The 112,480-nt window shown below is 63.5% G+C and carries 97 protein-coding genes, 1 tRNA gene and 4 pseudogenes (2 of these 102 running past the window's edge); 55 read left to right on the forward strand and 47 right to left on the reverse strand.

The window, feature by feature from the left end:
* From ACFSOZ_RS21220 to puuE, 13 genes are all read right to left on the reverse strand, one after another.
* Positions 1 to 761 carry the 5' portion of a S8 family serine peptidase gene (locus ACFSOZ_RS21220; RefSeq protein ID WP_379101211.1) on the reverse strand. Its footprint begins 685 nt before the window's first position, so 761 of the gene's 1,446 nt are visible here — the first part of the coding sequence; the start codon lies at positions 759 to 761; the stop codon falls past the left edge of the window.
* On the reverse strand, positions 751 to 1,419 hold the full coding sequence (locus tag ACFSOZ_RS21225) for an anti-sigma factor (protein WP_379101213.1): 669 nt from the start codon (positions 1,417 to 1,419) through the stop codon (positions 751 to 753). The genes ACFSOZ_RS21220 and ACFSOZ_RS21225 overlap by 11 nt, the downstream gene beginning before the upstream one ends.
* Positions 1,416 to 1,982, reverse strand: coding sequence for a sigma-70 family RNA polymerase sigma factor (locus ACFSOZ_RS21230; protein ID WP_379101215.1), 567 nt, complete (start codon positions 1,980 to 1,982; stop codon positions 1,416 to 1,418). Before ACFSOZ_RS21230 ends, ACFSOZ_RS21225 begins: the two co-directional genes overlap by 4 nt.
* 257 nt (positions 1,983 to 2,239) lie before the next feature.
* Complete coding sequence (locus ACFSOZ_RS21235) at positions 2,240 to 3,079, reverse strand: alkaline phosphatase family protein (protein WP_379101217.1); 840 nt, start codon at positions 3,077 to 3,079, stop codon at positions 2,240 to 2,242.
* A gap of 126 nt (positions 3,080 to 3,205) precedes the next feature.
* A complete protein-coding gene (locus ACFSOZ_RS21240; RefSeq protein ID WP_379101219.1) occupies positions 3,206 to 4,861 on the reverse strand; it encodes an ABC transporter ATP-binding protein in 1,656 nt (551 codons plus the stop codon).
* A complete protein-coding gene (locus ACFSOZ_RS21245; RefSeq protein WP_379101221.1) occupies positions 4,861 to 5,685 on the reverse strand; it encodes an ABC transporter permease in 825 nt (274 codons plus the stop codon). The genes ACFSOZ_RS21240 and ACFSOZ_RS21245 overlap by 1 nt, the downstream gene beginning before the upstream one ends.
* Before the next feature lie 10 nt (positions 5,686 to 5,695).
* On the reverse strand, positions 5,696 to 6,655 hold the full coding sequence (locus ACFSOZ_RS21250; protein WP_379101223.1) for an ABC transporter permease: 960 nt from the start codon (positions 6,653 to 6,655) through the stop codon (positions 5,696 to 5,698).
* Positions 6,656 to 6,670: 15 nt separating this feature from the next.
* Positions 6,671 to 8,257, reverse strand: a complete 1,587-nt coding sequence (locus ACFSOZ_RS21255; protein WP_379101225.1) for an ABC transporter substrate-binding protein — start codon at positions 8,255 to 8,257, stop codon at positions 6,671 to 6,673.
* Between the two features lie 154 nt (positions 8,258 to 8,411).
* Entirely contained in the window at positions 8,412 to 10,397 is a 1,986-nt protein-coding gene (locus tag ACFSOZ_RS21260) for a CocE/NonD family hydrolase (RefSeq protein ID WP_379101227.1), read from the reverse strand.
* 82 nt (positions 10,398 to 10,479) lie between these two features.
* The gene (locus tag ACFSOZ_RS21265; RefSeq protein WP_379101229.1) at positions 10,480 to 11,073 is read right to left on the reverse strand and encodes a nucleoside deaminase; all 594 of its coding nucleotides are present in this window, start codon (positions 11,071 to 11,073) and stop codon (positions 10,480 to 10,482) included.
* Positions 11,073 to 11,576, reverse strand: coding sequence for an ureidoglycolate lyase (locus ACFSOZ_RS21270; RefSeq protein WP_379101231.1), 504 nt, complete (start codon positions 11,574 to 11,576; stop codon positions 11,073 to 11,075). Before ACFSOZ_RS21270 ends, ACFSOZ_RS21265 begins: the two co-directional genes overlap by 1 nt.
* On the reverse strand, positions 11,573 to 12,436 hold the full coding sequence (locus ACFSOZ_RS21275) for a bifunctional allantoicase/(S)-ureidoglycine aminohydrolase (RefSeq protein ID WP_379101233.1): 864 nt from the start codon (positions 12,434 to 12,436) through the stop codon (positions 11,573 to 11,575). The genes ACFSOZ_RS21270 and ACFSOZ_RS21275 overlap by 4 nt, the downstream gene beginning before the upstream one ends.
* A gap of 10 nt (positions 12,437 to 12,446) precedes the next feature.
* Positions 12,447 to 13,865 (reverse strand): allantoinase PuuE, encoded by a 1,419-nt coding sequence (gene puuE / locus ACFSOZ_RS21280; RefSeq protein WP_379101235.1) that lies wholly within the window; start codon positions 13,863 to 13,865, stop codon positions 12,447 to 12,449.
* 181 nt (positions 13,866 to 14,046) lie between these two features.
* Here puuE and uraH point away from each other — a divergent pair, with 181 nt between their 5' ends.
* The 6 genes and pseudogenes from uraH to ACFSOZ_RS21310 all read left to right on the forward strand — a co-directional run bounded on the left by uraH (position 14,047) and on the right by ACFSOZ_RS21310 (position 20,679).
* Complete coding sequence (uraH, locus tag ACFSOZ_RS21285) at positions 14,047 to 14,421, forward strand: hydroxyisourate hydrolase (RefSeq protein ID WP_379101237.1); 375 nt, start codon at positions 14,047 to 14,049, stop codon at positions 14,419 to 14,421.
* 3 nt (positions 14,422 to 14,424) lie between these two features.
* Complete coding sequence (gene xdhA / locus ACFSOZ_RS21290) at positions 14,425 to 15,906, forward strand: xanthine dehydrogenase small subunit (RefSeq protein ID WP_379101238.1); 1,482 nt, start codon at positions 14,425 to 14,427, stop codon at positions 15,904 to 15,906.
* Entirely contained in the window at positions 15,906 to 18,269 is a 2,364-nt protein-coding gene (gene xdhB / locus ACFSOZ_RS21295) for a xanthine dehydrogenase molybdopterin binding subunit (protein WP_379101240.1), read from the forward strand. Before xdhA ends, xdhB begins: the two co-directional genes overlap by 1 nt.
* Positions 18,270 to 18,331: 62 nt before the next feature.
* Positions 18,332 to 19,240, forward strand: a complete 909-nt coding sequence (gene xdhC, locus ACFSOZ_RS21300) for a xanthine dehydrogenase accessory protein XdhC (protein ID WP_379101242.1) — start codon at positions 18,332 to 18,334, stop codon at positions 19,238 to 19,240.
* On the forward strand, positions 19,237 to 19,734 hold the full coding sequence (locus ACFSOZ_RS21305) for a hypothetical protein (RefSeq protein ID WP_379101244.1): 498 nt from the start codon (positions 19,237 to 19,239) through the stop codon (positions 19,732 to 19,734). Before xdhC ends, ACFSOZ_RS21305 begins: the two co-directional genes overlap by 4 nt.
* 112 nt (positions 19,735 to 19,846) lie before the next feature.
* Positions 19,847 to 20,679 (forward strand): annotated as a pseudogene (locus ACFSOZ_RS21310) (PhzF family phenazine biosynthesis protein).
* Between the two features lie 18 nt (positions 20,680 to 20,697).
* Here the strand turns inward: ACFSOZ_RS21310 and ACFSOZ_RS21315 are convergent.
* From ACFSOZ_RS21315 to ACFSOZ_RS21325, 3 genes are all read right to left on the reverse strand, one after another.
* Entirely contained in the window at positions 20,698 to 21,972 is a 1,275-nt protein-coding gene (locus ACFSOZ_RS21315) for an LLM class flavin-dependent oxidoreductase (protein ID WP_379101245.1), read from the reverse strand.
* A complete protein-coding gene (locus tag ACFSOZ_RS21320) occupies positions 21,969 to 22,985 on the reverse strand; it encodes an LLM class flavin-dependent oxidoreductase (protein ID WP_379101247.1) in 1,017 nt (338 codons plus the stop codon). Before ACFSOZ_RS21320 ends, ACFSOZ_RS21315 begins: the two co-directional genes overlap by 4 nt.
* 122 nt (positions 22,986 to 23,107) lie before the next feature.
* Entirely contained in the window at positions 23,108 to 24,028 is a 921-nt protein-coding gene (locus ACFSOZ_RS21325) for a LysR family transcriptional regulator (RefSeq protein WP_379101249.1), read from the reverse strand.
* Between the two features lie 138 nt (positions 24,029 to 24,166).
* On the opposite strand from ACFSOZ_RS21325, the gene ACFSOZ_RS21330 reads away from it, so the two are divergent.
* The 4 genes from ACFSOZ_RS21330 to ACFSOZ_RS21345 all read left to right on the forward strand — a co-directional run bounded on the left by ACFSOZ_RS21330 (position 24,167) and on the right by ACFSOZ_RS21345 (position 28,538).
* Positions 24,167 to 25,384, forward strand: coding sequence for a urate hydroxylase PuuD (locus ACFSOZ_RS21330; RefSeq protein ID WP_379101251.1), 1,218 nt, complete (start codon positions 24,167 to 24,169; stop codon positions 25,382 to 25,384).
* Between the two features lie 2 nt (positions 25,385 to 25,386).
* Positions 25,387 to 26,700, forward strand: a complete 1,314-nt coding sequence (gene guaD / locus ACFSOZ_RS21335) for a guanine deaminase (protein WP_379101253.1) — start codon at positions 25,387 to 25,389, stop codon at positions 26,698 to 26,700.
* 78 nt (positions 26,701 to 26,778) lie between these two features.
* Entirely contained in the window at positions 26,779 to 27,282 is a 504-nt protein-coding gene (locus tag ACFSOZ_RS21340) for a heme-degrading domain-containing protein (protein WP_379101255.1), read from the forward strand.
* Complete coding sequence (locus ACFSOZ_RS21345) at positions 27,279 to 28,538, forward strand: glycerate kinase type-2 family protein (RefSeq protein ID WP_379101257.1); 1,260 nt, start codon at positions 27,279 to 27,281, stop codon at positions 28,536 to 28,538. The genes ACFSOZ_RS21340 and ACFSOZ_RS21345 overlap by 4 nt, the downstream gene beginning before the upstream one ends.
* Positions 28,539 to 28,555: 17 nt before the next feature.
* On the opposite strand, the gene ACFSOZ_RS21350 is transcribed toward ACFSOZ_RS21345, so the two are convergent.
* Positions 28,556 to 29,941 (reverse strand): glutamine synthetase family protein, encoded by a 1,386-nt coding sequence (locus ACFSOZ_RS21350; protein WP_379101259.1) that lies wholly within the window; start codon positions 29,939 to 29,941, stop codon positions 28,556 to 28,558.
* A 43-nt stretch (positions 29,942 to 29,984) separates the two neighbouring features.
* Positions 29,985 to 31,367, reverse strand: a complete 1,383-nt coding sequence (locus tag ACFSOZ_RS21355) for an aspartate aminotransferase family protein (protein ID WP_379101261.1) — start codon at positions 31,365 to 31,367, stop codon at positions 29,985 to 29,987.
* Positions 31,368 to 31,525: 158 nt separating this feature from the next.
* On the opposite strand from ACFSOZ_RS21355, the gene ACFSOZ_RS21360 reads away from it, so the two are divergent.
* The gene (locus ACFSOZ_RS21360; protein ID WP_379101263.1) at positions 31,526 to 31,978 is read left to right on the forward strand and encodes a hypothetical protein; all 453 of its coding nucleotides are present in this window, start codon (positions 31,526 to 31,528) and stop codon (positions 31,976 to 31,978) included.
* Between the two features lie 15 nt (positions 31,979 to 31,993).
* Here the strand turns inward: ACFSOZ_RS21360 and ACFSOZ_RS21365 are convergent, their stop codons facing one another.
* Both ACFSOZ_RS21365 and ACFSOZ_RS21370 read right to left on the reverse strand, forming a co-directional pair.
* Positions 31,994 to 32,968, reverse strand: coding sequence for a WD40 repeat domain-containing protein (locus ACFSOZ_RS21365; protein WP_379101265.1), 975 nt, complete (start codon positions 32,966 to 32,968; stop codon positions 31,994 to 31,996).
* 413 nt (positions 32,969 to 33,381) lie between these two features.
* Entirely contained in the window at positions 33,382 to 34,440 is a 1,059-nt protein-coding gene (locus tag ACFSOZ_RS21370; RefSeq protein WP_379101267.1) for a CobW family GTP-binding protein, read from the reverse strand.
* Positions 34,441 to 34,642: 202 nt separating this feature from the next.
* Here ACFSOZ_RS21370 and ACFSOZ_RS21375 point away from each other — a divergent pair, with 202 nt between their 5' ends.
* Complete coding sequence (locus tag ACFSOZ_RS21375) at positions 34,643 to 35,389, forward strand: intradiol ring-cleavage dioxygenase (protein WP_379101269.1); 747 nt, start codon at positions 34,643 to 34,645, stop codon at positions 35,387 to 35,389.
* Positions 35,390 to 35,606: 217 nt separating this feature from the next.
* On the forward strand, positions 35,607 to 36,077 hold the full coding sequence (locus tag ACFSOZ_RS21380; protein ID WP_095084311.1) for a MarR family winged helix-turn-helix transcriptional regulator: 471 nt from the start codon (positions 35,607 to 35,609) through the stop codon (positions 36,075 to 36,077).
* Positions 36,078 to 36,099: 22 nt separating this feature from the next.
* Here the strand turns inward: ACFSOZ_RS21380 and ACFSOZ_RS21385 are convergent, their stop codons facing one another.
* Positions 36,100 to 36,972, reverse strand: coding sequence for an AraC family transcriptional regulator (locus ACFSOZ_RS21385; RefSeq protein WP_379101271.1), 873 nt, complete (start codon positions 36,970 to 36,972; stop codon positions 36,100 to 36,102).
* 50 nt (positions 36,973 to 37,022) lie between these two features.
* Between ACFSOZ_RS21385 and ACFSOZ_RS21390 the strand changes: the two genes are divergently transcribed.
* From ACFSOZ_RS21390 to ACFSOZ_RS21415, 6 genes are all read left to right on the forward strand, one after another.
* Positions 37,023 to 37,430, forward strand: coding sequence for a DUF2000 family protein (locus ACFSOZ_RS21390; RefSeq protein ID WP_379101273.1), 408 nt, complete (start codon positions 37,023 to 37,025; stop codon positions 37,428 to 37,430).
* Between the two features lie 200 nt (positions 37,431 to 37,630).
* Positions 37,631 to 38,515 (forward strand): DMT family transporter, encoded by an 885-nt coding sequence (locus ACFSOZ_RS21395; protein ID WP_379101275.1) that lies wholly within the window; start codon positions 37,631 to 37,633, stop codon positions 38,513 to 38,515.
* 79 nt (positions 38,516 to 38,594) lie between these two features.
* The gene (locus ACFSOZ_RS21400) at positions 38,595 to 39,617 is read left to right on the forward strand and encodes a LacI family DNA-binding transcriptional regulator (RefSeq protein ID WP_379101671.1); all 1,023 of its coding nucleotides are present in this window, start codon (positions 38,595 to 38,597) and stop codon (positions 39,615 to 39,617) included.
* Entirely contained in the window at positions 39,614 to 40,597 is a 984-nt protein-coding gene (locus tag ACFSOZ_RS21405; RefSeq protein ID WP_379101277.1) for a 2-hydroxyacid dehydrogenase, read from the forward strand. The genes ACFSOZ_RS21400 and ACFSOZ_RS21405 overlap by 4 nt, the downstream gene beginning before the upstream one ends.
* 17 nt (positions 40,598 to 40,614) lie before the next feature.
* Positions 40,615 to 41,202, forward strand: coding sequence for a hypothetical protein (locus ACFSOZ_RS21410; RefSeq protein WP_379101279.1), 588 nt, complete (start codon positions 40,615 to 40,617; stop codon positions 41,200 to 41,202).
* A gap of 112 nt (positions 41,203 to 41,314) precedes the next feature.
* A complete protein-coding gene (locus ACFSOZ_RS21415) occupies positions 41,315 to 41,713 on the forward strand; it encodes a hypothetical protein (protein WP_379101281.1) in 399 nt (132 codons plus the stop codon).
* Here the strand turns inward: ACFSOZ_RS21415 and ACFSOZ_RS21420 are convergent, their stop codons facing one another.
* Complete coding sequence (locus ACFSOZ_RS21420; RefSeq protein ID WP_379101283.1) at positions 41,714 to 42,487, reverse strand: gamma-glutamyl-gamma-aminobutyrate hydrolase family protein; 774 nt, start codon at positions 42,485 to 42,487, stop codon at positions 41,714 to 41,716. It lies immediately after the preceding gene.
* A gap of 261 nt (positions 42,488 to 42,748) precedes the next feature.
* On the opposite strand from ACFSOZ_RS21420, the gene ACFSOZ_RS21425 reads away from it, so the two are divergent.
* Positions 42,749 to 43,858 (forward strand): TRAP transporter substrate-binding protein, encoded by a 1,110-nt coding sequence (locus ACFSOZ_RS21425; RefSeq protein WP_379101284.1) that lies wholly within the window; start codon positions 42,749 to 42,751, stop codon positions 43,856 to 43,858.
* Positions 43,859 to 43,916: 58 nt separating this feature from the next.
* Here the strand turns inward: ACFSOZ_RS21425 and ACFSOZ_RS21430 are convergent, their stop codons facing one another.
* From ACFSOZ_RS21430 to ACFSOZ_RS21450, 5 genes are all read right to left on the reverse strand, one after another.
* Complete coding sequence (locus tag ACFSOZ_RS21430) at positions 43,917 to 44,291, reverse strand: VOC family protein (RefSeq protein ID WP_379101286.1); 375 nt, start codon at positions 44,289 to 44,291, stop codon at positions 43,917 to 43,919.
* Between the two features lie 285 nt (positions 44,292 to 44,576).
* The gene (locus ACFSOZ_RS21435) at positions 44,577 to 45,605 is read right to left on the reverse strand and encodes a zinc-dependent alcohol dehydrogenase family protein (protein WP_379101673.1); all 1,029 of its coding nucleotides are present in this window, start codon (positions 45,603 to 45,605) and stop codon (positions 44,577 to 44,579) included.
* 18 nt (positions 45,606 to 45,623) lie between these two features.
* Positions 45,624 to 47,399 carry a TRAP transporter large permease gene (locus tag ACFSOZ_RS21440; RefSeq protein ID WP_379101287.1) on the reverse strand — a complete coding sequence of 592 codons (1,776 nt, stop codon included), beginning with the start codon at positions 47,397 to 47,399 and terminating at the stop codon, positions 45,624 to 45,626.
* Entirely contained in the window at positions 47,396 to 47,980 is a 585-nt protein-coding gene (locus tag ACFSOZ_RS21445) for a TRAP transporter small permease subunit (protein ID WP_379101289.1), read from the reverse strand. The genes ACFSOZ_RS21440 and ACFSOZ_RS21445 overlap by 4 nt, the downstream gene beginning before the upstream one ends.
* A gap of 186 nt (positions 47,981 to 48,166) precedes the next feature.
* Positions 48,167 to 49,072 (reverse strand): branched-chain amino acid ABC transporter permease, encoded by a 906-nt coding sequence (locus ACFSOZ_RS21450; protein ID WP_379101291.1) that lies wholly within the window; start codon positions 49,070 to 49,072, stop codon positions 48,167 to 48,169.
* A 144-nt stretch (positions 49,073 to 49,216) separates the two neighbouring features.
* Here ACFSOZ_RS21450 and ACFSOZ_RS21455 point away from each other — a divergent pair, with 144 nt between their 5' ends.
* The 11 genes and pseudogenes from ACFSOZ_RS21455 to ACFSOZ_RS21505 all read left to right on the forward strand — a co-directional run bounded on the left by ACFSOZ_RS21455 (position 49,217) and on the right by ACFSOZ_RS21505 (position 61,742).
* Positions 49,217 to 49,828: a CGNR zinc finger domain-containing protein gene (locus ACFSOZ_RS21455; RefSeq protein ID WP_379101293.1), complete on the forward strand. Its 612-nt coding sequence runs from the start codon at positions 49,217 to 49,219 to the stop codon at positions 49,826 to 49,828.
* Entirely contained in the window at positions 49,821 to 50,357 is a 537-nt protein-coding gene (locus tag ACFSOZ_RS21460; protein WP_379101295.1) for a hypothetical protein, read from the forward strand. Before ACFSOZ_RS21455 ends, ACFSOZ_RS21460 begins: the two co-directional genes overlap by 8 nt.
* Before the next feature lie 219 nt (positions 50,358 to 50,576).
* Complete coding sequence (locus ACFSOZ_RS21465) at positions 50,577 to 54,056, forward strand: indolepyruvate ferredoxin oxidoreductase family protein (RefSeq protein ID WP_379101297.1); 3,480 nt, start codon at positions 50,577 to 50,579, stop codon at positions 54,054 to 54,056.
* Positions 54,057 to 54,192: 136 nt separating this feature from the next.
* Positions 54,193 to 56,508, forward strand: a complete 2,316-nt coding sequence (locus ACFSOZ_RS21470; RefSeq protein ID WP_379101299.1) for a putative bifunctional diguanylate cyclase/phosphodiesterase — start codon at positions 54,193 to 54,195, stop codon at positions 56,506 to 56,508.
* A 181-nt stretch (positions 56,509 to 56,689) separates the two neighbouring features.
* Positions 56,690 to 56,904, forward strand: a pseudogene (locus ACFSOZ_RS21475) (transposase); the annotation flags it as partial.
* Between the two features lie 116 nt (positions 56,905 to 57,020).
* Entirely contained in the window at positions 57,021 to 57,752 is a 732-nt protein-coding gene (locus tag ACFSOZ_RS21480; RefSeq protein WP_379101301.1) for an N-acyl amino acid synthase FeeM domain-containing protein, read from the forward strand.
* A gap of 119 nt (positions 57,753 to 57,871) precedes the next feature.
* On the forward strand, positions 57,872 to 58,021 hold the full coding sequence (locus ACFSOZ_RS21485; protein WP_111544933.1) for a DUF3096 domain-containing protein: 150 nt from the start codon (positions 57,872 to 57,874) through the stop codon (positions 58,019 to 58,021).
* 271 nt (positions 58,022 to 58,292) lie between these two features.
* Positions 58,293 to 58,517, forward strand: a complete 225-nt coding sequence (locus tag ACFSOZ_RS21490) for an aa3-type cytochrome c oxidase subunit IV (RefSeq protein ID WP_379101303.1) — start codon at positions 58,293 to 58,295, stop codon at positions 58,515 to 58,517.
* Positions 58,518 to 58,602: 85 nt separating this feature from the next.
* Positions 58,603 to 59,904: a Re/Si-specific NAD(P)(+) transhydrogenase subunit alpha gene (locus tag ACFSOZ_RS21495; protein ID WP_379101305.1), complete on the forward strand. Its 1,302-nt coding sequence runs from the start codon at positions 58,603 to 58,605 to the stop codon at positions 59,902 to 59,904.
* A complete protein-coding gene (locus ACFSOZ_RS21500; RefSeq protein WP_379101307.1) occupies positions 59,904 to 60,329 on the forward strand; it encodes an NAD(P) transhydrogenase subunit alpha part 2 in 426 nt (141 codons plus the stop codon). The genes ACFSOZ_RS21495 and ACFSOZ_RS21500 overlap by 1 nt, the downstream gene beginning before the upstream one ends.
* 6 nt (positions 60,330 to 60,335) lie before the next feature.
* Complete coding sequence (locus tag ACFSOZ_RS21505) at positions 60,336 to 61,742, forward strand: NAD(P)(+) transhydrogenase (Re/Si-specific) subunit beta (RefSeq protein ID WP_379101309.1); 1,407 nt, start codon at positions 60,336 to 60,338, stop codon at positions 61,740 to 61,742.
* Between the two features lie 80 nt (positions 61,743 to 61,822).
* Here ACFSOZ_RS21505 and ACFSOZ_RS21510 read toward each other — a convergent pair whose 3' ends face one another.
* Positions 61,823 to 62,740, reverse strand: coding sequence for a hypothetical protein (locus ACFSOZ_RS21510; RefSeq protein ID WP_379101311.1), 918 nt, complete (start codon positions 62,738 to 62,740; stop codon positions 61,823 to 61,825).
* Between the two features lie 309 nt (positions 62,741 to 63,049).
* Between ACFSOZ_RS21510 and ACFSOZ_RS21515 the strand changes: the two genes are divergently transcribed.
* Complete coding sequence (locus ACFSOZ_RS21515; RefSeq protein WP_379101313.1) at positions 63,050 to 64,138, forward strand: alpha/beta hydrolase family protein; 1,089 nt, start codon at positions 63,050 to 63,052, stop codon at positions 64,136 to 64,138.
* A 40-nt stretch (positions 64,139 to 64,178) separates the two neighbouring features.
* On the opposite strand, the gene gyrB is transcribed toward ACFSOZ_RS21515, so the two are convergent.
* The 3 genes from gyrB to ACFSOZ_RS21530 form a co-directional block, all read right to left on the reverse strand.
* The gene (gyrB, locus tag ACFSOZ_RS21520) at positions 64,179 to 66,650 is read right to left on the reverse strand and encodes a DNA topoisomerase (ATP-hydrolyzing) subunit B (RefSeq protein WP_379101315.1); all 2,472 of its coding nucleotides are present in this window, start codon (positions 66,648 to 66,650) and stop codon (positions 64,179 to 64,181) included.
* 134 nt (positions 66,651 to 66,784) lie between these two features.
* A complete protein-coding gene (locus tag ACFSOZ_RS21525) occupies positions 66,785 to 69,451 on the reverse strand; it encodes a caspase family protein (RefSeq protein ID WP_379101317.1) in 2,667 nt (888 codons plus the stop codon).
* A gap of 52 nt (positions 69,452 to 69,503) precedes the next feature.
* Complete coding sequence (locus ACFSOZ_RS21530; protein ID WP_379101319.1) at positions 69,504 to 70,073, reverse strand: NADPH-dependent FMN reductase; 570 nt, start codon at positions 70,071 to 70,073, stop codon at positions 69,504 to 69,506.
* Positions 70,074 to 70,270: 197 nt separating this feature from the next.
* On the opposite strand from ACFSOZ_RS21530, the gene ACFSOZ_RS21535 reads away from it, so the two are divergent.
* On the forward strand, positions 70,271 to 71,638 hold the full coding sequence (locus ACFSOZ_RS21535) for a cytochrome P450 (protein WP_379101321.1): 1,368 nt from the start codon (positions 70,271 to 70,273) through the stop codon (positions 71,636 to 71,638).
* A 43-nt stretch (positions 71,639 to 71,681) separates the two neighbouring features.
* Here the strand turns inward: ACFSOZ_RS21535 and ACFSOZ_RS21540 are convergent, their stop codons facing one another.
* The 8 genes from ACFSOZ_RS21540 to ACFSOZ_RS21575 all read right to left on the reverse strand — a co-directional run bounded on the left by ACFSOZ_RS21540 (position 71,682) and on the right by ACFSOZ_RS21575 (position 78,470).
* Positions 71,682 to 72,659, reverse strand: a complete 978-nt coding sequence (locus ACFSOZ_RS21540; RefSeq protein WP_379101323.1) for a complex I NDUFA9 subunit family protein — start codon at positions 72,657 to 72,659, stop codon at positions 71,682 to 71,684.
* Positions 72,660 to 72,764: 105 nt separating this feature from the next.
* Positions 72,765 to 73,217: a DoxX family protein gene (locus tag ACFSOZ_RS21545; RefSeq protein WP_379101325.1), complete on the reverse strand. Its 453-nt coding sequence runs from the start codon at positions 73,215 to 73,217 to the stop codon at positions 72,765 to 72,767.
* A 228-nt stretch (positions 73,218 to 73,445) separates the two neighbouring features.
* Positions 73,446 to 73,727, reverse strand: a complete 282-nt coding sequence (locus ACFSOZ_RS21550; protein WP_379101327.1) for a hypothetical protein — start codon at positions 73,725 to 73,727, stop codon at positions 73,446 to 73,448.
* Positions 73,728 to 73,968: 241 nt separating this feature from the next.
* Complete coding sequence (locus ACFSOZ_RS21555) at positions 73,969 to 74,970, reverse strand: Ldh family oxidoreductase (RefSeq protein WP_379101675.1); 1,002 nt, start codon at positions 74,968 to 74,970, stop codon at positions 73,969 to 73,971.
* Positions 74,971 to 75,123: 153 nt separating this feature from the next.
* A complete protein-coding gene (locus ACFSOZ_RS21560; RefSeq protein WP_379101329.1) occupies positions 75,124 to 75,933 on the reverse strand; it encodes an ABC transporter permease in 810 nt (269 codons plus the stop codon).
* A complete protein-coding gene (locus ACFSOZ_RS21565; RefSeq protein ID WP_379101677.1) occupies positions 75,933 to 76,646 on the reverse strand; it encodes an ABC transporter permease in 714 nt (237 codons plus the stop codon). Before ACFSOZ_RS21565 ends, ACFSOZ_RS21560 begins: the two co-directional genes overlap by 1 nt.
* Before the next feature lie 159 nt (positions 76,647 to 76,805).
* A complete protein-coding gene (locus ACFSOZ_RS21570; protein ID WP_379101330.1) occupies positions 76,806 to 77,603 on the reverse strand; it encodes a transporter substrate-binding domain-containing protein in 798 nt (265 codons plus the stop codon).
* A 54-nt stretch (positions 77,604 to 77,657) separates the two neighbouring features.
* Entirely contained in the window at positions 77,658 to 78,470 is an 813-nt protein-coding gene (locus tag ACFSOZ_RS21575) for an ABC transporter ATP-binding protein (protein WP_379101679.1), read from the reverse strand.
* A 219-nt stretch (positions 78,471 to 78,689) separates the two neighbouring features.
* Here ACFSOZ_RS21575 and ACFSOZ_RS21580 point away from each other — a divergent pair, with 219 nt between their 5' ends.
* The 3 genes from ACFSOZ_RS21580 to ACFSOZ_RS21590 all read left to right on the forward strand — a co-directional run bounded on the left by ACFSOZ_RS21580 (position 78,690) and on the right by ACFSOZ_RS21590 (position 82,025).
* Positions 78,690 to 79,538, forward strand: a complete 849-nt coding sequence (locus ACFSOZ_RS21580; RefSeq protein ID WP_379101681.1) for a dimethylarginine dimethylaminohydrolase family protein — start codon at positions 78,690 to 78,692, stop codon at positions 79,536 to 79,538.
* Entirely contained in the window at positions 79,535 to 81,124 is a 1,590-nt protein-coding gene (locus ACFSOZ_RS21585) for a 5-guanidino-2-oxopentanoate decarboxylase (protein WP_379101332.1), read from the forward strand. Before ACFSOZ_RS21580 ends, ACFSOZ_RS21585 begins: the two co-directional genes overlap by 4 nt.
* 193 nt (positions 81,125 to 81,317) lie before the next feature.
* On the forward strand, positions 81,318 to 82,025 hold the full coding sequence (locus tag ACFSOZ_RS21590; RefSeq protein ID WP_379101334.1) for an SDR family NAD(P)-dependent oxidoreductase: 708 nt from the start codon (positions 81,318 to 81,320) through the stop codon (positions 82,023 to 82,025).
* Here ACFSOZ_RS21590 and ACFSOZ_RS21595 read toward each other — a convergent pair.
* From ACFSOZ_RS21595 to cmk, 3 genes are all read right to left on the reverse strand, one after another.
* Complete coding sequence (locus ACFSOZ_RS21595) at positions 82,010 to 83,776, reverse strand: hypothetical protein (protein ID WP_379101682.1); 1,767 nt, start codon at positions 83,774 to 83,776, stop codon at positions 82,010 to 82,012. The two genes, ACFSOZ_RS21590 and ACFSOZ_RS21595, sit on opposite strands and share 16 nt — an antisense overlap.
* Positions 83,777 to 84,003: 227 nt before the next feature.
* On the reverse strand, positions 84,004 to 85,701 hold the full coding sequence (gene rpsA, locus ACFSOZ_RS21600; RefSeq protein WP_008872513.1) for a 30S ribosomal protein S1: 1,698 nt from the start codon (positions 85,699 to 85,701) through the stop codon (positions 84,004 to 84,006).
* Positions 85,702 to 85,909: 208 nt separating this feature from the next.
* A complete protein-coding gene (cmk, locus tag ACFSOZ_RS21605; RefSeq protein WP_379101684.1) occupies positions 85,910 to 86,560 on the reverse strand; it encodes a (d)CMP kinase in 651 nt (216 codons plus the stop codon).
* Here cmk and ACFSOZ_RS21610 point away from each other — a divergent pair, their 5' ends adjacent.
* Positions 86,561 to 86,713 (forward strand): hypothetical protein, encoded by a 153-nt coding sequence (locus ACFSOZ_RS21610; RefSeq protein ID WP_379101699.1) that lies wholly within the window; start codon positions 86,561 to 86,563, stop codon positions 86,711 to 86,713.
* On the opposite strand, the pseudogene ACFSOZ_RS21615 reads toward ACFSOZ_RS21610, so the two are convergent.
* Both ACFSOZ_RS21615 and aroA read right to left on the reverse strand, forming a co-directional pair.
* Positions 86,639 to 86,869 (reverse strand): annotated as a pseudogene (locus ACFSOZ_RS21615) (DUF6881 domain-containing protein); the annotation flags it as partial. The gene ACFSOZ_RS21610 and the pseudogene ACFSOZ_RS21615 sit on opposite strands and share 75 nt — an antisense overlap.
* On the reverse strand, positions 86,866 to 88,224 hold the full coding sequence (gene aroA / locus ACFSOZ_RS21620) for a 3-phosphoshikimate 1-carboxyvinyltransferase (RefSeq protein ID WP_379101336.1): 1,359 nt from the start codon (positions 88,222 to 88,224) through the stop codon (positions 86,866 to 86,868). The pseudogene ACFSOZ_RS21615 and the gene aroA, both read right to left, overlap by 4 nt.
* Positions 88,225 to 88,431: 207 nt before the next feature.
* Between aroA and ACFSOZ_RS21625 the strand changes: the two genes are divergently transcribed.
* Positions 88,432 to 88,821, forward strand: coding sequence for a TIGR02300 family protein (locus ACFSOZ_RS21625; protein ID WP_379101338.1), 390 nt, complete (start codon positions 88,432 to 88,434; stop codon positions 88,819 to 88,821).
* A gap of 173 nt (positions 88,822 to 88,994) precedes the next feature.
* Positions 88,995 to 89,070: transfer RNA gene (locus ACFSOZ_RS21630), tRNA-Ala, on the forward strand.
* Positions 89,071 to 89,207: 137 nt separating this feature from the next.
* On the opposite strand, the gene ACFSOZ_RS21635 is transcribed toward ACFSOZ_RS21630, so the two are convergent.
* On the reverse strand, positions 89,208 to 90,314 hold the full coding sequence (locus ACFSOZ_RS21635; protein ID WP_379101340.1) for an acyltransferase family protein: 1,107 nt from the start codon (positions 90,312 to 90,314) through the stop codon (positions 89,208 to 89,210).
* 709 nt (positions 90,315 to 91,023) lie between these two features.
* On the opposite strand from ACFSOZ_RS21635, the gene ACFSOZ_RS21640 reads away from it, so the two are divergent.
* A complete protein-coding gene (locus ACFSOZ_RS21640) occupies positions 91,024 to 92,769 on the forward strand; it encodes an adenylate/guanylate cyclase domain-containing protein (protein ID WP_379101342.1) in 1,746 nt (581 codons plus the stop codon).
* Positions 92,770 to 92,829: 60 nt separating this feature from the next.
* Here ACFSOZ_RS21640 and dgoD read toward each other — a convergent pair whose 3' ends face one another.
* Both dgoD and ACFSOZ_RS21650 read right to left on the reverse strand, forming a co-directional pair.
* A complete protein-coding gene (gene dgoD, locus ACFSOZ_RS21645) occupies positions 92,830 to 93,978 on the reverse strand; it encodes a galactonate dehydratase (protein ID WP_379101344.1) in 1,149 nt (382 codons plus the stop codon).
* 8 nt (positions 93,979 to 93,986) lie between these two features.
* Positions 93,987 to 94,676: a FadR/GntR family transcriptional regulator gene (locus ACFSOZ_RS21650; RefSeq protein ID WP_379101686.1), complete on the reverse strand. Its 690-nt coding sequence runs from the start codon at positions 94,674 to 94,676 to the stop codon at positions 93,987 to 93,989.
* Positions 94,677 to 94,932: 256 nt separating this feature from the next.
* Here ACFSOZ_RS21650 and ACFSOZ_RS21655 point away from each other — a divergent pair, with 256 nt between their 5' ends.
* The 15 genes and pseudogenes from ACFSOZ_RS21655 to ACFSOZ_RS21725 all read left to right on the forward strand — a co-directional run.
* Complete coding sequence (locus ACFSOZ_RS21655) at positions 94,933 to 95,925, forward strand: arabinose ABC transporter substrate-binding protein (RefSeq protein ID WP_379101346.1); 993 nt, start codon at positions 94,933 to 94,935, stop codon at positions 95,923 to 95,925.
* Between the two features lie 66 nt (positions 95,926 to 95,991).
* Positions 95,992 to 97,503 carry an L-arabinose ABC transporter ATP-binding protein AraG gene (gene araG / locus ACFSOZ_RS21660; protein ID WP_379101348.1) on the forward strand — a complete coding sequence of 504 codons (1,512 nt, stop codon included), beginning with the start codon at positions 95,992 to 95,994 and terminating at the stop codon, positions 97,501 to 97,503.
* 11 nt (positions 97,504 to 97,514) lie between these two features.
* Positions 97,515 to 98,465, forward strand: coding sequence for an L-arabinose ABC transporter permease AraH (gene araH, locus ACFSOZ_RS21665; RefSeq protein ID WP_379101350.1), 951 nt, complete (start codon positions 97,515 to 97,517; stop codon positions 98,463 to 98,465).
* Between the two features lie 24 nt (positions 98,466 to 98,489).
* On the forward strand, positions 98,490 to 99,269 hold the full coding sequence (locus ACFSOZ_RS21670; RefSeq protein WP_379101352.1) for an SDR family oxidoreductase: 780 nt from the start codon (positions 98,490 to 98,492) through the stop codon (positions 99,267 to 99,269).
* A 14-nt stretch (positions 99,270 to 99,283) separates the two neighbouring features.
* Positions 99,284 to 100,995 (forward strand): annotated as a pseudogene (locus ACFSOZ_RS21675) (IlvD/Edd family dehydratase).
* A gap of 11 nt (positions 100,996 to 101,006) precedes the next feature.
* Positions 101,007 to 101,912 (forward strand): dihydrodipicolinate synthase family protein, encoded by a 906-nt coding sequence (locus ACFSOZ_RS21680; protein WP_379101354.1) that lies wholly within the window; start codon positions 101,007 to 101,009, stop codon positions 101,910 to 101,912.
* Positions 101,913 to 102,150: 238 nt separating this feature from the next.
* A complete protein-coding gene (gene ssuD / locus ACFSOZ_RS21685) occupies positions 102,151 to 103,323 on the forward strand; it encodes an FMNH2-dependent alkanesulfonate monooxygenase (RefSeq protein ID WP_379101355.1) in 1,173 nt (390 codons plus the stop codon).
* A complete protein-coding gene (locus tag ACFSOZ_RS21690; RefSeq protein ID WP_379101357.1) occupies positions 103,320 to 104,774 on the forward strand; it encodes an FAD/NAD(P)-binding protein in 1,455 nt (484 codons plus the stop codon). The genes ssuD and ACFSOZ_RS21690 overlap by 4 nt, the downstream gene beginning before the upstream one ends.
* Before the next feature lie 166 nt (positions 104,775 to 104,940).
* Entirely contained in the window at positions 104,941 to 106,044 is a 1,104-nt protein-coding gene (sfnG, locus tag ACFSOZ_RS21695) for a dimethylsulfone monooxygenase SfnG (protein ID WP_379101359.1), read from the forward strand.
* Between the two features lie 124 nt (positions 106,045 to 106,168).
* The gene (locus ACFSOZ_RS21700; protein WP_379101361.1) at positions 106,169 to 107,098 is read left to right on the forward strand and encodes an ABC transporter ATP-binding protein; all 930 of its coding nucleotides are present in this window, start codon (positions 106,169 to 106,171) and stop codon (positions 107,096 to 107,098) included.
* Positions 107,095 to 107,994 (forward strand): branched-chain amino acid ABC transporter permease, encoded by a 900-nt coding sequence (locus ACFSOZ_RS21705; protein ID WP_379101363.1) that lies wholly within the window; start codon positions 107,095 to 107,097, stop codon positions 107,992 to 107,994. The genes ACFSOZ_RS21700 and ACFSOZ_RS21705 overlap by 4 nt, the downstream gene beginning before the upstream one ends.
* 2 nt (positions 107,995 to 107,996) lie before the next feature.
* Positions 107,997 to 109,037 (forward strand): branched-chain amino acid ABC transporter permease, encoded by a 1,041-nt coding sequence (locus tag ACFSOZ_RS21710; protein WP_379101365.1) that lies wholly within the window; start codon positions 107,997 to 107,999, stop codon positions 109,035 to 109,037.
* 66 nt (positions 109,038 to 109,103) lie between these two features.
* Positions 109,104 to 110,441, forward strand: a complete 1,338-nt coding sequence (locus tag ACFSOZ_RS21715) for an ABC transporter substrate-binding protein (protein ID WP_111544900.1) — start codon at positions 109,104 to 109,106, stop codon at positions 110,439 to 110,441.
* Between the two features lie 78 nt (positions 110,442 to 110,519).
* Positions 110,520 to 111,326, forward strand: coding sequence for an ABC transporter ATP-binding protein (locus ACFSOZ_RS21720; protein WP_379101367.1), 807 nt, complete (start codon positions 110,520 to 110,522; stop codon positions 111,324 to 111,326).
* Between the two features lie 24 nt (positions 111,327 to 111,350).
* On the forward strand, positions 111,351 to 112,480 hold the 5' portion of the coding sequence (locus tag ACFSOZ_RS21725) for an SfnB family sulfur acquisition oxidoreductase (RefSeq protein ID WP_379101369.1). The gene runs 118 nt beyond the window's last position; the window shows 1,130 of its 1,248 coding nt (coding positions 1-1,130); it begins with the start codon at positions 111,351 to 111,353; the stop codon falls past the right edge of the window.

A 112,480-nucleotide genomic window follows, 5' to 3' on the forward strand; every position in this document is an offset into this window, starting at 1 on the left:
CCCGACAGCGCCGGATTGCTGTCGTCGATGCCGGTATCGATCACCGCGATGCGGACGTTCTCGCCGCTGGCCTGTTTGGCGTCGAGCGCGATGCGGTCGAAGGCATAATTGACGATACTGGCCGCCTGCTGCAGCGAATAGACATGGTTGGGCTCGCGCCGCTGGGTGCGGCCGTCAGCGGCCAGCTGCGCCAGCACGACGCCGACGGGCCGGCCATCGGGAATGCCGAAGCGCACCAGCGTGGTACCGAGTAGCCGCGACTGCCGCTGCGAGCGCACCTCGAGACCGAAGGACGCGGCGATCTGCTGCACGGCGCCGGCATCGCCGTCGACCGTCACCAGCACCTCGTCGGGCACGAAATCGCCGACCACCGCGCGCGGCGGCTGAACGGCGATGAGATCGGTCGGCGAGACAATCGGGCCACTTGGAGGGGGGCCGGCTTGATTGTTGGCAGGCGGCGTCGCCGGCTCCGGCGGCAGTGGTGTTGGCACTGGTGCCGGCAGGGCGACAGGATTGGGGAACAGGTCGACGATCAGGGCCGGCAGAAAGACGGCGCCGGGCTGTGACGCGCCCGATCCCCCCTTTGTGTCGCTGCCGTCCTTGGCGCAGTCGGCTCCCGCCGCATTGCTCGCGTCGTTGCAGTCGACTTTCGTCTGGTCGGGATTGGCGGCGTTGGTCTGCGCCGACGCAGGCACGGCGGCGATTGTCATCGCCGCCGCCAGCATTGCCGCACATCGAATGACCGCCGCCTCAACCGCCATCAACCGGTTTCCTTCCCTCGATCACAGTCTCGGTGAAAGGCTGGGCGGCAATAAGGCCAAGCTGCTTGGTGTAGTCGGCTGCGTTGGCAGCGGGAATGCCAAGCCGGAACACGCCATCGGCGGTCGGTCCACCGACGATCTTCATCCCGTTGCTGCCCAGAAAGCCCGAAATGTCCGACATCTTTGCATCCGGCTTGAACTTGACCAGGGCGAACGGCATTTTCGCCAGATCGCCTTCCGATCCGGCAATCTCGAAATCCTTGCCCTTGCCGCCGGGCTGAACAAACGACTGCACCATGATCAGGGCCAGCAGAACCGCGGCCGCCGCCCAGGCGACACCGACCGGCACCGCCATGAAGCGGCCCCAGGCCTGCGCCAGCCAGGACGAGCTTGCCGGCGCGCGAGCTGGCCCGGCTTCGGCGTCGAGCGCCCTGGCGAAGCGGCTTAGCGCATCGGCCGGCGGTCGGATCGCTTCGTTGGCGGCTGTCGCGCCGGAGAACTCGGCTTCGGCTTCGCCAAGGGCTGCCATCGCTGTGGGATCGCTGGCCAGCCATTCCTCGACGGCTTCCAGGTCCGAGCCTTCCAGCGAGCCGTTCAGATAGAACGGCAGCAGCGTTTCCATTTCGTCGCGGCGCGACATCTTTTCAGCGGCACTCATGGCCACCCCCTGTCGTAACCGGCGGCCTTGAGGGCCTCGCCGAGTTTCTTGCGGGCGTAGAACATCCGGGTCTTGACGGTCGCGACCGGGATGCCGAGCACCTCGCCGATCTCGCTCACCGATTGCCCATGATAGTAGGCAAGATCGATCACCACGCGGTGCTCTTCCGGCAAGGCGTCGGTGAAGCGTCGCAAGGCAGCCGCCTTGTCTTCCTTCATGGTGACGACTTCCGGCGTGTCGGCGCTGTCGGGCACCGCGGCGGCGGCCTCGTCGTCGATCCAGTCTTCCTTCTTTTTGCGCAACGAAGATAGCGCCTTGAACCGGGCGATGCCGAGCAGCCAGGTCGAGACTTCGGAGCGTCCCTCGAAGCCTGGCGCCTGCCGCCACAGTTCGAGGAACACTTCGTTGGCGATGTCGTCAGCCATCATTTCCGATCCCGTCTGGCGCGCCACGAAGCGGTAGACCCGCGCGTGGTGACGCATGAACAGGAGCCGCACGGCGGCACGGTCGCCCTTCGCGACCCGGTCGACAAGCGCGCGATCGGTCTCCGTCGCTGCCGTCATGGCCGGTCGAGCCGCCTGGCTCCTGTCTGCTCTGTCGCTGATAGGTCCAAAAAGGTTCATCCTCCGCCAAGGAATTCTGGAGGCTAACCGAAGAGCGGGGCGGTTGCCAGAGGTGAGGAACGTCCCGCCGAAGGCGGGTCAATCGACAATGATTTGTCGATTGAAGGGACGAACGCCCGAAGCAGTAGCGTAGGGTGGGCGGCGCTGGTGCTTCGCGACAATCCACCTTCTCCAACAAGGGGAGGGAAGGCGCCCGTTCAGCTCAAGAACGGCTTCGCCTTCATCGTCGCCGGCACAGGCACGCCGAGGCGGCTCAGGATGGTCGGCGCCAGTTGCAGTTGGTCGAGCAGCGTGTCGGCCAGCGGTCCCTTGCCGGCACCGAAATAGTACAGCGCGAAATCCTGCATCTCGTCGTCATGGCCACCATGGTGGCCACGATCGGTCTGGCCGTGGTCGGCGGTGACCATCACCTCGTAGCCGGCCTCGATCCAGCGCGGCAGGAAGGCAGCCAGCATGCCGTCCATCGCATACACCGCATGGTCCATCTCCTGGCAGTCATGGCCGAAGCGATGGCCCATCGAGTCAAGCGTGCAGGTGTGCAGGATGCCGTAGTCGATGCCGTGGCGCCTGGTCAACATGGTCAAAGTCGCGAACAGGTCGACGTCGCTCGGCGTCATCTGGTTGCGAAGATTGTAGCCGGTCATGGTGTGGAAACGGCCATGCGTGATCGGCCCACCTGGCTCGTCGAATTCCATGTCCTCGACCAGGTCGAACGGATAGGCGCGGAAGAATTCCGACCAGTAGGAATGGGTCACCGCGCCGGTTTTGCCGCCGGCCTTGCTGACTTCGGAGAAGATGTCGGGTTGTTCGACACGGAACCGGTTCTCGTTGGACAGGATGCCGTGCACCTGCGGCGAAACCCCGGTGTGGATCGAGGCATAGCAGCAGGCCGAGGTCGATGGCAGCACGGAGCGCATCTTCCAGACGCTCGCCTCGCCCGATTGCACCCAGCCTTCGAGATTGCCCATCAGCCGGCGCCAGTTCCTGTAGGGCACGCCGTCAAGGATGATCAGCAAAAACTTGGTCTTGAGCGCCATGGGCGGCTCCTTGCAGTCTTGTCACAGGGGTAGGGATAAAGTCCCGGGCCTGACGGCCAGGCTCGTCAGGCGTTCAGCCAGCACTCGCCTAGCGCATAACCGTTTCACACTTTTCCTGGAATTGCCCTAGTTCCCCGCGCTGGCCATGCGCCGTCCCTTGATCGCCTTTTCCAGCCAGCCGATCTCCATCTCGGGGACCGATGACAGGAGAAGGTCGGTATAGGCGTCGAAGGGCGGCGCCAGCACCTTGCTCTTCGGCCCATAGCGCACAACTTCGCCGCGGTACATCACCGCGATCGAATCGGCGATCGACTTCACCGTGGCAAGGTCATGGGTGATGAACAGGTAGGCGACGCTCTCCTCCTTCTGTAGCTCGAGCAGCAGCTTCAAGATGCCATTGGCGACCAGCGGGTCGAGCGCCGAGGTCACCTCGTCGCAGATGATCAGCTTCGGCTTGGCTGCGAGCGAACGGGCGATGCAGACGCGCTGTTTCTGGCCACCGGAAAGCTCGGCCGGGTAGCGGTCGGAAAAGCCCTTGCCCATCTCGATCTTGTCGAGCAGTTCAGCGACGCGTTTGTCGCGCTCGCGGCCGCGTATACCGAAATAGAATTCGAGAGGCCGGCCGATGATGGTGCCGACGGTCTGGCGCGGGTTCATCGCCACGTCGGCCATCTGGTAGATCATCTGCAGCTGGCGCAGATCCTCCTTCGGCCGGTCGGCCAGCCGGTTTGCCAGCGGGCGCCCGTCGAAGGTGACTGTTCCCTCTTCGGGTGGCAAAAGCCCGGTGATGGCGCGCGCCAGCGTCGACTTGCCGGAGCCGGATTCGCCGACGACGGCCAGCGTCTGACCCGGATAGATGTCGACCGAGACGTTCTTCAGCACCTTGATGTGGCTGCGGCCATAGGCGGCAGTGACGTTCTTCACCGATAAGAACGGCGTCGTACCCGGATTCTGCTCGGCATGTTCGATCTCATGCACCGACACCAGCGCATTGGTGTATTCCTGACGCGGTTCCTTGATGATCTGCCTTGTGCCACCCCATTCGACCAGCCGGCCATGGCGCAGCACCATGATCTCGTCCGAGACCTGGGCGACGACGGCAAGGTCATGGGTGATGTAGAGCGCCGCCACATGGGTGTCGCGGATGGCGTCCTTGATCGCCGCCAGCACGTCGATCTGCGTCGTCACGTCGAGCGCGGTCGTCGGCTCGTCGAAGACGATCAGGTCCGGCTCGGAGCAAAGCGCCATCGCCGTCATGACGCGCTGCAGCTGGCCGCCCGAAACCTGGTGCGGAAAGCGTTCGCCGATGGTTTCGGGGTTCGGCAGGCTGAGCTTCTTGAACAGCGCAACGGCGCGCTTCTCGGCCTCGGCACGCGTCGCCGTACCGTGCAGCAGGGTGGCTTCCACCACCTGGTCCATCAGTCTGTGCGCCGGGTTGAAGGCGGCGGCCGCCGACTGTGCGACATAGCAGACCTCGCGGCCGCGCAGCTTGCGGAAGCCCTCCTTGCCGCCCTTGAGGATGTCGCGGCCGTTCAGGATCACCTCGCCGCCGGTGATGCGCACACCACCGCGGCCATAGCCCATCGACGACAGGCCGATGGTCGACTTGCCGGCGCCGGATTCGCCGATCAGACCAAGCACCTTGCCCTTCTCTAGCGTCAACGAGACATCGTGCACCAGCACGATGTTCTTCGGCGGCTCGCCAGGCGGGAAGACAGTGGCCTCGATGCGCAGATTGCGGATGTCGAGCAGCAGGCCAGGTTTCGCTTTGCTGTCAGCCATCACCCGCGTCCTCCCTTTAGGCTTGTCGTCCGGTTGAGTACCCAGTCGGCAACCAGGTTGACGGAAATCGCCAGCAAGGCGATTGCCGCCGCAGGGATCAGGGCTGCCGCAATGCCGAAGACGATGCCGTCCTTGTTCTCTTTGACCATGCCACCCCAGTCGGCATCCGGCGGTTGCACGCCAAGGCCGAGGAAGGACAGGGTCGACAGGAACAGCACGGCATAGATGAAGCGCAGGCCGAGTTCCGAAACCAGCGGCGACAGCGCGTTGGGCAGGATCTCGCGGAAAATGATCCAGGCGCTGCCTTCGCCGCGCAGCTTCGCCGCCTCGACATAGTCCATGACGTTGATGTCGACGGCGACAGCCCGTGACAGACGATAAACGCGGGTCGAGTCCAGAACGCCCATCACCAGGATCAGCGTCACCAGGTTGGTCGGCAGCACGGAGAGCACGACGAGAGCCATGATCAGCGTCGGGATCGACATCAGGAGGTCGACGAGGCGCGACAAAAGCGTGTCGAACCAGCCGCCGAACACCGCCGCCGAGAAGCCGAGGATGGCGCCGAGCGAGAACGACAGCGCGGTGGCCAGCACCGCGATGAAAAGCGTGATGCGGGCGCCGTAGATCATGCGCGACAAGAGATCGCGGCCGAGATTGTCGGTGCCCAGCCAATGGGTCGCCGACATCGGCTCCCAGACGTCCCCGGCGATTTCGCCATTGCCGTGCGGCGCGATCAACGGCGCGAAGATCGCCGCCAGGACGAACAGTGTCGTCAGCACGATGCCGATCAGCGCGGGGATGGGGATGCGTTTGATATCGAGCATATCCGCCCCCCTATTTCGGATGTCTGAGACGCGGATTGGCGACGATCGCCGCGACGTCCGCAATGATGTTCAGGCTGATATAGACGGCAGCGAAGATCAGGCCGACCGCCTGCACCACCGGCACGTCGCGCTTGGTGACGTGGTCGACGAGGTACTGTCCCATGCCCGGGTAGACGAAGATCACCTCGACCACGACGACGCCGACGATCAGATAGGCGAGGTTGAGCATGACGACGTTGATGATCGGTGCAATCGCATTGGGGAAGGCGTGCTTGCGGATGACGTTGAAGGCCGACAGGCCTTTCAGTTCCGCCGTCTCGACATAGGCCGACTGCATGACGTTGAGGATCGCCGCGCGCGTCATGCGCATCATGTGCGCCAGCACCACCAGCGTCAGCGCCGTCGCCGGCAAGGCGATCGCCTGCATGCGTTCGCCGAACGGCATGCCGTCATAGACGGTCGAGATGCCGGGGAAGATCTGCCACTTCACGGCGAAGAAATAGACGAGCACATAGCCGATGAAGAATTCAGGAAACGAGGTCGAGGCCAGCGCCACTCCAGAGATCAGCTTGTCGACCCAGCCATTGCGGTAGCGCACCGCGATCAGGCCGAGGATGATCGCCAGCGGCACGGCCACGATCGCCGCCCAGAAGGCAAGGAAAAGCGTGTTCCACAGCCGGCCCTTGATCGACGTCGCGATATCCTGGCCGCTCGACATGGCTGTGCCGAGATCGCCGGTCAGGACGCCGCCGAGCCAGTGGAAGTACCTGATATAGGCGGGATCGTTGAGGCCGAGCTGCTCGCGCAGATTGGCGAGCGACTCCGGTGTTGCCGATTGTCCGAGAATGGCTTGCGCGACGTCGCCGGGCAGGATCTGGGTGCCGGCGAAGATCAGGACCGAAACGGCCAACAACAGGACGATGCCCAGCGCAACGCGCTGGGCAATTAGCTTCAGAATGGGTGAAGACATATCCGCAAAGCCGGCTCAGGCCTGCAGCCAGCACTTCGCTAGGGCGTAGCCGTTCATCAATTCCTGATGCGGATCATCGACCCAGCCATCGACCTTGGCGCCGGTCGCATCGATGAACTGGTTGAACATCGGCAGGATCAGGCCACCGTCATCGCGCACCATGACGGCCATGTCGTGGTACAACGCCTTGCGCTTGGCCTCATCGAGTTCCGCGCGGGCCGCCAGCACCATCTTGTCGAAGTCCGGACGGATGAAGCGCGTGTCGTTCCAGTCCGCCGTCGACAGATAGGCTGTCGAATACATCTGGTCCTGCGTCGAGCGGCCGCCCCAGTAGGAGGCGCAGAAGGGTTGCTTGTTCCAGACCTCGTTCCAGTAGCCGTCGCCCGGCTCGCGCTTGATCTCCAGCGTGATGCCGGCCTTGGCCGCGCTCTGCTGGTAGAGCTGTGCTGCATCGACGGCGCCGGGGAAGGCGACATCCGAGGTGCGCAGCAGGACGGCGCCATCATGGCCCGACTTCTTGAAGTGGAACTTGGCCTTGTCGGGGTCGTACTTGCGCTGCTCGATCTCGGTGAACAGCGGATAGGACGAATTGATCGGGAAGTCGTTGCCGAGCGAGCCATAGCCGCGCAGGATCTTGTCCAGCATTTCCTCGCGGTCGATCGCCAGCTTCAGTGCCATGCGCAAATCGGCGTTGTCGAACGGCGCCGTGTTGCAATGCATGATGAACACGTAGTGACCGGGGCCAGCATGGTTGCGGATGGTGACGCCCGGCAGGCGCTTGATCAGGTCGACTATCTTCGGCTCGACGCGGTTGATCATGTTGACCTGGCCGCCCTGCAGGGCCGCCGTGCGCGCCGTCGCGTCGTTGATGACGATGACTTCGACCTGGTCGGCATGGCCCATCTTGTCGCCTTGCCAATAGTTGGCGAAGCGCTCGCCGCCGTGGCGCACGCCGGGCTCGTTGGTCTTGACCACGTACGGGCCGGCCGAGATGCCTGCATCCGGCTTGTCCTTGCCGCCATTCGGCTGGACGATCAGGTGGTAGTCGCTGAGCAGATAGGGCAGGTCGGCGTTGGCTTCCTTCAGCGTCAGCACGACTTCCTTGCCGCTCGCCTTGATGGTCTCGATGCCCTTCATGTAGCCCAGCGCGCCGGACTTGGACTTCTCGTCCGAATGGCGCTCGAGCGTGGCGGCCACGTCTTCGGCGGTCACCGTCTTGCCATTGTGGAATTCGACGCCGTCGCGGATTTTCAGCGTCCACACTTTGGCGTCGTCCGAAGAGCCGATCTCCTCGGCAATGCGGTTCTCGAGTTTGCCTTCCGGCGATAGCTCGACAATCATTTCGCCCCAGCACTTGCCGAAGGCGAAGGGCACCTGCGTCATCATCAGCGCCGGGTCGAGGCTGTTGGTGGATTCGCCGCCGACCAGGCCGGCCTTCAGTGTGCCACCCTTGACCGGACCTGCCGCGCGCGCCGCTCCAGAAAGCAGCGAGTTGGCGAAGGTCGCGGTGACGCCGAGCGCGGCCGCCCGGCCGAGAAAATCGCGACGGCTCAGTTTGCCGGATGCGACTCGCCGGCTAAGGAATTCCAGTTCGTTTGACATGTTGAGTTCCTCACTCTGTTGGTTCGACTCTGCGGTCGATTTTCTTGTTTCTTGTGAGGAGAATAATGACCGCAAGGGAAAGCGGTAAGCAAGACCGAATGCGACATGCCGTGGCGTAAATCGTACGTCGCATTTGGACCAACGAAATCCGTGCTCAAAGCAATACGCGCGGCACCTTCTCCTCGAAGTTACGTTCGAAAACGAGAGTTTCGCCCTCATAAGCCTCGATTCGGGCGCTGACGATGAAGTTTTGCGCGTCCGATCGCATTTCGGCTGTTGTTTCGGTGCGTACCGACCATTCATTTCGCGACAGGGTCTGTGTCCAGTGCGTTTTCCCCGAGGCTGACAAGGGATGGTCGGGATGGATCGTCCAGGTCTCGCGGGCAATGCTGCCATGGGCCAGGCCGTGGTCGAGATCGCGCACCTCGCCGAAATCATCCGTTATGGAAAGCGTCACAATTCCCGTCTTCTCGTCGCGGTCGACATGACGCTCGGAATTGGCGGCGCGGATCGTCTCGGTCGCCCAGGGAGTGGCGCCTTCCGGCTCGGCGAACGTCACGTCGTCGCCTGTCGCCAACGGGCGCAGCGGCAGGGCCAGCGTCGCGGCCGACAGAGCGAGCCGGACCGGTTCCGGCGACGGCCAGATCATCGGCCAATAGGCGTTTGACACGGCGATGCGCAGATGGTGGCCGGCCGGCACGCGATAGGCACATTGATCGAGCACCACGCGCGCGGACACGGTTTCGCCCGGAGCCAGCGCCTCGGGGAATTCGTGCGACTTGCGATGCGTCAGATTGAGCACGCCGTAGGAGATCAGCTCAGACGCACCGTCTGGATGCACGTCGCAAAGCCGGATCGCGATGTTGGCCTGCGGGCGGTCGCAGGATAGCCGCACCTCAACTTCGGGCGCGCCGACGATGTCGATCGCATCACGGAGTTCCGGCTGGTCGAAACACACAGACGAGGCGTCGTCGGGACGCTGGTCGCCGGGCAGTTCGGGGCCGAAGGTGAACGGAAAATACTCCCCGCCGGCCAGTCCGCAGCTTTGCGGCGAGGCGACGATGGCGGGCTTGCTGCCGTCGGCGATAAGCTCGATCGATTGCGTCTTGATGGTGGACGACGGCCATTCCTGCTCCGCTACCCAGCGGCCGGGCCGCTCGGGATGCCAGCGGGCGGGGCGGACACTGTCCATGACATAGGCACGGTAGGCCGGGTCGGTCTCGACGCCGGTATCGATGCCCTTCAGCCAGCGGTCCCACCAGCGCAGGGCCTCCTGCAGGAAGCCGATCGCGGGCTTGGGTGCAGCGTAGTGCGGATATTTGTGGATCCACGGTCCGATGATGCCCTTCACCGGGGCTTCGATGTTGGTGGCCAGATGCGAGACGGTGTTGCGATAACCGTCATGCCAGCCGCCGATCGACAGCACCGCCGCATGGATGGCCGAAAAATCCTCGCAGATCGAGCCGCGTTTCCAATAGGCGTCGCGGTGCTGGTGCTTCAACCACAGCGGCGCTAGGAAGGGCTGGTTTTCCAGCCGCGTCAGCCACAGATCGCGCCACCGGTTGTCGCCGGCCAGCAGCGGGTCCGGTGGCCGCGACGAATAGGACAGCATGGTCGAGGCCCAGCCGAAATTCTCGATCAGCAGGCAGCCGCCCTTGTAGTGGATGTCGTCGGCATAGCGGTCGACGGTCGAACACAGGCTGATCACAGCCTTCAGCGCAGGCGGCTGCTTGGCCGCCACCTGCAGGCAGTTGAAGCCGCCCCAGGAAATGCCCATCATGCCGACATTGCCGTTGCACCAGGGCTGCGATGCCGCCCAGGCGATGACGTCGCAGGCATCCTGCAATTCCTGTTCGGAATATTCGTCGTCCATCAGCCCTTCGGAATCGCCATTGCCGCGCATGTCGACGCGGATCGACGCATAGCCGTGGCCGGCGAAATAGGGATGCGTCAGCTGATCGCGAAAGATGGTGCCGTCGCGCTTGCGATAGGGCAGGTGCTCGAGGATCGCCGGCACCGGGTCGTCGCCGGCATCTTCCGGCATCCACGCCCGCGCCGACAGCCGGCAGCCGTCGGGCATGACGATCCCCATGTCCGGAAATTCGATGACCTTGCGGGGAAATTCGGTGACGGTTTTCATGCGGGACTCCAGGATCGCCAGATGATGGAGCCGGTGGCATCGCGTCGTGGGCCAGCCAACGAATTCGGCTGGTCAATCCGCGTCAATTCAACGGAATGTCGTTTTCGGCCTTGCTTGCCTGGTAGGCCTCGGACAGGTCGTCATAGCGTGTCGAGATCTTGCCGATCCGCATTTCCAGGCGCTGGCGCTCGGCCTCGGGCAGCGACCGCACCAGCCTGCGGATCGAAAAGCTCTTCCAGTAGGCGTTCTCGGCATTGTAGCCGCCGGGATCGAGGGTGAAGACCTCCTTCAGGATCTTCAGGTCATGCGGGATGGCGAAGCTGTCGCGCGAATCCTCATGGCTGAACAGATAGTAGAAATTGTCGAAGCCGGTCCAGGTGATCGCCGACAGGCAGAGCGAGCAGGGTTCGTGCGTGGCGATGAAGATGGCGTCTTTCGTATCGACGCGTTCTGCCTTGGGCATTTCGTAGAAGCGCTTCAGGCAGTGCACCTCGCCATGCCAGAGCGGGTTTTCCATCTCGTTGTTGGTCTCGGCCAGCACCAGCGAACGGTCGTCCTTGCGCAGGATCGCTGCGCCGAACAGCTTGTTGCCGTGAGCAACGCCTTCTGCCGTCTTCGGCACGATGTCCTGCTCGATCACATCGAGCAGCCGGTCGATCAGGGAAATGTCGGTCATTACAGGCTCTCGTCGGGGAGATGGATCTCGTAGGCGTGCGAGAAATGGAACTCTTCGAGGTTGGAGCCGTCGCCATCACGGTCGACGATCAGGAAATCCTGAGCCTCGCCGAGCGGCGTCAGCACGCCGTGCCACAGATTGCGGGAATAGTTGATGCCTTGTCCGGGCGCGGTGATGAAGGCGTGCGGCTCGCCTGGACCCTCGTCGCCATCATGGCAGACGACGACCAGGAATGGCCGTGGCGACAGCGGAATGAAGGCCTGGCTGCCGAAGGGGTGGCGCTCTACCATGGTCAGGTTCAGCGGCAATTCGTAGGGCGTGCCGCGCACCATCGAGATCACCACGCGGGCGTTCGGCCCAGTCGCTTGCGCCGTGGTGAGATCGTGGTAGCGCTCGGCCCTGCCGCCATTGATCGGGTAGTGGTTGTCGCCGCCCATGTCGATGACATCGCCGAAGGCGGCAAAGCCCTCGCGGGTCAGCGGCCGCGCGATGATGCGGGTCACGGCGCCCGCCTTGCAATGCCGGCGCCGCCGAGCTTGGCGTGGCGGTTGACGTCCTTGTAGAGCAAATAGCGGAATTTGCCCGGGCCGCCGGCATAGCAGGCCTGCGGGCAGAAGGCGCGCAGCCACATATAGTCGCCGGCCTCGACCTCGACCCAGTCCTGGTTGAGGCGGTAGACCGCCTTGCCTTCCAGCACATAGAGCCCATGCTCCATGACATGGGTCTCGGCGAAGGGAATGACCGCGCCGGGTTCCAGCGTCACGATGGTCATGTGCATGTCGTGGCGCAAATCGGCCGGATCGACGAAACGCGTCGTCGCCCAGCGGCCCTCGGTGCCGGGCATCGGCGTCGGCGCGATTTCCTGTTCATTGGTGAAGAAGGCTTCCGGCACGTCGAGACCGTCGACCGCCTCGTAAGCCTTGCGAATCCAGTGGAAGCGGACAGCGGCCTTGCTTTCGTTGCGAACTGTCCAGCCGCTGGCCGGCGGCAGGAAGGCGAAGCCGCCCGGCCGCAACACATGCTTCCTGCCGGCGAGCAGAACCGTCAATTCGCCCTCGACCACGAAAAGGGCGCCCTCGGCGCCGGCGTCGGGTTCCGGCCGCTCGCTGGAGCCACCGGGCGCAACCTCGACAATGTATTGCGAGAACGTCTCGGCAAAACCGGACAGCGGCCGCGACAATATCCAGACGCGGGTCTTGTCCCAGAACGGCAGGGCACTGGTGACGATGTCCTGCATCACCCCCCTGGGGATGACGGCATAGGCCTCGGTGAAGACGGCGCGGCCGGTCAGAAGTTCGCTCTGGCCGGGATGGCCGCCATGCGGCGCGTAGTATGTTCGGTCGGGCATCCTGATCGTATCCATGGGTTCAAGCCTATTGCGGAAGCATGTCCTTGAGGCGGAGCAGCGCAATGCGCTCGACCTGTTTGCAGGCGGTCTCAAATTCAACGCCGCGGCCGTTGCCGATGCGCGCCTCGAATTCCGCCAGGATCGCCTCCTTGGTCTTGCCCTTCACCGCTATGATGAAAGGAAAGCCGAAGGTGGTGACGTAGGCGGCGTTGAGTTTGGAAAACAGTTCGCGTTCCTTGTCGGTCAGCGCGTCGAGACCGGCCGAGGCCTGTTCCCTGGTCGATTCGGCCGTCAGCCGCCTGGCCTTGGCCAGTTTGCCGGCAAGATCGGGATGGGCATTGAGCACCGAAAGCCGCTCGGTCTCGCTGCCGGAACGAAAGATGCGGCAGAGCGCGTTGTGCAGGCCGCCTGACGTGTCGTGTGCCGCACCCAGTTCCAGCTCGTACGCACGTTCGGCGATCCATGGCGAATGTTCGAAGACGCCGCCGAAGGTGTGGACGAACGTCTCGAATTCCATTTTCGACGGGCGCAGTGCCGCCGGCTGATAGGGATGGTTCTCTTGCCAGTGGCGGGCGATATCGATGCGCCGCGCCAGCCAGACCTTGTCGTGCGATTTGACATAGTCGACGAAGCGCTTCAACGCCGCCACCCGGCCCGGTCGCCCGACGAGGCGGCAGTGCAGGCCGATATTCATCATCCGCGGCTGGCCAGCCTTGCCCTCGGCATAGAGCGTGTCGAAACTGTCCTTCAGATAGGCGAAGAACTGGTCGCCCGAGTTAAACCCTTGCGGCGTGGCGAAACGCATGTCGTTGGCGTCGAGCGTGTAGGGGATGATGAGCTGCGCCCCACCCGCATGCTCGAACCAGTAGGGCAGTTCGTCGTCATAGGTATCCGACACATAGTCGAAGCCACCTTCTTCGGCCACGAGCCGCACCGTGTTGACCGATGTGCGGCCCGTGTACCAGCCGGTCGGGCGCTGGCCGGTCACCTCGTAGTGCAGGCGGATCGCCGCTTCGAGATCACGGCGCTCGTCCTCGGCGCTGTGGTCGCGGTAGTCGATCCATTTCAGCCCGTGCGAAGCGATCTCCCAGCCGGCTTCCTGCATCGCCGTGACCTGGTCGGGCGAGCGCGCAAGGGCTGAGGCGACGCCGTAGCAGGTCACCGGCACCTCGGCCTCGGTGAACAGGCGATGCAGCCGCCAGAAGCCTGCGCGGGCGCCGTATTCGTAGATCGATTCCATGTTCCAATGGCGCTGCCCCACCCAGGGTGCCGCGCCGACGATTTCCGACAGGAAGGCTTCCGACGCCTTGTCGCCGTGAAGGACGCAGTTCTCGCCGCCCTCTTCGTAGTTGACGACGAACTGCACGGCGACATGCGCCCCGCCTGGCCATTTCGGATCCGGCGGATTGGCTCCGTAGCCGCGCATGTCTCTGATGTAACGCATCGTCCCTCCCGCCGGGCATTGCCCGAAGTATGATCAGGATATCGAAAGGGCTGCTTGCGCATTCCCCCGAAAATTTTTGAAAGTGTTTTTGTCGCACTCCGCTCGACCGGGACTTATGCATCGCCTTTAATTGGCGCACAATTCAACAACATGTTCGATTGTACCTGATGGGAGGCGGCCAGTGGCAGAAACGTCGATAGCCGATGGCGGGCGTCTGACGACCCATGTCCTCGACACGGCGACCGGCAAGCCGGCGGCGGGATTGTCGATTGCGCTCTATCACCTCGAGGGCGACGCGCGCACACGTCTGAAGACCGTTGTCACCAATGCCGACGGCCGCTGTGATGCGCCGCTGCTTGTCGGCGCGGAGTTCCGCACCGGCGAATACGAACTGCTCTTTGCCGCGGGCGACTATTTGCGCCAGCAGGGGTTGAGCCTGCCGAAACCGGCCTTTCTCGACGTGATACCGATCCGCTTCGGCATGGCCGAACCGGTGCACTATCATGTGCCGCTGCTGGTCTCGCCCTATGGCTACTCGACCTACAGGGGGAGCTGAAGCATGGCCAAGGTCAGCATCCGCAACGAGATCCGTTTCATTCTCAATGGCAGCGATGTCGTGCTTTCGTCGGTGGCATCGGACGCGACCTTGCTCGACTGGCTGCGGCTCGACCGTTCGCTGCGCGGCACCAAGGAAGGCTGTGCCGAGGGCGATTGCGGCGCCTGCACCGTGCTGGTCGGCAAGCTCTCGGCCGGCGGGCTGGTCTACGAAAGCGTCAATGCCTGCATTCGCTTCCTCGGCTCGCTGGACGGCACCCATGTCGTGACGGTCGAGCATTTGCGCGGCCTTCCCGGCCAGTTGCACCCGGTTCAGCAGGCGATGGTCGATTTCCACGGCTCGCAATGCGGTTTCTGCACGCCGGGCTTCGTCATGTCGCTCTATGGCCTGTGGATGAAATCGCCAGACCCATCGAACGCAGCCATCGAAAAGGCGTTGCAAGGCAATCTCTGCCGCTGCACCGGCTACGAGGCGATCATACGAGCCGCACACGCCATCTCCAGCTATGGCAAGGTGGCGAAGGACCCGCTGGCAGTGGAGCGCAAGGCGATCACCGCGAGGCTGGAGGCCATGCATGACGGCGCGCGGATCGAGATCGGCCCGGCCAAGAAGCGGCTGATCGTGCCGGCTAATGTCGATGATTTCGCCGCCCTGCTGGACAAGGAACCCGGCGCCACCATCGTCGCCGGCTCGACCGATGTCGGCCTGTGGGTGACCAAGCACATGCGCGATATTTCGCCGGCGATCTTCATCGGCGATCTCGACGGGCTTTGCACCATCGCCGAAGACAAGGGCGTCATCACCATGGGCGCCGGTGTCACCTACACCGAGGCGTTCTCGACGCTCGCCAAACGTATCCCGGCGCTGGGGCCGCTGTTCGACCGCATCGGTGGCGAACAGGTGCGCAACATGGGCACTATCGGCGGCAACATCGCCAATGGTTCGCCGATAGGCGATACGCCACCGCCCTTGATCGCACTCGGCGCGCGGCTGACGCTGCGCAAGGGCAAGAAGCGGCGGACGATCCCGCTGGAGACCTTCTTCATTGCCTATGGCAAGCAGGACCGGCTGCCCGGTGAATTCGTCGAGGCGGTGCACGTTCCCATCCCCGCCAAGGGCACGAAATTCGCCGTCCACAAGATCACCAAGCGCCGCGACGAGGACATCACGGCGGCACTCGGCGCCTTCTTCCTGACACTGGCCAAGGATGGCACGGTCGCGGATGTGCGCATCGCCTATGGCGGCATGGCGGCGACGCCGAAGCGGGCGTCGGCTGTCGAAAAGGCGCTGCGCGGCAAGCCGTGGACCGAACAGACGGTCGAGGCAGCGATGGCCGAATATGCCAAGGATTTCACCCCGCTCACCGACATGCGGGCCTCGGCCGAGTATCGGGCGCTGGCGGCGCGCAATCTGTTGCTGCGCTTCTTCGCCGAGACCAGCGGCACCAAGGAGCCGATCCAGGTTTCAAGGCATGAGGCGGCATGATGAACAAGCACGCCACACCCAATCCCAGGGCTGAAAAGATCACCGGCGGCGTTGCCACCGACCAACGCCACGATTCCGCCCACAAGCATGTCAACGGCAGTGCCGTCTATATCGACGACATGCCGGAACCGGCCGGCACGCTGCATGTCGGGCTTGGCCTGTCGAAGGTTGCGCATGGCATTCTGAAGAGCGTCGACCTTTCGGCGGTGCGGGCCGCACCGGGTGTCATCGATGTGCTGACCTATGCCGACGTGCCCGGCGAGAACGACGTATCGCCCAGCAACATGCATGACGATCCGGTGCTGGCGGAAGGCAAGGTGCAGTTCTTCGGCCAGCCGATCTTCGCGGTGATCGCGCAGACGCGCGACGAGGCGCGCCGCGCGGTGCGGCTGGCGAAGATCGACTATGACGAGCTTCCGGCTGTGATCGACATCTGGGACCTCGATCCGGTGAAGGACAGGCAGGTCACCACGCCGTTGGCCCTGCGGCGCGGCGATGCGGCCGCTGCCATTCAAGCCGCGCCGCGCCGCATCAAGAACCGCATGTGGCTTGGCGGCCAGGACCACTTCTATCTCGAAGGCCAGGTTTCGCTCGCCATCCCCGGCGAGGACGATGAGGTGATCGTCTATTGCTCGACCCAGGGGCCGAGCGAGACGCAGCATCTTGTCGCGCATGCGCTCGGTGTGCCGAGCCATGCCGTGACGGTGGAAGTCCGCCGCATGGGCGGTGGCTTCGGCGGCAAGGAAACGCAGGCCAATCAGTGTGCAGCGATCGCCGCGATCGCGGCCAAGAAGCACAAGCGCGCGGTCAAAATCAGGCTCGACCGCGACGAGGACATGACCGCCACCGGCAAGCGGCACGATTTCGCCATCGACTATGAGGTCGGCTTCGATGACAAGGGCAACATTCTCGGCGTCGACTTCACCTTCGCCTTGCGCTGCGGCTTCTCCGCCGACCTGTCGGGCCCGGTCGGCGACCGCGCCCTGTTCCATTGCGACAACGCCTATTTCTATCCGAACGTGCTGGCCAAATCGGCTCCGCTCTACACCAACACCGTTTCCAACACCGCTTTCCGCGGCTTCGGCGGTCCACAAGGCATGGTCGGTGCCGAGCGCGTCATCGACGAGGTTGCCTTCGCGGTCGGCAGGGATCCGCTCGAGATACGCAAGCTGAATTTCTACGACCCGATGGAGGCGATCGGCAGCCGCAACGTCACGCCCTATCACCAGAAGGTCGAGGACAACATCATCCACCGCATCGTCGCCGAGCTCGAGGAAAGTGCCGGCTATGCACGGCGGCGTCGCGAAATATCGGCCTTCAACGCCAACAGCCGCTTCATCAAGCGTGGCCTGGCGCTGACCCCGGTCAAGTTCGGCATCTCCTTCACCAAGACCGAGTCCAACCAGGCCGGCGCGCTGGTGCATGTCTATGCCGACGGCTCCGTGCACATGAATCATGGCGGCACCGAAATGGGGCAGGGCCTGCACCTCAAGGTGGCGCAGGTCGTGGCGGAAGAATTCCAGATCGACCTCGACCGGGTGAAGATCACCGCCACCACCACGGCCAAGGTGCCGAACACCTCGCCGACGGCGGCGTCCTCGGGCGCCGACCTCAACGGCATGGCGGCCCAGAACGCCGCCCGGCAGATCCGCCAGCGGCTGACCGACTTCGCCGCCGAGAAATATCAGGTCCCGCTCGACCAGGTGGTGTTCCTGCCCAACCGGGTGCGCGTCGGCAACCAGGAAGTCAGCTTCAACGATCTGGTCAAGCAGGCCTACATTGCACGCGTGCAGCTCTCGGCTGCCGGCTTCTACAAGACGCCGAAAATCCACTGGGACCGCAGCAAGGGCCAGGGCCACGCCTTCTATTACTACGCCTATGGCGCGGCCTGCGCGGAAGTATCGGTCGACACGCTGACTGGCGAATATGTCGTCGAGCGCGCCGATATCCTGCACGATTGCGGCCGCTCGCTGAACCGGGCGATCGACATCGGCCAGGTCGAGGGCGGCTTTATCCAGGGCATGGGCTGGCTGACGACGGAGGAACTGTGGTGGGACGACAAGGGCCGTCTGCGCACGCACGCGCCGTCGACCTACAAGATCCCGCTCGCGTCGGATCGTCCGAAGATTTTCAACGTGGCGCTGACCGACTGGTCGCAGGCCTATGAGCCGACCATCCATCGTTCCAAGGCGGTTGGCGAGCCGCCCTTGCCGCACGGCATGGCGGTTCTGCATGCGCTGTCGGATGCGGTGGCCAGCGTCGCCGACCACAGGATCTGTCCGCGCCTCGATGCTCCGGCAACGCCGGAACGGGTGCTGATGGCGATCGAGCGGCTGAAGAACGAGGTCAAGGCCAACGCCTGAATCCGCCAAAACGTGCAATTCAAGCCGAAAAAGCCTATATTTCCCAATCGGGAATGCAAGAAATGAACTCGAAAGTGCAAAGCCTGAAAGCCTTTCTCGCCGCAGCCGGCCGGGTTGCCCTGGTCGAAGTGGCCGGCACCAAAGGCTCGACGCCACGCGAGAAAGGCGCCTTCATGCTCGTCTCGCAAGCGGCGATCTTTGGCACGATCGGCGGCGGTCAGCTCGAGTACATGGCCATCGACAAGGCGCGGCAGATGCTGGGTTCTTCACCGGCCGGCCAAGGCCGTCGGGACAAGCAAGCCCGCATCGAGGTCGACGAGGTCTGCGCGACCCTCGACGTGCCGCTCGGCCCCGAAATTGGTCAATGCTGCGGAGGGCGCGTTGAAGTGTTGATCCGGCTCGTCGATACCTCGCTGGCAGCCGAGCTGGTCCTAGCGGCGGAAACCGAAGAGGCTGAACTGCCTTATGTCTATGTCTTCGGCGGCGGCCATGTCGGCCAGGCGCTGGCCTCCGCGGTGGCCCTTCTTCCTGTGCATGCCGTCGTCATCGAGACGCGGGCCGAGGCGCTGGAGGGCATGCCGGAAACCGTCGAGACGCGGCTGACGCCGATGCCGGAAGCGATGGTGCGCGATGCACCGGCCGGCACGGCCTTCGCCATCCTAACCCACGACCATGCGCTGGATTTCCTGATCGTCGCGGAAGCACTGAAACGCGACGACACCGCCTATGTCGGCATGATCGGCTCGAAGACCAAGAAAGCGACGTTCAAGAACTGGTACCTGAAATCGGCGGACGGCAGCGAGGTGGAGCTTGCCCGCCTCGTCTCGCCGATCGGTGGCGATGCCGTCAAGGACAAGCGCCCGCAAGTCATCGCAGCGCTCGCGGCCGCCGAGATCATGACGGCGCTGGTTGGGCACTCATCATCGGTGGGCCAACACAAGACCCTTGGACATGAAGCGGCGGTCGGTTGAAACAGCTGGTAGTAGGCCTTTTAAGTGCCTTGGCAGTTTCGGCGGCCATTGCAGTTGGATCACGAACAAGCGCTGGGCGACAAGCCGGTGAACGGACCTTGCGCGCCACTTGGTTTGTCCATGCCTTTTCCATCCTGCTTGTGGGTCTTCTCGCGACATTTGCGATTGCCGGGTGGAATGAGACGCGCAGCGAACAGCTCCCCTGGCTTTACGGACTGCTGATTGGCGCAGGTCTCGGCCTGATTGGGTGGGTTTGGTTTTTCTATGCGAGCGTTGTCTTCTGGACTGCTGAGGGCATAGGAATTCGACAGCCATTCATGGCGACGCGATTTGTTCGGTGGGAGGATGTCGAATGGGCCGGCCGCAACTGGTCGGGCGATTTTCAGGTTCGTTCCCAGAGAACCAGAATAAGCTATACGTCATACCATGGCGGGCATGAGCAGCTAAATGGCTTTGCCAAGCGCAGGTTGCCGAAGTTCGCCAAAAATTTCTGATCCTCTGCTCACCCGGCCGAGGTCACCGCAGTTCACCGCTTTCTTCGTTTCCAGAATCGCCGAAAAGCGCGTTTGCTGTATCCACCAGCATTCCAGCATGAGTCGGACACAGATGAACGTTCTCAAAATCGCAGCCTTTTCGGATGGTGACACCGGCGGCAATCCTGCCGGCGTCCTGATAGGCGATGTCTTGCCCGACGCGGTCGAAATGCAGCGTGTTGCGGCGGAGGTCGGTTTTTCGGAAACGGCCTTTGCCGCACCCGAGGATGACGGGTGGCGTGTCCGCTATTTCTCGCCGGAATCAGAGGTTCCCTTCTGCGGCCATGCCACCATTGCGCTGGGGGCGGCGCTGGTCCGGCAGTTTGGCGATGGGATTTTTCCCCTGAAGCTCAACCAGGCGAGCATCACAGTTGAAGGGTTCCGCGATGGCCCGAATGTTGCTGCCGCTTTGCAGTCGCCGCCGACACGCAGCAAGTCGGCTTCAGCGGGGTTGCCGAAGCGGTGGCGCTGTTCGGCTATTCGTCCGGCGATCTCGATCCGGCCATTCCGCCGGCACTGATCCATGGCGGTGCGGATCATCTTGTTCTGGCCCTCAGGTCGCGCGAGGCGCTGGCCGCCATGCGCTACGATCTGAAAGCCGGCCAAGCCTTGATGCGGCGCGAAGGGCTGGTGACCATCCTGCTCGCCTATGCTGAAACGCCGCGGCTTTTCCACACCCGCAATCCGTTTGCTTCCGGCGGCGTCTATGAGGATCCGGCAACAGGAGCGTCAACGGCCGCCTTCGCCGGCTACCTGCGCGACCTTGGCTGGCCGCATGGCGGAGCGATCGATGTCGTGCAGGGCGAGGACATGGGCATGCGCTCACGCCTGCGTGCCGACATTCCACCCACGCCCGGCAGCTCGATCAGGGTTTCAGGCACTGCCCGGATGATGGACGAAGCATAGCCGCCGTCGCCATTAATCTCAGCTGGGCCGTTTCAAGCCCAGATGGTCGCGCAGGGTGCGGCCCTCGTACTCTTTGCGAAAAAGGCCGCGCCGCTGCAGTTCCGGCACGACCAGCGTGGCAAAGGCATCGAGTTCGCCGGGGAAGTAAGAGGGCATGACGTTGAAGCCGTCGGCCGCGCCGCCTTCGAACCGCGACTGCAGCTCGTCGGCGACCTGGGCCCCCGTTCCGACGATGCGCCAATGGCCACGCGCACCGGCGAAATGCCGCGCCAGCTGGCGGATGGACAGGTTGTCGCGACGTGACTGCTCGATGACCAGCACTTGCCGGCTCTGCATGCCTTCGCTGGGCGGCAGCTCCGGCAGCGGCCCGTCGATCGGATAGCGCCACAGGTCGGAGATGCTGAGATAGCTGGACAGCAGTGCTACGCCGACATCGTCGGGGATGAGTTCCTGCAACTCCTCATATTTTTCCCGGGCTTGCGCCGCGGTTTCCGCCACCACCGGTGCGACGCCGGGCATGATCTTGATGTCGTCCGGCTCGCGTCCATAGGCCGCCAGACGCCCCTTCAGATCGTCGTAAAAAGCCTTCGCCTCCTCGAAAGTCTGCGCCGCCGTGAACACCACGTCGGCGGTGCGGGCGGCAAGGTCGCGTCCGACCTCCGAGGCGCCGGCCTGAACCAGCACCGGTGCGCCCTGCGGCGAACGCGGCAGGTCGAGCGCATCACGCACGGAAAAGCTCTGGCCATCATGACCGGAACCGGAAGCCCCGCCGGGCTTGCCGCGCCAAAGCCCCGTGACCACCTCGGCGAACTCACGTGCCCGCTCGTAGCGATCGGCATGCGGGCGCAATCCGGTTGAGCCGAAATTGGCGGCCTCGATGGGACTGGCCGAGGTGACCAGGTTCCAGCCGGCCCGGCCGCCGCTCAGATGGTCGAGCGACAGGAAGGTCCGCGCCAGCCCGTAGGGCTCGTTGTAGCTTGTCGAGGCCGTGGAAACGAGACCGATGCGGCTGGTCTGGGCGGCCAGAGCCGAAAGCAGGCTGATCGGCTCGAAGCCAATCGAGCGTGACGTCTGGCTGGCGATGCCGACATTGGCTTCGCGCAGGCCGGCGGCGTCCTCGCAGAAGACCATGTCGAACTTCGCCGCTTCCGCCGTGCGCGCCAGTTGAATGTAATGGTCGATGTCGATGCCGGCCGTCACATGCGCCTTGGGGTGGCGCCAGGCGGCGATATGGTGGCCAGTCGCCCACAGGAAGGCGCCGAGCTTCATCTGGCGGGGAGCGGTGGTCGTCATGCTGCGCCTCCCGCTGTCAGCCCGAGATGCGAGCGCAACGTCGCGCCACGATAGCTCTCTCGAAACAGGCCACGCCGCCGCAGTTCCGGCAAAACCAGATCGACGAAATCGTCGAGCGCCGAAAACTGGGCCGGCATCAACATGTTGAACCCGTCGCAGCTTTTCGACCGGAATCCTTTTTCCATACTGTCGGCGACGGTCGGCTTGGCGGTACCATGGGTGACGGGCGAGACATTCATCAGCACCTTCACGGCGCCCGGGTCGCGTCCGCAGGCAGCAACGCAGCGTTTGAGATCGTCATACCGGGCTTTCGTGCTCTCGAGTGGCCCGTCCTCCAGCAGGATGACATCGGCGGTGCGGGCGGCAATATCCATGTCTGATACCGACAGGCCGGACAGCACCAGCACCGGCGTATCCTGCGGCGAGCGCGCGACGTTGAGCGGTCCGCGCACGGAAAAGAATTCGCCCTTGTGGTCGAGCAGATGCATCTTTTCGGGGTCGTGGAAGCGGCCGCCGCTCTTGTCGAACTTGAGCGCGTCGGCATCCCAGCCCTGCCATAGGGCTTGAACGATGCCGATGTATTCTTCAGTGCGGCGGCGAAAATCGTCGCCGGAAAAACCTTCCGGACGGCTGAAATTGGCTGCGTCACGCGGGTCCTGCGCCATGGTTGCGTTCCAGCCGGCGCGGCCATGGCTGATGATGTCGAGCGAGGCGAAACGGCGGGCCAGATTGTAGGGCTGGTGGGCGACCGTCGAGGCCGCGGCGACCAGGCCGATCCTGCTTGTCACCGTCGCCAGCGCGGCCAGCAACGTTGTCGCTTCGAGGGGCACCTGCCTGTTTGCTGCATCGCTGCCGGACGCCGGTGCGGAATCGGCGAAAATCACCATATCCAGCCCGGCCGCGTCGGTCTTTTGCACAAACCGCGCCAGAAGGCTGAATTCCGGCTCGGACGATGGATCGGTGGTTCCCGGAAACGGCGAAACGGCAAGATGCATTGTGGCGCCGTTGTCCATCGATGGTCCCTGCAAGACGAAATACCATCGGAACTATGTTCGTCACATCCAGCAATGGCAACCGCTGGCGCTGGGCCAACTACCGGTCACTTGCCGGCCAGCCATCACTTTCCCGCCAGCCCCTATTTGCCAGCAAGCAGGTCGTTGATCAGGCGCTGGCAGCGCTCGGCCATGAAGTCGAGCAGCAGCCGCACCTTGGGGTCCTGCAGCTTCTTGTGCGGATAGACGGCGGCAAATTGCACCGGCGTTGGTGGCGTGCTGCTCAGGATCACCTTCAGCCGCTGGTCGCGGATGAACGGCTCGACCTCGAAGCGCGGCTTGTTGATGATGCCGCGCCCGGACAGCGCCCAGCCGGTCAGCACATCGCCGTCGTCGGTGTCGTAGGGTCCGTGCACTTCGAATTTCTGCGGACCGGTAGGGGTCTGCAGCGTCCACACATATTCGCGTGCACCGGAGTAACGCAGCATCAGGCAGTCGTGCTTTTTGCCGATCAGTTCCTGCGGCTCAATTGGTTCGCCGCGCGCCTCCAGATATTTCGGTGCCGCCACCAGCACGCGTTCGCATTCCATGATGCCGCGCATCCTGAGGCTGGAATCCTCGATGATGCCGAGCCGGAATGCGACGTCGATGCCTTCCTTCATGATATCGACATTGTGGTCGGACAGCCTCAGCCGCACCTCGATGTCAGGGTATTTGTCGTGGAAGTCGGGAATGCCCGAGGCCACCAGTCGGCGGCCGAGGCCGAGCGGCGCCGTCACCTTTATGGTGCCGCGCGGCTGACCGGAAAGCGCCGAGACGGCGGCTTCCGCTTCAGTGATCGCCTCCAGCACCTGCTTGGCTCCCGAATAAAAAACCGTGCCATGCTCGGTCGGCATCAATTGCCGTGTGGTGCGGTTGAACAGCCGCACGCCAAGGTGCTTCTCCAGTTCCTTGATGCGGTTGGAGGCGACCGCCGGCGAGATGCGCATGTCGCGGCCGGCCGCCGACAGATTGCCGAGTTCGACGACGCGAACGAAGACGGCGATGTTGTCGAGATAGGCCATGCGGATTTCGTGGCTTTCATCCAGCTGCGTGCAACGACTGTAGTATTTTCCATTTTTTTTTGAAAGTCATCGCACACCTCGCCTCTTTCCGTTTGCGCGCGACACCGTAAAGTCGCGTCATCGGCAGGGACGACTTCAATGATGGATTTCGCGATTTTCTGGGACTGGCTGAGCTTTGCGGTGCGCTGGCTGCATGTCATCACCGGCATCGCCTGGATCGGCTCGTCTTTCTATTTCGTTGCGCTCGATCTCGGTCTGCGCCAGCGTCCGGGCATGCCCGTCGGCGCCTTTGGCGAAGAATGGCAGGTGCATGGCGGCGGCTTCTACCACATCCAGAAATATCTGGTGGCGCCGGCCGAGATGCCCGAGCACCTGACCTGGTTCAAATGGGAATCCTACGCCACCTGGCTGTCTGGCTTCGCCATGCTCTGCGTCGTCTACTATGCCGGAGCGGATCTGTTCCTGATCGATCCCAATGTGCTGCCAATGTCGGTTCCGGTCGGCGTCCTGCTGTCACTGGCGACAATCGGCGTCGGCTGGGTGGTCTACGATCTGTTGTGCCGCTCGCCGCTGGGAAAAAGCGACACCGGCCTGATGCTGGTGCTCTATTGCGTGCTGGTGTTCATCGCCTGGGGGCTCACTCATCTGTTCACCGGGCGTGCCGCCTTCCTGCATCTCGGCGCCATCACCGCGACGATCATGTCGGCCAATGTCTTCATGGTCATCATCCCCAACCAGAAGATCGTCGTCGCCGACCTCATCGCCGGCCGCAAGCCCGATCCGAAATACGGCAAGATCGCCAAGCAGCGCTCGCTGCACAACAACTATTTGACGCTGCCGGTGTTGTTCCTGATGCTGTCGAACCACTATCCCTTGGCGTTCGGCACGCAGTTCAACTGGGTCATCGCCTCGCTGGTGTTCATCATCGGCGTGCTGATCCGGCACTATTTCAACAGCGTCCATGCGCGCAAGGGCAACCCGACCTGGACCTGGCTGGGAGCCCTTGTGCTGTTCATCATCATCATCTGGCTGTCGACCGCGCCGAAGGTGCTGACCGGCGAACCCAAGGAGTCCGCCGCGGCACAGATCTATGTCGCCTCCGCGCACTTCCCGGCCGTGCGCGACACGGTGCTCGGCCGCTGTTCGATGTGCCATGCGGCGGAGCCGGTCTATGAGGGCATCTACCACGCGCCGAACGGCGTGATGCTCGACACCGACGCCGACATCGCCAACCATGCCCGCGAGATCTATCTGCAGGCCGGTCGCAGCCACGCCATGCCGCCCGCCAACGTCTCCCAGATCACCGACAAGGAACGGGCGCAGCTGGTGGCCTGGTTCGAAGGCGCAGGGAAATAAGCATGACCTCGACACTTCTGCGCGGCCGCACGCTGTCCTTCGTGCGCTGGCCCGAGACCATCGATGATCATTCCGCCTGGCGCTATGAGGAGGATGGCGGCCTGCTGATCCGCGACGGCCGGATCGTCGCCGCCGGCGCCTATGCGCAAGTCGAAAAACAGGCCGGCGAGGGCGCAAGGAAGATCGACCATCGGCCGCATCTGCTGCTGCCGGGCTTCATCGATGCGCATGCGCATTTCCCGCAGATGCAGGTCATCGCTTCCTATGGAGCCGAACTGCTCGATTGGCTCAACACCTACACCTTTCCGGAGGAGACGAAGTTCGCCAATGCGCAGCATGGCCGCCGGATCGCACGGCTGTTCCTCGACGAGATGGTGCGCCATGGTACAACGACGGTGGCAGCCTACTGCTCGGTGCACAAAGCGTCGGCTGAAGCCTTCTTTGCCGAGTCGCATGACCGCAACATGCTCAACATCGCCGGCAAGGTGATGATGGACTGCAATGCGCCCGACGGCGTGCTCGACACGCCGCAATCCGGCTATGACGACAGCAAGGCGCTGATCGGGGAATGGCACGGCAAGGGGCGCCAGCACTATGCGATTACACCGCGCTTCGCCATCACCTCGTCGCCGCAGCAGATGGAGATGGCGGGCGCGCTCTGCCGTGAACATCCCGATCTGCACATGCAAACGCATCTGTCGGAAAACCACGCCGAGATCGCCTTTACCCAGGAACTCTACCCGTGGTCGCGTGACTACACCGACGTCTACGAGCACTATGGGCTGTTGGGCAAAAAGAGCCTTTTCGGCCATTGCATCCATCTGTCGAAGCGCGAGGCGGACGCGCTCTCGGCAACGGGCTCGGTGGCGGTGTTCTGCCCGACCTCGAACCTGTTCCTCGGCTCCGGCCTGTTCGACTATCAGCGCTTCCGCCGCCGCGAAAATCCGATCCGTATCGCCGCTGCCACCGATGTCGGCGGCGGCACCAACTATTCGATGCTGCGCACCATGGACGAAGGCTACAAGGTGATCGCGCTGAACGGCGAGAAGCTCAATCCCTTCCAGTCCTTCTGGCAGATGACGCGCGGCAATGCCGAAGCACTGTCGGTGGCGGAAAAGATCGGCACGCTGGACGCAGGCACCGATGCCGACATCGTCGTGCTCGACGCCAGGGCGACGCCGGCGATGCGGCTCAGGATGGAGACGGTCGAGACACTGGCGCAGGAGCTGTTTCTCCTGCAGACGCTGGGCGACGACCGCGCCGTGCGTGAGGTCTATGTCGCCGGGCGGGCGGCCAAGACCGACATGGCGACGTAGAACGCTTCGATGTGTTCTTTGCTTGACCCGGCGGCAGCCATCGGTCAAAGCGTGCGGCGAAGTTGACAGGGGAACGACATGGCCGTTGCTGACGACATCGCTCTGATCAAGAGACAGGAAGAAGTTCTTGTCTTCCCCGCCTTCGATGAGGCCGTCGCCTTCAAGATCGGTTCGGCCATCCGTGACCGCGCGCTGACCGAGAACCTGCCTGTTATCGTCGATATCAGAACCTTCGACCGGCCGCTGTTCTATGCCGCGATGCCCGGCTCGAACGCTTCCAATCCCGACTGGGCGCGGCGCAAGATCAATGTCGTCAAGCGGTTCCTGAAAAGCACCTATCGCAGCGTGCTGGAGCAGCAGCGCCCCGATCGCACCTTCAAGATCGGCGAAGGGCTGGATATTGCTGACTATGTGCTGGCCGGTGGTGGTTTTCCGGTCACCGTCAAGGGTGCCGGTGTCATCGGTGTGATCGCCGTCTCCGGCCTGCCGGAGCGCGAGGATCATGGCGTCGTCGTAGAGGCGCTGTGCGATCATTTGGGCATCGACAAGCGCGGGTTGGTACTGCCCCCGGAAGAAAAATGAGCGATCCCAAGGCCTTCCTCACCGCCATTTTCGACGCTGCCGTCGCCGCCGCCGATCCCGAGCGAACCATCCGGGATCATTTGCCGGCGAAGCCCAGTGGCCGCACCATCGTCATCGGCGCCGGAAAAGGCTCTGCGCAGATGGCGGCGGCCTTCGAGAAGGTCTGGGACGGCCCGATCGAAGGGCTGGTCGTCACCCGCTACGGCTATGGTGCGAAATGTGAGCGCATCGAAATCATCGAGGCGGCACATCCGGTTCCGGACGCCGCTGGGCTGGAAGCTTCGCGACGCCTGCTTGCCAAGGTCCAGGGTCTGACGGCGGACGATCTGGTCGTGGCGCTGATTTCCGGTGGCGGTTCGGCGCTGTTGCCGTCGCCTGCCGGCAGCCTGACGCTGGCCGACGAGATTGCCGTCAACGAGGCGCTGCTCGCTTCCGGTGCCCCGATCGCGGCGATGAACACCATCCGCAAGCATATCTCCACCATCAAGGGCGGCCGGCTGGCCGCCGCCGCCTGGCCGGCCAGAGTGGTGTCCTTGGTCGTTTCCGATATTCCCGGCGACAATCCGGCGCTGGTCGCCTCCGGTCCGACCGTCCCCGACACCGGCAGCCGCGAGGACGCACTGGCGTCGATCTCAGCCTATGGCATGAAGCTGCCGGCCTCGGTGATGGCGCATATCAACGCGCCGGCCGCCGATGCACCAAGTCCCGGGGATGAACGCTTTTCGCGCAATGAGGTGCACCTGATCGCCTCCGCCGGCGTGTCGCTGGAAGCGGCGGCGGCGGAAGCCAAGCGGCAAGGCGTCGAAGCCGTCATCCTCTCCGATGCCATCGAGGGCGAAGCGCGCGAGGTCGGCGGCGTCCATGCGGCAATCGCCCGCGAAGTGGCGACGCGCAACCGGCCATTTCCAAAGCCGGTTCTGATCCTGTCCGGCGGTGAGACAACGGTGACGCTGCGCGCCAAGGGCAAGGGCGGCCGCAACTCGGAATTCCTGCTCGCCTTCGCCATCGGCATCAGTGGCGTCGAAGGCATCCACGCGCTGGCCGCCGACACGGACGGCATCGACGGTTCGGAAGACAATGCCGGCGCCTTTGCCGATGGCTCGACCGTATCGCGCATGCGCGCAGCGGCTGTGGACGCCAAGGCAATGCTCGCCGGCAACAATGCCTGGACGGCCTTCAACGCGGTTGGCGATCTGTTCGTACCCGGCCCTACGGGCACGAATGTCAACGACCTACGAGCGATCCTGATCCGCTGAACCTGCCGACGATTAGCTCACACCTCGTGCAGATAGAGGTGGTAGTCCAACTCGCTGACCGTGCGCGCCACGCGCAGGTATTCGGACTGCTTGATCGCCACGAAGGTGCGGTGCAGGTCCTCGCCGAGCGCGCCCTTCAGGAAGCTCGACGCCCTGGCTGCTTCGATGGCGGCGCGCCAGTCGACCGGCATCGTCGTGCGCGTGATTGCTGCCTCATAACCATTGCCTGTCGTTTCCGGGCCAGGGTCGAGACCTTCGTCGAGGCCTTTGATGATGGCGGCAAGCACCGTCGCGGCGATCAGATAGGGGTTGGCGTCGACGCCGGACGGCCGGTGCTCGATGCGCCGGTTCTTCGCATCGCCCGCCGGCACGCGCAGTGCCACTGAACGGTTGTTGACACCCCAGGTCGGCGCCACCGGTGCATAGGATTGCGACACGAAGCGCCGCCAGGAATTGGCGTGCGGCGCAAACACCAGCATCGATTCGGCCATCGTCTGGATCAGGCCACCGAGCCCCTGTAGCAACGGCAGCGACCAGCTCTCGCCGCCGGATTCGGCAAAGACGTTTCGGCCGGCCTTGTCCTGCAGCGAGACATGGAAATGCATGCCCGAGCCAGCATATTTCTCGATCGGCTTGGCCATGAAACAGGCGGTGACGCCGTGACGGCGCGCCTGTGCCCGCACCAGTCGCTTCAGCATGACCAGATCGTCGGCTGCCCGCATCACGTCCTTGCGGTAGTTCAGCGTCAATTCGTACTGGCCGGGCGCATACTCGGAAATCACCGTCTCGGCCGGAATGCCTTGCGCCTTGGCCGCCGCATAGATGTCTGAGAACAGCGGCTCCATGCCGTGCAGATGATCGACGGAATAGACTTCCGTCTTGCCCGAGACGCGGCCATCGAGCACGGCGCGCGCCGGCTGCACCTTGCCGTCGGCATCGCGCTCATTGGCAAGGAGAAAAAATTCGAGCTCGAAGGCGCCGGCCGGATAAAGACCCTTGGCCGCCAGGATCTCCACCTGCCGTGCCAGCGCCAGCCGCGGATCCGACGACATCGGCTGGCCGTCGAGGTGATACATCGCCATCAGCAGTTGGCCGCGCGGCGGATTTGTACCGTAGAGCGGCACCAGCGTGCCGGGGATCGGCCAGGCCCTGAGGTCGCCGTCACCGGTGGTCCAGATCAGCCCGGTTTCGTGCACGTCCTCCCCGGTGATGTCGAGGCCGAGGATCGAGATCGGCATATGCCGGCCGCCCTCGAAAATGCTTTTCAGCTCATGCCGGCGCACGATCTTGCCGCGGCCGACGCCATTGGCGTCGGTCAGCACGATATCGAAGGCTTCGATCTCGGGATGGGCGTCGAGAAAGGCTTGCGCCTCGGTGGGCGTCGAGCCCGAAGGTGAGGTCATGATCTGTCCGGCTTTGCTTGGCGCGCCCATCGGTCAGCTTGTCTCATGCCGCAAGCTTTGCCGCAACCGCGCCGAAGGCGGTGATCAGCCGGTTGACCTGGGCACCGCTGGTTGCCGGCGAGATCAGCATCATGTTGTGGAAGGGCGCGATCAGCACGCCGCGATTGACCAGCGCGACATGGATGGCCGCTTCCAGTTCCGGCGCATGCGCCGTCTCCGCCTCGGCGCCATTGCGCAGCGGACCGGGCGCGCAGATGAACTCGACACGGGCGCCGACGCGGGCAACATGCCAGGGCAAGCGGAAGCGGTCGATCACGCCGGTCAGGCCGGCATCGAGCTGCCGCGCCAGATGGTCCATGCGGGCGTAGTTTTCCTCGGTCATCACCTCTTCCAGCGTCGCGCGCATGGTCGCGAACTGCAGCGGATTGGCCGAGAGCGTCGTGCCCATGCCGGAATAGCCCGGCTCCTTGGTCCTGTTGTAGCCGACGTAGCGCGAGGCGACATCGTCGCTCATGCCCCACACGCTCGCCGGCACACCGCCGGCGATCGGCTTGCCCAGCACGAAGAAGTCAGGCTCCAGCCCGTACTTCCCGGTGTAGCCGCCGGGGCCGGTCGAGATCGTATGCGTCTCGTCGATCAGAAGCAGGGTGCCGGCTTCACGCGTCAGTCTGCGCAGCGCGTCATGGAAGCCCGGATCGGCCAGCACCATGCAGGAATTGGTCAGCACCGGCTCGGCGATGACGCAGGCGACGTCCTTGTCCCTCAGGGCGGTTTCCAGAGCGGCGACGTCGTTGAACTCGATCACCTTGGCCGTGCGGGTCAGGTCGCGGAATTCGCCGGCCAGCCCTGGCCGGTTGACCGGAATACCATCGACCAGCCGCACCATCGTCTCGTCGACCGAGCCATGATAGCAGCCATTGAAGACCAGGATCTTTTCGCGCCCTGTGACGGCGCGGGCAACCCGCAGCGCAAAGCGGTTGGCGTCGGTCGCCGTCGTCGCGATCTGCCAGAACGGCAGGCCGAAACGCTGCTGCAGCAGTGGCCCGATGGCGAGCGCGTCTTCGGAGGGCAGCATATAGGTCAGGCCGCGCCCGGCCTGGCGGCGGATGGCGCGCGCCACCGGCGGCGGCGAATGGCCGAACATCGAGCCGGTGTCGCCGAGGCAGAAATCGTCGAGCCTGATACCGTCGATGTCAGTGATCGTGGCGCCCCTGGCGCTGTCGACCAGGATCGGAAACGGCGTCGGCCAGTCATTCATCCAGTGCATCGGCACGCCACCGAAGAAGCCGGGCAGGCCATTGCCGACCTTCGCCAGTGATTTCGGCCGCGCCTTGCGGAAGGCTGCCCCCTCGATCTCGCGCAGATCGGCAATGCGGTCTCGATCGATGCCGCCGATGGACGTCCTTGAAGCGTCGCTGCTGTGCATGAAAACCCCTTTGGTCGGTCCCTCTTAGCCAATCAATGTCCGCAACCGCAATCGGCCGCGCATCTGCCCTGCATTGGCTCAGCCGCTGGTGGCGGTGCTTGACCTGGAACCCGAAGTCGGCACCAATGTGGACGGCAATGGGCGTACGGGGAGGGGAAATGCGGACGATCATTTGTGCGGCGGCGCTGTTCCTGTCGGCCGGCACGGCCTTCGCCTCCGGCGGTATCTGGTGCAATGTCGACGATACGGCGGTGAAATTCGAGGTCGGCGCCGGCGTCACCAGAGGCATGGGCGGCCCGACTTTCAATTTCAACGGCAACCTTGAAATTCTTGGGCGGCCCGTTGGTGACGACCTGCGCAAGACCACGTTCGAGGATTCCAACCTGACCCAGTACTGGCTCGACAACAAGGAGTTGCGGCTGAACATCTACCAGGAGCATCATCTCGCAGATGCCTACAACTATGTCGAACTGACGATCCTGACCAAGACCAGCGACGAAGGCGTCTATGACGGGCAGTACACGCTTGCCGTCTATGACAGTACGGCTGACAAGGACGGCGATGGCAAGACCGCCGATCTGACCGGCAAGGTTTCCTGTGGCGCCGAGTGATCCGCAGTTTTGAAACTACGCGGTGATGTCGATGACGCCGCAGTCGCCGGCAGCACTGCCGAAGGCGACGCGGCGTTCTTCCTTGTCCCACATCATCGAGGTGATGGCGCCCTTGCCCGGTCGCCGCAACAGCACTTCCTTGGCATCGGAAAAACGCACCGCCATCACCATGCCATCATCATACCCGACGGCGACGACATCCTGGCTTGGGTGGCAGGCCACCGCCGTCACCATGCCGTTGCCGCGTGTGCCGAGTTCCAGCGGCGCCTTGCCCATAGGTCCGTCCTTGCCGGAAAACGGCCAGACAATCGCCGCCGGCGCGCCGGAACTCGCAAGCCATTTTCCTTTCACGCTCCACGACAGGCTTTTGACCTTGCCGGGATAGCCGGTCATGCGCATGTGCTTGCCGTCGGCGAGCTTCCAGCCATGCAGGGCGTTTTCCTGCATGGTGGTGACAAGGAACGCGCCGTCCGGCGAGAAGGTGATACCGGTGTGGGCGCCGGCCCATTCGAGCTCCACCGGCTTGCCCTCGGCGGCCGGGAAATGCAGCGTCGCGCCATTGTAGCGGGCAACGCCGAAGCGCATGCCCTTGGGTGAGAAGGCCAGCCCTTCGACCGAGCGCGGATGGACGAATTCCCTGGTCTTGCCGTCGGCAAAACGCACGAAGGCGGTCTTGCCCGTCGCATAGGCGATGGCGCCCTGCGGCCCGGCGGCGACGCTGGTGATCCACTTTTTCCCGGCCCTCGCCAGTTCCTGGATGTTGCCGCCCGCCTTCACGGCAAACACCTTGCCGTCCTCGCCACCGGTGATCAGCCGGTCATTGGCAGTATCATGGAAAGCGGCGAGCAGCCCGTCATTGGCCTGGACTGTCTTGTGGCCATGGTCGAGCCGATGCACAGCGCCATCGGCCAGCGCGAAATGCGGCACGTCGCCGAGAAACACGGCGGCGATGCAATGGCCTTCGAGGTCAAGCGGGGCGACGGTTGGCATGGGCTAGTTCAATTTCCTGCTTTTGGCGAACAGAGGTGAATAGGTTTCCAGGTAGGCTTCATGCATGACGACATATAACCTCGTCCAAAGGTCCGAAGTGTCGATGAAGTTGACGATTCGCTGATCGTCATCGCCATCGAGGGAACCCCAGGAAGCCAGGATATTCTCGCCAGACCGCGCCAACTCGGGAGCAAGGTCACCAAGACGGAAGAATCGTCCTCTCTCTCGCGAAAAAAGTTGGATGACGTAAGGATAAGTATTCTATCTCGGTTGCGAAATTGGCGCACAAGTCCGACCTGCGCACTCGCTTTGTCATGAAATTTGCCGGGCATCCGGCACGCAGTTTGCCAACACGGCGTAAGGCTATCGGTCTTTAGACCGATAGCTCCTTTTCCACACTACCCTGCTTGGCGTCAAGCTGCCGCCTGGCAGGCGTCAAAGCTCTTCTTCAGCCGCTCGGCGTCGAGTTCGCGGCCGATGAAGACCAGCCGGCTCTCATGCTTCTCGCCGTCTTTCCAAGCGCGCTGGTGGTCGCCCTCGATGATCATGTGCACGCCCTGGATGACATAGCGCTCGTCGTCGCCCTTGAGCGCGATGATGCCCTTCAGCCGCAAGATGTTGGGGCCTTCCATCTGGGTGATCTTCTCAATCCACGGGAAGAATTTCCTCGAGTCCATCTCGCCGCCGCGCAGCGACACCGACTGCACCGTCACGTCATGGATATCGGAAGAATGCGCGTGATGGTGGTGGTCGTGTCCGTCATGATCATGGTGGTGGTGGCCATCGTGATCGTGGTCATGATGATCGTGATCGTCATGCGCCTCGAGGAAATGCGGATCGTTTTCCAGCGCCCTGGACAGGTCGAAAGCACCCCGGTCGAGCACTTCGGACAAGGCGACGCCGGCGCGTGTCGTGCGATGGATCTTCGCCGCCGGATTGATGGCGCGGATCGTCGCCTCGACCTTGGCGAGTTCTTCCGGGGTGACGAGGTCGGTCTTGTTGAGCACGACGACATCGGCGAAGGCGATCTGGTCCTCGGCTTCCCTGGAATCCTTGAGCCGCAGCGGCAGATGCTTGGCGTCGACCAGCGTCACTACCGCGTCGAGCCTGGTCTTGGAGCGCACGTCGTCGTCCATGAAGAAGGTCTGCGCCACCGGCACCGGATCGGCGAGGCCGGTGGTCTCGACCACGATGGCGTCGAAACGGCCCGGCCGGCGCATCAGCCCCTCGACGACGCGGATCAGGTCGCCGCGCACCGTGCAGCAGACGCAGCCATTGTTCATTTCGTAGATTTCCTCATCGGATTCCACGATCAATTCGTTGTCGATGCCGATTTCGCCGAACTCATTGACGATGACGGCGTAACGCTTGCCGTGGTTTTCCGACAGGATGCGGTTGAGCAGCGTCGTCTTGCCGGCGCCGAGATAGCCGGTCAGAACGGTTACGGGGATCTGCGTCTGTGCGTCGCTCATGGCTTGCCTCGAAGAATACGGGCCTTTGGAAATCCAGGGCCTCGAAAAAGGGATTGTCGGCTCCATATAGGATGTGTGCCGGGCTTTTGCACGAGGCAAACCGATGGGCCAAACAGGCTTGCCGACATTACCGATTTTCATTGGCGAGAGCCGCCACCGCAGCCTGGATCAGGACGCGGGAGGCCAATTCGAGAGGCACGATATGTCCGGCAAGCCATCCTCCTTCTCCTTGAGCCGGCGCAAGGCGCTCGGCTTGATCGCGGTGACCGCCGGCGGTGGTGCCTTCCTGCCGGCCGCGGCAATGGCCGCCCAGTCTTCGGCCACCAGGACCTCTCCCTATGCCGGACTGGCCCTGTTCGAAACCGGTGCCGGCGTCTGCGCCATCACACCTGAAGTGACCGAGGGGCCGTTCTATTTCGACCCGAAACTCGAACGTGCCGATGTCACCGAAGGCAAGAAGGGCCTTGCCCTCGCTGTAAGGCTGCAGATTGTCGACGCGGCCTGCCGCCCACTTGCCGGCGCCCGCGTCGACATCTGGCATTGCGACGCGCAAGGTGCCTATTCAGGCTACCCGGGACAAGGTGACGGCCGCGATGTCGACACGTCGGGCCAGATCTTCCTGCGTGGCTGGCAGAAGACCGATGTAAGCGGCATCGGTTCCTTCGCCACCATCTATCCCGGCTGGTACCGAGGCCGCACTACCCATATCCATTTCAAGGTCTTCCCCGACGACAGTTCGGTGATGACCGGCCAGTTGTTTTTTCCCGACAGTCTGAGCGAGCAGATCTTCACTACGGTCGCGCCGTACAATGACCGGCCCGGCAAGCGTGACACCTCGAACGCCAGCGACGGCATCGCCAGGCAGGCCGGACCGCTGTCGCAGGCCGCGCTGCGCGAGGTGGAGGATGCCTATCAGGCGCTGATGATCGTCGCGGTGAAGCCCGGCTGAGCCACATATCCTCACGCACGTCGCCCGCGGCGAAAACTCCTGTCGCGAAAAGTCGTTTGTCATCTAACTGAAATAAACATCTGGCATTAGCCACGGCGGACACCACAATGCTTGCCGGCAAAGCTGTTTGGAGCGCCGGAATCTTTTTGATCGTCGATTGCCAACCGGCCGGCTGCGTCTATGCTGATCGCACCGGTACGGCCGAAGAGGGATGACCATGGCCAAGGCGGACAAGACTGCAACAATGAGCCGGCTGCATTCGGCGGCAAGGCTGGCAAGAACCGCGCTCGCGGCGCGGCTTCTGGCGCACGGCTTCTATGCCGGCCAGGACCAGATCATGCTGGCGCTCGACCGTGAGGACGGTCAGACGCCGGGCAATCTCGCCGGGCGCCTCGGCGTGCGCCCGCCGACCATCACCAAGACCATAAACCGGCTGCAGGCGCAGGGTTTCCTGGAAAAGCGCGCCTCGTCGGCCGATGCTCGCCAGGCTCATATTTTCCTCACCGACACTGGCCGCGACATCATCCACGCCATCGAGAAATCGGTGAAGAAGACCGAAAAGCAGGCGCTGAAGGGCCTCGACAAGAAGGACCAGAAGGCGCTGTTCAAGCTGCTTGCCCGCATCGAGGCCAACCTCTCGAACGAGGAATTGGTGTTGATCGACGACGACGCTGAGACGGACGACTGATCGCCTGATCCCGGCGCAACGATCAAGCCGCCGCCGCAGCAGCGCCCTGGATCAGCGACGACCAGCGCCCGGGCGTCATGCCGAACGCCTTCTTGAATTGCCTGATAAAATGGCTTTGGTCGCTGAAGCCGGCCGCGATGGCGATCTGCGCCAGGGGCTCGCCGGCGGCGATCATTCGCCGTGCGCTCTGAAGCCGGCGCATCACCAGGAAGCGATGCGGGCTTGTGCAGAAGGCGGCGCGGAAATGTCGTGACAGGGCATAGCGGTCGAGCCCGGTGATCGCTTCCAGTTCGTCCGAACGCACGGGGCGGCCGAAGTTCTCCGTGAGATAGTCGCGCGCCAGCGTGGCCGACCGCCATGCCGTTCTGGCCATCGGCTTCGCTGGCTGGCCGGCATGCCGGGCCAGGCTTTGCATAAGCCGCGCGAGGAAGTCGGCAACGAACAGCTCGTCAAGTTCCTCTTCCAGCGGCCCCAGCGCCGAAAGCAGCGTTGCGCAGAAGGTGTCGTCCGTCAGCACGCCTTCCCTGACGAAGGGCAGCGACGCACCGCCAAGGCAGTCGAGCATCAGCGACGGCTCCAGATAGAGCATCCTGTAGCGCAGGCCGTCCTCGGTGCCGGCGCCGCCGTCATGCAATTCGTCGGGATGCAGCACGATAATCTGGCCTGGCAGGCTGTGGCGTGTCGCGCCGCGGTAGCGAAACGTCTGCACGCCGTGCAGCGTCACCCCGATCGCATAGGTGTCGTGGCGATGCAGGTCGAAGGCGCTGCCATGGAAGCGCGCCTCAATCCGCTCCATGCCGGCAGGGTCCGAGGCGGAAATGATGCAGTTTTCCGCTGCATCAACGCACAAACGTCCAAGACCCTCGAAGGCCTGGCTGCCTAGATCGTGCGACATCTTCTCCTGCAGCCTCGCATTGGGGCACAAACTCGAATGGTCAATGTCTCATGTTCGATACGAAATTTGCAATCGTGCTCAGGGAGGATCTGCCGGTCTGGCAGAAACTCAACGTCACCGCTTTCCTGACCAGCGGCATCGTCGCCCAGTTTGCGGACATCATCGGCGAACCCTACCGCGACCGCGCCGGCAATCTCTACAATCCACTGTCGATCCAGCCGGTCATCGTGCTGTCCGCCGACCAGGCGACGTTGGGGACGATCCACCGGCGCACGCTGGAGCGCGGCGTGACGACATCGCTCTATGTCGAGGAGATGTTCGCGACCGGCCACGATGTCGCCAACCGCGCCGTCTTCGCCGAATTCGCGCCCGATGACGCCAAGGTGGTCGGTATCGCGCTTCGCGCCGACAAGAAGATCGTCGACAAGATCACCAAGGGTGCCCGCATGCACGCCTAGCATCGGGGAGCATGGACTAAGCCTGCCGGCGGCTGTTGTTGTGCCAGCCGGCTTTGCCGTTGCGGCGGGCGACAATTGGCTTGCTGGCAAGCCACATTTCCCGCAAAGGTGGGCTTCAGCCCAGCTTTCCATCCGGCCTGCAAGTGAATGCTCCCCAAAGACATCCAGAAAGCGCAACGCCGCCGGTGGCGATCCTCTGCATGCTTTCCACTTATGTCTTCTTCACCTTCCTCGACACCAGCAGCAAATATCTCGTCCTGGCCGGCGTATCCGCGCTGATCGTCGCCTGGGTGCGCTTTGCCGTGCATGTCGTGCTGGTCGGCACGCTTCTGCGCGGCTGGCGCCAACCCGTGCGGTTTCGACCGGTCAACCTGCCGGCCCATATCCTGCGCGGTCTGTTCCTGTTCGGCTCGACCATGTTCAACATCCTGGCGCTCAGGTCCCTGCAACTGGCCGAGACCACCTCGATTTATTTCTTCGGGCCGATGGTGATCACCGCACTTGCCGGTCCGTTGCTTGGCGAATGGGCCGGCTGGCGGCGCTGGCTGGCGATCCTGGCTGCCTTCGCCGGGGTTCTCATCATCACCCGGCCAGGCGTAGGCGTCTTCGGCATCGGGCACCTCTTCGCGCTCGGTTCGATGCTGTCGAACTGCTTCTACGTCATCATGACGCGCCGCATGTCGGCGAGCGAGACGTCGGAAAGCCTCATCCTGTTCTCGGCACTGGCGCCGGCGGTGCTGCTCTTGCCCTTGCTGCCGTTTTCGTTCTCCCTGCCGCATGACGGCTGGCACTGGTTCGTGCTGCTTATGCTTGGCGTGTTCGGCGGCGTCGGCCACTGGCTGCTGGTCCAGGCCTACCGGCTTGCGACGACCACGGCACTGGCGCCCTATCCCTATTCGCAGATGGTGTGGATGATCATTTCCGGCTGGATCGTCTTCAAGCAGTTTCCCGACCGTTGGACACTGGTTGGCGCCGCCATCATCGTCGCCAGTGGCCTCTACATCGTCCATCGCGAGCACCGGCTTCGGCTGCAGAGCCGCGCGGCCTCGGATGTCGAGGCGGAAGCGTTGGCAAAAAAACTTTGATTTGCCGCCGATCGATGGCATAACGCCGCCTTTAAACAGTTTAGGTCTGGAACTCAGGTCGTTCGGGGAGCGCAAGGCGCTGGCACAAAAAATCAAGCTTTCGACGATCGCGGATGCGCTCGGAGTATCCACGGCCACGGTGTCGCTGGCGCTGCGTGACAGCCCGCTGGTTGCCGGCGCCACTCGCGACCGCATCAAGGAACACGCCCGCGCCATCGGCTATATCTACAACCGACGCGCCGCCAGCCTGCGCACCTCGCGTTCGGGCATTGTCGGCGTCGTCGTCCACGACATCATGAACCCGTTCTTCGCCGAGATCCTGCGCTCGATCGAAAGCGAACTCGACCGCAGCCGGCAGACCTTCATCCTGTCCAACCACTATGACCAGCTGGAGAAGCAGCGCACCTTCATCGACACGCTTTTGCAGCTTGGCGCCGACGGCGTCATCATGTCGCCGGCCATCGGCACACCGGCTTCCGACATCCTGATGGCCGAGGAGAACGGCCTGCCGGCGGTGCTGATTGCGCGCACCGTCGAGGGCGCCGACGTGCCCGTCTTTCGCGGCGACGACGCCTATGGCACCGGGCTCGCCACCAACCATCTGATCTCGCTCGGCCACAAGCGCATCGCCATGATCGGCGGCACCGACCAGACCTCTACCGGGCGCGATCGCTACCAGGGCTATGTCAACGCCATGGAGGCGGCCGGGCTGGAGGTCAGGCCGTCCTGGCGCATCGCCGGCCCGCGCACCAAACAGGCCGGGTTCGAGGCCTCAGGGCAGTTCCTGGCGCTGAAGGACAAGCCGACGGCCGCCTGCTGTTGGAACGACCTTGTCGCCATCGGCCTGATGAACGGCATTGCGCGTGCCGGCCTGGTGCCGGGCGTCGACATCTCCGTCACCGGCTATGACGATCTCGAAGAGGCCGCGATCGCGACGCCGGCCCTGACCACCGTCTGGAACGGCCAGCGCGAGGTTGGCCGCCGCGCCGCCAGCGCGCTGCTCGACAAGCTGAATGGGCAGACGGTGCGTCCGTCGCAGGAATTGATCAAGCCGGAACTGCATGTGCGTCAGTCGACCGGCAAGCCGGTGGAGCGTGCATGACCAAGGCCGAACAATTGCAGACCGTCGCCGTTCTGGTGCCGGGCGATTTCAACGATCATGCGATCGACCGCATCGACCGTACGTTCCACAGGGTCAGAATCGAACGCGCCGATCCGGCCCTGGTCACCGATGAGATGCGCAGCAAGGTGCGCGCCATTGCCTCGTTCGCCGGCATCAACGCGGCGATGATGGATGCATTGCCCAATCTCGAACTCATCGCCTCCTTCGGCGTTGGCTATGATTCGGTCGATGCCGGCCATGCGGCCGCGAACAACATCATGGTCACCAACACGCCGGATGTGTTGACCGAGGAGGTTGCCGACACGACAATCGGGCTGCTGATCAACACTGTCCGCGACCTGCCGCGCGCCGAAACCTGGCTGCGTGACGGCAGCTGGGTGCGCAACGGCAACTATCCTTTGAGCCGGCTGACCCTGCGCGGGCGCAAGGTTGGCATTTTCGGCATGGGCCGCATCGGGCTGGCCATTGCCCGTCGGCTGGAAGCTTTTGGCCTGCCGGTCGCCTACCACAACCGGCGCCAGGTCGAAGGTTTGAGCTACCAGTATCATCCAACGCTGAAAGGCCTTGCTGAAGTGGTCGACACGCTGATTTCGGTGGCGCCCGGCGGTGCCTCGACGGAGAAGGCGGTCAATGCCGAAATCCTGTCGGCGCTTGGCGCCAACGGTGTGTTCGTCAACATTGGTCGCGGCAGCACGGTCGACGAGGCAGCGCTCGCGGCAGCGCTTGCCAACGGCACCATCGCCGCTGCCGGCCTCGATGTCTTTGCCGACGAACCGAACGTGCCTAAGGCGCTGCTCGACGCGCCGAACACCTCGCTGTTGCCGCATGTCGGCTCGGCCTCGGATCATACACGCCGCGCCATGGCGGATCTCTGCGTCGACAATCTGGTGTCCTGGTTCACCGAGCGCCGGCCGCTGACGCCAGTGCCGGAGACTGTGAATGTCAAGGCTGCCGGCTAGCCAAAAAGGCAAACTCGATGGCTGTGAAGCCTCCCGAAAATTCCACGATCTCGGTTGTCACCAGTGGCCGGGAACAAATCGTTACGATTCCCTATCCAAAACCACCCGCTACCGTCTATCTGGCAGGAGTATTCATTCTTTTCTGGCTAGGCGGCTGGGCTGTGGGTGAGGCTTCCGCCGCCCGTCGGCTTCTGACAATGCCAGTCGGAGGCGGAACGGCATTTCTCGTATTCTGGCTCTGCGCATGGACTGTCGGAGGCCTGTTCGCAATGCTGTCCATTCGCCGCGTTTTCCAGAGATCCGTGCCTGAAATCATAAAGCTCGAGGTCGCTGGTCTCGTCTATGATCCGGGAATGCCGCCCTTCAAGATGCCCATCGCCAGGTCATTCCCTGCATGGTCCGCTCTGTTTCCGAAACGGAACGAACTCAAAATCGACCGGATGCAGCTCAAATCGCTGAGACTCCGCGAGGGCGATACATGCAACCGCCTGACAGTCGACGCTGGCGCCCAGCGAGTCGAGCTCGCTTCGGCCGCCACCGATGTCGAGCGCGAATGGCTCTTCAAGCTCCTTTCCGATCGCTATTCGCCGGCTGTCCCGCAATAGTCCGACGCGTTTTGTTTTCGGCCCCACCAGCCATTGATGCTCTGCATTGCCACACTTATTAACGTCCGCTTAACCCTATGAAATCATTCTTCCGGGTACGGGGATGACGACGATGAAGATGCTTTCCGTAGTGATCGCCGCCGTCGCGCTGTTTGGCGGCGTTCAGCTGTTGCATGATGGCAGTGGTGACAGTGCCGCCGGTGAGGTCGCGCCGTCCAACCGCTTCAGGCTGGTAGAGAATGGCGATGCAGGCAACTGCGCGGTCACGCGCGGCGCTGCAGTTTCGGATGACCTGTCGCTGTTGACGGTGGCACCGAACTGCCGCCGGCTCCTGCCCGGCATCGAGCGGGCAAAGTTCTGGCGGGAGGAACAGGACGGCACTGTTGCCTTCAGCGCCAACGGCGTCGATCCGATCGTCACCTTCGCCGTTGCTGACGGCGAGGGTTATGAATCCTATGCCCCGGCCGCGCCATTGCTGTCGCTGGCGGCCACCGGTGATCAGAGGGACTGATTATTCCGCAGCGGCACGCGCACCGGCTTTCGCCACGGCGTGCTGCCGCACGGCATCGCCGAAGGCACGGAAAATCTTGGCCGAGTTGCTGTCCGATTTGACCCAATATTCCGGATGCCACTGCACGCCGACGGCGAAGGCGCGTGAGTCGCGCACCGAAACCGCCTCGACCGTGCCGTCGCTCGCCACCGCCTCGATCTGCAGCTTCGGGCCGAGCCGGTCGATCGCTTGGCGGTGCAGCGAATTGACCTTGATGTCGCCGGCACCGAACACGCCGGCCAGACAGCTTCCGGGCTTGATCGAAATGGTCTGGTTGATGGCGAAGCGTTCGTCCTGTTTGTCGCTCACCGGCGCGCGGTGGTCGAGCGAACCCTCACGCTCCTGTATCTCGGTGCCCAGCGTGCCGCCAAGCGCCACGTTCATCTCCTGGATGCCGCGGCAGATGGCGAGCAGCGGCACGCCGCGCTCCACCGCCCTGCGGATCAGCGGCAGCGTGGTGGCGTCGCGCGCCGGGTCATAGGGGCCATTCGCCTCACTGGCATCGCCGCCGTAGAGCGAGGGATGCACATTGGATTTCGAGCCGGTGACCATGACGCCGTCGACCGACGACAGAAGTTCGTCGAAGTCGAGCCTGTCGCCGAACGATGGCACCAGCAGCGGGAACACGCCGGCACCGGCAATCGCCGCTTCCAGATATTGCTGCGGGGCGGCATGCCAAGTGTAGTTGTCGAACTGACGGACGTCGGTCGATATGGCGACGAGCGGCTGATGCATTTTGGCTCTGTTTTCCATCTGGCAAAGGGTGTCCTGCCCACAAAATAGGCGATCCGCCGGCATTTTTCCATGACAAGTTTCGGCGAGTCGCATGGGCCACGAACGGCCTGTTAGACTATAGTTGCAGGGCAGCTGGGCTTCGCCGTCAAATCGGGCCGCCGCGCTGGACTCGACTTCTTGCCCGTGTATTGTTTCGCGCGAACCGATGCGGGAGCGAGGATTCCCGAACGTCGGTCTGTTGGTCCAAAAGGGAGGAACTGCATGGATCGTCGTTCATTCATTCGCAAGGCTGGTGTTACCGGCGTCGGTGCTGCAGCGGCGGCGGCCACGCTCGCAGCGCCGGCAATAGCCCAGTCCAATCCCAAGGTGACTTGGCGACTGGCCTCGTCCTTCCCCAAGTCGCTCGACACCATCTATGGCGGCGCCGAAGTGTTCTCCAAGATGCTGTCGGAAGCCACCGACGGCAACTTCCAGATCCAGGTCTTTGCCGCCGGCGAACTCGTGCCAGGCCTTCAGGCCGCCGACGCCACCACGGCCGGCACCGTCGAGGCCTGCCACACGGTGGCATATTATTACTGGGGCAAGGACCCGACATGGGCGCTCGGTGCGGCGGTTCCCTTTTCGCTCAACGCGCGCGGCATGAATGCCTGGCACTACCATGGCGGCGGCATCGACCTGTTCAACGAGTTTCTCGCCACGCAGGGTCTTTTCGGCCTGCCGGGCGGCAACACCGGCGTGCAGATGGGTGGCTGGTTCCGCAAGGAGATCAACACCGTCGCCGACCTGTCCGGCCTCAAGATGCGCATTGGCGGCTTTGCCGGCAAGGTGGTGCAGAAGCTCGGCGTCGTGCCGCAGCAGATCGCCGGCGGTGATATCTATCCGGCGCTGGAAAAGGGCACCATTGACGCCGCCGAATGGGTCGGCCCGTATGACGATGAGAAGCTCGGCTTCTACAAGGTCGCGCCCTATTACTACTACCCCGGCTGGTGGGAAGGCGGCCCGACCGTCCATCTGATGTTCAACAAGGCGACATACGACGAGCTTTCGCCGGCCTACAAGTCGCTCCTGCGCACTGCCGCCCAGGCTGCCGATGCCGACATGCTGCAGAAATACGATTCTCTGAACCCGGCAGCGGTGAAGCGGCTGGTGGCCGGTGGTGCGAAGCTGCGCCCGTTCAGCCAGGACATCATGGCCGCCTGCTTCGAAAAGGCGAACGAGGTCTATGCCGAAATGGAAGCCACCAACGCGCCGTTCAAGAAGATCTGGGAATCGATCAAGGGCTTCCGCAAGGAGCACTATCTCTGGGCGCAGGTGGCCGAATACAATTTCGACACCTTCATGATGGTTCAGCAGCGCAACGGCAAGCTGTAGACCATTCCATTGCCTCCCTTGGAGAGACCCCGGGCCTGCTCGCCCGGGGTCTTTCTTTTCAGGCTGGCGAGGAACTGACCTCGACCAGGATTCCGCCGGGCGCAAGGCAGAAGAAGGTGGTCGAATTGACGCCGCCGCGCGTCAGCTCCTGGACCTCGCCCGGCGTGAGGCCCGCATCGGCAAGCTCGGCCTGCTTGGCGTGCACAATGTCTGGTTTGCCGACGAAGAAGCCGACGTGAAATGCGTCTGGATAGGTGGCCGCCCCTCCCTTGCCCGGTGTCATGAGGTTGAGGGCAAAGCCGTCGGCTCCCCGTAGGAGCGCGAAGGCGTCCTTGCCGCGCATGGCGAGAAGCTCGAAGCCGAAATGGCTGGTGAAGAAGCCGGCAAGAGCTGCGACTTCGGTGGTGACGAGATTGGCATGGTTCAGTTTCATGGTCTTTGTCCTGTCGCGTGTTGAAAGGCGGACAGGCTTGGCTGCAGACCGTGAACCGGCGGGGCCGTGGCTTCAGGAAATCCGGACATGACCCAACCGGCCCACGGACTTTCGCCTCGCTTGCCGGCCGCGGGTTCTCCCGCAAATCATGCGGCGAACAGGCCTCCGTTCAAAAACGGAAGAGACCGGACTACCGAACCGGTCATGTCTTTTTCGGCGCGCACCCAATAGCCGATCGATGGGTTGCCGGCAAGCGCGCACAAGGCCAAGCGACGGCCGGGCCGCTCAGCCCGGATGCGGCACCACCAGCACCTTGACCTCGCCGGGCGCCGGCGGATTGGCGATCACCGCTGCCGCGTCTTCGAGCGCCACCTGCCTGGAGATCAGCCGGTCGATCTCGATTGCGCCCGATGCAATGAGCTCGGCGGCGCGGCGATGCGTGAAGGGATTGAGGAACGAGCCGAGCACTTTCAATTCCCGGAACAGCAGGTCGAAGGGCTCGAATTCCGCTTTCATGCCTTGCGGCGTCACGCCGACGATGACGACCGTACCGCCGGCGCGGGCCAGCCGCATCGACTGCTCGACGGTCTCTCGCACGCCCGCGCATTCGAAGACGACGTCGACACCGCCTGGCGCCAGGCCCGCTGGTCCGGTGACGGCATTGATGACATCGGTGGCGGTCGGATCGATCGTTGCCGTGGCGCCGAGATCCTCGGCGAGCGCGCGCCGCGAGGCTTGCCTGGTCGACAGTATGATGGTCGTGGCTCCGGCGAGACGCGCGAGCTGCACGGTGAGCAGGCCGATCACGCCGCCGCCAAGCACGGCCACCGAGCTGCCTGGTCTGATTTCGGCCAGGTCGACGCCATGCAGGCAACAGCCGAGCGGTTCGCAGAAGGCACCATGCGCCGGTTTCAGGCTGGCAGGCAGGATGAAAGCCTGCTTCTGCGGCAAGGCAAGATATTCGGCAAAGCCACCATCGCGATGAATGCCGATGGCGCGCAGGTTGCTGCAGAGGTTGGCCCGCCCGGCATGACAGTGCGCGCAACGCCCGCAGGCGATGTTGGGGTCGCCGGTGACACGGTCGCCAACGGCAAAGCCCGAGACGGATTTTCCGATTGCCTCGATGATGCCGGAGAATTCATGCCCGGGCGTCACCGGTGGCGTGCACGGGAATTCGCCGTGGAACAGATGCCGGTCCGTGCCGCAGACGCCGCAGGCTTCAACGCGCACCAGAAGCTCATCCGGTCCGATCTCAGGCTTCTCGACTTCGCGCAGGGCGATGCTGCCCACCGCTTCCAACCGAACCGCTTTCATGATCGTGGCCATGCCGGTTCAGTTGAAGCTTGGCGGTTGCGACAGGTCCGGCTGCGGTGCCGCCGGTTTGGCCGGCGGCGTGTCGCCGAAACTGGGCGGTTGCGACAGATCAGGCGCGGCAGGAGCGGCCGGCGCCGTGCCGCCGTCAGCCGGCGGTGTGCCAAGCGGCGACAGGCCCGGTACCTCCGGCACCTTGTAGTCGATCGTGCCGGGATCGACCACCGTACCCTTGTAATGCATCACCATCTGCGGGAAGGCGATGGTCAGCCCGATCATGATCACCTGGATGCAGACGAAGGGCACCGCGCCCCAATAGATCTGTCCGGTGGTCACCGGCGCGATCTGCTTGCCGGTGAGGCGGTCGAGATAGGGCACGCGGGCGGCGACCGAGCGCAGGTAGAACAGCGCGAAGCCGAAGGGCGGATGCATGAAGCTGGTCTGCATGTTGACGCCCAGAAGCACGCCGAACCAGATCAGGTCGATGCCGAGCTTGTCGGCAGCCGGCGCCAGCAGCGGCACGATGATGAAGGCCAGTTCGAAGAAGTCGAGGAAGAAGGCCAGGAAGAAGACCAGCAGGTTGACGCCGATCAGGAAGCCGACTTCGCCGCCCGGCAGCGAGGTCAGCAGGTGTTCGACCCAGATGTGGCCGTTGACGCCGTAGAAGGTGAGCGAGAATACCCGCGCGCCGATCAGGATGAACAGCACGAAGGACGACAGCCGCGTCGTCGAGGTCAGTGCCTGCTTGACCACGTCCAGCGACAGCCGCCCCTTTGCCGCCGCCATGATCAATGCGCCGACAGAACCCATGGCGCCGCCCTCGGTCGGGGTGGCGATGCCGAGGAAGATGGTACCCAGCACCAGGAAGATCAGCGCCAGTGGCGGGATCAGCACGATGATCACCTGCTGCGCCAGCCTGGACATCATGTTGAAGTTCAGGCGTTTGTCGGCAATTGCCACGATGTAGATGAAGAGCACGCCGGCAGTGGCGCCTAGAATGTCGGCATTGTCGCCATGCGCAGGCGCGAGATAGCGATACGCCGCATAGGAGATGGCCGCCGTTACCGCCAGCGCCACCAGCAACGACATCACGCCATGGCCGAGCGTGCGCGCTTCCAGCGGCAGCGCCGGCACCAGTTTTGGCCGGAAGATCGAAACGATCAGGATGTAAAGCGCGTAAAGGCCGGTCAGGACAAGACCGGGAATCAGCGCGCCCGCATACATGTCGCCGACCGAGCGGCCCAGCTGGTCGGCCAGAACGATCAGCACCAGCGACGGCGGGATGATCTGGGCGAGCGTACCCGACGCGGCGATGACGCCGGATGCCAGCCGGCGATCGTAACCATAGCGCAGCATGATCGGCAGCGAGATCAGCCCCATGGCGATGACGGAAGCCGCCACCACGCCGGTGGTCGCCGCCAGCAGCGCGCCGACGAAGATCACCGCATAGGCGAGGCCGCCGCGGATTGGTCCGAACAGCTGGCCGATCGTGTCGAGCAGGTCTTCGGCCATGCCTGATCGCTCGAGGACGATACCCATGAAGGTGAAGAACGGAATGGCAAGCAGCGTGTCGTTCGACATCACCCGGCTGCCGTAGAAATTATCCGGCAGGGCGTGCAGAAGCGGCCAGGCGAGGTTGATCGATCCACCGGAATAGGGCGAGAGGAGCACGCCGATGAAGAAGAACATCAAGCCGTTAGCGGCCAGCGAAAAGGCGACGGGGTAGCCGATCAGCAGGAAGATGATCAGCGAGGCGAACATGATCGGCGCCATGTTCTGGGCGATGAACTCCATCACGAGCGCACCTCGTCGGCTAGCGCCTTGGCTTCCAGTTCGGCCTGCTCATGCGCGGAGATGAAGGGGTTTGGGTCGTCCATGTCGCCGCGCATGATGGCGATCTTCTTGATGATCTCGGAAATGCCCTGCAGCGCGAGCAGGAAAAAGCCGACGAGCAGGATGGCCTTGGCCGGCCAGATGATCAGCCCGCCGGAATTGTTGGACATCTCGCCGCTGCGAAATGACAGCGATACATAGGGAACGAAATAGATCACCATCAGCGTCACGAACGGCATCAGGAAGAGGATATGGCCGAGCAGGTCGATCCAGTGCTGCACGCGGCGCGAAAACAGGCCGTAGACGATGTCGATGCGGATATGTTCGTTCTGCTTCAGCGTATAGGCGGCTGCCAGCATGAAGGCGGCGCCGAACAGATACCACTGCAGCTCCAGCCACGCGTTCGAGGATATGTCGAACACCTTGCGGATGACGGCGTTGGCGGCGCTCACCAGGATCGCCAGCAAGATCAGCCACGACACCCATTTGCCGATGAATTCATTGAGGCGATCGATACCCCGCGACAGAGCGAGCAGCCCTTGCATGCAGTCCTCCCTTGTACGGAGGCGTGCCGGCTCCCCCTCGATCCGTCACGCCGCGTGGCCCAACGGTATGCCGCGCGTGGCCGGACGGGTCAACAAGGATAGAGGCAGCAAAATGTCATCGCATGGGAGGGCAGGGCCGGATATCGCCGGTCTGCCCCCGCGTCATGCAACCAAAGTCTGAGGGATTCAGGCGATTTTGCCGGTGTCGCGGCCGGCACCGATCAGCACCAGCGTGGCGACCAGGAACAGATACATCCAGGCGTCACGCCATTCGACCGGGAAATAGCCGGCCCACAGCGATTCGGCCATGCCGAAGGCGGCCGCACCCAGCGCCGCGCGCGGCGGCGAGAGATAACCGCCGACCGCGGTCACGAACAGGATCTTCAACCCGTAGACAAGGCCGGAGCCGAAGCTGACATTGCCGTAATACAGGCCGGCCATGACGCCGGCCAGCGCGGCGCAGAAGCCGCTGAACAGCACGGCATGCCGGAACACACCGCGCACGTCGATGCCGCACATCGCGGCGGCCCTGGGGTCGTCGGAGACGGCGCGCCAGCGCCGGCCGAAACTGGAGCGGGCAAATGCCCAGGCGGCCAGCGCGATTGCCGCCAGCGCCACCGCGCAGTCGATGAGCTGAATGAGCGTCAGCGTTGCCCTGAAGGTCGCGTCCTGCGCGAAAATGATGGGCTGCGCCAGCATCGGCGGCAGCCACAGATCATGGGTGTCGGCGGCGATGCGGCTTGCCTCCGACAACAGCAGCAGGATGCCGAGCGTCGTCACCACGATCGCATTGGGCGAGCGGTCGGCCAACGGTTCGAAGACGCTGCGTGACAGGACATGGCTGACCAGTGCGGCATAGAGGAAAGCCGAGACGATGCCGAGTGCCACCGCCGCCAGCAGCGTCAGCCACAGCACCTGATAGCCGAAGGCCGCGGTGAGGATCATCGTCTGGCCGCAAAAGGCGAACAGCGCGCCATAGGCAAGATTGGTGCGGTGCAGGATGCCGTTGGTCAGCACATAGCCGAAGGCAAGCAGCGCATAGAGCGCGCCCGAATGCAGCCCGTTCAGCACCTGCTGGAAGAAGTAGAGCATGCAAAACCCTCGGATCATGCCGTCCAGAAGCAACGGTTGTGACGACGACATGCTCAAAAAAGGCTGCGGGTAACCGCATCCCTGCGAAGGTTTGCATCGCTGAATCTAACTTGTCAAATGCGATTTATCGGTTAGATTTCCGGCATGACGGTATCCTGGACCCCACACCGCTTCACTGGCGGCCTGCTTGCGCTCGACACGGCGAACACCGTGGTGCTGCGCGGCGATCCGGAGCGAACCTTCGATCGCTTCGATGATCCGGCCGAGATCGCCCGCTTCGCCGATGCGGCGAGCGGCTTTCGCGCCGCCGAGCTGGGCGACAGGCAACTGGCGGTATCGTCGCCGGCGGCAATCGCACCCGTCGTGCTGTCGATCCGAGAGGCGACGGACCGGCTGTTTCGCGGCGCGGTGTCGAAAGGCACGGTTGCCACCACCGATCTGCCCGGGTTCCTGACGGCCTGTGCGGCGGGGCTGGCTGGCAGCCGGACCGAGATCGGTGCGCCGGGAAGGCCGTTCGGTGATCCCCTGACGCCGATCGCCTTCGAGGCGGCGCTGGCCGTTTCCGCCCTGTCGCTGCTGCGCGACGACACCGTCGCGAGGCTCAGGATCTGTCCCAACTGCACCTGGCTGTTCGTCGATAGAAGCCGCAATTCCAGCCGTCTTTGGTGCGACATGGCGGTGTGCGGCAACCGTCAGAAGGCAAGTCGTCACTATCGCCGCCGCCGCATGGCGGCCAATGAGGTCAAGGATGCTTAGAGGATTTTCCCGTTCGATCGTTGTCGGCGGTGCCTTGATTGCCGCCGTTGCGCTCGGCGCCTGCCGCGATACCGGCAATAACGAAGGCAAGCTGTTCGAGATTTCCGGCAAGATATTCGTCTTCAACTACCGTCTCGCCAGGGCGACCTATGTCGTGACGCTGCGGCCGCTGCAGCCGATGGGAGACGGCCAGGTGGCGGTCGCCAGCTTCCAGGATCCCGCCGGCGGCGCGCCTTTGGTGGTCGAGCAGAAGGTCTGGCCGAAGCTCGACAAGGTGACTTTGGAGAGCCCGGCCCTGACCTGCGTCGTCAAGAACAAGCCCTATGCGATTGCCATCAGCATCAAGGGCGCGGACGGCGCCATCCTGCAGAAGATCGATACCACCTTGATGTCGACGGAGGACCAGTCGGTGCTGCCCGACCGGCCGCTGGTCATCGATCAGCTCTACACGGCCAATCCCGATCTCGTCGGCCATCCCGACGGCAAGTTGCCGGGCGAACCGAAGCCGGATTGCTCGAAGGGCATCTGACGCATCGCCGACAGGTCCGGCCACGCGGAAATTTTCGTGCGCCGGGCGACGTCCGCGGACCGGTTTCGCACCGATTCGGGATCGCCGCGGACTGTTCGTTGCGCGTTGCCTGGCACCTTCGATTTTGTTTGACCTGTCTTGCAAGGGGAGAAAGGATGCGTCATCCGACTCCGACGTTGGCTGCCTGCCCCCGCGCGGCCTCCGCAGAGGAAATGCCTGATGACGCTGCACGACGTCGCGCTCGACGACAAGTTCGATCTCTCAAAGGAGCGCATCTTCCTGTCTGGCGCACAGGCGGTCATCCGCATGCTTCTGATGCAGCGCGAGCGCGACCGTCGCGCCGGCCTGAACACGGCCGGATTTGTCTCCGGCTATCGTGGCTCACCACTCGGCGGCCTCGACATGCAGCTGTGGAAGGCGAAGAAGCAGCTTGCCCAGGCCGACATCGTCTTCCAGCCCGGCCTCAACGAGGAGCTTGCCGCCACCGCTTGCTGGGGATCGCAGCAGACGGAACTGCTGGGCGAGGGCACCCATGATGGCGTCTTTTCGGTCTGGTACGGCAAGGGTCCGGGCGTGGATCGTTCAGGAGACGTGTTCCGCCATGCCAATCTCGCCGGCTCGTCCAGGCATGGCGGTGCGCTCGCCCTGATGGGCGACGACCACATGGCCGAATCGTCGACCAATGCGCACGCCACTGAGTTCCTGTTCGTCGACACGATGGTGCCGATCCTCAACCCGGCCGGCGTCCAGGAGATCATTGACTACGGCCTCTACGGCTTTGCCATGTCGCGCTTTGCCGGCACCTGGGCGGCGATCAAATGCGTCAAGGACAACATCGAATCGACAGCCTCGGTCGATGCCGCGCTCGAACGGCTGAGCATCGTCGTGCCCGATTTCGACATGCCGCCCGGTGGCCTCAACATCCGCCATGAGATCGACATGCTCGGCCAGGAGGAGCGGCTGCATGAACACAAGCGCGCCGCAGCCTCCGCCTTCATCCATGCCAACGGGCTGAACCGCATCGTCTATTCGGGCGGCCGCAACCCGAAGCTCGGCATCATCACGCTGGGCAAGAGCTATCTCGATGTCCGCCAGGCGCTGGAGGACATCGGCATCGACGAGGCGGTGGCCAACCGCATCGGCGTGCGGCTGTTCAAGGTCGGCTGCCCCTGGCCGCTCGACCTGCATCATATCGCCGACTTCGCCCGCGGCCTCGACACCATCGTCGTCGTCGAGGAGAAGCGCTCGCTGATTGAGGTGCAATTGCGCGAAAGCCTTTACGGCACCGCCACCCAGCCGGTCATTGTCGGCAAGAAGGACGAGCGCGGCGACTGGCTGTTCCCGGCCAAGGGTGCTCTCGACCCCAACGAGATCGCCATTGCGCTTGGTGAGCGGATCGTGCGGACGATCGGTCCGTCGGAAGAGATCTCGGCGCGGGTGGCAAAGCTGCGGCAGTTCCAGGCAATGCTGGCGGACGCCACCGACATAGGCTCGCGCACGCCGTTCTTCTGTTCCGGCTGCCCGCACAATTCCTCGACCAAGGTGCCGGACGGCTCGATTGCCGCGGCCGGCATCGGCTGCCACTTCATGGCGCTGTGGATGGACCGCAACACACTCGGCTTCACCGCGATGGGTGGCGAGGGCGCGCAATGGGTCGGCCAGGCGCCGTTCTCGAAGCGCGATCACATCTTCCAGAATCTCGGCGACGGCACCTACAACCATTCCGGCACGCTGGCGATCCGCTTCGCCCTGTCGACTGACGCCAACATCACCTACAAGATCCTCTACAATGACGCCGTCGCCATGACCGGCGGCCAGCCGCATGAAGGCGGGCTGACCGTCGACATGATCGCCAGGCAAGTGCGGGCTGAAGGTGTCGACCGCATCGCCATCGTCACCGATGAGCCGGATAAATATGCCGGCAAGGCTGAATTCCCCGCCGGCGCCACCATCCACCACCGCGACGACCTCGATCTCGTCCAGCGCGAGCTGCGCGGCATCAAGGGCGTATCGGTGCTGCTCTACGACCAGACCTGCGCCGCCGAAAAGCGCCGTCGCCGCAAGCGCGGCACTTTTCCCGATCCCGACAAGCGTATCTTCATCAACGAACTGGTCTGCGAAGGCTGCGGCGATTGCGGCGTGCAGTCGAACTGCGTCTCGATCCAGCCGGTCGAGACCGAGTTCGGCCGCAAGCGCAGGATCGACCAGTCGAGTTGCAACAAGGATTTCTCCTGCGTCAACGGCTTCTGCCCGTCCTTCGTCACCGTGCACGGCGCGAAGATCCGCAAGGCCGAGGGCACGGCCGGCAAGGCCGACCCGCTCGACGGCGTGCCCGTGCCCGCCGAATTCCCGCTTGGCGAGCAGGGCTGGGCGGCCATCATCAACGGCGTCGGCGGCACCGGCGTCGTCACCGTCGGTGCGGTGCTCGGCATGGCGGCCCATCTCGAGGACAAGGGCTGCGGCATGATCGACATGGCCGGCCTCGCCCAGAAGGGCGGCTCGGTGTTCACCCATGTCCGCATTGCCCGTACCCCCGACGACATCCATGCCATCCGCGTTTCGGCCGGCAAGGCCGATCTCGTGCTTGGCTGCGACCTCGTCGTCTCGGGCGCCAAAAAAGTGCTGACCGCGGTGCGCGAGGGCCACACCATCTTCCTCGCCAACACCGCCGAGATCATGCCCGGCGAATTTGCCCGTTCGGCCGATTTCTCGTTGCCGGTCGAGCGCCTGAAGAAAGCGATCCGCACCGCCGCCGGCGAGGACAAGGCGCATTTCTTCGACGCCACGCGCACCGCCACCGCGCTGTTCGGCAATTCGCTCGGCGCCAATATGTTCATGCTCGGCTTTGCCTTCCAGCACGGCGGCTTGCCGCTGTCGGCTGAGGCCGTCGAGAAAGCGATCGAGCTCAATGGCGAAGCCGTGGCGATGAACATCGCCGCCTTCCGCTGGGGCCGCCGTGCCGCCCATCAGCCGGATTTCGTGCGCGGCCTCGTCGCCCAGCCGGGCAAGACCGGGCAGGCTGCCGCGGTCGCCGAGACGCTGGACGACATCATTGCCCGCCGCGTCGCATTCCTGACCGCCTATCAGAACGCCGCCTATGGCAGGCGCTACGCTGAAAAGCTGGCCGTCTTGCGCGCCGCCGAAGCCAAGGCCGTGCCCGGTTCGACCGCGGTGTCGGAAGCTGCCGCCAGGAACCTGTTCAAGCTGATGGCGATCAAGGACGAGTACGAGGTGGCGCGGCTCTACACCGACGGCTCCTTCGCCGCCGAACTGGGCAAACAGTTCCAGAGCTACGAGAAGCTCGAATTCCATCTCGCGCCGCCGATCATGGGCCGTCGCGGCAATGACGGCACGCCGCGGAAATCGAGCTTCGGTCCCTGGATGATGAAGGGTTTTCGCCTGCTGGCGGCGATGAAAGGCCTGCGCGGCACCGCCTTCGACCTGTTCGGCTACACCGCCGAGCGGCGCATGGAGCGGCAGCTTCTTGCGCAGTACGAAGCGGATCTGGAGCTGGTCGCCAGATCGCTGGCGCCGGCCGGGGTCGATGCGGCAATTGCCCTTGCCTCGGTGCCGGCCCTCATTCGCGGCTATGGCCACGTCCGCCAGGCCAGCGCCGAAAAGGCCGCCGGCGAACGCCAAAGGCTGCTCGAACGCCTGTCGGGCACGCCGGCACGGCCGAAACTTCAGGCCGCCGAATGATGGCCTTGTTTACCTGAAGCTTGATTTCCCGGTCTGTCCGGCATTCGCGCACCCTCGGCAACCGAGCCAAAACCACTGTTCTAAGCCTTTCTTAAGGCGGGTGTGGCATGACAAGGCCTAGCGTTGGGCCGACGGTATGGGCAGAACAAAGACCGAAAACATCCCTGCGGATGTTTATATCCAGTTTGTGCGGTCGTTGTTCGACAACGCCCACATGCTGGTGATCGGCGGTGCGTGCTACTGGATCCTCGGATTCATGATCTACTTGCGCACGCACAATCCGTTGTTCCTGGCTTTCTCTTTTGTTCTGCTGTCCATCAGCCTTTTCCGCTACTTCGGCATTCGCGCCTTCAGGAAGGCTGGCGGTGTAATAGCCAATGTTGAAGAGGCGCAGCAGTGGGAGCGCAACTACATCCTCAAGGGCAGCCTGCAGGGCCTCGGGCTGGGCACGCTATGCTTCATATCGATCTATGTGTATCCCGATCCCTTTGCCGAACTGGCCGCGACGTCGCTGACCTTGGCAACCTTGGTTACGGTTGTTGGCCGGAACTACGGATCTCCGCGCATGGTGCGGATTTTTTCCGTGACCTTCATTGGTCCGGCAGCGCTTGGACTCCTGCTACGCATGGATGTCCCCTCGGTCCTTCTGGGGCTGATGATCATCCCGTTGACTTTCATCACGATCAACAGCGCCGACCACGTCCGCAACGTGCTTTTCTCGGCGGTCATCGGCCACAAGGAAGCGAGGAAGCTCGCGCGCCGGTTCGATCGCGCCCTCAACACCATGTCGCACGGCCTTGTCATGCTCGGCCCGGACGGGCGCGTGGCGGTGGCCAATGCCGAGGCCGCGCATCTGATGTCGCTCAAGTCGCCGGATGCACTGCTCGGGCGGTCGATCCACGGTCTTTTGATGCGTGGCGTCGCCGGCGGCATGCTGGCGCCGAAGGATTGCCGCTATATCGAAGCCCAGCTGACCCGCGCCCTGCGCGAGGGCCGCGACCGCAAGGTGCTGGTTTCCCTCGCCAACGGCCAGCACTATGAATTCTCGGCTCGCGAAGGCAGCCAGGAACTGGGCGTCATCACCTTCGAGGACGTCACCGCCCGTGTCGAGGCGGAAGACAAGATCCGCTTCATGGCACGCTACGACAACCTCACCGGCCTGCCCAACCGCGCCTATTTCCACGAACTGGTCGGCGAGGCCATGGCGTCCGGCGACCTCGACCGTCTTTGCGGGCTGGCAGTGCTCGACCTTGATGATTTCAAGAGCGTCAACGACACGCTAGGGCATCCGATCGGCGACGGTTTGATCTACGCCGTCGCCGAGCGGCTTGCCGCTATTGCCGGGCAAGGCATCACGGTCAGCCGTTTCGGTGGCGACGAATTCATGATCTTCTTCGACCGCGTCGAGGATGAGAGCCATCTGACCGGCCAGCTCGACGAGATTTTCGCCGGCTTGCAGGGGGAGGTCGACGTCGCAGGTCACGGGCTGCGCATCCAGGCCAGCGGCGGCGCGGTGCTGTCGCGGGTCAAGGATACCGATGTCGACGCCATGATCGTCAAGGCGGACCTGGCGCTCTACAAGGCCAAGGAACTCGGCAAGAACAGCTGGCGGCTGTTCGAGGCCTCGATGGATGCCGCCTTCCGCAACCGTCAGCTGATGAAGGCGGATCTGCGCACCGCCGTGGAAAGCAAGGCCCTGCGGGTGGTCTATCAGCCGATCGTGGCGATGAACACCATGCGTATCGCCAGCTGCGAGGCGCTGTGCCGGTGGGACCATCCAGATCTCGGGCCGATCTCGCCCAGCATCTTCATTCCGCTGGCCGAGGAAATGGGCATCATTTCCGAGATCAGCACCTTCGTGCTGCAGGCGGCCTGCACCGAATGCGCCAAATGGCCGGACCAGACCAGCGTCTCGGTCAATCTCTCCGCCAAGGATTTCCGCAACCGCGACGTCGTCCAGAAGGTTCGCGATGCGTTGACCAGCTCCGGCCTCGCCGCCGGCCGGCTGGAGATCGAGGTCACCGAAACGGCGTTGCTCGACGACAAGTCGCTGACGCGCCAGTACATCGAGGAGCTGAAGCAGCTTGGCGTGCGCATTGCGCTCGACGATTTCGGCACCGGCTATTCGAGCCTGAGCTACCTGCACAAGCTGCCGCTCGACAAGATCAAGATCGACCGTTCGTTCCTGATCGACGTCACCCAGAACAGCCGTTCGCTTGAATTGCTCAAGGGCATCGTCAATCTGTCGCGACCGCTCGGACTTTCCGTGACCGTCGAAGGTGTCGAGACCTTCGAGCAGCTCAAGATCCTGGCCTTGCAGGTCAAACCGGATCTCGTGCAAGGCTTCCTCTTCGGTGCCGCGCTTAGTGCGTCGGGTATCGAGACGATGTCGAGTGTCACCTGGCCATTCGTCGCGGACCTGCGTCTCACCGGCAAACGGACAGCCCGTTAGGGCCGCAGTTTCGAAGTTCGCTTGATCGAGATTCCTAGCGTCTTTCGAGACTCGCACTGCCCCTTGATATCGAACACATGCGAATTTCAGAATCAGGGCACCGCCACGATTTTTGCTTTTTCGCAATGCTGCTGAAAAGGGTCTTCCGCAGGGTCCGTGTGAGAACGCTGGGGGCTCGATAGCGAAGGGTTTCGAAGTCCTGCCTCGGCGCTGGGTCGTCGAGCGAACGTTCGGCTGGGCCATGTCATGGAGCCTCCTGATGCGCGACTTCGAAACGCATCGAAGTCTCAGGACGCCATGATCCACATCGCCCTCGGCGGCATCCTTCTCACGCGAATTGCTCACCAACAAACATTCTCAAACGGGCGCACGGCCGTTAAGGTTAACAGAAGGTAAATCAACAACTTCGATATTTCAGCTTGTGTCTCATTTCAGCTCGAATAGCTTATCCGCAGGCGGAATTTCGAGGACAGATAATGGATGCTGCAAGGGCTGCAAGGAATGCGTCTGGCGTGGTCAGCACAGCCGGGGATTCAGTGCTGAACCGATCGATTATGCAATTGCTGGAGCATGTCGATTATCGCCTCATTGCAGGCGGCGAGGATTTGGAGGCGATCTACCGACTTCGCTACAAATCCTACCTGCGCTCAGGCATGTGCGGCCCGATCGCCAGCGGAATGTTCGAGGATCGTTGGGACGATCTGCCCAATTCCTACCGGTTCGGTGTCTATTGCTATGGCGAATTGGTCAGCACGATCCGCTTCCATTACATTTCTAGCGAGCACCCGAATTCGCCCTCCGTGGATGCCTATCCGGAAATCCTGATCGAGCGACTTGCCCGCGGCGAAACCTTCATCGACGGAACCCGGTTCGCAACCGATCCCGACAGCGCGCCGGCGCCCGGAGTGCTGCCTTTCCTGACACTCAGGCTTGCCATGGTGGCCTCGTGTTACTTTGGCCAGAACTCGGTGCTTACGCCGGTCAAGCTCGAGCATTCCAATTTTTATGCCCGTTACTTCAATGCCGTGCAGAGGACCGAGGGTAAAGTGTTTCCGGGCGTTCTTGCTCCGATCGCACTGTTCGAAATCCCTTCCGGCGAAAATATGCGTCTGACGCTCGAACGGTTCCCGTTCTTCAGGTCGACGCCGATGGAACAGCGGCTGATGTTTGCCAATCCGGCCATCAACGGACTGACACCCCTGTCGGTCGTGCCAACAGCGAAATATTATCGCGACGCCGCCTGAGGCCTCGCGATTTTCGTAAGCGTCTGGAGCTTTCCGACCACTTCCGCGTTTTGATGACGGCGGCGCTGTCGCCCTAGTCTTTGTCATCATCCCGACGGATTTGTCAGAAGGAACCGGACATGACCATTTCCACGCTTGCGCTCACCCCGCTCATCTCGCTGATCGCCGGCGTGCTGATCCTGGTGATGCCAAGGCTGTTGAACTACATCGTCGCGCTCTATCTGATCGTCGTCGGATTGCTCGGGCTTTTCCCGCACCTCGTCCGCTGAAGGGGCCGTCAGCCGGCGAAGAAACGCAGGGCTGCGGCGACGATCGCCTCGGGAGCATCTTCCTGCATGAGACGGCTTGACCCAGGGACAAGGGTCAAGGCGCAATCCGGCAGCAGGCCCGCCAGCCGGGTGCCGGCTTTAGTCCGGCTCCGGCAAGCCGGCTTCAATTTTCCTTTGAGGCAGTTGTCGGCTGTGATGCGGCAATAGCGCCATTGCTCTCAGCCCGGCTTTTCGCTATGTGCCTGAAAGATGTCTTCGAAGGGGTATTGCTATGGCTGATCACACGCCGACCGGTCCTGTCGAACTGGGCGCGAAGATGGACTATCCCGAGCATGACCGCACCTATGCGGGTTTTCTTATGCTGGCCAAATACGGATCGCTCTTTTGCCTCGCCATACTCCTGGCCATGGCTTTTGGCTTCTTCGCGGGCGGCTTCTTTTCGGCGACCATCCTGTTCGTTCTGATTCTGGCCGCCGGCGCCTTTATCCTCCGATAGACTTTTCCGATACCTTGTCCACGGCGCCGCCGCGAGGCCGGTCGGCGTCTTGCGGGAAACAGCTTCCGGCCGAAAGGATCATGCGGTGGGACAGACGGTTTTCATCCCTCGTGAGCTAGACGCGAACGAGCCACGTGTTGCGGCGTCACCCGATACGGTGAAGCGGCTGGCGGGGCTGGGTCTCGACGTGGTTGTCGAAACCGGCGCCGGCACGCGGTCGCGCATTCCCGACGAGGAGTTCGCCAAGGCGGGCGCAGTCATCGGCAAGGCCGGCGATGTCGCCAAGGCCGACGTGGTGCTGAAGGTGCGCCGGCCAGGCGAAGCCGAGCTGAAGGGCTACAAATCTGGCACCACCGTCATTGCCATCATGGATCCCTACGGCAACGATGCTGCTGTCGCCGCTCTGGCCAAGGCCGGCGTCACCGCTTTCTCGATGGAATTCATGCCGCGCATCACCCGCGCCCAGTCGATGGACGTTTTGTCCTCGCAGGCCAATCTCGCCGGCTATCAGGCGGTGATCGATGGCGCTTCGGAATATGACCGGGCATTGCCGATGATGATGACGGCGGCGGGCACGGTGCCGGCGGCGAAAGTCTTCATCATGGGCGTCGGCGTCGCCGGTCTGCAGGCGATCGCCACGGCAAGGCGGCTTGGCGCCGTCGTCACCGCCACCGACGTGCGCCCCGCCGCCAAGGAACAGGTCGCCTCGCTCGGCGCAAAGTTCCTCGCCGTCGAGGACGAGGAATTCAAGGCGGCCGAGACTGCCGGCGGTTACGCCAAGGAAATGTCCAAGGAGTATCAGGCCAAGCAGGCGGCGCTGACCGCCGAGCATATCGCCAAGCAGGACATCGTCATCACCACGGCGCTGATCCCCGGCCGTCCGGCGCCAAAACTGGTTTCGGCGGCGATGGTCGACTCGATGAAGCCGGGCTCGGTGCTGGTTGACCTTGCGGTCGAGCGCGGCGGCAATGTCGAGGGCGCCGTGCCGGGTCAGGTCGTGACCACCGCCAACAACGTCAAGATTGTCGGCCATCTCAACGTGCCGGGCCGCGTCGCCGCATCGGCCTCGCTGCTTTACGCCAGGAACCTGTACGCTTTCGTCGAAACGCTGGTCGACAAGACCACCAAGACGCTCGCCATCAACCGCGACGACGATCTGGTCAAGGCAACCATGCTGACCGATGGCGGCAAGATCGTGCATCCGGCTTTTGCCAAGGCGGCGGAACAACCCCATGTCGAGCCGGCCGCAATCCCGGCTAGGACAATGGTTGCCGACGCATCCGCGCCTGAGAAAGCCGCTTCAAAGAAAGCTGCAGCACCCAAGTCGCCTTCGTCCAAGTCGCCCTCGTCCAAGTCGCCCGCTGCCAAGCCGAAGGGGATCGCGTGATGGATCAGACCTTGCAGAAAGCCCTCGACCAGCTGGATCAGGCGTCCGCCGCCGTCCGGCTTGCGGTGCAGAACCTGGCCAATGCGCCCGGCGGTGCCGATGCGGCGGGCGATGCCGCGCACGCGCTGTCCGGTGGTGCCATCGATCCCTTTGTCTTCCGCTTTGCCATCTTCATCCTGGCGATCTTCGTTGGCTACTATGTCGTCTGGTCGGTGACCCCGGCGCTGCACACGCCGCTGATGGCCGTCACCAATGCCATTTCCTCGGTCATCGTCGTCGGCGCGCTGCTTGCGGTCGGCATCGCCGCCTCAGGCATTGCCGCCGGCTTCGGCTTCGTCGCGCTGATGCTGGTCTCGGTCAACATTTTTGGCGGCTTTCTCGTCACCCAGCGCATGCTGGCCATGTACAAGAAGAAGGACAAGTAGAGCGCCATGAACGCCAACTTCGCGTCCTTCCTCTATCTCGTCTCCGGCGTCCTGTTCATCATGGCGCTGCGCGGCCTGTCGCATCCGACCACCAGCCGCCAGGGCAATCTCTACGGCATGATCGGCATGGGCATCGCCATTGCCACCACGCTGGCACTGGCGGCCCCGTCTGTCCCGTCGGCCGGCCGCTACTGGCTGATCGTCCTCGGCCTCGCCATCGGCGGCTCGGTCGGTGCGGTCACCGCGCGGCGCATCGCCATGACCTCGATGCCGCAGCTGGTTGCCGCCTTCCACTCGCTGGTCGGCCTTGCCGCCGTCATGGTGGCCGCTGCCGCCATCTATGCCCCTGAAAGCTTCGGCATCGGCACCGTCGCCGACATCCATGCCCAGGCGCTGATCGAGATGAGCCTTGGCGTCGCCATCGGCGCCATCACCTTCACCGGCTCGGTCATTGCTTTCTTGAAGCTCGACGGCCGCATGTCGGGCAAGCCGATCATGATCGGCGGCCGCCACTTCATCAACGCCGCACTGGCCATCGCGCTGGTGGTGCTGATCATCCTGCTGGTAACCACCGAGTCGAAGCTCATCTTCTGGCTGATCGTTGCCGCATCGCTTGCGCTTGGCGTCCTGCTCATCATCCCGATCGGCGGCGCCGACATGCCGGTGGTCGTCTCGATGCTGAATTCCTATTCGGGCTGGGCCGCGGCGGCGCTGGGCTTCACGCTCGGCAATCTGGCGCTGATCATCACCGGCGCGCTGGTCGGCTCGTCCGGCGCGATCCTGTCCTACATCATGTGCAAGGGCATGAACCGATCGTTCATCTCGGTCATCCTCGGTGGCTTTGGCGGTGAGACAGCGGCAGTTGCAGATGACGGCATCGAGCGCACGGTCAAGCAAGGCTCGGCCGACGATGCCGCCTATCTGATGATGAACGCGCAAAAAGTCATCATCGTGCCGGGCTACGGCATGGCGGTCGCCCAGGCGCAGCACGCGCTGCGCGAAATGGCCGACAAGCTCAAGGCCAACGGCGTCGATGTGAAGTACGCCATTCATCCTGTGGCAGGCCGCATGCCCGGGCACATGAACGTGCTGCTCGCCGAAGCCAACGTGCCCTATGACGAGGTGTTCGAACTCGAGGACATCAACTCGGAGTTCGCGCAGGCCGACGTCGCCTATGTCATCGGCGCCAACGACGTCACCAACCCGTCCGCGCGGGACGACAAGTCGTCGCCAATCTACGGCATGCCGATCCTCGATGTCGACAAGGCCCGCACCTGCCTGTTCGTCAAGCGCTCGCTCGGCTCCGGCTATGCCGGCATCGACAACACGCTGTTCTACAAGGACGGCACCATGATGCTGCTCGGCGACGCCAAGAAGATGACCGAGGAAATCGTCAAGGCCATGGATCACTGAGCCGGCCACGGCGCGACCAAACACACAGAAAAGCCCGGCCTCGCGGCCGGGCTTTTTGCTTCTGAACGAGCGGAGCCGGTTCAGCGGCTTGTGATGAACACCGCTTCCTCGTCGTCGCGCTGCCTGCCGCCGAGGGCCGCTGCAGCACTGGCGATGAAGGCACCGATGACCAGCGACAGTGCACCAAGCAGTGCAAAAGTCGCACTGCCTTTCCGGGCTGTGTCTGCCGCCTGCTTGGCCTTGACCTTGGCGTCCTCAACCTTCGCAACAAGAGCATCGACACGCGCCTTGGCGTCGGCCTCGGACAAGCCGGTGCGGGCGGCGACCAGCTGCGTGAGGTAGGTCTTGTCGTCGGCCGAGATCTCACCCGCCGTGGCACTGGCGATCAGGATGCGCGAGGCCTGTCCGACAGCGGCAGCATCGCTGTCCGGATTGGCGGCCGCGAGCTTGCTCGGATCGGCCGGACGGAACAGCGAATCCACCAGATAGGAGGTCGGATTGTCAGTCGATGCGCCGCCGGCGTTGGTCGAAGCACCGGCCGACGCTCCCATGGCGGCACCCGAAGCCACGGTGGAGACTGCCTGCACGCCTGAACCAAGCGCGGCGGAGAGAGCCGAGCCAAGCACGCCGACGACGAGCAAGGTGGCCAGCGCCCAGGCGAGGAAGCCGTGCGCGGTATCACGGAAATAGACCTCGTCGGTGTGGATGCCGACCCATTTGGTGCGCAGCCGCCCTGCAAGGTAGCCGCCGACACCGGAGGACAGCCATTGTACGATGATCAGCCAGATGGCGGTGGACACCGCGAAGGTGGTGACCGAAGCGCCCGAGCCCGACCAGGGTGAAACCATGCTCAGCCCAAGCCCTGAGCCGAGCAGCATGAGGATGAAGGTCAACGCCGAGGCCGCGAAGGCGCCGGCAATGATCGGCCCCCAGCTGACGGCCGTGGTGGAGGATTCTGTGGATGAGGAAACATCGACAGCCGATAGGGTGGACTGCATGTATTCCCCCTACCGTACGAAAAGCATGATCAGAATGATGATTGGAATCGGGATTCCGAGCAACCAGAGCAAGATACCGCGTCCCATGAAGGCCTCCTGTGAGAAATTGTGGTCGATATCGTCACAATGTCCCTCAGGGACTTCTGTTCCGGCGGGCTTTCAAATGATTTGCCATGGGACATTGACGGACGGGGCGCGCCAGACATGGTGAACGGGAACTAGCGGGATAAGCCTTGCCAATTCCTTCGAAGCGCCACTTTTCCTTGCCGAGTAGGAAGACACACTTTTCCTTGCCGAGTAGGAAGACAAATGACTCAGAAGACATTCCTGGAGGAGCGAAAAACAAAAGCCCGGCGGATTTGGGCTGCTGTCCGCAGGCCACGCTCAGCAATTTTCGTCGGCCTGGTCTTGCTCTCTGGTCTGTTCACCTGGGGCGGGATTCTCACCGCTACAGCTGGTGCGCCGATTGGCGCGACGTCGGCCAGTCTGGTTGCCAAAGGCATCGCGGATCTTTCCCCCGTGGGCTTTGAAGTCGTTCGCGTTCCCAATGGCGGCGAACCGTCGCTGACTGCCGGTATCTGGTACCCGACAACCGCCGAGCCGCACGATGTGCCGCTGGAAAGCTCCAACCAGCGCGTCGCGCCTTCCGGTCCGGTAAAAGGCCGTGCGCTGCCGCTCATCGTGATCTCGCATGGAGGCGGCGGATCCTACGCCGGTCATTATGATACGGCGCTCGCGTTGGCGAGAGCTGGGTTCGTCGTAGCCGCGGTCAGCCATGCCGGCGATACCTACGACGACCAGAGCAAGGTACTGATGCCATGGCGCCGGCCCGCCCAACTAAGCCGGCTGATCGATTTCATGCTGAAGGACTGGCGGGGACACGCCGACATCGATCCGCGGCGTATCGGCGCCTTTGGGTTCTCGAATGGCGGCTTCACCGTACTCGTCGAAGCGGGGGGAATACCCAACCTCGAACGGATTGGCCCATACTGCGCGGTAAATCCCCAGCACGATCTTTGCACCGCGCTGGCGAGAGCGGGGATCCATTCAGTTGCAGAAGCGGTCCAACCACCGCCAGACGCGTGGAAGCCTGATCGGCGAATCCGCGCCATCGCAGCTGCCGCGCCCGCGTTCGGCTTCACCTTCGACCGCGCCGGCCTCGCTTCGGTTCAAATCCCGGTGCTCATATGGCGCGCGGCCAACGACCAGCATCAACCCAACCCCTGGTATGAAGAACACGTCCGTTCGGCGCTGCCTCGACCACCAGAGTATCACGTCGAACCCCAGGCGGGCCACTATGCGTTCTTGCCCCATGCAGCGCCCAACTGCGCGCCGCCGCTCCAACGATTTGCTTCGACGCACCCGGCTTCGACCGGGCCGCGTTTCATCGGCGCCTGAACGCCGCCCTGGCAAGCTTCTTCAGAGCATCGCTTCGGTCTTAAATATCCAGATTGGCGACCGACAGCGCGTTGTCCTGGATGAACTCGCGCCTCGGTTCGACCTCGTCGCCCATCAGCCGCGAGAACAGCGAGTCGGCGTCGGTGGCGTCATTGACCTTGACCTGCAGCAGCGAGCGCACATTCGGATCGAGCGTGGTTTCCCAGAGCTGTTCGGCGTTCATCTCGCCGAGACCCTTGTAGCGTTGCATGGTCAGGCCCTTGCGGCCGGTCGCAAAGACGGCGCTGAGCAGCGCCAGCGGCCCCGAGATGGTTTCGGTCACATCCTTGCGGCGCAGCACTGGCGGCTCGCCATAGACCTCGGTGAGGCGCGGCGCATAGCGGTCGAGCTGGCGCGCATCGGCAGAATTGATCAGCCCGAGATCGAGATGCGCGAATTCCTTGACGCTGCGCACCGTTCTTTCGAACACATAGCCGCCGATGCCCTCGTTCGAGGTCGACATGCGGCCGGTCCAGCCGCGTTCGGTGTCCTCGGCGATGATGTCGAGCCGCTTGGCGACACGCTCCGCCATGGCATCGGCGCGGCCGAGATCGGTGAAGACGTCCGGGTTGAGGCCACCGGCGATCGCCGCCTGCTCGACCACGCCTCTGTTGTACCGCGTGTGCAGCCCGTTGATCAGCTGGCGCACTGCCAGCGCATCGTCGATGGCGCTGCGCAGGTCCTGTCCGGTCCGAACCTCGCCCGAGCCCAGCGAAAGCGAAGCCTCCTCGAGCCCTGAGCCGATCAGGAACTCCTCGAAGGCGCTCTCGTCCTTGATGTATTGCGAGCTCTTGCCGCGCGTCACTTTGTAGAGCGGCGGCTGGGCGATGTAGAGGTGGCCGCGTTCGATCAGTTCCGGCATCTGCCGGAAGAAGAAGGTGAGCAGCAAGGTGCGGATGTGGGCGCCGTCGACGTCGGCGTCGGTCATCAGGATAATCTTGTGGTAGCGCAGCTTGTCGGCGTTGAACTCGTCCTTGCCGATCGAGGTGCCGAGCGCGGTGATCAGCGTGCCGATCATTTCGGAGCCGAGCATGCGGTCGAAGCGGGCCCGCTCGACATTGAGAATCTTGCCCCGCAGCGGAAGAATGGCCTGGTTCTGGCGCGAACGGCCGCCCTTGGCCGAGCCGCCGGCCGAGTCACCCTCGACGATGAAGATTTCGGATTTCGCCGGGTCGCGTTCCTGGCAGTCGGCCAGCTTGCCGGGCAGCGAGGTGATGCCGAGCGAGCTCTTGCGGGTGATGTCGCGCGCCTTGCGTGCCGCCTCGCGGGCGGCCGCTGCCTGGATCACCTTGTCGATGACCACCTTGCCCTCGGCCGGGTGTTCCTCGAGCCAGGTGCCGAGCGCTTCGTTGACCAGACCTTCGACAACCGGACGGACCTCGGACGAGACCAGCTTGTCCTTGGTCTGCGAGGAGAATTTCGGGTCGGGGACCTTGACCGACAGCACCGCCGTCAGCCCCTCGCGGCAATCATCGCCGATCAGTCCCACCTTTTCCCTTTTGGTCAGGCCAGAAGACTCGCCATAGCCGGTGATCTGGCGCGTCAGCGCACCTCGGAAACCGGCCAGATGCGTGCCGCCGTCGCGCTGCGGAATGTTGTTGGTGAAGGCCAGCACGTTCTCGTGGTAGCTGTCGTTCCACCACATCGCCACTTCGACGGTGATGCCGTCGCGCTCGGCCTTGATGGCGATCGGCTTGTCGATCAGCGGTTTCTTGACCCGGTCGAGATATTTGACGAATTCCTCGAGACCGCCGTCATAGTGCAACTCGTGGCGCACGACGTCGGCATGGCGGGCATCGGTCAAAACGATGCGCACGCCGGAATTCAGGAAGGCGAGCTCGCGCAGCCGGTGTTCCAGCGTGCCGAGGTCGAACTCGACCATGGTGAAGGTTTCGGATGACGGAAAGAAGGTGATCTCGCTGCCGCTGCGTCCTTCATAGGTGCCGGCAACCTTGTTCTGCTCGTAGCTGCCGGTGGCCTTCAATGGCGCGTCGGCATTGCCGTGCGTGAAGCTCATCTCGAAGATCTGGCCGTTGCGGCGGATCCTGAGCTTCAGCCATGCCGACAGCGCATTGACCACCGAGACGCCGACGCCATGCAGGCCGCCCGACACCTTGTAGGAGTTCTGATCGAACTTGCCGCCGGCATGCAGCTGCGTCATGATCACTTCGGCCGCCGAAATGCCTTCGCCGGTGTGGATATCGGTCGGAATGCCACGGCCGTTGTCGATCACCGTCACCGAACCGTCGGGGTTGAGCGTCACGGTGACGAGGTCGGCGTGACCGGCCAGCGCCTCGTCGATGGCGTTGTCGACCACCTCATAGACCATGTGATGCAGGCCGGAACCGTCGTCGGTGTCGCCGATATACATGCCGGGGCGTTTGCGGACAGCGTCCAACCCCTTCAAAACCTTGATGGAATCGGCGCCGTATTCGGCTTCAGCGCCGTTGTTGTTTTCGATCTGGTCGCTCATGAAAACCTGTTGTCTGGATGCCGCTAGCACGGCGCTAAAAATCGGCCCCGAATCGCGCCTTTGATATTGCGTAGATATAGGCGCAAAAGGCGGTTTTTCCAAGGTTTGCAGGCATTTCCCGAGGGATGAGCCGGCTATTGACGGCGCGCCTCGAGCTTCGCCAGCCGCTCGCGCAGAAATTTGATCATGAATTGGTAGCGCGGCGCCAGCCGGCCGCTGCGGTCGAGCTCCAGCGTCATGTCGAGCGCTTGGGAAAGCACCGCCTTGGGATTCTTGGCAACCTGAGCGTAATCGATCATGGCGACCACCAGATCGCGTTGCCAGGTGGCGTTGTTCGGATCGGCGTCGGCGAGTTGCTGGCGGATGTCGAGACTGTCCTGGAAGGCCTGCCGCGCGCCTTTGATGTCGCGCTGCTTGACTTTGAGCATGCCGATTTCGGACAGCGTGATCGACAGGTCGCGTTGCCAGTCGGCATTGGCGGGATCGAGCTTGGCCAGCCGGTCGGCGATGGCGAAACTGTCGGTATAGGCCTTGAGCGCGCCCGCCCGGTCGCCTTGTATCGCCAGGATCCCGGCGACCTTCTCGAGGCAAATCGAGAGATCACGCTGCCAGTCCGTGTTGGCGGGGTCGCCGGCCGCCAGCACGCGGGCTATCCCCAAGGCTTCCCGATAGGCGGCCAGCGCCGCCGGCCAGTCGTCCTGGTCGCTCAGCGCATTGCCGATCTTGGCGTTGCCGACAGACAGGTCGCGCTTCAGCTCGCTATTGTCCGGATCGCGGTCCACCAGTTGTTCGGCGATCGCCTGGCCCGCCCGATAGGCCGCGAGCGCGCCCGCCGCATCGCCGCGCTCGCGCTTGAGGTCGCCGATGGTCGTATGGCTGACGGAGACATCGCGCTGCCGCTCGGCATCCTGCGGTTTCTTCTCGGCCAGCGCCAGCCGGATCTTCAGGCTCTCTTCATAGGCCGCCTGTGCATTGTCCAGTTGGCCGGCGGTGCGCGCCAGAGCGCCGATCTCGTCATAGCTGATGGTCAGGTCGCGCTGCAGCTCGGCGCGATCCGGTTCATGGTCGGCGAGCTGTTTCTTGATCGACAGGCTTTCCTGGTAGATATGTGAAGCACCCGCCAGATCGCCTTGCGTCACCAGCACGTTGCCGATCTTGTCGTCGGCCATGGCGAAGTCGCCGAACCACGGCAGATGCTGGGGCTCGGCCGCCGTCAGATCTCGCAGCATGGTTCTGGCGGTCTGATAGTTCTGCAGCGCTGCCGGCAGGTCGCCTTGTGCCAGCCTGATGTTGCCGAGCTTGATGTGGCTGACGGCGAAATCGCGCTTGACGCTCGGATCGGACTCCCGGCCGGAACGCAGCTCGAGAATGGACACCAGCGCCGCAAAGGCGCGGCCCGCCGCATCGGTGTTGCCGACCAGGGTGTAGAGCTTGCCAAGCTCATCCAGCGTACGGATATGACGGTCGGCCTCGTCCGGCGTCAGCGCCGTTTGCCCGGCTTCGCCATAGAGGGCCAACACCGATTCATAATCCTTGATGGCGTTGGCATAGTCGAGGTCTGCGCGCGCCGCGCCGCCTGACAGAAAACGCGTCGCGGCTTCGGACAGCGTGCGGCTGACGAAATTGGCCTTCAGCGCGTTGCGCGACACGTTGTCGATGTCGGCGGCCCTGGCGAGGATCGCGCGTGCGCCATCGAAAGCGCCGAGCGACAGCTGCTCCTCGGCCTGCCGGCGCAGCTCCGCTACTTGCGGATCGTCGGAGGCGAGCGTCTTCATTTCGCTGCGCACCTTGACGAAGGCGTCGGCCGCCTCGTGCAGCCTGGCGTTCAGGCTGTCCGCCGACAAATGGCTGGTGTCGGAACCGATCAGCGCGCCATAGAGCGGCGCCAGCGGCATGTCGGCGTCGCTGGCGATCTGCTCGACTTCGCCGCGCATTTCGGGCGTCACGTCGGCCATGGCGAGCAGCAGGCGTTCGCGCTCCGGCAACTGCTCCTTGGCCGCCGTGGCAAAGAACAGCTTCGGCAGGCCGCTCTCGACATAAGGCAGCTGTTTCCCGCGCGACAGGTCATAGACCTCCTGCTGCACGAGCGTCAGCACCGAGCGGATCTCGAGACCGTCGGTGCCGAGATATTTGGTCAGCGCTGTCGTGAACGGCGAATTCTGGCCGGTTCCGTCGGCCGCTGTCTCGCCCGGTGCGGCCGAGAAGGCGAACAGGATGTTTTCGGCACGGCCAATCCGGCCAAGTCCCGGCTTGACCTTCTCAGTGACGTCCTTTGCCAGGGACGTCGCGCCGCGCCCTTCGCCGCCACTGCCCGAGAAGGGGTCGCTGCGGCAGGCGTCGAGCACGATCAGCCCGACCTTGGCCGTGGCGGCCACGGTGTCGCGCACCTCTTCGAGCGGCAGGCTGGTCTTCTCCAGCGCCGCGAGCGAAGAGGCGTCGGCATCGATCGGCAGCAGCCGGTTGTCGCCAGAAATTTCGACGCCATGGCCGGAGAAATAAACCAGCGCCACGTCGGCACCTTTGGCATCCTCGCGAAAATCGTCGAGCGCGCGGCGCATGCGCCTGAGATCGCGATTGGTTTCGAGGAAGACCTCGAAGCCGAGCTTCTTCAGCGCCGCTGCCATCGCCTCGCCGTCATTGACCGGATTGGCGAGCGGCCGGATCAGGCGGTAGTCGTCATCGGCGATGACCAGCGCCACGCGCCGCTCCGCCACCGCCGCGGCGGTGGTCGTAAGCATCAGCAGCAAGGCAAACAGCAAGCGCAAGTCGAACCGCCCCCGGCTCAGTCGTTTGCCGACCATTCCACCTCTTTATGGCGCGAGCAAGCCGGGCCTTTGGCTGAAACCGGCTCTTTCAGGCCGCCCGCATCGGCTTCAGAGCCTCGCACCAGCGCAACAGCTCGTCCAGCATGGTCCTGGTTCCGCCCTGCACCTGCTCGCTGGCCTGGAAAGAGCCATCGCTCTCGAGCAGTTTCTGATACAGCGGCAGGGAAACCCCTTCGGAAATCGGCATTACACCCACTGCGGTCAGCAGCGGCTTGAGGGCTTGCGCCGCGCGCAGTCCGCCGGAGACGCCGCCATAGCTGAGGATGGCGGCGGGTTTGTACTTCCACTCGCGCGCGAGATAGTCGATCGCGTTGACGATCGCCGGAGCAACGAAATAATTGTATTCCGGCGCCACGAACACAAAGGCGTCGGCGGCATCGATCGCCTTCGACCAGGCCTTGGTGTGGTCGTTCTGGTAGTTGCCAAGCTTGGGGTGATGCGGCTCGTCCAGAACTGGCAGATTGAACGAGGCGATGTCGGTCAGCACCGGTTCGAATTTCCCGTGCTCGCGCGCGAATCCCTCCAGCCACTCGGCAAAAACCGGTCCGGAACGGCCGGGCCGCGTGCTGCCGATGATGATGTTCAACTGGTGCTTCAAGGCGGGCTCCTTCGACTGGCAGTATCTGTTGGTGACTGTCACCTACGGCAGAGCACGACCGCGGACAAGGCGGCACCTCCGGGCGAACGGTCACATTCGGCTGAACAGACCCTCTGTCTTCCCACTTCGGCTTGCCGTTCGGTCACATGGACGCCCGGATTGCCAGCCACTACATTGATGTATCAGCGGAGCATCCCATGGACATCCAGCCCGCCCCGTTCGTTCCCCCTGCGCCAAAGCCGCGCACGACGCCTCCCTCGACGCTGGAGATGATCCGCATCGTCTACCGCAACCCGCTCGAACTGTGGGGTGAGCACACCTACAACGAGCCCTGGATTTCGGTGAATGGCGTTGGCGGACATTTGGTCGTCGCCAACGATCCTGGCCTCATCCGCCATGTGCTGGTCGACAACGCCAAGAACTACAAGATGGCGACGGTGCGCCAGAAGATCCTGCGGCCGATCCTGCGCGACGGCCTGCTGACCGCCGAGGGCGAGGTCTGGAAGCGATCGCGCAAGGCGATGGCGCCAGTGTTCACGCCGCGCCACATCTTCGGCTTCGCCCAGCCGATGCTCAAGCGCACGCAAGAGTTCGTCACCCGCTACGAAGATGGTGGCACGTCCGACATCGCCCATGACATGACGCTGCTCACCTACGACATCCTGGCCGAAACGCTGTTCTCCGGCGAGATTGCTGGCGAGCCGGGCAGTTTCGCCAATCAGATCGACCGCCTGTTCGAGACCATGGGCCGCGTCGATCCGCTCGACCTGTTGCGCGCGCCCGACTGGTTGCCGCGGCTGACCCGCATCCGTGGCCGCAAGACCATGGCCTATTTCCGCAAGATCGTCACCGACACGGTCAAGATGCGCGAAGCGAAATTCAAGCGCGATCCCGATGCCGTACCGCAGGATTTCCTGACACTCCTGCTCAAGGCCGAGGGGCCGGAGGGGCTGACGCGGGCCGAGGTCGAGGACAACATCATCACCTTCATCGGCGCCGGCCACGAGACCACGGCGCGCGCACTCGGCTGGACGCTTTATTGCCTTGCGGAATCGCCATGGGAGCGCGACAGGGTCGAGCAGGAGATCGACCAGGTGCTGGCGCGCGAACCCGATCCGACGAAATGGCTCGACGCCATGCCGTTCACCCATGCCGCCTTCGACGAAGCGCTCAGGCTCTATCCGCCGGCGCCGTCGATCAACCGCGAGCCGATCGAGCCGGAAATGTGGAAGGATCTTTATATCCCGAAGTATGCTGCGGTGCTGGTCATGCCGTGGGTCGTCCATCGCCACAGGAAGCTGTGGGACCGGCCAGACGCCTTCCTGCCCGAACGGTTCCATCCGGGAAACCGCGAAAAAATCGACCGCTTCCAGTATCTGCCGTTTGGCGCAGGTCCTCGCGTCTGCATCGGCGCCAGCTTCGCCATGCAGGAAGCGATCATCGCGCTCGCCATCATGCTGTCGCGCTTCCGTTTCGACACCACCGCCGAAACGAAACCCTGGCCGGTGCAGAAGCTGACCACCCAGCCGCAAGGTGGCCTGCCGATGCAGGTCACGCGTCGTTAGTTCCGGTACTGACGTACTCTCAACACACCTTGGGGCTGTCGAATTAAGCCGCGGGCTTGCGCTGCTGGAACTGGCCGGCGGCGCGGAAGCGCCAGAGGTAGCTGGGCAGGATCGTGGCGATCGATTGCGGCTGGATGCCGAGCCCGGCCAATGTCCGGTTGGCCTTGGCCGCCGCGTCAGAAACGATGTTGTGCTCGCGCAGCTGCATGACCTGGTCCTTGGTCAGCAGCGGATTGGGCAAGAGGCCGAGGATCGAGGCCTGGATGTTGGCCACCCACCACGGCACCGGCACCAGCAGGCGCTTGCGCTCGATCACTTCAAGAAGTTCTTCCATGCATTCCTTGAAGGTGAGCACCTTGGGGCCGCCAAGCTCGTAGATCTGGCCGCCATCGACCTTGCCCTCGACCGAGCGCGCTACCGCCTCGGCGACGTCGCCGACGTAGACCGGCTGGAACTTGGTCTGGCCGCCGCCGATCAGCGGCAGCACCGGCGAATAGCGCGCCATGTTGGCGAAGCGGTTGAAGAAGTCGTCCTCGGGCCCGAAGTTGATCGACGGACGGAAGATCACGGCGTCCTTGATCGTCTCCAGGACGGCCTTTTCACCAAGCGCCTTGGTGCGCGCGTAGTCCGATCCGGAGTTCAGATCGGCACCAAGCGCCGAAATATGGGTGAGGCCAGCTCCGACGGCGCGCGCCGCTTCGGCCACCGCGCGGGCGCCGAACTCATGGACGGCGGAGAACTTCTGCCGGCCACTCTCATGCAGGATGGCGACCAGATTGACGACATGGTCAGCGCCTTGCACGGCGCGGTCGACCGACCAGCGCATGCGCACATTGGCCTGGACCGGCTGAATCTGGCCGACATTGCCGAGCGGCTGCAGATGGCCGGCAAGATCGGGCCGCCGGCAGGCGACCCGGATGCGATAGCCGCGCTTGGCCAGCGCGCGCACGACATGGCGGCCGACAAAGCCCGACCCGCCAAAGACGACGACGAGCTTTGGGGTCTGCAGGATTTCGGTCATGGCTGGCTCCGGCGCTCGCAAGCTTGGCTGAAGCCGTTTCATAATCCGTTTTGCGTCGAAGGCAAAGGGCGACGCGTCGTCGCTGCCGCCCTTGTTTCGACCTTGTCAGAACGCCTTGCCGATGCGGGCGTCGACCGAATGGCGGTTGCCGCCGCGAATGACGAAGAACAGCAGGATCGCGGCCCACAGAAGCGACTTCTCCGCGCCCGAAAAACCCTGACCCATGGTGACCCAGTGGAACCAGACGGTGACCAGCAGCACGAACAGGCCGGCAAAGGCGGCCGGCCGCGTCAAAAGACCGATGACGAGAAAAATCCCGCCGAAAAATTCGGTGCAGGCCAGCAGCAACGACCAAAAAGCGCCGGGATAGAAGCCGAGACCCTCGACCATTTCGGCGGCGCCGAAAGGATCGGTGATCTTCTGCGAGCCATGGATGGCGAGAAACGCACCGGCAACAGTGCGAAGAACGGTTTCCGCGCCATCATGCAAGGCTGCGTAAAGCCTGCCAAGGACCGGGATGACAAGGTTGTTGCGGGGACTGTCCGTGCTTGCCGACATTGTGACTCCTCTGTTTGCTGATCGGTGCAGACGGCCGATCGGGCCGGTCGAAGTCAAATAAACAAAAGTCGACATTTAGAAACATGTTTTATTGACGCATCCTGCACCACTGGAGCTTGCGATCTCCGAGGCCATGGAGTGACGCAGAAAACCCCGCCGAAGCGGGGTTTTCCGGGTGACATCCATGCGAAGCCAGGGGCCGACGGAGCGGCCTGACCTGAGACGGTATCAGGAGGGCGTGAAGCAAGTACGCCCACCCCAGCCCTGAACATCCGACATGGTGCCGCCGACCTTCTTGCAGGCGGCGATGAAATCGGCGCTGCAGTTGGCGAATTTTGCGTGGCCGTTCTTGCAGTAATGATCCTCGGTGGCACCGCCGCTCGGAGCGGTGATGACGCCGGGCGCGGACGGTTTCACCGGCGCGGCTTTCAAACTGGCCGCCTGGGTGGCGCCCATGAACGAGCCGAGAAGAAGGACGGCGGTCAGCATGGTGATCTTGGTGTTGGTCATGGCAATTTCCTTTTGATTTGGGTTGGGTTTCCGAGGCGCAAAGGGACTTCCTCCGCGTGAAGCAGGCTTTCGTTTCGGTTTGCTGTTTCCCTCGGTGTGGATCGGGCAAGCTCGCCTTGCCCTGGACAAAGCTGGGTCGCAGCGATGCGCGGAAAGGTTCAGCGGCGCGCAAAAAAGTTTGCACCGCACCGCGCCTTGAGCGGACGTATTTCAGATAACTATTTGATAAATAAAGGATTATTTAAGAAGAATAACGCGCGGCGAATTCGGAAATGCGCTGCACCACCGCCTTGGGCGCGGTGATGCCCCGCGCTTGCGCCTTCTCGGCGGCCTCGGCCCGGGCACGTCCCGGCACATGCACGCCGAAGCGCCGCCGCAGCCGATCGAGTTGGTCCTTCATGCGCTGCTCGAAGTCGGGATCGAGCAGCTTGGGCTCGACGGCAAGCACGAACAGCCCGGTTCCGGGACTGTCCGGTCCGCCGCTGAACCATGGCGCGTCGAGCGACCAGTTGGCGCCCGACAAGCCCGCCGCCAGCACTTCGACCATCAGCGCGATGTTGGCGCCGCGCTGGCCGCCGAAGGCAAGCATGGCGCCTTTCATCGCGGCGGCCGGATCGGTGGTCGGGTTGCCGCTGGCGTCCAGCGCCCAGCCTTCGGGGATTTTCTTGCCGTCCTCCGCCGCCTTGCGGATGTTGACGAAAGCGGTGGCGCTCGACGACTGGTCGATGACCAGCGGCGCGCCGTCGGCGGCGGGTGCTGCAAACGACATCGGGTTGGTGCAGTAGACCGGCTTGACCGAGCCCGAGCCGGCAAGCACGGCCGGCCCGTTGGTGGCGGCGAACGACACCAGCCCAAGCGCTGCCAGCCTTCCGGTGAAGTAGCCGAGCGCGCCGCATGTATAGGCGTTCTTCTGCGAGAAGATGGCGACACCGAACAACCGGGCGGCCTTGGCGAGGTCGTCGATGGTGCGGTCGAAGCCGGTATGCGCCAGCCCGCCGCGCGCGTCGGAGAGATAGACCGCCAGCGCCGGCCGGGTGATCACCGGGTCGGCATTGCCGTCGATGCGTCCGGCTTCGAGCGCCTCGAGATAGTCGATGAAATGCGTAAGGCCGACGGTCGAAAGTCCTTCCGCCTCGGCGGCGACGATCGAGGCGGTGAGCGATTGCGCCGCTTCCTCATTGGCACCGGCGCCAAGTGCCGCCATCCGGCACAGTCCTTTTGCCTGGTCGAGACTGAGTTGCATCATGGCCGTCCTACGATTCCGGTAACTGTTTGAGTTGGCTGAACCTGTGAGTAGCAGCACATGAGGCGGCGTTTGTGTTGAAAATCGTCCGCAACTGCAAGAAAAGCGGCGGACGTGTCCGTCGCCCCAACCAAGGCAGTTGCCTGTGCGTTGCTAGCCGATCTTGTTGGGGATCCGCGCCTCGATCCTGCTGAAGGCGAAGACCAGAATGCCGGTGATCGTCATGTAGATCAGCGCCAGCAGCAGCAAGGGTTCGTAGGTGAGGTAGGTGTCCTGCCGCACCTTGGACGAAACGGCGAAGATGTCGATGACGCTGATCGTCGCCACCAGTGGCGTCGACTTCAGTTGAAGCACCGTTTCGCCGGTCAGCGTCGGCAGCGCCCGGTATATGGCTTGCGGCAGCCAGATGCGGCGAAATGCCTTCCAGCGACTCATGCCGAAGGCGCGGGCGGCCTCGAGCTGGCCCTTGGGAACGCCGGCAAAGGCGCCGCGCATCACCTCGCCCTCATAACCGGCGAAAGACAAGGTCAGCGCCAGCACGCCATAGGGCCAGGCTTGCCGCAGATACGGCCACATCCAGGATTCGCGGATCCACGGATATTGCGGAAACAGCGAGCCCAGGCCGTAATAGAGCAGCCACAGCTGGATCAGCAGCGGTGTGCCCCGGATCACCGTGCAAAACACCTTGGCCGGTGCGGCGAACCAGAAGGAGCCGGTGGCCTGCGCCAGCCCGAGCGGCACGGCGAGCAGAAAGCCCAGCACGCAGGTAACGGCCAGGATCCACAGCGAGCGCCAGATGCCGATCAGTCCCATCTCATAGTACTGCTGCAGCCAGTCCCAGCGCATGAAAAAGGCGGCCGCCAGAACCAGGCCAAGTGCAATCAGGATCAGCACGATGCGGTGCGGCTGCAGCCACAGCGACGTTCGCGCGACGACGTTGATGATGGCCGCTTCGCTCGCCATCAGCGCGCCTCCTTGAGCGAGGGCATGCCGCGCCGCGACCAGGTCTCGACACGGCCGATGATAAAATTCGAAAACAGCGACAGCAGCAGATAAAGCACGCCCGCAGCGAAAAAGAAGGTGAAATAGGCTTTGGTGACGCCCGCGGCCTGCCGCGTTGCCAGCGCCAGTTCATAGAAGCCGACGACCGCCAGCAAGGCGGTATCCTTGGTGGCGATCAGCCAGAGATTGGCGAGGCCCGGTATGGCGAAGGGCAGCATGGCCGGCAAGGTGATGCGCCGCAGAAGCAGGCCGGGAGACATTCCGTAGGCGCGCGCGGCTTCGATCTGGCCTTGCGGAATGGCCAGGATCGCGCCGCGGATCACCTCGGTCGAATAGGCGCCCTGGACAAAGCCAAGCACGGCGATGCCGGCGGCAAGGCCGCTGATGTCGACGCGCTGATACCCCATCGCCGTCAGCGCCTGGTTGATCAGGTCGGTTCCGGCATAATAGAGCAGCAGGATCAGCACCAGTTCGGGCACCGCGCGCACGACAGTGGTGTAGACCGCCAGCAGATCGCGCACCACCGGCCCGCCATAGAGCTTGCCATAAGCGCCGCCGGTGCCGATCAGAAGACCGAGGCACGTGGCGCCCAGCGCGATCTCGATCGAATGGAGCAGTCCAACCAAAAGAGTTCCGCCCCAGCCCGGCGGGTAGGGCGAGAGAAGCTCGATGATGCCGGCCGCGGAGGCCGAAAGAAATGCGTCGATCAGCGTCGCCCCCGAATTGCTGGCGTCAGCCGCTGTCGATTGTCGTCAGCGGAAAGCGTGCGTGGACAGGTTTCGGCGAAACCGCACGGCGGATGCCGTGCGGTTGTTGCTCATGCGTTGGCGATGTCAGTTCGACTGCGTCGAGCCGCCGTAAATATCGAAATCGAAGTACTTCTTCGAGATCTCGTCATACTTGCCATTGGCGCGGATGGCCTTGATGCCGGCGTTGATCTTGTCCTTCAGGTCGGTGTCCTCTTTGCGCACGCCGGCGCCGACGCCCGGTCCGAGCACTTCATCGTCCGGAGCCACCATGCCCTTCAGATCGCAGCAGGCTTTGCCCTGGTCCGACTTGAGGAATTCGCCAAGCGCGATGGAATCGGCCTGCACCGCGTCGAGGCGGCCGGCGGCAAGATCGTTGTTGGCTTCGTCCTGGGTCTGGTATTCCTTGATCTCGGAAGCCGTGGCGCCGAAGTGTTTCTTGGCGTAGACGGCGTGCACGGTCGACACCTGGACGCCGATGACCTTGCCCTTGAGGTCGTCCGGAGCGGAGCCGAATTTCTGGTCCTTGGGGCCGATGATCGCCGTCGGCGTGTTGTAGTATTTGTCGGAGAAGTCGATCGTCTTCTTGCGTTCGTTTGTGATCGACATCGAGCTGACAATGAGGTCGATCTTCTTGGTCGTCAGCGCCGGGATGATGCCGTCCCAGGCAACCGGCGTGATGACGCAGTCGAGCTTCTCTTCGGCGCAGACGGCGTCGATGAATTCGACCTCCCAGCCGACCCATTTGCCCGAAGCATCCGGCGAGGTGAAGGGCGGATAGGGCTCGGCGGCGACACCGATCTTGACCGGATCAGCCTTGGCCACGCCCATGGCGGCGACGCCCAGCAGCAGCGCTGCGGCAAATGTCTTCAGAACAGTTTTCATTTCACGACTCCCAGTTTGTTGTTGGTTCCCGGTTTTCTTCCGTCCCGGCCTGTCCTAGCCGATGTTGCGGATGAACTGCTTGAGCCTTTCGGATCTGGGCGCGCCGAAGATCTGCTCCGGCGGTCCTTCTTCCTCGACCAATCCATTGTAGAGATAGACGACATGCGTCGCGACCTCGCGGGCGAACTTCATCTCGTGGGTGACCAGCACCATGGTGCGGCCTTCGCGCGCCAGGTCGCCGATCACCTTCAGCACTTCGCCGACCAGTTCGGGGTCAAGCGCCGAGGTCGGCTCGTCGAACAGCATGACGCGCGGATTGATGGCCAGCGCCCGGGCGATCGCGGCGCGCTGCTGCTGGCCGCCCGACAAATAGGCCGGATAGACGTCGCGCTTTTCGGCCAGGCCGACGCGGGCGAGCAGCTTTTCGGCCTCGCTGATCGCCACGTCGCGCTTGACGCCGAGCACATGCACGGGAACCTCGATGACGTTCTCGATCAGCGTCATGTGGCTCCACAGGTTGAAGTTCTGGAACACCATGCCGAGCTTGGAGCGGATGCGTTCGATCTGCTTGCGGTCGGCCGGAACCGTGTGGCCGTGGCTGTCGGCCTTCAGCTTGATCTCCTCGCCATTGACGCGGATGATGCCGCTGGTCGGGTTCTCCAGGCAGTTGATACAGCGCAGCAGCGTCGATTTGCCCGAGCCTGAGCCGCCGATGATGGCGATAACCTCGCCGTCGCGCGCCGACAGCGAGACGCCCTTCAGCACATGCAACTCACCGAACTTCTTGTGCAGGTTCTCGACATGGATGGCTTCGGCGGCGCCGTCTTGCGCCGTGTGTTTCAGTGCGGATGCAGCGCCTTGCGACATCATCCCTTCGACGCTCCGCGGAGTGGTCGAGCCCGTCGCTGCTGGATTCTTTTACCCATTAACCGTCACTGACAGAGTTCCCGTTCTCAAGATGGACCGTTCCGCTTGCCTCCGTCAACCATGGTTTTTGGACTATTGATCACAGCTTGCTGTAGTGGTTAGTGGCGGCAACGGACGTCTCGGGAGAAATTAGTGGGCAAATCATACGGGTCGCAGTCCATGGCCGGGCCGCTGAAACGCGTGCTTATGCGGTCCGCCGCCAGCGCCATGCGTCATGCCAGGGCGCAGGAATGGTACTACGGCCCGGGTTTCGAGCCGGGAAAGGCCGCGGCCCAGCATGAGCGGTTGACACAGCTGGTTTCGGCTTCCGGCGCCGAGATCGAATGGCTGACGGAGGCCGATGACAGCTTGGCCGATTCCGTCTTCACCCATGATCCGTCGCTGATGACCGAACATGGCGCGATCATTCTTTCCATGGGCAAGGCGCTGCGCCGGGCTGAACCCGGCCTCCACGAAGCAGCGTACAAACGCATGGGCATTCCCACCCTCGGCCGCATTGAAAGCCCTGGCCAGGTGGAAGGCGGCGACTGCGTCTGGGTGGATGCAAACACGCTGGCCGTCGGCCGAGGCGTGCGCACTAACCAGAATGGCATCCAGCAGCTTTCAAACCTGCTTGCGCCCAAAGGCATTTCGGTTCTTGGCTTCGATCTGCCGCTCTGGCACGGCGAGGAAGCCTGCCTGCATCTGATGTCGGTGAGCAGTCCGCTCGCCGACGATCTGGCGCTGGTCTACGCACCTCTGCTGCCAGCCGCCTTCTACCAGTTGCTGCGCGCGCATGGCATCAAGCTGGTCGAGGGCGATGCCGACGAGTTCCATGCTTCCAACGGGCTCAGTCTCAACGTGCTGCCGACGGCGCCGCGCCAGGTGATCGCCGTCGCCGGTTTTCCGAGGACGGCTGCTGCCATGCAGGCGGCCGGTTGCACGGTTTCCACCTTCGAGGCGGATGCGCTCTGCATCGCTTGCGAGGGTGGCCCGACCTGCCTGACGCGACCGGTGCTTCGCCAATGACCACCATTGGGACCACCGTCGGCGAGGCGCTCATTTCGCTGCTCGAAGCCCATGGCGTCGACATGGTCTTCGGCATTCCCGGCGTGCATACGGTCGAACTCTACCGGGGGCTGGCGCGCTCGAAGATCCGCCATGTCACGCCGCGCCATGAGCAGGGCGCCGGCTTCATGGCCGACGGCTATGCGCGCGCCAGCGGCAGGCCGGGCGTCGCCTTCGTCATCACCGGACCGGGCCTCACCAACACCATCACCGCCATGGGACAAGCGCGCGCCGATTCGGTGCCGATGCTGGTGATCTCGGGTGTCAACGCCACACCGACGCTGGGCAAGGGCCTGGGCCATCTGCATGAACTGCCCGACCAGCGCGGCATGATGGAGAAAGTGGCGCTGTCTTCGCAGCGGGTCACCGAGGCCGGTGAACTGCCAGGCGCGCTGGCGCGGGCCTTCGCTCTGTTTTCATCGGCCCGGCCCGGCCCGGTGCATATCGAAATCCCGACCGACGTCATGGTCAAGCCGGCGGATGGCATCGCTGCCATGCTGAGCAATGCATCGCCGCCCGCGCCGGACGGCGCGGCGATTGCCAGCGCGGCCAAACTCGTCGCCGCGGCGCGCCGTCCGCTGGTCCTTGTCGGCGGCGGCGCCAAACGCGCCGAGGCGCCATTGCGGCGGCTGGCCGAACGGCTGGGAGCGCCGGTCGTCCAGACCGCCAATGCGCGCGGCCTCTTGCATGCCCATCCGCTTTGCGTGCCGGCCAGTCCCAGCCTCAAGGCCGTGCGGGCGCTGATGGCCGAAGCGGATCTGGTCATTGCCGCCGGCACCGAATTCGGCCCGACCGACTATGACGGCTACAGCGATGGCGGTTTCGTCCTGCCCGCCAATCTGATCCGCATCGATATCGGCGCTGACCAGCTTGCCCGCCGCCCGGCGACGGTGTCGATTCAGGCCGATTGCGCCGAGGCGCTCGAAGCGCTGCTCGAGGAAATCGGCGATGGTACGGCGAGCCAAGCTGGCCCGGCGCGCGCCGCTGCGACTCGGAAAGCGGCCTTTGCCGAGATCAATCCGACGCTGCAGGCGCAGGTACGTGCCGTAGAGGTGATCCGCGATGCGCTGCCGGGTGCGTTCATCGTCGGCGATTCGACGCAGCCGATCTATGCCGCCAACCTCTACTACGACCATGATCGGCCAGGCGGCTGGTTCAATGCCGCCACCGGCTTCGGCGCGCTCGGCTATGGCCCGCCGGCTGCGATTGGCGCTGCCCTTGCGGTACCCGATGCGCCAGTCGTCTGCCTGACGGGCGACGGCGGCTTCCAGTTCACGCTGCCGGAACTGGGCGCCGCGCTCGACGCCCAGGCGCCGGTCATCTTCGTTGTCTGGAACAACCGCGGCTACCGCGAGATCGAAACCTCGATGCTCGATGTCGGCGTCGAGCCGGTCGGCGTGTCGCCGGCGCCGCCGGATTTCTGCAAGCTGGCCGAAGCCTATGGCCTTGGCGCCGAACGGCTTGCCGACATCGACGCGCTAGCGGATGCGTTGCAACGCGCACGGGCAACCGGATTGCCGCGCGTCATCGAAATCACAGTCGACTGAAGGGTGGCGGCGCAACGGCTTCATGCCTCAGCCGGCCTGGATTCCGGCTGCCTGACGGGCTGATGCATGCAAAGACGCAACAACTGCCATGTCGAGATATCAATTGAGTGATCGTACGAAAGGCGCGACGCTCTGCGTCGGGCGCGGGACAAGAAACGACCTAACTACAAAAAAATGACAGGAGCGGTCCAGGATGACGGAAACACTTGAAGGCAGGCATATTGTCGTGACCGGCGGAACCGGGGCACTCGGTGGTGCGGTCGTCGGCAAACTGCTGGGCGAGGGCGCGATCTGCCATGTGCCCAATGCCCATGCCGCGGCGCCCGCGCATTTCCCCTTCACCGCGCATGACCGTGTCAAGCTGGTGCACAATGTCGATCTCTCGGACTCCGCCAAGGTCGAGGCGTTCTACAGCCAGGTACCCGGCCTGTGGGGCTCGATCCATCTGGCCGGCGGCTTCGCCGCAGCGCCGGTCGAAAAGATCGAATCGGCATCCTTTGCCGAAATGATGGACACCAATGCACGCACTGCCTTCCTGTGCTGCCGCGCGGCGGTGCGCTCCATGCTGGCGTCGGACTCTGCGGGCCGTATCGTCAATGTCACGGCGCGCGCCGGGCTCGACCCGCGGCGCGGCGGCGGCATGGTCGCCTACGCTGCCAGCAAGGCGGCGGTGGCCGCCATGACGGTGGCGATGGCGGAGGAATTGAAAGGCAAGGGCATCCTGGTCAATGCCGTGGCGCCATCGACGCTCGATACGCCGGCAAACCGCGCCGACATGCCGGATGCCGATGTCACCAAATGGGTAAGCCTCGAAGCGGCCGCCGAAGCCATTGCCTATCTCGCCTCGCCGGCCAATCAGGCGATGAGCGGCACGCTGGTGCCGCTTTACGGCCGGGCCTGAGCGGAAGCCGTCGAAACAGGGCAGGCGGCATCCGATCCATCGGCATTTCGGTAGCTGTAGAGGCGCAGCGGCGAGGACGCATCCGTCGGACACTCCCTGAGCCATGACGGCGGGTGGCCCTCCATCAGCGCGGCCGCGAATGGATAGGCGGCTTCGAGATATGGCGACGGCGGGCCTCTGTGCGCGCAAAGCGCAACATGTGTCGCTCTGGAGGCATCGAGAAACGCGCGCGGGTCGGCGGTCGAAGGATCGAGAAAACGATAGCTGCGTTCGATTCCATGGGCCGACGGGTGGTTGGGGACTGTCACCACCTTGGGACCTTCGGCAAGAGCGAGAAAATGCGCTCCGATCAATGGTGGCGTCAGAACGATGGTGGCTGCCGGCCAACCTGATTGCGGCTCGAAATGAGTGAGATCGCAACTGTCGGCGAACTCGGCGGCGGGAATGGCGTCCGGGGCTGGCCTCACAGATAGCTGGTAAAGCGCTATCGCCGCGGACAAAACGAGGCCGGGCAGGACTAGCGCGTATCCACGCGATCCCAACGACATGGGAGATTTCAATGTGCGGGCCAGTCTGGCATCTGGCGGCAGCAAACTCGCCAGCACGAAGACCAGACCGATGCCGGAAAAAACCGGAAGATAGCGGAAATAGCGGAAGTAATCGATCGACAGCACCAGCGCGAGCAGCGAGAACAGCGCCAGGATGACGAGGGGCCGGCTTCGGCCGTGCGGCCCAAGGCAAAGGACACCCGGGGCGAGCGCGCCGACGAACAGCAGCACGATGCTGGGAAAGCTCGCCGACAGAACGACATCAGGGCGCCGAAACAGGCTCAATTCCTGAGGAATCCTCTCGAGCATGTTGTCGCGCACATAGGCGTCGAGCGAAGCATAGGGGCCGGCCAGGCATTGCGGGAACAACAGCGCCAGCGCCGCCGCGCTGGCGGCCGCGAACACCAGCAGAATTGCCGTCCGCATTGCCCATCCGCCACGTCGGCCGACAAGCAAAGGCACCACGGCAAATGACAGCCCGGCCGCGACCAGTGCCGTCACATGCGGTGCCGAATAGGTGTCGCATTTGACGGCGGCATAGGCTGAAGGCGGCACGATCGCGGCGAACAGGCCGACCCCGCCCAAGGCCAATGCCAGCCCAAAGCCAACAATCCTGTCTGCACCCTCTTCGCGGCCGAAGATCCAGTCAAAGGCATAGACTGCCATCACCAGCACATAGAACGGAGCGAATTCCACGCTGATCGCAAGCGCCAAGGCCGCCAGCAGCCCGTTGACGAAGGCAGCAAAGCGGTTTTGCGACAGCATCAAAACCAGCGCCGCCAGCAAAAGCAGTATCTGCAGATTGTGGTAGTCGATCCGTCCCGGGGCGTATTCGAAAAAGCTGCGCGCGGCAAAGATCAAAGCCAGCGGCAGTGCAACGGCCGGGTTGGCAAAGCCCATGGCGATCACCAGCCGATTGTAGAAATAGAGCGCGGGCGCAAACAGCAGCAGCGGGACGGCAAAGCTTGCCACCGTCAACGCCGGCTCGAAGCCGGCAAGCGGCATGAGCAGACGCGCGAAGGCGGCATAGGGCAGGTCGACGATCCATGGCCAATGCGAGAGATAGGGCTCCGGTTGGGCAACGCCGGGCAGCGTCCGGTCGAAGATGTTGCCCGTTTCAAGCAAGATGCGGACTTCATGCAGTTTGACGAGGTCGTCCACATCGCCGTTGAGCTGGAAGCCCAGGGACCAGAGGGCAATCATCAAGATTGCCATTCCGCAAAAGCAGAACAAGGCCGGCGACCTGGTGTAGAGACGCAGCAACCACGAAGATCCCGGAGCGGAACAATCGTCGTCATTGCGCATGGAAAGCCTCCTCGGATTGCTGGCAAATACGCGAGGAAGTTTATCTTACCGTAAAGAAAAACCCCGCCGGATCGCTCCGGCGGGGTTTTGAAGTGACCACCGCGCAAGGCGGTGGGGCAGAGGACTTAGCTGCCCTGCTTCTTCAGCGCGGCACCCAGGATATCGCCCAGCGAAGCGCCGGAGTCGGTCGAGCCGTACTGGGCGACCGCTTCCTTCTCTTCGGCGATTTCCAGCGCCTTGATCGAGACCTGCAGCTTGCGGGTCTTCTTGTCGAAGGCGATGACGCGGGCGTCCACCTTCTGGCCGACGGTGAAGCGCTCGGGGCGCTGCTCGTCGCGATCACGGCTGAGGTCGGAGCGCTTGATGAAGGTCTCGATGCCGCTGTCGACCAGCCGCACTTCCAGACCGCCATCCTTGACGCCGATGACTTCACAGGTGACGACCGCGTTCTTGCGCAGTTCGCCCGAAGTCGCCGCTTCGCCGACCGTATCCTTGGCCAGCTGCTTGATGCCGAGCGAGATGCGCTCCTTGTCGATGTCGACGTCGAGCACCTGCGCCTTGACCATGTCGCCGCGATTGTACTCTTCGATGACCTGCTCGCCCGGACGGGTCCAGTCGAGGTCGGAGAGATGGACCATGCCGTCCACGTCGCCTTCGAGGCCGATGAACAGGCCGAACTCGGTCTTGTTCTTGACCTCGCCCTCGACCTGGCTGCCGACCGGATGGCTGCTGGCGAAAGCTTGCCACGGATTCTCGAGCGTCTGCTTGAGGCCGAGCGAGATGCGGCGCTTGGCCGGATCGACTTCGAGCACCACCACGTCGACTTCCTGGGTCGTCGACAGGATCTTGCCGGGATGCACGTTCTTTTTCGTCCACGACATTTCCGAAACGTGGATGAGGCCTTCGATGCCCGGCTCCAGCTCGACGAACGCGCCGTAGTCGGTGATGTTGGTGACGGTGCCCTTGATCTTCTTGCCGATCGGGAACTTGGTGCCGATCTCGGACCACGGATCGCTCTCGAGCTGCTTCATGCCGAGCGAGATACGGTGGGTTTCCTGGTTGATGCGGATGATCTGCACCTTGACCGTCTGACCGATGTTGAGGATTTCGGTCGGATGGTTGACGCGGCGCCATGCCATGTCGGTGACATGCAGCAGGCCGTCGATGCCGCCGAGGTCGACGAACGCACCGTAGTCGGTGATGTTCTTGACGACGCCTTCGACAACCTGGCCTTCTTCGAGGTTCTGCACGATTTCCGAACGCTGTTCGGCGCGGCTCTCCTCGAGCACGGTACGGCGCGACACCACGATGTTGCCGCGGCGGCGATCCATCTTGAGGATCTCGAAGGGCTGCGGGTTGTGCATCAGCGGCGAGACGTCGCGGATCGGGCGGATATCGACCTGGCTGCGCGGCAGGAAGGCCACGGCGCCGTCGAGGTCGACGGTGAAGCCGCCCTTGACCTGGTTGAAGATGACGCCTTCGACGCGCTCACCCTTGGTGAACTTCTCTTCGAGGCGGACCCAGCTCTCTTCGCGGCGGGCTTTTTCACGGCTGAGCATCGCTTCGCCAAGCGCGTTCTCGATGCGCTCGACATAGACTTCGACGGTGTCACCGACCTTGAGGGTGGTGTCCTTGCCCTTGACGCCGAATTCCTTCAGCGGCACGCGGCCTTCGACCTTGAGGCCGACGTCGATGATGGCCATGTCTTTTTCGATCGCGGTGATCGTGCCCTTGACGACCTGGCCTTCGCCGGAATGGCCGGCGGTAAATGATTCTTCGAGCAGGCTCGCGAAATCATCGCGAGTGGGATTTGCAGCTGACATTGTTTCTCCTGGAATGCCCCGCTTCTATCGCGGGACGGGCGCCGTGGGTTAGCGTTGCGTTGGCCTGCCGGCGTTCCGGGCTACAAAAGCCCTGGGCCGCTCTTTAAGCGGCAATTCCGGCGCATGAAGAATGCTGGCAGGCTGGTTCGTGCCCGATATGGGTGTTTTCTTCGCCTCCGACAACGGAAACACGAGGGAAAAACCCGGATCAGGCCTTGTTTCTCTTGTCCAGCACGTCGTCGATGATCGCCATGGCCGCAAGAAACGCGGCTTCTATAGCCATTTCGCTGGTATCAAGCAAGTGCGCGTCGGCGGCAGGCTTCAAGGGAGAGTCGGCGCGGCCCATGTCGCGCTCGTCACGGCGCATGATATCGGCAAGGATCTCGGCGAAATCAGCGGTGCCGCCGATGCTCTCGATTTCGGCCAGCCGGCGTCGTGCCCGTACCTCGGCGCTGGCCGTCACATAGAGTTTTATGTCGGCGTCGGGGCAGACGACGGTGCCGATGTCGCGCCCGTCGAGCACCGCGCCCGGCGGCGTCTTGGCGAAGTCGCGCTGCTTTTCGACCAGGATGCGCCGCACGGTCGGATACACCGCGACCTTCGAGGCCGCCTCGCCGACCGCATGTGCCGACAACACCGCACGGTCGAGCTTCGCCAGATCGACCTGGCGGGCTGCGGTTTCGGCCGCCGAGACATTGTCGAGCGGCAGCGCGTGCTGGATCAGCGCGTAGGCCACCGCGCGATAGGTGAGGCCGGTGTCGAGCAGGTTCAGCCGGTAGTGGTCGGCGAGCCGCCGGGCGAGGGTGCCTTTGCCGGCGCCGGCCGGGCCGTCGATGGCGATGGTCAGGAGCCCCGTCATATGACGTTGTACCGCAAGCGCCCTGCGCCATTGTTGATCGAACTCGGCTGCCGTGATCTCCAGGGCTTCGAATTCCCTGTCCGAATTGATCTCTTCAACATCTGGAAAACCTTCGGTGGAGTTTCTTGTGCCGCCGATTTCAAGATCATCTGATCCATCTGCGGCTTCGCCACGAACGGCGAAACCGACCGACCCATCGGCGTAGAACTCTATTGTTCGGTTTTGAAAGTTATCGTCTGCGATCTCATACCAGAGGTGAGATGGCTCTTCTGCCCTCTCATGCCTCCAATGAACGTAGACGTATTTCATTCGATCTCCGCGCCCAGCTCCTTCATCAACCCCATGAATTCCGGAAAACTGGTCGCGATCATCGCCTGATCGTCGATCGTGACGGGCTTTTCCGTCGCCAGTCCCATGACCAGAAAGCTCATGGCGATGCGGTGGTCGAGATGGGTTTGCACCGTTGTGTCCGGGCCGTTCGGATGGCGACCGAGACCCTTGCCGCCCGGTTTGCCGCGTACCGCAAGCGAAGCCTCGCCCTCGGTGCAGTCGACGCCGTTGAGCTTCAGCCCGTCGGCGACGGCCGACAGCCGGTCGGATTCCTTCACCCGCAGCTCTTCCAGCCCCTGCATCAGCGTTTCGCCCTCGGCGAAGCTGGCGGCGACCGCGAGCACGGGGTATTCGTCGATCATCGACGGCGCCCGCTCGGGCGGCACGGTGACGCCCTTGAGCTCGGAATAACGCACGCGCAGGTCGGCGACATCCTCGCCGCCGGCATTGCGCGGGTTGAGGATCTCGATCTTGCCGCCCATTTCCTGCAGCGTCAGCAGAAGCCCGGTGCGGGTCGGATTCATCAACACGTTCTCGATCACGATGTCCGAACCTGGCACGATCAGCGCAGCCACCAGCGGGAAACCGGCCGAGGAAGGGTCGCCCGGCACCGCGATGGTCTGGCCGGTCAGCTTGCCCTGGCCTTCGATGAAGATGTGGCGCACGCCGCGCTCGTCGGTCTCGACCGACAGATTGGCGCCAAACCCCTTCAGCATCTTTTCGGTGTGGTCGCGTGTCATGACGGGTTCGATGACGGTGGTGATGCCCGGCGTGTTCAGCCCGGCCAGCAGCACCGCGGATTTCACCTGTGCCGAAGCCATCGGCACGCGGTAGGTGATGGGTGCCGCATGTTTTGGGCCATGCAGCGTGATCGGCATCCGGTCGCCCGGCGTCGCCTTCAGCACCTGCACGCCCATCTGGCGCAAGGGTTCGAGCACCCGGCCCATCGGCCGGCCGGACAGCGAGGCGTCGCCGATGAAGGTTGTTTCCATGTCGTAGGTGCCGACCAGGCCCATGGTCAGCCGCGAGCCGGTGCCGGCATTGCCGAAATCGAGCGGGCCTTCCGGCTGCAGCAGCGCGCCGTTGCCGGTGCCGCGGATCACCCACTCGGCGCCGCGCTTCTCGACAAGCGCGCCCATCGCCTTCATGGCCGCACCGGTGCGCATCACGTCCTCGCCCTCGAGCAGGCCGGTGATGCGGGTCTCGCCGGAGGCGAGGCCACCAAACATGAAGGAGCGGTGCGAGATCGACTTGTCGCCCGGCACGCGGGCGGTGCCGGCAAGGGCTGGTGATTTGCGGGCGGTGGCCGACTTTGGGGCGGCGGCGTGAGACATGGAATTTCCCTGGACGGAATGCCGGCGGGCCGGCGCTTTTCATTTGTTGCGGCGGTCTCGTATCACGGTGGGCCGAAATGGTCATCCCCCATGGTCGTCACTTGACGCGAGGCCTTTCAATGCATGGTTTTGTGACGCCGGCTTTTCGCTTTGACAGCGCAGCAAACTGTGGTTAAGGGGACCACTCTTTTATTGACGAGGCTTGCCGTGGCAAAAACCGAACTTGGCACAAAACGCATCGACCCGGAGACGGGCCGAAAATTCTACGACCTGAACAAGGACCCGATCGTCTCGCCCTACACGGGCAAGACCTATCCGCGTTCCCATTTCGAGGAAGGCAAGATCGCCGCTCTCGAAGAGGAAGAGGAAGTGGCCGAGAAGGAAGTGGACGCCGAGGAAGAAGAGGGCGTCGAGGTCGTCTCGCTCGAAGAGGCGGACGAGGACGTCAAGGGCGACGACCTGCCAGATCTCGGCGACGATGAGGACGACGTCGATCTCGGCGACGACGAGGATGACACCTTCCTTGCCGACGAAGAGGAAGAAGACGACGACGTCGCCGACATGATCGGCGTCGGCGACGACGACGACGAGGTCTGATCCGGCCTTGGAAGCAGGCGTTTGCGGGCTTTCTTGGCCTGTGAAGAAAAAGCGGCTCTCGAAGGCTTGATATTGACGAAAGGCGGGGTTAGAAGCCGCCTGCACTAACGGCGCGGTCTCCAACCCGCGCCGGATCTCTTCGCCGGAAACGGCGCCGGTTGACTGCCGGAAGTGGGGCCATAGCTCAGTTGGGAGAGCGCTTGAATGGCATTCAAGAGGTCGTCGGTTCGATTCCGATTGGCTCCACCAAACAGTCACTCTCCTCATCGAGGATATCAGGCCAGCTGCTGCACGGATCGCCGACATTGCGGCCGATCTTCCACATGGTCATCAGCTCTTTCGGAACGACTTCACCAGGTGCTCTGGGTCTGGGTCGGTCGGCCAGATCATACAGTCGACCTGCTGGAGGACGACTGGTATGCGGCTGGCGCGACAGACGGCTTTCTTTTTGCCTCACCCGCCAGCCGGGTCAGCCAGTCACTTTTGTTGATACGCTTTTCAATCTGATGATAACTCAGCATCGCGACTGGGATGGCCATCACCAAGAATGACAGCGCCAACGCTATCAGCGGGACTTTACCCACAAGGCCAAAGTTCACACACAGAGCCGCCATAACCGCGAACAGCATTTGATGCCACAAATACAGTGAATAGGACGAATCTCCCAGAGCGACCCAACGCTTGGAGAATTGCCACATCGACCGAAGTTCGATGGCCACAAATCCATATACAACAAACGCGCTCGGCAGGCCAAAACACACCACGCGCCACATCTGAGGCAGCTCAAACCATCCTGCTCCATAGAGCCGGAAAACGATCGCTCCGAGCAAAATTCCGCCAATGCCGATGCCCAGGGATGCCACAGCGTATTTTGAGAATCCTCGCTTGACGAGCAAGGCAACCACTATCCCGAACACGAACTCCAGAACCAGTGGCGCCATCGGTGCCGATGGTGTGAAGACGCCCGTGATCCATACCGAGAAAACAGCAACGAACCAGAGACCCAGGACAAGCAGGATGCGGCGCGCGGAGATCAAAATCCCCAACGCGCATATAGTGTAGAAAATCATCTCATATTGCAGTTTCCAGGCCGCGAGAATTCGGTTGTTCGGCTGGTCGATCAGAAGAGCCAGTTTCCACCACGGTTCCTGTTCGAGCGATGTCGGGGCAAGTTCAACCTTTGTCATCAGCAGCGTAGCGGCACCAAACGCGATCAAATAGATCGGGTAGATGCGAAACACGCGCCGCACGGCAAATCCTCGGAACGCTTGCCATCGCCCGACGATGGCGGCCTTTTCCCCCGCTTTCCCGGCGGACAAAAAGACCACAAAGCCGGATATGACGAAGAACAGATCGACGCCGGCCGGACCGATCGAGTCCGCCAATTGCACGATCCAATGGCCCCTCAAGGGCTCCAGCGACCAGAAAGTATGGCTTGATACCACCATTAGTGCCGCGATGGCACGAAGACCTTGGATGTTTCTGTAAAGCATTGTGGAGGCATAACAACGGAAGGTCGAAGCGGCAACAGTCGCATCGATGAAAATCTGATCAGAGTTGCAACATCAGCAACGATTCGCCTGTGATAGAGGCATGGATTTGAGCGTTCCATCGATTCAGCAGACTTTTACCGCGCCGGCTATCAGAAGTTCAATAGAGATACGGGCGTTACTTAAGAAGAAGCTAATAAGACGGCCAGGTTCGTCGGGCGTGCCTGGCGGATTGCCGGCCCCGTAGGGGACGGGGCATTGGGGTAACCTGGCGGCGCCGTGCCTTGTCGGGCGTCACATCTCCGACTTCGCAGGAATGTCTACTGGTTTCGGTTGCGCGTCCCGGCGCTGACACCAGGCTTGGCCAGATGGGCCGGCCTCGCGTTCGGGAGTCGGTCGAACCCCTTCAAAAGCTGCCAGGCAATGCGACGAAGCACTTTCCTGAAACCATCATCTTCGAAGCCGTTCAACTGGCTACTGAATGCGATGGATTCGGGATGAAACCTTGCCCCGTCGAGCAGGCCGACCAATCGAGCAGCCGAGAGCGGGTATGGGGAGCGCTCGATTTCCTTCCCGCATGCACTCATTTCGAGTAAAGCTATAACTGGGCGCCTTCCGATCGCATGGGGACGGCGCTTAGGTGGCGGCGTGACCGTGATCAGCTTTGATTGCAGCGTTTGCCATCCAAGATTGCGTGTTTCGAGGCTGGAACATGGAACACAGGCTCGCGGCGGTGCTGGCAGCCGACATGGCTGGATACTCTCGGCTCATGGAAGCCGACGAGAGGGGTACCCTTGCGCGGCTCAAAACGCACCGGATCGAACTCATTGATCCGGCAATCGCCAAGAACCAGGGCCACATCATCAAAACCACCGGTGACGGCATGCTGGTCGAATTCCAGAGCGTGGCAGATGCGGTACGCTGCGCCGCGGAGGTGCAGATCCGCATGCGCCGCCGCAACACCGACGTGCCGGATGCCGGACGCATTCAGTTCCGGATCGGCATCAATCTCGGCGACATCATCTTTGATGAGGGCGACATTTATGGCGATGGCGTGAATGTCGCCGCCCGGCTGGAACAGATGGCTGAAGTCGGCGGGGTGTGCGTCACCCAAGCCGTGTACGAACAGGTCTTCGACCGGCTCGAAATCAAGTTCGAGGACCTCGGCGAGAAGGTCCTGAAGAACATCTCTCGTCCGATACGGGTCTGGCGCGCCGTGCTAGACGATGCAGCCGATCCGCGAGCGGGGGACGGCTCGGCCCGGCGCAGCGCGGTGAAGCCGTCGATTGCGGTCCTGCCATTCGCCAATATGAGCGGCGAATCCGAACAGGAATTTTTCGTTGATGGTCTGACCGAGGATATCATCACGGAACTTTCGCGCCGGCACGAACTGTTCGTCATCTCGCGCAATTCGACCTTCGTCTACAAAGGGCAGTCGGTAAACCTCCGTGAAATCGCCCGGAAGCTGGGCGCGCAATACCTGGTGGAGGGCAGCGTCCGCAAATCGGGCGATCAGCTCAGGGTGACAGCGCAGCTGATCGATACTGCCACCGATACACACATCTGGGCCGAGCGATACGACCGCAAGCTCGACGATGTTTTCGCCATTCAGGACGAACTAACCGCAGCGATCGTGGCCACGCTGCCAGGCCGCGTCGAAGCCGCGCAGCAGGATCTCGTGGCGCGCAAGACACCTGCCAACATGGCAGCATACGAATGCGTGCTCGCGGCCAAGGTCCGCCACCATCGCAGCAATCGAGCCGAGAATGAGGAGGCGCTGAAGCTGGTGACACGAGCGCTAGAACTCGACCCCGAATACGCGCATGCCCATGCCTGGCGGGGCTGCATCCTGGGGCAAGCCTGGGGCTACGGCTGGTGCGCTGATAAGGACGCCGCGTTCGACGAAGTCGTCCGTGAGCTTGAGTTGGCGCAAGCACTGGATAGCAACGATGCGGACGTCCAACGGATATTGGCAGCCATTAGCATCAGCCGCAACGATCTGACGAAGGCTCGGCACCACCAGGAGCGGGCTCTCGCACTCAATCCAAACTACGATCTCGTCGTGGTCCAGCACGGCGAGCTTTTGACTTGGCTCGGTCGCCCCAAGGAAGGAGCCCACTGGATTCGCAAGGCGATGCAGTTGAACCCTCACCACCCGGAACGCTTCTGGAGCCATCTTGGGAAAGCTCACTTCACAGCCCACGAATATTCCGAAGCAATCGAGGCCTTCATGCATCTGTCGAAGATGGATGCCAACCAACACGCCTTTGTCGCGGCGGCGTATCACTGGCTGGGCGATCGGACCGCTGCGTCCGCTCATCTCGCTCAAATAGACAAGGTCGATCCGGAATTTACGATTGATGCTTTCGTCTCTACCTTGCACTACGAGAACGAGGCGGATATTCATCATCTAGTTGATGGACTGAAGTCTCCCGAAGCGGCGCAGGTGAGAGTATAGATTTCCAACCTCGCGAGCCTCCTTGTTCAGGCGCGCTTGCGCGACTGAAGGCCAATCCCATCACCACTCGGCGAAGGAGCCGTCCTTGTGGCGCCAGATCGGGTTGCGCCAGCGGTGGCCTTCCTTGGCGCGTTCCTTGACGTAGTCCTCGTCGATCTCGACGCCGAGGCCCGGGCCATCGGGAATGGCGACATAGCCGTCCTCGTAGCGGAAGACATCCTTGTTGGCGGCGTAGTCGAGCAAATCGTTGGCGGCGTTGTAGTGGATGCCGAGGCTCTGCTCCTGGATGAAGCAGTTGTAGCTGACCGCATCGAGCTGCAGGCAGGCGGCGAGCGCGATCGGCCCGAGCGGACAGTGCGGCGCGACCGCCACATCATAGGCCTCGGCCATCGCCGCGATCTTGCGGCATTCTGTGATGCCGCCAGCATGCGACAGGTCGGGCTGGATGATGTCGACGACGCCTTCCTCGAACACCGACTTGAAGTCCCAGCGGCTGTAGAGCCGTTCACCCAGCGCAATCGGCGTCGAGCCGAGGGCGGCGATCTCCTTCAGCGCCTCGCGGTTTTCGCTCAGCACCGGCTCCTCGATGAACATCAGCCTGTAGGGCTCGAGCTCCTTGACCAGGATGCGCGCCATCGGCCGGTGCACGCGACCGTGGAAGTCGACTGCGATGCCGATGTTGGGACCGACGGCCTCGCGCACCATGGCGACGCGCTCCACAGCGGCATCTATTCTGTCGTGGCTATCGACGATCTGCAGTTCCTCGGTGCCGTTCATCTTGAGCGCCAGGAAGCCGCGCGCCACCATTTCCCTGGCACCCGCCGCGACCTCCGCCGGCCGGTCGCCGCCGATCCAGGAATAGACCTTGATGCTGTCGCGCAGCTTGCCGCCGAGCAGTTCATGCACCGGAACGCCGAGCGCCTTGCCCTTGATGTCCCACAGCGCCTGGTCGATGCCGGCAATGGCGCTCATCAGGATCGGCCCGCCACGGTAGAAGCCGCCGCGATGCATCACCGTCCAGTGATCCTCGATCAGGCGGGGGTCCTTGCCGATGAGATAATCACCAAGCTCCTTGACCGCCGCCTCGACGGTCAGCGCCCGGCCCTCGACCACCGGCTCGCCCCAGCCGGTGACGCCGGCATCGGTCTCGATCTTCAGAAACAGCCAGCGCGGCGGAACGATGTAGGTGGTGAGCGAGATGATTTTCATGCGCTGTCTCAGTTGTTCTTGAGTTTCTTGGCGCTGACGAGGTCGCGCGCCGCAAGGTCGAGGATCTTGTTTGCGGCGCTACGCGCCGCCTCGACGTCGCGCATGCGCAGCGCCTCCACCACCTCGCGATGCGCCGCCACCGCTTCCAGGCGCCGGTCGAGCGAAATCACCGCCGTCGCTTCCAGCGAGAATTTGAGGCCGGTGTCGATCAGATTGCCGATCTGGCGAAAGATCGGGTTGTGGCTTGCGGCATAGACGATCTGGTGGAAGGCGATGTCGGAGCGCGAGAACATGGCGAGGTCCTCGCCGGCGCCTGCCATGCCGCGCCAGGCCGCTTCGAGATCGGCGACCTCCTGCAGTGTTGCGCGCGTGGCGGCAAGCTCGGCGACCAGCGGTTCGATGGCGCGGCGTGTTTCGAGAATGGCGTCGAAGAGCTTGTCGTCCAGCGCATGCGGTGCGTGCCAGGCCAGCACCTGCGGATCGATGATGTTCCAGTCGTCCTCGTTGCAGACGATGGTGCCGACGCGCGGCCGCGACAGCACCAGCCCCTTGGCCGCCAGCACCTTCAGGGCTTCGCGGATGACGGTGCGGCTGACGCCGTATTCGACGCCAAGTTCGTTTTCGGTCGGCAAGGAGGACCCGGCCGGATAGCGTCCGGAAAAAATGTCCGAGGCCATAGCCTTCGTCACGTCGGGCATGACGCGCGGGCGACGGGTCGTCGTGTCGCCCGGTGTCTTCTTCGAAATCTCGGTCACCTCAGCCCTCCTCCAAGGCGGCGAACCTGCCAGTTCGCACAACCGGCCCGGCATTAGCGGATGCAAACGAGTTGCGCCAGCGATCGCTGCTCAGAGCATGTACATTAATTATCATACCAGATCAATTGACGAGTATGATAAAAGCGAATAGAGAGTCCGCATCCGGGCTGAGCGCCCGGCCTATCGCTGGGAGGAAATCATGCGACTTTTGAAGACCGCGCTCGTCGCGGGCGCGCTTGCCGTGCTGTCCGTCACGACGATCGCTTCTGCCTATGCTCAGGACACCAAGATCGGCTTCATCGTCAAACAGCCCGAGGAGCCGTGGTTCCAGGACGAATGGAAGTTCGCCGACCAGGCCGCCAAGGAAAAGGGGTTCACCCTCGTCAAGATCGGCGCCGAGGACGGTGAGAAGCTGATGTCGGCGATCGACAATCTCGGCGCGCAAGGGGCGCAGGGTTTCATCGTCTGCACGCCGGACGTGAAGCTCGGACCTGGCATCGTCGCCAAGGCCGCAGCCAACAATCTCAAGCTGATGACCGTCGACGACCGTCTGGTCGGTTCCGACGGCAAGGCGCTGGAAGACGTGCCGCATATGGGCATCTCGGCCACCAAGATCGGCGAGGCTGTCGGCCAGGCGATCGTCGATGAAATGAAGGCGCGCGGCTGGAAGGCCGACGAGGTCGGCGCCATCCGCGTCTCCTATGATCAGCTGCCGACGGCTGTCGATCGTGTCGAAGGCGCCATCTCGGTGTTGAAGGCGAACGGCTTCAAGGCCGAGAACATCTTCGACGCGCCGCAGGCCAAGACGGATACGGAAGCTGCCCTCAACGCGGCGACGGTCGTGCTCAACGCCCATGCCGACATCAAGAAATGGGTTTCCTTCGGCCTCAATGACGAAGCAGTACTGGGCGCCGTGCGCGCCTCCGAAAGCGTCGGCATTCCGGCCGACGGCATGATCGGCGTCGGCATCGGCGGCGCCGATTCGGCGATCAACGAGTTCAAGAAGCCGACCGCCACCGGCTTTGTCGGCACGGTGATCATCTCGCCGAAGCGTCATGGCTACGAGACGGCGCTCAACATGTACGACTGGGTTGCCAACAACAAGGAACCGGAGAAGCTGATCCTGACCTCCGGCGCACTGGCCAAGCGGGACGACTTTCAGAAGGTCCGCCAGGGCCTCGGCATCGAATAATCCTCCCTGTACAAACAGGCGGCGGCTTATCCGCCGCCTGTTTCCCACACAGAAGGATCGAAGCCCGTGTCCTTTCTCGAATTTTCGCACATCACAAAGACCTATCCGGGCGTCAAGGCGTTGTCGGACGTCTCGTTCGGCGTCGACAAGGGCGCGGTGCATGGCCTGATGGGCGAGAATGGCGCCGGCAAGTCCACCCTGATCAAGATCCTTTCCGGCGACCAGCATGCCGATGAGGGCGATATAAGCATCGACGGCAAGGTCCAGGCCTATGCCTCGACCCGGGATGCCTTCGACAATGGCGTCATCGTCATTCACCAGGAACTGCAGCTCGTTCCCGAGCTCACCGTTGCCGAAAACCTCAGCCTCGGCCGCTTTCCCGCCAGCGCCGGCATCATCGCAGGCCGCCGGATGCTGGAAGACGTCGGCACCAAGCTGAAATCGGCCGGCATCGACATCGACATGCGCCGCAAGGTCAAGACGCTGTCCATTGGCGAGCGCCAGATGGTCGAGATCGCCAAGGCGATCATGCTCGACGCGCGTGTCATCGCGCTGGACGAGCCGACCTCTTCCTTGTCGTCGCGCGAAAGCGAAATCCTGTTTGCCCTGATCGACCGGCTGCGCGGCGAGGGCAAGGTCATCATCTACGTGTCGCACCGATTGGATGAGGTGTTCCGGCTCTGCGATAGCCTGACCGTGCTGCGCGACGGCAAGCTCGCGGCGCACCATGCATCGCTGAAAGATGTCACCCGCGATCAGGTCGTCGCCGAAATGGTGGGCCGCGAGATTTCGGACATCTGGGGGTTTCGCCCGCGCAAGGCAGGCGGTATCAGGCTGAAGGTCGAGGCCCTGTCCGGGACAAAGCTGAGGACGCCGGCCAGCTTCGAGGCCCGCGCCGGCGAGATCGTCGGCTTCTTCGGCCTGATCGGCGCCGGCCGCTCGGAACTGATGCGGCTGGTCTTCGGCGCCGATCCGCGAACGGGCGGCGCCATCACTGTCGACAGCAAGGTGATCCACGCCACCGATCCGCATGGCGCAATCCGGGCCGGCATCGTGCTGTGCTCGGAAGATCGCAAACATGACGGCATCATCCAGGGCCGTTCGATCGAGGAAAACATCAACATCTCGTCGCGGCGCCATCACACGCGCTTTGGCGTCTTGAACCGCGCCTGCGAGATCGCGACCGCCGAAACCTTCATCAACAAGCTCAAGGTGCGCACGCCCTCGCGCAGGCAGGACATCATCAACCTCTCCGGCGGCAACCAGCAGAAGGTCATCCTTGGCCGCTGGCTGTCCGAGCAGGGCGTGCGGGTTCTGATCGTCGACGAGCCGACGCGCGGCATCGACGTCGGCGCCAAATCGGAAATCTACGAACTGCTCTACCAGCTTGCCGAGGACGGTATGGCGATCGTCGTCGTCTCGTCCGAACTGCCGGAGGTGATGGGCATCTGCGACCGCATCCTGGTGATGTGCGGTGGCCGCATCAGCGCCGAACTGGCCCGCGACCAGTTCGCCGAGAAGGCGATCCTGGCCGCCGCTCTTCCCGACAAGAAAACCCCCGACGCGATCGCATCCTGAGGATTTTTGCCATGACCGATCAGTTGAAGAAGATCCTGCTCGGCGAACAGGGGCTTGTCGTCATCTTCCTCGTTGCCTTCGCGCTGGTGTCGGCTCTCGTGCCGAACTTCCTCACGGACCGCAACATGCTCGGCCTGCTGCAGTCGGTGGTCACCGTCGGCATCGTCGCCTGCACAATGATGTTCTGCCTCGCGGCGCGCGACTTCGACCTGTCGGTCGGCTCGATCGTCGCCTTTGCCGGTATGGTCGCCGTGATGGCGTCCAACGCCACCGGCTCGATCCTGCTCGGCCTTCTGGCGGCAATCGCATCCGGCGCCTTCGTCGGCTTCATCAACGGCGTCGTCATCGCCAAATTCCGCATCAACGCGCTGATCACCACGCTGGCCACCATGCAGATCGTGCGAGGTTTCGCCCTGATCGCGTCCGACGGCCGCGCCGTCGGCATCAACAGCCCTGATTTTTACCAGCTCGCGCTGTCGAAATTGTTGGGCATACCGACACCGATCTGGGTGCTGGCCGCTCTCTTCGGCATCTTCGGCTTTGTGTTGAACCGCACCGTCTTCGGCAAGAACACGCTCGCCATCGGCGGCAATCCGGAGGCCTCCCGGCTTGCCGGCGTCAATGTCGACAGGACGCGCATCTGGATTTTCGCCCTCCAGGGCGTCGTCTGCGGCATCGCCGGCATCCTGCTGGCATCGCGCATCACTTCGGGCCAGCCCAACGCGGCGGTCGGGCTGGAGCTTTCGGTCATCTCTGCCTGCGTGCTCGGCGGCGTCTCGCTTGCCGGCGGCCGCGCCACCATGTCGGGCGTCATCGTTGGCGTGCTGATCATGGGCATCGCCGAAAACGCCATGAACCTGCTCAACATCCCGGCCTTCTACCAGTACATCGTGCGCGGCGTTATTTTGCTCCTGGCGGTGCTGCTCGACAATCTGCGCTCGTCGGCATTGGGGCGGCGTTGATCGTCTTCGACTGGAGTGACCAAAATGGCTGAGCGCCTGTCCGGCAAAAGCATCTTCCTGACGGGTGCCGCGCAAGGCATCGGGCTGGCCATCGCTGAGGCCTGCCTTGCCGAAGGGGCAAAGCTATTCCTGGTCGACCAGGATGGCGCGCTACTGGACAAGACCGTCGCCGGTCTTGCCGCACCGCAGGGCCATGTCGGACATATCGCCGCCGACATCAGCAACGGCACCGCGATTGCCGCTGCCGTCAGGCGGGCAAGCGACGAGATCGGCCCGATCAACGCACTGATCAACAATGCCGGGGTCAATGTGTTTTCGACGCCACTCGACACCAGCGAGGAGGAGTGGAACCGCAATTTCGACGTCAACGTCAAGGGCGCCTGGAACTGCAGCAAGGCGGTGCTGCCGGCGATGATCGCCAGCGGTGGCGGTGTCATCCTCAACATCGCCTCGACGCACAGCTTCACCATCATCCCGCACACTTTCCCCTATCCCGTTGCCAAGCACGCTCTGCTCGGCCTGACCAAATCGCTGGCGCTGGAATATGCGGGGCAAGGCGTGCGCGTGAACGCGCTGGCGCCGGGCTATGTCGAGACGCAGAAGGCGATCGACTACTGGAACAGCTTTCCTGACCCGGCCGCGGCGCGCGCCAACACCATGGCGCTGCATCCTGGCCGCCGTATCGCCTCGGTGCGCGAGATCGCGCTTGCTGCGGTGTTCATGATCTCCGACGAGTGCCCGTTCATGAACGCGGCCAGCCTCGTCGTCGATGGTGGGCTGAGCCAGCTGCAGCATCCCGCCTGAACACTGGGAAGACCATGAGCAAGAGACGATCGCAGCACTGGTTCGGCGGTTTGGGCAAGGATGCCTTCATCCACCGCAGCTGGATGAAGAACAACGGTCTGCCCGACGATGCCTTCGACGGCCGCCCTGTGATCGGCATCTGCAACACTTTTCCGAATTCACCCCGTGCCACGTGCACTTTCGAGGCCTGATCGAGCACATCAAGGCCGGGGTGCTGGAGGCCGGCGGCTTGCCGCTCGAATTCCCGGTCTTCTCGTGTGGCGAGTCCAATCTGCGGCCGACGGCGATGCTGTTTCGCAACCTCGCCTCGATGGATGTCGAGGAGGCGATCCGCGGCAATCCGATGGACGGCGTCGTGCTGATGGCCGGCTGCGACAAGACCACGCCGTCGCTGGTGATGGGCGCGGCCTCCTGCGACCTGCCGTCGATCGTCATCTCTGGCGGACCGATGCTCAACGGCCGCTTCCAGGGCCGCGAGATCGGCTCCGGCACCGATGTGTGGAAATTCTCCGAAGATGTCCGCGCCGGGGTGATGAGCGAACAGGATTTCGCCAATGCCGAGAGCGCCATGTCGCGCTCGCCCGGTCACTCCATGACCATGGGCACCGCCTCGACCATGGCCTCGATGGTCGAGGCACTCGGCCTGGCGCTGCCGGGCAACGCTGCCTATCCCGCGGTAGATGCCCGCCGCAGCCGCATCGCCCGTATGACCGGGCGGCGCATCGTCGAGATGGTCAATGAGGATTTGCGCCCGTCGGCCATCCTCAGGAAGGCGGCCTTCGCCAACGCCATCCGCGTCAATGGCGCGATCGGCGGCTCGACCAATGCGGTCGTGCATCTGCTGGCGATCGCCGGTCGCGTCGGCACCGAGCTTACGCTGGACGATTGGGACGGGTACGGCCGCGACGTGCCGACCATCCTCGACCTGATGCCGTCCGGCCGCTTCCTGATGGAGGATTTCTGCTACGCCGGCGGCATTCCGGCTGTCATGAAGGAGATCGCCGACCTGCTCGACCTCGATGCGCTGACGGTCACCGGCAGGAGCGTGGGCGAGAACATCGCCGACGCCAGGAATGACAATCCGCAGGTGATCCGCCCACGCGACAAGGCACTCACGCGGCAGGGCGGGATTGCGGTGCTGCGCGGCAATCTGGCGCCCGACGGCGCCATCATCAAACCATCGGCCGCCTCACCGGGGTTGATGAAGCATCGCGGACGTGCCGTCGTTTTCGAGGATATCGACGACTACAAGGTGCACATCGACGATCCCTTGCTCGACATCGACGAGAATTCGATCATGGTGCTGAAGAATTGCGGTCCCAAGGGCTATCCGGGGATGGCCGAGGTCGGCAACATGGCTCTGCCGCAGAAGCTGCTCAAGCAAGGCATCCGCGACATGATCCGCATCTCCGATGCCCGCATGTCGGGCACCGCTTTCGGCACGGTGGTGCTGCATGCGGCACCGGAAGCCGCCGTCGGCGGCCCGCTGGCGCTGGTCAGGAGCGGCGACATCATCGAGCTCGATGTCGAAGCGCGGAAGCTGCATCTCGACGTGTCCGAGCAGGAACTCGCGAAACGGCGCGCATCCTGGACCGCGCCGGAGCCGGCGATGCGCGGCGGCTATCAGGGCCTCTACGTTGACCGTGTGCTGCAGGCGGATCGTGGTGCGGACCTCGATTTTCTCGTCGGTAGCCGAGGCCACGCTATCCCGCGCGAAAGCCATTGAGGGTGACCGGGATGCCGAATTTCCGGCCCGATGATATCCATGGCATCCACGCCATCCTCTACGCGCTCTTCGACAAAGACGAGCGGCTTGATCGCGCGGCAATGCGAAGGCAGGTCGAGATCTGCCTGGCGACCGGAGTGCATGGCATGGCGGCGCTTGGCCTTGCGACGGAAGTCGCCAAGCTCACCGAGGCCGAGCGCCGGACGATCATGGACTGGACGGCGGAGGACACAGCCGGAAAAGTGCCGCTCGCCTTCACCATTTTCGGCTCTTCGGTTGCCGAGCAGGTATCCCAGATCCGCCACGCCGAAAGCGTCGGAGCCGACTGGGTGATCCTGCAGCCGCCACTCGTTGGGTCGTATGGCGCATCGGAATACATCAAGTTCTTCGGCCGTGTCGCCGAGGCGACCGACCTGCCGGTGGCGATCCAGAACGCGCCGGCCTTTTTCGGGCGCGGCCTGACATCGGACGAAATCCGCGACCTCGTTACGCTTCATCCCAACATCCGGCTGATCAAGGGCGAAGGTCCGGTCACCGACATCGCCGGGTTGATCGAACGCACCGAGGGCCGCATTCCCGTCTTAAATGGGCGCGGCGGTCTGGAACTGATCGACAATTTCCGCGTCGGTTGCTGCGGCATGATCCTGGCGCCCGATTGCATCGACATTGCCGTGCGCGCCTACAATGCATTCCGCGCCGGAGACGAAGCAGCGGCCGAAACCCAGTATGCAAAAATGCTGCCGGCGGCGGTCTTCGTCATGCAAGGCATCGAGAACCTGGTCTGCTACGGTAAAAGGCTGTTTGGCGCCCGTACCGGCATGCCGATACACGACCGCGCCCCGGCGATGCGGCCCGGCGAGGCTGGCCTTGCGATGGTGGAGCGCTTCGCTGCCCATCTGGGCCGATTGCCGGGTTAATACCGAAGGCCCGCGGCCTTCGCGCTGGGCGGGCCGGGTTGGCTCCATCGCCTGGGGAGAGAAATTCTAACCGCAGTCATGGATTTAGAATAAACTAACTCTACAGTTTGTGGAATAAGCAATCTGCACTGGCGATCTGGTTTCCACCCGGACAGGACCACGCCATGCCCACCCTTTTGCGCCCGCCCCCGATCTCATCAAGCATAGAAGGTCGCCGCCCGACCGCGGGGGGCAAGCCATGACCCGGGACATTCCAGGCCGTATCAAGGTACTCTGGTTCCTGCCGACGCATGGCGACAGCCGCTATCTCGGCACGTCCGAAGGCGGCAGGGCCGTCGATCTGCCCTATTTGACGCAGGTGGCCAAGGCCGCCGACACGCTGGGCTACTACGGCGTGCTGTTGCCAACCGGCCGGGCCTGCGAGGATTCCTGGGTGATCGCATCGGCGCTGGTGCCGCTGACCGAGCGCTTGCGTTTCCTCGTCGCCGTGCGGCCCGGCCTGCAATCGCCGACGCTCGCCGCCCGCATGACGGCGACGCTCGACCGCATCTCCAATGGCCGCCTGCTGATCAATGTCGTCACCGGCGGTGACCCACTTGAGAACAAGGGCGACGGCATCTTCCTGGCGCATGCCGAGCGCTACGAGGTGACGCAGGAATTCCTGCAGATCTACAAGCGCGTGCTGAGCGGCGAGACGGTCGAGCACGAGGGCAAGCATTTCCGCATCGAGGACGGCCGGCTGCTGTTTCCGCCGGTGCAGACGCCGTATCCGCCGCTCTATTTCGGTGGCTCGTCCGACGCCGGATCCGTGGTGGCGGCGCAGGAGATTGACAAATATCTGACCTGGGGCGAGCCGCCCGCCGATGTCGAGCGCAAGCTGGACAGCGTGCGGGAGCTGGCCGAGAAGGCCGGCCGCAAGCTTTCCTTCGGCATTCGCCTGCATGTCATCGCGCGCGAGACGACCGAACAGGCCTGGGCCGCGGCCGACAGTCTGATCAGCCGGCTCGACGACGCGACGATCGCCTCGGCCCAAAAAGTCTTTGCCCGCATGGATTCGGTCGGCCAGGCGCGGATGAGCGCGCTGCATGGCGGCAACCGCGCCAAGCTCGAGATTGCACCCAACCTCTGGGCCGGCGTCGGCCTGGTGCGCGGTGGCGCCGGGACAGCACTTGTCGGCGACCCCGACACAATTGCCGAACGCATCGACGAATATCGGCGCCTCGGCATCGATACCTTCATCCTGTCCGGCTATCCGCATCTCGAAGAAGCCTACCGTTTCGGCGAACTGGTGCTGCCGAAACTGCCAACCGATCATCCGGTGAAGGCCGCTGGTTCGTCTGTCAACACCGGCCCGTTCGGCGAGACCATTGCCGGCGATCATCGGCCGAAGTCGCTCGCCAGCGCCTCGTGAACGCGCTCCCTCCGGCCCGCCGATTGCGCGTCGCCATCATCGGCGGCGGCTTTTCCGGCGCTGCGGTGGCCTGGCATTTGGCACGGACAGCTCGACCGGAACGCCTGTCGATTTCCGTCATCGAGCCGCGACCGGTGATCGGCGGTGGCCTTGCGTATTCCAGCGCGGAGCCGTCGCATCGGGTCAACGTCCCCGCAGTCAGAATGAGCATGGCTCCTGACGATCCGCAGCACTTTGCGCGCTGGTTGAGCCGCAATGGCGAACTCGAGCAAGACCCGGACGCCATCTGGAAGAATGGCGACGTCTATCCGCGCCGGCGCGTGTTCGGCCGCTACGTCGCCGAGCAGCTGGCGCCCTGGCTCGGCTCGGGCACGTTGCGCCACGTCCGCGGTCTCGCCACAGGCGTCGCACGTGACGCGGATGGCAGGGCCTGGACCGTGCACACCTCCAGCGGGCCGGTTGCCGCCGACATCATCGTCCTGGCGGTGACGCATCCGCTGCCCGGCGTTCCCGCTGCGTTGACCTCGCTGGCGGAAGCGCCAGGTTTCATCGCCGACCCATACGCCCCTGCCGCGCTTGCCGGGATCGGGCCGGACACGTCGGTGTTGATCGTCGGCTCCGGACTGACCTCGGCCGACATGGTCGCCGAACTCGATCGCCGTGGCCATCACGGCAGCATCCTGGCGCTGTCTCGCCGCGGGCTGCGCTCGCGCGGCCACCCGGACATCCGGGGCGAGCCGTTCGGCGACTTTGCGTCGGTGCCGGCCACCACGGCGCTTCAACTGCTAGAAGCAATCCGCGCTACGCTGGCAGCGGCACATGTGGCCAACGTCAACTGGCAGTCCGTGTTCGACCAGCTGCGCCTGCAGGGTCCGGTGCTGTGGGCCGCACTTGCTCCGCCGGAACGGGCAAGGCTGGTCCGTCAGCTGCGCGTATTCTGGGACGTGCATCGCTTCAGGATCGCACCGCAGGTCGCGGCCGTGCTCGACCGTCGTCATGCAGCCGGCACATTCGACAATATTGCCGCCAGGCTTGTCGCATCGAAGCATGAGGACGACAGCCTGGCGGTCAGCTTTCAACGGCGCGGGCGGACGCAGATCGAGACGGCGCGCTTCGATGCCGTGATCAACACCACGGGCCCGGCTCATGGGCAGGCGCTTCAGCTGAACCCGGCATTGCGCTCGTTGGCCGAGGCCGGGCTGATCAGGGCCGACCAATACGGGCTGGGTATCGAGACAAGTCGCGACAGCCGCGCCCTCGGCCGGGACGGTAGGGCGGTCGCGACACTCTTCGTCGCCGGTCCGCTGGCGCGAGGGACTTTCGGCGAACTCATGGGCCTGCCGGAGGTCGCCCGCCATGCCCAGGCCGTCGCGGTCGAGATTGCAAGGCTGCTCGACACGCCAGCCGAGGGCGTCGGCGCCAATGCCGCGCACGGTCCGATCGCGGGCTGACAAGCGGGAGCCGGGTCGGCCGCGCAAAATTGGTATTTCCGTCCCGATAGGGCTCCAAAAACGGAAAATCCTTCTTTGTATATATATTCTATAAACATAATAAATATCGGCGAAACCCGGCTGCGGTCGGACCGATCAACGACACGGCCTGAATGGGAGACAGTGCATGGCACACGCAGAATCCGACGCGATCAAATTCGCCTACTGGGTGCCGAATGTTTCGGGTGGCTTGGTGATCTCCAACATCGAGCAGCGCACCAACCATTCGGCCGAGTACAACCGCAAGCTGGCGCAAATCGCCGAGAAGGCCGGTTTCGACTACGCGCTGAGCCAGATTCGCTTCACCGCCGGCTACGGCGCCGACGAACAGCATGAATCGGTGGCATTCAGCCATGATCTGCTGGCCGCGACCACCACGCTCAAGGTCATCGCCGCGATCCTGCCTGGGCCATGGAACCCGGCGCTGGCGGCCAAGCAGATCGCCACCATCAGCTACCTGACCAATGGCCGCGTCGCCATCAACCTCGTCTCCGGCTGGTTCCGCGGCGAGTTCCACGCCATCGGCGAGCACTGGCTCGACCATGACGAGCGCTATCGCCGCTCGGAGGAATTCATCCGGTCATTGCGCGGAATATGGACGCAGGACAGCTTCACCTTCCGTGGCGATTTTTACCGCTTCAACGAATATTCGCTGAAGCCGAAGCCGCCGCATCCGCTGCCCGAAATCTTCCAGGGCGGGTCGTCGCGCGCCGCGCGCGACATGGCATCGCGCGTCTCGGACTGGTACTTCACCAACGGCAACACGCCGGCCGAAATTGCCAAACAGGTCGACGACATCCAGGCCAAGGCAAAGGCCAACAGCCATTCCGTCAAGGTCGGCGTCAATGCCTTCGCCATCGTCCGCGAGACAGAGGACGAGGCCAGGGCGGTGCTTGCCGAAGTCATCGCCAAGGCCAATCCCGACGCCGTCAACGCCTTCGGTCACGAGGTCAAGAATGCCGGCAAGGCCTCGCCGGAAGGCGAGGGCAATTGGGCGAAGTCGTCGTTCGACGATCTGGTCCAGTACAATGACGGCTTCCGTTCTAACCTGATCGGCACACCCAGGCAGGTCGCCGAACGGATCGTCGATCTGAAGCGTGCCGGCGCCGATCTCATCCTGCTCGGCTTCCTGCACTTCCAGGATGAGGTCGAGTATTTCGGCAAGCATGTCATCCCGCTTGTTCGCGAGCTGGAAAACGCTGAGGCGGCAGCGTCGCTGGCAGCAGAATAGTCACCGCACGGGCTGGCCGGACAGGCTTCCGGCCAGCACTCGAATGTACATTCCCCAGCGCGCTCGAGCCATCGAGCAGCAATGAGGATTTGCGTGCCTGCTGATGCAATCGAGGGCCATTGGAATGCCTCTGCCCAGTTATGCCTTAGGAGCGATGAAGGCTTCGGTCTATGCACCGGAGGTCTTGGCGCGCGGCCTGCCGTCAGCTCTGCGGCGGGAGCAGCAGCCCGAACGCAACGGCGAGCCGACAGGGTCCGCCGCCGCCGCTCCGCTGCTTTCGCTTCAGGGCATTGGCCTTTCATTTGGCGGTGTGGTCGCGCTGGCCGATATCGACCTTTCGGTTCACCCCGGCGAGATCCGCGCGATCATCGGTCCGAACGGCGCTGGCAAGAGCTCGCTGATCAACGTCATCAGCGGCGTCTACCAGCCGGATCGCGGCCATGTCCTGCTCGACGGCACCAGCTATGCACAGGTACCGACGCAGCGGCTGGCGCATCTCGGCGTCGCCAGGACCTTCCAGAACCTCGCTCTGTTCAAGGGCCTCAGCGTCCTCGACAATGTCGCGTCCGGCCTCGCCTACAAGATCCGCTCCAATTTTGCCGGCCAGGTGCTCGGCATGGGCCGCTCGCGCGGCGAGCAGCGTGACACTCTGAGCCGCGCCGACCAGATCCTCGAATTCCTCGACCTCGCCGCCGTTCGCGATCGCCTTGTCGGCACCTTGCCTTACGGGCTGCAGAAGCGGGTCGAACTGGCCCGTGCGCTGGTCGCCGAACCGCGCCTGCTTTTGCTCGACGAACCGATGGCCGGTATGACCGCGAGCGAAAAGAGCGAGATGGCGGGTTTCGTCCGCGCCGCGCGCGACCGCTTCGCCACCACAGTAGTCTTGATCGAGCATGATGTCGGCGTCGTCATGGGCCTGTCGGATCGCATTGCCGTTCTCGACTACGGCCGCAAGATCGCCGATGCCACGCCCGACGAAGTCAGGAACGACCAGCGCGTCATCGATGCCTATCTCGGCGTCGCCTCGGACAATGAGGACGGGGCAGGCATATGATCGCCGACTTCGACTACCAGTTCTTCATCGAGGTGCTCGTCGGCGGCCTGCTCTCCGGCGTCATGTACTCGCTGGTCGCGATCGGCTTCGTACTGATCTACAAGACCTCAGGTGTGCTCAATTTCGCGCAAGGCGCGATGCTGCTGTTCGCCGCACTCACCTTCGTCAGCCTTGTCGAACGCCGCGTTCCGTTCGCCCTGGCATTGGTCGTCACCTTCGCCATCATGGTGGCGATCGGCATCGCCATCGAGCGCACGGTGCTGCGGCCGCTGACCAACAAGCCGCCGATCACGCTGTTCATGGCGACCCTCGGCCTGTCCTACATCATCGAGGGCGCTGCCCAGCTGATCTGGGGCACGCAGGTCCACGGCCTCGACCTCGGCATCGAGGACGTGCCGCTTGAAGTCGGCGGTGTGCTGATCAGCCAGTTCGATATCTTCGCGGCCGTGGTTGCCGCCGGCATGGTTCTCCTGCTGTCGCTGTTCTTCCGCTACACCCGCATCGGTCTCAGCTTCCGCGCCGTCGCCGACGACCAGTTCGCGGCCCTCGCGGTTGGCCTGCGCCTGCCCTTTATCTGGGCCACCGTCTGGGCGGCGGCCGGTCTTGTCGCGCTGGTGGCGGGCCTGCTCTGGGGTGCGCGTCTCGGCGTGCAGTTCTCGCTGTCCCTGGTGGTGCTCAAGGCGTTGCCGGTGCTGGTGCTCGGCGGCTTCGATTCCATCCTCGGTGCCATCGTCGGCGGGCTGCTGATCGGCGCCAGCGAGAAGCTCGCCGAGGTCTATATCGGCGACTATTTCGGCGGCGGCATCGAGAGCTGGTTCGCCTATGTCGTCGCGCTCGTCTTCCTGCTGATCCGTCCTTCCGGCCTGTTCGGCCAGAAGCTGGTCGAAAGGATCTGAGCATGACCGCGATATCAAGCGAATTCTCTTCCGCGCCGGTGCTGCCGAAATGGGTCGTGCCCGTCCTGCTGCTCGCCTTCGCCTATGGGGTCGTGCCACTGATCGGCTCAAGCTATCTGTTCGAGGCCATCCTGGTGCCGTTCCTCGCGCTCAGCCTCGCCGGCGTGGGCTTGAACATCCTGACCGGCTATGCCGGCCAGGTTTCGCTGGGCAGCGCGGCCTTCATGGCGGCGGGCGCCTTCGCCGCCTACAATTTCAACCTGCGGGACGAGGGCCTGCCGCTGATCGGCAGCATTTTCCTAGCCGGCATCGTCGCGGCCACGATCGGCATCGTCTTCGGCTTGCCGAGCCTGCGGCTGAAGGGTTTTTATCTCGCGGTCTCGACGCTTGCCGCGCAGTTCTTCGTCCAATGGGCGCTGACCAAATTCAGCTGGTTCTCCAACGACTCGGCGTCCGGCGTCATCGACGCGCCGAGGCTGTCGATAGCCGGCTTCGCTCTCGATGGCGCCATCGGCCGCTACCTGTTCGCGCTGACCATCGTCAGCGTCCTCACCTTCCTTGCTTACCGGCTGGTCTCGTCGCAGACCGGGCGCAACTTCATCGCCATCCGCGACAATGAGACCGCCGCCCGCATCATCGGCATCCCGGTCCTGAAGACCAAGCTTCTCGCCTTCGCCATCTCGTCCTTCATCATCGGTGTCGCCGGCGTCATATGGGCCTTCGCCTACCTCAGGACCGTCGAGCCGGACGGCTTCGATCTCGATCGCTCGTTCCAGATCCTGTTCATCATCATCATCGGCGGTCTGGCTTCGATCCGCGGTGCCTTTTTCGGCGCCGCCCTCATCGTGGTCTTTCCGCTCGCTCTGTCTCGCCTCGGCGGCTTTCTGCTCGGCGATCTCTTCGACTCGGGCGTGCTCGACATGAGCCAGCGCATCGTGCTGGGCGCGCTCATCATCCTGTTTCTGATCCTCGAACCCGACGGGCTGGTGGCGCTGTGGGACAGGATCCGAAAACGGCTCCTATTCGCCTGGCAGTCGACTTGAGCCAATGCATCCGAAAATGAACCAGAGGCCGAACCCAAGACGGCCCATACCGGGAGTACCCTGACCATGACCTTCCTGAGCACCATCAAGGCGGCGGCGCTGTCCGCGGCGATGATCGTGTCGGTGGCCTTGCCCGCCGCCCACGCCGACGAACAATATTTCCCGCTGCAAAGCTACCGCGTCGGGCCTTATGCGGCCGGCGGCACCGGCTTCTTCGGCGGCTTCATCGACTATCTCAACCTCATCAACATCCGCGACGGCGGCGTCAACGGCGTCAAGCTGACCTGGGACGAATGCGAGACCCAGTATGAGGTCGAGCGCGGTGTCGAATGCTACGAGCGGCAGAAGAGCCATGCTGGTGCCGCCGCCTGGAATCCGCTCTCGGTCGGCATCGCCTATGCCATGATCGATCGCATCACCGCCGACAAGGTGCCGCTGATCACCGTCAATCACGGCCGCACCGATTCCACCGACGGACGCGTCTTCCCTTACGTCTTCCCGCTGCTGCTCAATCCCTACAGCGAGACGTCCGGCATCGTGAACTACATCGCGTCCAAGGAAGGCGGCATCGACAAGCTGAAGGGCAAGAAGATCGTCGTGCTCTATCACGGCTCGCCCTACGGCAAGGAGACCATCCCGATCTATGAGCTGCTGGCGCAGAAATACGGCTTCACCGTGCAGCAGATCGAGGTGCCGCATCCTGGCAACGAGCAGCAGTCGCAGTGGCTGACGATCCGCCGCGCCAAGCCGGACTTTGTTGTCCTGCGCGGCTGGGGCGTGATGAACCCGGTGGCGCTGAAGACGGCTGTGAAAGTCGGCTTCCCCGTCGATCATATCGTCGGCAATGTCTGGTCGAATTCCGAAGAGGACGTGATCCCGGCCGGCGATGCCGCCAAGGGCTACACCGCCATCACCACCCAGGCTTCCGGCAACTCCTACCCGGTGGTGCAGGAGATCGTGAAGACGGTCTACGGCGCCGGCAAGGGCAATCTGGAAGACAAGTCGCGCATCGGCTCGGTCTACCACAATCTCGGCATCGTCAACGGCATCCTCAATGTCGAGGCGATCCGCGTCGCGCAGGAAAAGTTCGGCCATCGTACGCTGACCGGCGACGAGGTCCGCTGGGGCTTCGAACACCTCAAGCTTGATCCGGCCAAGGTCGAGGCGCTCGGCGCCAAGGACCTGTTCCACTCGATCAATGTCAGCTGGGACAATCACGAGGGCGAAGGCTATGTGACCTTCCAGCAGTGGGACGGCAAGAAGTGGAACGTCGTCTCCGACTGGATCGCGCCGGACTGGGCGCTGCTGCGGCCGATCATCGAGAAGTCGGCCGAGGCCTATGCCGCCGAGAAGGGCATCAAGCTGCGCACCGCCGACGATGCTGACGCAGTGACCACCAACTGATCAATCAACGCCGGGCGCTACGGATCGGTTTCCGCGGCGCCCGGCCTTTTCGGTTCATCGACCACGGAAGAAGAGCCCATGCCGAACGATGACGTCATTCTCGCCGTGGACGCAGTTCATGCCACCTACAACCACGCCATCACGGCGCTGCATGGCGTCAGCTTCGAGATCAGGCGCGGCGAGATCCTGGCGTTGCTCGGTGCCAATGGCGCCGGCAAGACCACCACGCTGAAGGCCGTCTCCAACCTGCTGCCGGCTGAGCGCGGCCAGGTCAACGCGGGCACCATCCGCTACGAAGGCGGCGATGTCTCACGCCGCAAGCCGGGCGATCTGGTGCGCGCCGGGCTGGTGCAGGTGCTGGAAGGCCGCCACTGCTTCAAGAGCCTGACCGTCGAGGAAAATCTGGTCGCCGGCGGCATCGGCCGCAGCGGCCGCCGTGCCGAGATCAACGGGGATCTCGAGCGGATCTACGGCTATTTCCCTCGCCTCAGGGAGAAGCGCCGGACCTTGTCCGGTCTCACCTCCGGCGGCGAGCAGCAGATGACGGCCGTCGGCCGGGCGCTGATGTCGCGGCCGCGCCTGCTGGTCCTCGACGAGCCGTCAATGGGGCTCGCACCGCTCATCGTCCAGGACATCTTCCAGACGCTGAGAAAACTGAACCGCGAGACCGGCCTGTCGATCCTGGTCGCCGAGCAGAACTCGGCGGTCGCGCTTGGCTATGCCGACCACGCCACCGTGCTCGAAAACGGCGTCTCCGTTCTCTCTGGCGCGGCTGCCGATCTTCGCCAGCGCGAGGACGTGCGGGCCTTCTATCTCGGTCAATCGACCTCCGGGCAACAGCCATCACCGACTGCCAAGTCAGCTCATCTCCATGCCGTTGCATGAAACGAAATCCGAAGGAGCAGTGAAATGACCGTCTCGACCGTCAAGACCGACCACGCCTCCGCCGCCGTGCCGCCAGTCGCGCGGCCAACCGTGCCGGCGCATATCATCAAGGACGACGCCGAAGCAATTGCCATTGCGCACACGCTCGCCGCCGAATTCGTCAAGGACTCCTCCCGGCGCGACCGCGAGCGGATCTGGCCGGTTGCCGAACTCGATGCGTTTTCGCAAAGCGGCCTGTGGTCGATCAACGTGCCGAAGGCATTTGGTGGCCCCGAACTATCCTACGCCACGCTCGCCAGGGTGATCGAAATCATTTCGGCGGCGGATTCCTCGATCGGCCAGATTGCGCAGAACCATCTTGGCGTCGTCGCCGCCATCCGCACTGTGTCGGATGCGGTTCAGCAGAAGCTGCTGTTCGCCGAAGTGTTGAAAGGCACGCGGTTCGGCAATGCCTTTTCCGAGTTCGGCTCCAAGCGTGCCGCCGATTTCGAGACCCGCTTCACCGATGCCGGCGATCATGTGGTCGTCAACGGCCGGAAATTCTATTCATCCGGCGCGCTGCTCGCCCATCTGGTGCCGATCGTGGCGCTCGATGACGAGGGCCGCGCCTGGTATGCCATCGCCGACCGTGGCGCGCCCGGCCTGACCGTCATCGACGACTGGTCGAGCTTCGGCCAGCGCACGACGCTGTCCGGCACCGTCATCATCGACAACGTCAAGGTGCCGAAGACGCATCTGGTGCCCGGCTACAAGGGCTATGACAAGCCGACCGCCGACGGCGCCATCTTCCAGATCATCCAGGTGGCGGTCGACACCGGCATCGCCCAGGCGGCGATCGACGAGACGGTCAGTTTCGTCCGGACCAGGAGCCGCGCCTGGATCGACAGCGGCGTCGACAATGCCTGGGACGATCCCTACACAATCCAGGCCGTCGGCGACCTGACGCTGCGGCTGCACGCGGCGCAGGCGCTGCTGGAAAAGGCCGGCCACGCCATCGACCGGGCGGTGGCCGAGCCGACCGCGGAGACGGTGGCGCATGCGCAGATCGTCACCGCCGAAGCGAAGATCCTGTCGACCGAAATCGCCATCGCCGCCACCAACAAGCTGTTTGAACTGGCGGGAACCCGCTCGACGCTGGCCGAGCACAATCTCGA

This window comes from Mesorhizobium newzealandense, from assembly GCF_042682145.1.
GTDB classification, from domain to species: domain Bacteria; phylum Pseudomonadota; class Alphaproteobacteria; order Rhizobiales; family Rhizobiaceae; genus Mesorhizobium; species Mesorhizobium newzealandense.

What these genes read in the sequence shown, in the direction of transcription:
- ACFSOZ_RS21650 (WP_379101686.1), bottom strand. Translation starts at nt 94,676, where the DNA reads ATGCCCGACGTGACGAAGGCTATGGCCTCGGACATTTTTTCCGGACGC.
- xdhB (WP_379101240.1), top strand. Translation starts at nt 15,906, where the DNA reads ATGAACAAGCACGCCACACCCAATCCCAGGGCTGAAAAGATCACCGGC.
- ACFSOZ_RS21570 (WP_379101330.1), bottom strand. Translation starts at nt 77,603, where the DNA reads ATGAAAACTGTTCTGAAGACATTTGCCGCAGCGCTGCTGCTGGGCGTC.
- ACFSOZ_RS21470 (WP_379101299.1), top strand. Translation starts at nt 54,193, where the DNA reads ATGGGCAGAACAAAGACCGAAAACATCCCTGCGGATGTTTATATCCAG.
- ACFSOZ_RS21350 (WP_379101259.1), bottom strand. Translation starts at nt 29,941, where the DNA reads ATGACCTCACCTTCGGGCTCGACGCCCACCGAGGCGCAAGCCTTTCTC.
- ACFSOZ_RS21375 (WP_379101269.1), top strand. Translation starts at nt 34,643, where the DNA reads ATGTCCGGCAAGCCATCCTCCTTCTCCTTGAGCCGGCGCAAGGCGCTC.
- ACFSOZ_RS21275 (WP_379101233.1), bottom strand. Translation starts at nt 12,436, where the DNA reads ATGGATACGATCAGGATGCCCGACCGAACATACTACGCGCCGCATGGC.
- ACFSOZ_RS21710 (WP_379101365.1), top strand. Translation starts at nt 107,997, where the DNA reads ATGACCGCGATATCAAGCGAATTCTCTTCCGCGCCGGTGCTGCCGAAA.
- ACFSOZ_RS21230 (WP_379101215.1), bottom strand. Translation starts at nt 1,982, where the DNA reads ATGACGGCAGCGACGGAGACCGATCGCGCGCTTGTCGACCGGGTCGCG.
- ACFSOZ_RS21655 (WP_379101346.1), top strand. Translation starts at nt 94,933, where the DNA reads ATGCGACTTTTGAAGACCGCGCTCGTCGCGGGCGCGCTTGCCGTGCTG.
- cmk (WP_379101684.1), bottom strand. Translation starts at nt 86,560, where the DNA reads ATGACGGGGCTCCTGACCATCGCCATCGACGGCCCGGCCGGCGCCGGC.
- ACFSOZ_RS21265 (WP_379101229.1), bottom strand. Translation starts at nt 11,073, where the DNA reads ATGACCGACATTTCCCTGATCGACCGGCTGCTCGATGTGATCGAGCAG.
- guaD (WP_379101253.1), top strand. Translation starts at nt 25,387, where the DNA reads ATGACCTCGACACTTCTGCGCGGCCGCACGCTGTCCTTCGTGCGCTGG.
- ACFSOZ_RS21515 (WP_379101313.1), top strand. Translation starts at nt 63,050, where the DNA reads ATGACTCAGAAGACATTCCTGGAGGAGCGAAAAACAAAAGCCCGGCGG.
- ACFSOZ_RS21260 (WP_379101227.1), bottom strand. Translation starts at nt 10,397, where the DNA reads ATGAAAACCGTCACCGAATTTCCCCGCAAGGTCATCGAATTTCCGGAC.
- ACFSOZ_RS21500 (WP_379101307.1), top strand. Translation starts at nt 59,904, where the DNA reads ATGGATCAGACCTTGCAGAAAGCCCTCGACCAGCTGGATCAGGCGTCC.
- ACFSOZ_RS21225 (WP_379101213.1), bottom strand. Translation starts at nt 1,419, where the DNA reads ATGAGTGCCGCTGAAAAGATGTCGCGCCGCGACGAAATGGAAACGCTG.
- ACFSOZ_RS21325 (WP_379101249.1), bottom strand. Translation starts at nt 24,028, where the DNA reads ATGGCCTATCTCGACAACATCGCCGTCTTCGTTCGCGTCGTCGAACTC.
- ssuD (WP_379101355.1), top strand. Translation starts at nt 102,151, where the DNA reads ATGACCCGGGACATTCCAGGCCGTATCAAGGTACTCTGGTTCCTGCCG.
- ACFSOZ_RS21385 (WP_379101271.1), bottom strand. Translation starts at nt 36,972, where the DNA reads ATGTCGCACGATCTAGGCAGCCAGGCCTTCGAGGGTCTTGGACGTTTG.
- ACFSOZ_RS21315 (WP_379101245.1), bottom strand. Translation starts at nt 21,972, where the DNA reads ATGACGACCACCGCTCCCCGCCAGATGAAGCTCGGCGCCTTCCTGTGG.
- ACFSOZ_RS21405 (WP_379101277.1), top strand. Translation starts at nt 39,614, where the DNA reads ATGACCAAGGCCGAACAATTGCAGACCGTCGCCGTTCTGGTGCCGGGC.
- ACFSOZ_RS21250 (WP_379101223.1), bottom strand. Translation starts at nt 6,655, where the DNA reads ATGTCTTCACCCATTCTGAAGCTAATTGCCCAGCGCGTTGCGCTGGGC.
- ACFSOZ_RS21340 (WP_379101255.1), top strand. Translation starts at nt 26,779, where the DNA reads ATGGCCGTTGCTGACGACATCGCTCTGATCAAGAGACAGGAAGAAGTT.
- araH (WP_379101350.1), top strand. Translation starts at nt 97,515, where the DNA reads ATGACCGATCAGTTGAAGAAGATCCTGCTCGGCGAACAGGGGCTTGTC.
- ACFSOZ_RS21365 (WP_379101265.1), bottom strand. Translation starts at nt 32,968, where the DNA reads ATGCCAACCGTCGCCCCGCTTGACCTCGAAGGCCATTGCATCGCCGCC.
- ACFSOZ_RS21720 (WP_379101367.1), top strand. Translation starts at nt 110,520, where the DNA reads ATGCCGAACGATGACGTCATTCTCGCCGTGGACGCAGTTCATGCCACC.
- ACFSOZ_RS21430 (WP_379101286.1), bottom strand. Translation starts at nt 44,291, where the DNA reads ATGAAACTGAACCATGCCAATCTCGTCACCACCGAAGTCGCAGCTCTT.
- ACFSOZ_RS21415 (WP_379101281.1), top strand. Translation starts at nt 41,315, where the DNA reads ATGAAGATGCTTTCCGTAGTGATCGCCGCCGTCGCGCTGTTTGGCGGC.
- ACFSOZ_RS21445 (WP_379101289.1), bottom strand. Translation starts at nt 47,980, where the DNA reads ATGCAAGGGCTGCTCGCTCTGTCGCGGGGTATCGATCGCCTCAATGAA.
- ACFSOZ_RS21575 (WP_379101679.1), bottom strand. Translation starts at nt 78,470, where the DNA reads ATGTCGCAAGGCGCTGCATCCGCACTGAAACACACGGCGCAAGACGGC.
- ACFSOZ_RS21540 (WP_379101323.1), bottom strand. Translation starts at nt 72,659, where the DNA reads ATGACCGAAATCCTGCAGACCCCAAAGCTCGTCGTCGTCTTTGGCGGG.
- dgoD (WP_379101344.1), bottom strand. Translation starts at nt 93,978, where the DNA reads ATGAAAATCATCTCGCTCACCACCTACATCGTTCCGCCGCGCTGGCTG.
- sfnG (WP_379101359.1), top strand. Translation starts at nt 104,941, where the DNA reads ATGGCACACGCAGAATCCGACGCGATCAAATTCGCCTACTGGGTGCCG.
- ACFSOZ_RS21410 (WP_379101279.1), top strand. Translation starts at nt 40,615, where the DNA reads ATGGCTGTGAAGCCTCCCGAAAATTCCACGATCTCGGTTGTCACCAGT.
- ACFSOZ_RS21590 (WP_379101334.1), top strand. Translation starts at nt 81,318, where the DNA reads ATGACGGAAACACTTGAAGGCAGGCATATTGTCGTGACCGGCGGAACC.
- ACFSOZ_RS21435 (WP_379101673.1), bottom strand. Translation starts at nt 45,605, where the DNA reads ATGAAAGCGGTTCGGTTGGAAGCGGTGGGCAGCATCGCCCTGCGCGAA.
- ACFSOZ_RS21535 (WP_379101321.1), top strand. Translation starts at nt 70,271, where the DNA reads ATGGACATCCAGCCCGCCCCGTTCGTTCCCCCTGCGCCAAAGCCGCGC.
- xdhA (WP_379101238.1), top strand. Translation starts at nt 14,425, where the DNA reads ATGGCCAAGGTCAGCATCCGCAACGAGATCCGTTTCATTCTCAATGGC.
- ACFSOZ_RS21560 (WP_379101329.1), bottom strand. Translation starts at nt 75,933, where the DNA reads ATGGCGAGCGAAGCGGCCATCATCAACGTCGTCGCGCGAACGTCGCTG.
- ACFSOZ_RS21420 (WP_379101283.1), bottom strand. Translation starts at nt 42,487, where the DNA reads ATGCATCAGCCGCTCGTCGCCATATCGACCGACGTCCGTCAGTTCGAC.
- ACFSOZ_RS21455 (WP_379101293.1), top strand. Translation starts at nt 49,217, where the DNA reads ATGACGGTATCCTGGACCCCACACCGCTTCACTGGCGGCCTGCTTGCG.
- ACFSOZ_RS21390 (WP_379101273.1), top strand. Translation starts at nt 37,023, where the DNA reads ATGTTCGATACGAAATTTGCAATCGTGCTCAGGGAGGATCTGCCGGTC.
- ACFSOZ_RS21490 (WP_379101303.1), top strand. Translation starts at nt 58,293, where the DNA reads ATGGCTGATCACACGCCGACCGGTCCTGTCGAACTGGGCGCGAAGATG.
- ACFSOZ_RS21700 (WP_379101361.1), top strand. Translation starts at nt 106,169, where the DNA reads ATGCCTCTGCCCAGTTATGCCTTAGGAGCGATGAAGGCTTCGGTCTAT.
- ACFSOZ_RS21505 (WP_379101309.1), top strand. Translation starts at nt 60,336, where the DNA reads ATGAACGCCAACTTCGCGTCCTTCCTCTATCTCGTCTCCGGCGTCCTG.
- ACFSOZ_RS21330 (WP_379101251.1), top strand. Translation starts at nt 24,167, where the DNA reads ATGATGGATTTCGCGATTTTCTGGGACTGGCTGAGCTTTGCGGTGCGC.
- puuE (WP_379101235.1), bottom strand. Translation starts at nt 13,865, where the DNA reads ATGCGTTACATCAGAGACATGCGCGGCTACGGAGCCAATCCGCCGGAT.
- ACFSOZ_RS21510 (WP_379101311.1), bottom strand. Translation starts at nt 62,740, where the DNA reads ATGCAGTCCACCCTATCGGCTGTCGATGTTTCCTCATCCACAGAATCC.
- xdhC (WP_379101242.1), top strand. Translation starts at nt 18,332, where the DNA reads ATGAACTCGAAAGTGCAAAGCCTGAAAGCCTTTCTCGCCGCAGCCGGC.
- ACFSOZ_RS21525 (WP_379101317.1), bottom strand. Translation starts at nt 69,451, where the DNA reads ATGGTCGGCAAACGACTGAGCCGGGGGCGGTTCGACTTGCGCTTGCTG.
- ACFSOZ_RS21320 (WP_379101247.1), bottom strand. Translation starts at nt 22,985, where the DNA reads ATGGACAACGGCGCCACAATGCATCTTGCCGTTTCGCCGTTTCCGGGA.
- ACFSOZ_RS21370 (WP_379101267.1), bottom strand. Translation starts at nt 34,440, where the DNA reads ATGAGCGACGCACAGACGCAGATCCCCGTAACCGTTCTGACCGGCTAT.
- ACFSOZ_RS21680 (WP_379101354.1), top strand. Translation starts at nt 101,007, where the DNA reads ATGCCGAATTTCCGGCCCGATGATATCCATGGCATCCACGCCATCCTC.
- ACFSOZ_RS21545 (WP_379101325.1), bottom strand. Translation starts at nt 73,217, where the DNA reads ATGTCGGCAAGCACGGACAGTCCCCGCAACAACCTTGTCATCCCGGTC.
- ACFSOZ_RS21395 (WP_379101275.1), top strand. Translation starts at nt 37,631, where the DNA reads ATGCTTTCCACTTATGTCTTCTTCACCTTCCTCGACACCAGCAGCAAA.
- ACFSOZ_RS21235 (WP_379101217.1), bottom strand. Translation starts at nt 3,079, where the DNA reads ATGGCGCTCAAGACCAAGTTTTTGCTGATCATCCTTGACGGCGTGCCC.
- ACFSOZ_RS21240 (WP_379101219.1), bottom strand. Translation starts at nt 4,861, where the DNA reads ATGGCTGACAGCAAAGCGAAACCTGGCCTGCTGCTCGACATCCGCAAT.
- ACFSOZ_RS21640 (WP_379101342.1), top strand. Translation starts at nt 91,024, where the DNA reads ATGGAACACAGGCTCGCGGCGGTGCTGGCAGCCGACATGGCTGGATAC.
- gyrB (WP_379101315.1), bottom strand. Translation starts at nt 66,650, where the DNA reads ATGAGCGACCAGATCGAAAACAACAACGGCGCTGAAGCCGAATACGGC.
- ACFSOZ_RS21595 (WP_379101682.1), bottom strand. Translation starts at nt 83,776, where the DNA reads ATGATTGCCCTCTGGTCCCTGGGCTTCCAGCTCAACGGCGATGTGGAC.
- ACFSOZ_RS21450 (WP_379101291.1), bottom strand. Translation starts at nt 49,072, where the DNA reads ATGCTCTACTTCTTCCAGCAGGTGCTGAACGGGCTGCATTCGGGCGCG.
- ACFSOZ_RS21670 (WP_379101352.1), top strand. Translation starts at nt 98,490, where the DNA reads ATGGCTGAGCGCCTGTCCGGCAAAAGCATCTTCCTGACGGGTGCCGCG.
- ACFSOZ_RS21715 (WP_111544900.1), top strand. Translation starts at nt 109,104, where the DNA reads ATGACCTTCCTGAGCACCATCAAGGCGGCGGCGCTGTCCGCGGCGATG.
- ACFSOZ_RS21705 (WP_379101363.1), top strand. Translation starts at nt 107,095, where the DNA reads ATGATCGCCGACTTCGACTACCAGTTCTTCATCGAGGTGCTCGTCGGC.
- ACFSOZ_RS21610 (WP_379101699.1), top strand. Translation starts at nt 86,561, where the DNA reads ATGACGTTGTACCGCAAGCGCCCTGCGCCATTGTTGATCGAACTCGGC.
- ACFSOZ_RS21550 (WP_379101327.1), bottom strand. Translation starts at nt 73,727, where the DNA reads ATGACCAACACCAAGATCACCATGCTGACCGCCGTCCTTCTTCTCGGC.
- ACFSOZ_RS21245 (WP_379101221.1), bottom strand. Translation starts at nt 5,685, where the DNA reads ATGCTCGATATCAAACGCATCCCCATCCCCGCGCTGATCGGCATCGTG.
- ACFSOZ_RS21380 (WP_095084311.1), top strand. Translation starts at nt 35,607, where the DNA reads ATGGCCAAGGCGGACAAGACTGCAACAATGAGCCGGCTGCATTCGGCG.
- rpsA (WP_008872513.1), bottom strand. Translation starts at nt 85,701, where the DNA reads ATGTCAGCTGCAAATCCCACTCGCGATGATTTCGCGAGCCTGCTCGAA.
- ACFSOZ_RS21485 (WP_111544933.1), top strand. Translation starts at nt 57,872, where the DNA reads ATGACCATTTCCACGCTTGCGCTCACCCCGCTCATCTCGCTGATCGCC.
- ACFSOZ_RS21555 (WP_379101675.1), bottom strand. Translation starts at nt 74,970, where the DNA reads ATGCAACTCAGTCTCGACCAGGCAAAAGGACTGTGCCGGATGGCGGCA.
- ACFSOZ_RS21360 (WP_379101263.1), top strand. Translation starts at nt 31,526, where the DNA reads ATGCGGACGATCATTTGTGCGGCGGCGCTGTTCCTGTCGGCCGGCACG.
- ACFSOZ_RS21580 (WP_379101681.1), top strand. Translation starts at nt 78,690, where the DNA reads ATGGCCGGGCCGCTGAAACGCGTGCTTATGCGGTCCGCCGCCAGCGCC.
- ACFSOZ_RS21345 (WP_379101257.1), top strand. Translation starts at nt 27,279, where the DNA reads ATGAGCGATCCCAAGGCCTTCCTCACCGCCATTTTCGACGCTGCCGTC.
- ACFSOZ_RS21465 (WP_379101297.1), top strand. Translation starts at nt 50,577, where the DNA reads ATGACGCTGCACGACGTCGCGCTCGACGACAAGTTCGATCTCTCAAAG.
- ACFSOZ_RS21425 (WP_379101284.1), top strand. Translation starts at nt 42,749, where the DNA reads ATGGATCGTCGTTCATTCATTCGCAAGGCTGGTGTTACCGGCGTCGGT.
- ACFSOZ_RS21460 (WP_379101295.1), top strand. Translation starts at nt 49,821, where the DNA reads ATGCTTAGAGGATTTTCCCGTTCGATCGTTGTCGGCGGTGCCTTGATT.
- ACFSOZ_RS21255 (WP_379101225.1), bottom strand. Translation starts at nt 8,257, where the DNA reads ATGTCAAACGAACTGGAATTCCTTAGCCGGCGAGTCGCATCCGGCAAA.
- ACFSOZ_RS21585 (WP_379101332.1), top strand. Translation starts at nt 79,535, where the DNA reads ATGACCACCATTGGGACCACCGTCGGCGAGGCGCTCATTTCGCTGCTC.
- aroA (WP_379101336.1), bottom strand. Translation starts at nt 88,224, where the DNA reads ATGTCTCACGCCGCCGCCCCAAAGTCGGCCACCGCCCGCAAATCACCA.
- ACFSOZ_RS21635 (WP_379101340.1), bottom strand. Translation starts at nt 90,314, where the DNA reads ATGCTTTACAGAAACATCCAAGGTCTTCGTGCCATCGCGGCACTAATG.
- ACFSOZ_RS21355 (WP_379101261.1), bottom strand. Translation starts at nt 31,367, where the DNA reads ATGCACAGCAGCGACGCTTCAAGGACGTCCATCGGCGGCATCGATCGA.